The sequence below is a fragment of the Thauera chlorobenzoica genome, from assembly GCF_001922305.1.
Taxonomy (GTDB): Bacteria; Pseudomonadota; Gammaproteobacteria; order Burkholderiales; family Rhodocyclaceae; genus Thauera; species Thauera chlorobenzoica.
On record NZ_CP018839.1, the window covers coordinates 1,404,739 to 1,520,081 of the forward strand.

A 115,343-nucleotide genomic window follows, 5' to 3' on the forward strand; every position below is an offset into this window, starting at 1 on the left:
GGCATGGTCAGGGTCAGCGGGATGCCCTTCGCCGCGCAGACGAAGGCGAGCGCGATGCCGGTGTTGCCGCTGGTGGGTTCGACGACTTCCTTGCCGGGGCCGAGCAGGCCGCGGGCTTCGGCGTCCTGCACCATGGCGGCACCGATGCGGCATTTGACCGAATAGGCCGGGTTGCGGCCTTCGATCTTGGCCAGCACGGTCGCCTGGGCGCCGTCGAGGATGCGGTTCAGGCGCACCAGCGGGGTGCGGCCGATGGATTGCGCGTTATCGGGGTACCAGGTGGACATGCGGGCTTCCTTGTGATGTTGTTGGCGGAGGTTCTCGAAGTATAGGCAAACACGGAGCCGGCGGCGGCAGGAGTTTGCCGCTGGCGGTCCGGCGCCGGGAAGAGGGGTGGGAAGAAAGGGGGGCGGGAAGAGGGCGCTTGACGCCGCGCGGAGCGGATGCGAGCTTAAGCGTGTTCCCCGGTGGACGTGGAGGCGGACCGACGATGAAGGAAAAGGAACTCCGTCTGGCGCTGGTGCTGTTCGGCGGGGTGTCGCTCGCGATCTACCAGCACGGCATCAACCGCGAGGTGCTCAACCTCGCGCGTGCGTCGAAGGCCTACCACGACACCGACAGCCTCGCCGCCAAACAGGCAGCGACGCATGTGTTCGCCCGCGCCCGCGACCGTACCGGGCGTGGCGCCGGAGACGAGACCGACGCCCTGAGTGCGGAAGTGTACTTCGACCTCCTCAAGCGTCTCGGGCGGGTGGTCGATCTGCGCGTGCTGGTCGACGTCGTCTCGGGCTCGTCGGCGGGTGCGGTCAACGGCATCGCGCTGGCGCGAGCCCTGGCCCATGATCTCAGCCTGGAAACATTGACCACGCTGTGGCTGGAAGAAGCCGACATGCAGCGCCTGATTGCCCCCGAAGCGCGCGCCAAGGCCTGGAACAAGTGGTATTTCCGCCCCCTGCTGCGGCCGATGCTGTCGTGGCTGCGCCGCGAAGGCATGCTGCCCGCCACCGCCGACCACGAGATGGCCGAGCGCGTGCTGAGCTTCGTGCGTTCGCGCTGGTTCAACCCGCCGCTCGACGGCACCCGGCTGAGCGCGGTGCTGCTCGATGGCCTGCTGGCGATGGAAGAAATGCCCGGCGGGGCGCCGCGCTCGCTGCTGCCGTCGGGCACTCAGTTGTCGCTGGCGGTGACGGTCACCGACTACCACGGCATCGACAGGACGATCTTCACCCACGACCCGCCGATGCTGCGCGAGCGTGAGCACCGCCACGTCCTGCAGTTCTCCTGCGAACACCGCAAGAGCGGCGTGATCGAGAGCGACTTCGGCCTTGACAACGCGCCTTCGCTCGCTTTTGCCGCACGCGCCTCGGCGTCCTATCCCGGCGCCTTTCCGCCCGCGCGGATGGCGGAGATGGATGCCCTGCTGGCCGCGCGCGGAATGGCGTGGCCGACGCGCGAACGCTTTCTCGAGCGCAACTTCGGCCATTACCGCGAGCAGGGCATGAACCCGGAAGAGCTGGTGCTGCTCGACGGCAGCGTGCTCGACAACAAGCCGATCATGGCGGCGGCACGCCACATCCGGCTGCACCGGGCGTTCCGCGAAGTGGACCGGCGGCTGATCTTCATCGATCCGCACGCCGACCCGCAGTACGGGCGCGAGACCGAGCGTGAAGCCGGGGCCGGGGCCGTGCCGGGGTGGTTCGAGACCTTGCGCGGTGCGCTGTCGGACCTGCCCCGGCAGCAGCCGGTGCACAGCGAACTGGCCGAGATCAGCCGCTACAACCGCCAGATCCGCCGTCTCAAGGCGACGATCGCGGAAACCCGCCCGCAGGTCGAGGCGCTGGTCGAGCAGGCTACCGCCGGTGCGCTCGGCGGGCACTACACGCTCGACGAGCTGCGCCACTGGCGGCTCACTTCGACCAACCTGCTGGCCACTTCCACGCTCGTCTACAACGCGTGGTGGCGGGCGCTGGTGCTGGAGGCGCTCGATTTCGTCGCCGGCTTGCTGCGCAAGCTGTGCGGCTATTCCCAGGAATCGCCGGCGGCGCGCTGGCTGCAGCTGGTGGTGGAGGAATGGGCAGCGTGCAACGGCGTGCTGTGCACCGAGTACCGCATCCCCGACGAAGTGTACGGGAACGCCGACATGCCGCGCTTCGCACGCATGGTCATCCGCTTCGGCATCGAGTACAAGCGGCGGCGGATCAACTTCGTGCTCCACGAGCTCAACGCCCTGTACCAGTACCTGCCGCTCGACACCTTCTGCGCCACCGACCCGGGTACGCTCGACGAAGTGAAGGCGGAAATCCACGAATGCCTAGACGGGCTGGCGATTTACGACGGCAGCGATTTCATCGACGAGGTGACCGCCACCGCGGCGCGCGCGCTGCTCCACCCCGGAGCGCCGGACGCGGGCGAGCTCGTCGACGGCGTAGTGCAGGATTTCGTGCTCCAGCATGGTCAGACGCTCGGCGCCCTGATCGAGCGCCTCGGCGACGAGTGCGGGATCGCCGAATCGAACGCCAACATGGACGCGGCCCTGGCCTCGCCGCGGGTGCAGCGCATCGACGCCAGCTGCCGGCGCCGGCTGCTCACCGCCTACCTCGGCTACTTCTACTGGGACGTGATCCTGCGCCCCGCGCTCGGGGCGCTCGCGCTCGGCACCGGGCCGCTCGAAGAGGTGCTAATCGACCGCATCAGCCCCGAGGATGCGACCACCCTGGCCGCTGTCGGGCGGGGGCAGGCGGTGCTGTTCGGCACCTCGTTCGGCAACTTCGGCGGCTTCCTCAGCCGCAAGGCGCGCGAAAACGACTACCTGTGGGGGCGGTTGCACGCGGCCGACCGCCTCATCGACATCGTCGCCGGCGCCCTCCCGGGCAACGGCGGGCTCGGCGAGGGCGAACTGCGGGCGTTCAAGAAGCGGGCGTTCGAGGCGATCCTGGCCGAGGAAACGCTGCGGCTGCAGGGTGTCCCCGAGCTGATTGCCCGGGTGACGGCCGCGGTGGCGGCGCTGTGAACCGGGCCGTGCCCGGGGCGATGCGGCCTCAGCGCGGCGCCGCGGCGTCGGTTTCGCCGCAGCGGGCGAGGATCGATGTCCGCGTGGCATCGCGCAAGGCGAGCAGGGCGTGCCAGTCCTCGCCCGCCGGCGCCAGCGGTGGGCAGACGGTGACCGCGAGCGCGCCCGGCTGCGGCCGCCAGCTGCCGTCGCGCAAGACCCGGCGGGTGCCGGCGAGGGCGACCGGAACCACCGCCAGGGCTTGTTCGATGGCGCTCTGGAAGGCGCCGAGGCGGAGCGCGCGCAGCCCTTCCTGCGCGGTGAACGTGCCTTCGGCGAAGAACAGCAGCGGTGCGCCGGCGCTTGCGAGGGCGCCGAGACGGCGGCTGTCTTCCACGCTCTGGCGGGAGTCGGCGCGATTGACGAAGCAGGTGTCCATGCGGGCGAACAGCGGACCGAGCACGCGGTTGCCGGCGAGCTCGGCCTTGGCGACGAAGCGCACCGGCTGCGGCAGGGCGGCGACGAGCACCAGCCCGTCGATGTAGCTGGCATGGTTGGCGACGAGGATGCAGGGCGCGGCGGGAAGATGGCGCAGGCCTTCGACCCGCAGCGGGCAGCCGCACAGGCGCTGGCACAGGCGGGCGAGGCGGTGGATCGCCGTCCACCGCTGGTCGAGCCGCGGTAGCAGCAGGATCGCCGCCACCGCCAGCGGCGCCAGCGCCGCGAACATGGCCCACATCCAGGCCGCGCGCATGACCGCGGGAACGGCCTGCAGGTGGCGGCGCAGCCGCGCACGGGCGCTGGCCCGCTGCAGGCGCAGCAGCTGCAGCCACGGCGGGCGGGGCGGGGTGTCGAGACCGCCGCGGAGGTAGGCCTCGCGCAGCGCTGCGCGGCGGATCTTGCCGCTCGAGGTTTTCAGCACCGTGTGCGGCGGGGCGAGGATCACCGCGTCCGGGGCGAGGTCGAACTCGGCCAGCGCCGCGGCGACGATCTGCCGCTGCAGGCGGTGGCGGGCGCCGGCATCGTCGACGGCGGTCTCGGCGATGACGATCAGGCGCTCTTCGCCGCCGTCGGTGCCGGCCCCGAACACCGCGACACAGCCCTTGCGCACTCCGGGCAGCGCACCGATCGCCTGCTCGAGGTCGTAGGGGTAGAGGTTGCGCCCGGCGCGGATGATCACCTCCTTGGCCCGCCCGGTGACATAGAGTTCGCCGTCGGCAAGGTAGGCGTGGTCGCCGGTGACGAGCCAGCCGTCGTCGAACAGCGCCGCACTCGCCGCCGGGTTGCGGTAATAGCCGGCGGTCGCCGACGGGCCGCGGAACTCCAGGTGGCCCACCCTGCGCTCGGGGAGGACATGGCCGGCGCCATCGACGATGCGCACTTCGTGACCGGGCAGCGGCGCTCCGCAGCAGACAAAGCGCAGCGCCTCGCCGTCGTCGGCGGCGGCGCGCACGGCGTCACCGCCAAGGTGCAGCGCGCTGCGCTCGACGCGGTCGATGACGGCGCCTCGGCCGGGCGGCGACACGCACAGACCGACCGCGCATTCGGCGAGGCCGTACACCGGAGTGACGGTGGTCGCCGGCAGGCCGTAGGGGGCGAAGGTGGCGGCGAAACGCTGCAGGGTATCGGGGTTGACCGGCTCGGCACCGTTGGCGGCGAGCCGCCAGCACGACAGGTCGAGGCCGTCGAGGTCAGCGTCGGCGAGGCGCTTGACGCACAGCTCGAAGGCGAAGTTCGGGGCCGCGGTCACCGTGCCGCGGTGGTGGTGGATCGCCCATAGCCAGCGCTCGGGATGGGCGAGGAAATCGAGCGGTGACATCAGCACCAGCGGGCAGGCGTAGTAGAGGCTGCCCATCCAGGTGCCGATCAGGCCCATGTCGTGGTACAGCGGCAGCCAGCTCACGCACACATCGTTCGAGTCCAGGGCCGCCACCGTGCCCCAGGCGCGGATGTTGCTGAGCAGGTTGGCGTGGGTCAGCATGACCCCCTTCGGCTCGCCGGTGGAGCCGGAGGTGTACTGGATCAGGGCGAGCTCGTCCGCGCTTGCCGGCAGCGGACGGAGCGCGGGCGCCGCGGCCAGCCCGGCGGGGGTCGCGACGTGGGCGAGGGCCGGCGCCAGGCCGGCGAGCATGCGCGCCAGCGGGCGCACGCGCTCGAAGGTGATCAATGCGCGCGCCTCGCAGTTGCGCAGGATCCCGGCCTGGCGCTGCAGGTGGTCCTCGAGCTGGCTCGGGCGCGCCGGCGGATAGATCGGCACCGGCACCATGCCCGCGCTCAGGATGCCGAAGAAGGCGCGGAAAAAATCCAGCCCCGAGGGCAGCATCAGGGCGACCCGGTCGCCGGCGTGCAGGCCGAGCGCGAAGAGGGCGCCTGCGGTGTGTTCGGCGGCGTCGGCGAGTTCGCCGTAAGTGAGGGTCTCGATGCGCTCGTCGCGGTCGTAGAAGGTCACGTGCACGCGCTCGGGATGGCGCCCGGCGTGCCATCCGAGGACCTGCAGCAAGGTGGCGGCGGCGTCGGGCTCGCCGCGCGCAGGCGCGGGCGGCGGCAGGGGCGCGCCGGGAGCGGCAGGCGGTGGCAGGGGGGCGCACGCCGCCTGTGCGACGGCGCCCAGCAGCTGGCGCGGCGTCTCGCACGTGCCCAGGGTTTCGGCGGCAAGGCGGACGGCGAAGCGGCGTTCGACGCGGGCGAGCAACTCGACGCGGGCGAGACTGTCGAGGCCGAGGTCGCGGTCGAGCGCGCTATCGAGCCCGGCCGGCAGGCGGTTGCCCGGCTGCAACTCGCGTACCAGGGCATCGATCAGTTCGAGCAGTGCGTCGGCGGAAGGGGCGGGTGCTTTGCGCTGTTCAGGGGCGGGAAGAGAACTCGACATCGGCCGTATCCGGTTGGCAGCCCCGGGGCGATGCAGCGGAGAGGGCCGGTCGCGGGTCCGCGGTGGCGGCGCGGGATTGCACCCCGGGTCCGCTGCGCTTATCGTGCTGCATTTTCCGCATCAGACCGGATTAGCGACGAAATGATCCTGCCCCGCCCCTGCTTTCCCTTCCCCGTCGTGCCGTCGGCCGCGGGGGGCGCCGTAAGCGCGCCCGCACGGCCGCCCGAAGGGAAACGCTCACCTGCCCCGGAGAGAAGATCGCGTAGTGACGGGAGGGTCGTCCGGTGAGCGCCCAGCTCGCCCTCGGGCTGCGCGACGTCGCCGCCTTCGGCCAGGTGTTCACCCCCGACAGCGTGGTGCGGGCGATGCTGGCGCTGCGCCGCAACGCCGGCCGGGTGCTGGAGCCGTCCTGCGGCGACGGCGCGTTCCTGCGCCACCTGCCGGGCGCGGTCGGGCTCGAGCTGGACGCCGACCACTGCCCGCCCGGGGCGCAGGCGATGGACTTCTTTGCCTATCCCGAGGGCGAGCGCTTCGACACCATCATCGGCAACCCGCCCTACGTGCGCTACCAGGACATCCCGCCCGCCACCCGCGCGCTGATCGAACGCGGCGGCCACGGGCGCGGCCTCGACGGGCGCTCCAACCTCTACCTGTTCTTCATCGAGAAGTGCGTGCGCCAGCTCGCCCCGGGGGGCGAGCTGATCTTCATCACGCCGCGCGACTTCCTCAAGGCGACCTCGGCGGTAAAGCTCAACCGCCTGCTGTACGAGGCCGGCTCGATCACCGAGGCGATCGAACTCGGCGACGCCCGCGTCTTTCCCGACGCGCTGCCGAACTGCCTGATCTGGCGCTTCGAAAAGGGTTGCACCGAGCGCACGATGCGCTACTGCGAGATCGGCACCGGCGACGCGCTTGACGCCGCGCTTGCCGCGCCGGCCTGGCAGACGCGCCATTTCCTCGAGTGCGGCGGCCACCTGATGTTCGCCCGCGGCGACTACCCGCTGCGCCTGGCCGAGCTCGCCTTCGTCAAGGTCGGCGCGGTGTCGGGGGCGGACGAGCTGTACGCCGACGACGTCCACGGCAACCGCGACTTCGTGTGCTCGTCGACGGTCAGCAGCGGACGCACCCGGCGCATGATCTGGAGCGAGCCGGGCGAGCCGCCGCCGGCCGTGCTGGCGCCGCACAAGGCCCGCCTGCTGCAGCGCAAGGTGACCCGCTTCGACGAGTCGAACTGGTGGCTGTGGGGGCGGCTGCACCACCGCAGCGCCGCGCCCCGGGTCTATGTGAACGGCAAGACGCGGGTGGCGCAGCCGTTTTTCGTGCACGACTGCACCGACTACGACGGCGCGGTACTGGCGGTGTTTCTGCGCCACGCCGACATCGACCTGGCGGCGTTCTGCGCCGCGCTCAACGCGGTGGACTGGGCCGATCTGGGCTTCGTCTGCGATGGCCGCTTCCTGTTCACCCAGCGCAGCCTGGAACACGCGCCGCTGCCGGCGGCCTTCGCCGCCTTCCTGCCTTCACCCTGAAGGCAGGCAGGGCGGGGCCTGGGGCGGGCGGGACTTCACGGAGGACAGCATGGCGAAGCAACGTGGCGGCGGCTAAAACCGGATTTCATCGCCGTGCCTCCGGCGTCGACCGGTGCGCCGCGCAAGAGGCGCGCGGGATCGCCGGCGGTGATAGCACCGCCCCGGGGGGCGCGATTCCCCGCTCCACCTGGCGCTGGCTCGACGCGCTGCCGGCCGATCGCGCGGTGTGCGTGCTGCTGCGCCATTCGGTGCGCGACGCGCTCGCGCCCGGCGACATCGGCTACGCCCATCCGCTCAATGCCCTCGGCGAGGAACTCGCCTGCCGTTTCGGCGCCGCCCTGCGCGGGCGCCTGCGCACCGTGCACAGCAGTCCGCTGCAGCGCTGCCTGGCGACCGCCGAATTGCTGCGTGCCGCCGCCGGGGCGGAAGGAACGGTGGTCGAGGACCGCTTCCTCGGCGACCCCGGCGCCTACGTCGTCGATGCCGCGCTCGCCCGCCACAACTGGGAGACCCTGGGCAGCGCCGGGATCATGGCGCGCATGGCCGCGGGCGGCCCCGGCCTGCCCGGCACCCGTCCGCCTGACGAAGGCGCCCGCATCCTGCTCGCGCACATGCTCGACACCGCGGGGGCAGTGCCCGGAGTGCACGTCTTCGTCACCCACGACATCCTGCTCGCAATCACCGCCGCCCGCCTCGTCGGCCCTCCGCGCGGGGCGCCGCGCTGGCCGCGTTACCTGGAAGGCGCCTTCTTCTGGCGCGACGCCGACGGGCTCCACGCCGCCTACCGCGGCCGCCGCTGCATCCTGCAGGTCGGGCAGATGTAGGGGCGACCCGCAGGGCCGCCCCTGCGGCGCCGTCCGGCGGGTGATCGGGAGATTGAGCTCAGGTGCGCTTGATGGAAATCAAATCCATCCCCACATAGTCGACTAATCTACTCAACTATGTGGCGCTCCACGTCTTGCAGGTCCGTCGATCATGGCCAAGAAATTCCCCTTGCATCCCAAGCATCCCGAGCGCATCTGCTGGGGGTGCGACAAGTATTGCCCGGCGGATTCGCTCGGCTGCGGCAACGGTTCCGGGCGGACGATGCACCCGGCGGAGATGCTCGGCGACGACTGGTACCTGTACGGCGACTGGGGACTGGAGATTCCCGAGGCGGAGGCGAAAAAGTCTGCCGGGGACGGTTCGTGATCCGTCCCTGATGCCTGCAGGCGTGCCGCACGTTCTCGCCGTCACCACCTTTCTGCCGCAGATCCGTCCCTGAAGTGTGCGGGCGCGCCTGCCCTGTGGTGGGCGGCCGGATCGCGCCTATGCCGGCCGGGCGGGGGCGGCGGAAGGGGCGCGGACCTGCGCCTGGCGCTCGAAGCGGGTCAGGCGCACGTCTACCGTGACCGTCAGCGCGTCCAGCGCCGCGGCCCGGGCGCGGCCTGCGGCGCTGGCGCGGTAGAGGTGCGGCGTCATCGCCAGCAGGTCGGCGATCTGCGCCACGCCGGTGAGCTCGAGGCGATAGCGGACGGTGTCGGCGGGCAGCGCGGTGAACCCCTCCGGCGTTGGCGGGAGCGCGGGGCGTTCCGGCTTCAGCGCAGGGTAGATGATTTCGCGCAGCTCGCGCAGGTGCTCGGGCCCGGCATCGGCCAGCAGCAATTCGCCGCCGGGTTTGAGCACGCGGGCGAATTCGGCATGGACGGGGAAGCCGAACATGCACAGCACCCGGTCGAGCGTGCCCGTCAGCACCGGCAGGTTGGCGTTGCTGCCGACCACCCAGTTCGGCCGCTTGTCCTGCTTGGCCGCCGCCATCACCGCCCACTTCGAGATGTCGAGCCCGAGCAGGGCGAGCGGGTGGCGTTGCGCGGCCGCGGCGGCGAGCTGGCGCAGGTAGTAGCCTTCGCCGCAGCCGGCGTCGAGGCAGCGGGCGAGAGCGCCGGGCGCGAGGCCGGCGAGCAGCGCGCGGCTGACCGCGGCGGCGATCGGCTGGTAAGGGCCGGGCTGGTCAGGGCCGGGGCCGGGGCCGAGGAAGCGGCGGCGGGCGGCGACCATCTCCTTGCTGTCGCCCGGGTCGCGGGAGCGTTTGTGCTGCACCGGCAGCAGGTTGGCGTAGCCCTGGCGGGCGATGTCAAAACTGTGGCCGGCGGTGCAGCGCCAGCTGGCGCCGTCGCGCTGCAAGGGCTTGCCGTCGAGGGGGCAGGCGAGCGCCTGGAAGGACGTGATCATGGGGGCGTGTGTCGGGCTGCGTACGGTGGGGCGGCAGGTGGGGCCGGGTTCGCCGCGGCGCCACATTGTGGCAGAGACCGTGCCCGGGCGCGTCATGCACCGATCGCCATCAGGCTGGCGTTGCCGCCGGCTGCGGTGGTGTTGATGCTGAGCGCGCGTTCGTGGACGAGGCGGGTGAGGTCGTAGTGTGGTGCGGGGCGCAGCAGCGCGATGATGGGGCCGTCGCGCCCGGCGAGGCGGCGCTGCCAGGCGTCGGCGTCGGCGTCGCTGCCATCGAACAGCAGGGCGCCGAAGTCGGCGTCGAACCAGCCGGCGTCGCAGCATAGCTGCGCCTGCAGCGCGGCCGGCAGGGCTGAGTGCACGGCGTGCGCGGTGGCGTCGGCGTCGACCCGCAGCAGGTTGCCGCTGGCGAGGGCGGCGATGAGCTGGTGCAGGTAGCCGGCGGCGCTGCGGGCGACGCCGGCGATCGTGCCGCGGGCGACGAAGCGCAGGCTGTCGTCTTCGCCGGTGGGGCCGGGCAGGGCCAGGCGCAGGCCGGTGATGCGGCGCTGCCGGTAGGGGGCGATCCGGTCGTGCAGCGCGGCCGACTGGGCCTCATCGATCAGCCCGCCGCCACCGCCGTCGAGCCAGGCGGCGAAAGCCTGGAGCCGGGCGGCGCAGGCTTCGCCCGCCGCCGTGCACTCGACCGCCCGTGCGCCTTTCGCCAGCTCCGGCCCCGGGCTGCGCGCGAGCAGGCGGTGGAGATAGAGCGGGCCACCGGCCTTCGGCCCGGTGCCGGACAGGCCCTCGCCGCCGAAGGGCTGGACGCCGACCACCGCGCCGATGAGGTTGCGGTTGACGTACAGGTTGCCGGCCCTGGCGCGCGCGGCGACGCGTTCCACGGTTTCGTCGATGCGGCTATGCACGCCCAGGGTGAGGCCGTAGCCGGTGGCGTTGATGGCGTCGATCAGGCGCTCGAGGTCGGCGGCGGGGTAACGCAGCACGTGCAGCACCGGGCCGAACTGCTCGCGGCCGAGGTGGGCGAGGGCGTCGATGCCGCCGGCGAGCTCGACCACGGTCGGCGGCACGAAGCTGCCGTGGGCGCATGCCTCGGGCAGGGGCAGGCGGGTGACGCGGGCGCCCCGGGCCTGCATCGCGGCGACGTGGGCTTCGAGGCCGTCGCGTGCCGCGGTGTCGATCACCGGGCCGATGTCGACGCGCACGTCGGCGGGGTTGCCGAGGCGCAGTTCCGCGATCGCGCCGCGCAGCATGTCGAGCGTGTCCGCGGCGATGTCCTGCTGCAGGCATAGCACGCGCAGCGCCGAGCAGCGCTGGCCGGCAGAATCGAAGGCGGAGGCGAGGACGTCGGCCACCACCTGCTCGGGCAGCGCGGTGGAGTCGACGATCAGCGCGTTCTGGCCGCCGGTCTCGGCGATCAGCGGAACCTGGCCGCCGCGTGCGGCGAGGCGGCGGTTGATCTGCGCGGCGACTTCGGTGGAGCCGGTGAACATCACGCCGCGCACGCGCGGATCGGCGATCAGCGCGCTGCCGACGACTTCGCCGCGCCCGGGCAGCAGCTGGAGCACGTCGGCGGGCACGCCGGCGGCGTGCATCAGGCCGACCGCGGCGGCGGCGATCAGCGGGGTCTGGCGGGCGGGCTTGGCGAGGACGGTGTTGCCGGCGGCGAGCGCGGCGGCGAGCTGGCCGGTGAAGATCGCCAGCGGGAAGTTCCACGGGCTGATGCACAGCACCGGACCGAGCGCGACATGGCTGTCCGGGGCGAAGTCCTGCGCCTGGTGGGCGTAGTAGCGCAGGAAGTCGACCGCCTCGCGCAGCTCGGCGACGGCGTTCGCCCAGGTCTTGCCGCCTTCGCGCACGGCGAGCGCGAGCAGGGTGTCGGCATCGGCCTGGTAGCGCTCGGCGGCGCGCAGCAGGATCTGCGCGCGCGCGGCGGCGGAACGCGCGGCCCAGCCGGGGGCGGCGGTCTGGGCGGCGGCAAGCGCCGCTTCGACGGTGGCGGAGCCGGCCTCGAGCACGTAGCCGACAACTTCGTCGTGTGCGGCCGGATTGCGTATCGGCCGTGCCCCCGGCGGCGGTGGGGCGGAGGCGGGCCCGGCGCCGCCGCCTGCCGCGGCTGCGGCAAGGTCCGCGGCAGGCGGGCGCGGCGCGGCGCCGAAGCGCATCGAGCGCGACCGCGCGAGGGCGGCCGCCAGGCGGGCGCGCACCGTCTCGCTGGCGAGGTCGAAGCCGGTGGAATTGGTCCGTGCGGCGCCGAACAGGGCGGCCGGGAGGACGATGCCCGGGTGCGGCGCGCCGGCGAGCGGAGCGGCGTGTTCGACGGGGTCGGCGATCAGCGCCCCGATCGGGATGTCCGGGTCCACGACGCGATTGACGAAGCTGCTGTTGGCGCCGTTTTCGAGCAGGCGGCGGACCAGGTAGGCGAGCAGGGTGCGGTGGGTGCCGACCGGAGCGTAGATGCGCACCAGGCGGTGGCGCTCGGGGTGGCCGACGATCTGGTCGTAGAGTGCTTCGCCCATGCCGTGCAGGCACTGGAACTCGTAGTCGCCCGGCTGCCAGGTGCGGCCGTCGGCGGCGGCGAGGTGGAACACCGCGGCCACGGTGTGGGCGTTGTGGGTGGCGAATTGCGGGTACACCGCGTCGCGCGCGGCGAGCAGCTTCTTCGCACAGGCGAGGTAGCACGCGTCGGTGTACAGCTTGCGCGTGAACACCGGGTAGCCGGCCACGCCGTCGACCTGCGCGCGCTTGATCTCGGTGTCCCAGTAGGCCCCCTTGACCAGTCTCACCATCAGGCGCCGGCCGCTACGCCGCGCCAGGTCGATGACGAAGTCGAGGACGAAGGGGGCGCGCTTCTGGTAGGACTGGACGACGAAGCCCAGGCCCTGCCAGCCGGCGAGCGCATCGTCCGTCGCCAGCGCTTCGAGCAGGTCGAGCGAAAGGTCGAGGCGGTCGGCCTCCTCGGCGTCGATGTTGAGGCCGATGGCGTAGCCCCTGGCGAGCAGGCACAGCTTGCGCAGGCGCGGCAGCAGCTCGGCGACTACGCGCTCGCGCTGTGACCAGGTGTAGCGCGGGTGCAGCGCGGAGAGCTTGACCGAGATGCCGTTGCCGTCGATGACGCCACGCCCGGCCGCGTCCTGGCCGATGGCGTGGAGCGCGGTTTCGTAGGCACGAAAGTAGCGTTCGGCGTCGGCCGCGCTCATGGCCGCTTCGCCGAGCATGTCGAAAGAATAACGATAGCCCCGCTTCTCGAGCGCCCGGCCGTGCCGCAGGGCCTCGCCGATGTCGCGGCCGGTGACGAACTGCTCGCCCAGCAGGCGCATCGCCAGGTCCATGCCCTTGCGGATCAGGGCCTCGCTGCCGTGGCCGAGCAGGCGGCCGAGGGCTGCGGACAGGCTGGCGCGGTCGTGCGGGGCCACCAGGCGGCGGCCGATCAGCAGCCCCCAGGCCGCGGCGTTGACGAACAGCGAGGGGCTGTGGCCGAGGTGCGCGTGCCAGTCGCCATCGACCAGCTTGTCGCGGATCAGGCGGTCCACGGTGGCCTTGTCGGGCACCCGCAGCAGGGCCTCGGCCAGGCACATCAGGGCAACCCCTTCCTGGCTGGAGAGGGCGAACTCCTTCATCAGCGCATCGACGCCGCTGGCGCGGCTGCGCCTGGCGCGCAGGCCGGTCACGAGCGCGAGGGCGAGGCGGCGCACCGGTTCGCGCAGGCCGGGGTCGAGGCGCGCGGCCTCGACCAGGGGCGGCACGCACAGCGGTTCGGGGGTGCGCCAGGCGGTTTCGATGCGGGTGCGCAGGGCGCTGCGCGGAGTTTCCGGCAGGGCCGCGGCAGCGCGCAGAGGGAACGAATTCACGGTCGGGCACTCCTGGGGAAACCCTTGGTCGAGCCGCTCAGCGAGGACACCGAAGTGCCCCGCGTTGCCCGCCTTCCGGCGGCTCGCTCCCATGCTGCCATTTCTTGCCGGTCCTGTCTGTCGCCCCGCGTGTGCAGGCATGGCGCAAGACGATGCCGCGCCCAGATCCCCACCCCGGCTGCGCAATCTGCGCGACCGGCTGCGCCAGAGTGTGCCCGCAGGCGTCGGCCTGGATAAACTGTCCAGGGGCATGTCCGACGAGCGACGCCTGGCCCGCTGGCACCGACACCGAGGAAGCGCAACCATGAAAACCGCCATCGCCATCCGCCATCTGCATTTTGAGGACCTGGGCACGTTGCAGCCGCTGCTCGAAGCTCGTGGCTATGCGATTCACTACATCGATGCCGTGCAGGACGAACTGACCGGACTGGATGTTCAGCGCGCCGATCTGCTGGTCGTGCTGGGCGGCCCCATCGGCGCCTTCGATGAGGCGACCTATCCGTTTCTCACGGATGAACTGGCGCTGGTGCACGAGCGGCTGGAGCGCCAGCGTCCCCTGCTCGGTATCTGCCTGGGGGCGCAACTGATCGCGCGCGCCCTGGGGGCCGGGGTCGAGGCCATGGGGGTGAAGGAAATCGGCTTCTCGCCATTGACCCTGACGCGGGAAGGCGCGGCATCCCCGCTGGCCTTGCTGGGTGACGTGCCGGTGCTGCACTGGCATGGCGACCGGTTCGACATCCCGCCCGGCTCCGTGCGGCTGGCAGGGACGCAGGCGTGCGCCAACCAGGCCTTTGCCCTCGGGCGCCAGGTGCTGGGGCTGCAATGCCATCTGGAGGCAGCGCCGCGCCAGATCGAGCGCTGGCTGGTCGGGCATGCCTGCGAACTGGCCCAGGCGGGCATCGATCCGCGCACGCTGCGAGGCCAGGCACGGACCCTGCAAAACCGCTTGCCGCAGGCCGCGCAGGCGGTGTTCAGCCGTTGGCTCGATGGGCTCGAGGCGAAGGCGGCCTCCCCCGCCGGCGCTGCAAAATCGTGTCCTGCGGCCTCGCCCCGGAGGCGGGGCTGAGCGACTTGTCCGGCAAGCCCGGCACCGGCAAGGGCGCGGGCCTTGGTGTAACATTCCGGCCAACCCATCCGCCGCGGACCGCCCCGCCGTAGCGCCCTCCCGAGAGAGACCCATGGTTCCCCACCTCACCACCGCCCTCACCGGCCCGCTGCTCGAACTGGAGCGCCAGTTCCTCGACAATGCCACCGAAATCGAAAAGTGGTTCCGCACCCAGTGGCAGGACCACCTGCCGCCGTTCTACGGCTCCACCGACCTGCGCAACTCGGGCTTCAAGCTCGCCCCGGTCGATCTCAACCTGTTTCCCGGCGGCTTCAACAACCTCAACGACGCCTTCATGCCGCTGTGCGTGCAGGCGGCGCAGGCGGCAATCGAGCGCATCTGCCCGGAGGCGAGCAAGCTGCTGCTGATTCCGGAGAACCACACCCGCAACCAGTTCTACCTGCAGAACGTCGCCAAGCTGGTGGCGATCCTGCGCCTCACCGGGGTGGAGGTGCGCATCGGCAGCCTGCTGCCCGAGGTCACCGCAGCGACCGTGCTCGAGCTTGCCAACGGTGCCACCCTCACCCTCGAGCCGCTGCGCCGCAGTGGCGGGCGCATCGGGCTGGACGGCTTCGACCCCTGCGCGGTGCTGCTCAACAACGACCTCTCGGCAGGGGTGCCGGCGGTGCTGAAGGGGCTCGACGAGCAGTGGCTGATTCCGCCCCTGCACGCCGGCTGGCATTCACGGCGCAAGTCGCAGCACGCGGCCGCCTACGACCGCGTTGCGCGCGCCTTCGCCACCGCGATCGGGATCGACCCGTGGCGGATCAACCCCGAGTTCGGCGTCTGCGGCCAGATCAACTTCCAGGAGCGCACCGGCGAGGAATGCCTCGCCGCCGAGGTCGATTCGCTGCTCGGCCGGATCCGCGCCAAGTACAAGGAATACGGCGTCACCGACCAGCCTTTCGTGGTGGTGAAGGCCGACGCCGGCACCTACGGCATGGGGGTGATGACGGTCAAGGACGCCTCCGAGGTGGTTGGCCTCAACCGCCGCCAGCGCAACAAGATGGCGGTGGTGAAGGAAGGCCTGCAGGTGCAGGAGGTGATCATCCAGGAAGGCGTGCATACCTTCGAGACGGTGGCGGACGGCGTCGCCGAGCCGGTCGTCTACATGATGGACCACTACGTCGTGGGCGGCTTCTACCGCGTCCACACCGAGCGCGGCCGCGACGAGAACCTCAACGCCCCGGGGATGCTCTTCAAGCCGCTCGCCTTCGACACCTGCTGCACCCTGCCCGACCGCGCACAGGGGCCGGACGCGCCGCCCAACCGCTTCTACGCCTACGGCGTGGTCGCGCGCCTGGCGCTGCTCGCGGCGTCGGTGGAAATCGAGGAGACCGCTCCGGCCGAGGACGACGACGCGCGCCTGGCGGCGTGAGCCGCGGCCTCGTGCGGCCCGCCGTCCCGTAGCCGTCCTTTCCTTCCCGCATCGACTTCCGGAAACACCCATGTCCCGCCCGCTCAAGCTCGTTTTCATCCTCGACCCGCTCGACGGCCTGCAGGCCTACAAGGACTCCAGCATCGCCATGATGCGTGCCGCCGCCCGCCGCGGCCACCAAGTGTGGGCGCTGCAGCGTGCCGGGCTCACCTGGCGCGAGGGTGGGGTGGTGGGCACCGCCTGCGTGCCGCTGAGCCTGCATGACGACGACCGCGACTGGTACCGCACCGGCGCCGCCGAGGCGCGGCCGCTGGCCGCGTTCGACGCCGTGCTGATGCGCCAGGACCCGCCCTTCGATTTCGAATACGTCACCGCCACCTGGCTGCTCGAGCGCGCGGTGCAGGCCGGGGTGCGCGTGTTCAACGACCCGCGCGCGGTGCGCGACCACTCCGAGAAGATCGCGATCACCGAATTCCCCCAGTTCACCGCGACCACCCTGGTGGCGCGCGACCCGGCCGACATCCACGCCTTCATCGACGAGCTCGGCGACGTCATCCTGAAGCCGCTCGACGGCATGGGCGGCAGCCAGATCTTCCGCGTGCGCGCCGACGACCCCAACCGCAACGTCATCGTCGAGACCCTCGCCCAGGACGGCACGCGCACGATCATGGCGCAGCGCTACCTGCCCCAGATCGTCGACGGCGACAAGCGCGTGCTGATCATCGGCGGTGAAGTCGTGCCCTATGCGCTCGCGCGCATCCCGAAGGCGGGCGAGACGCGCGGCAACCTCGCCGCCGGCGGGCGCGGGGTGGCGATGGCGCTGACCGCGCGCGAGCGCGAGATCGCCGAATTCCTCGCTCCGATCCTGTGGGCGCGCGGCCTGCTGATCGTCGGCCTCGACGTGATCGGCGGCCACCTCACCGAGATCAACGTCACCAGCCCCACCTGCATGGTCGAGATCGCCGCGCAGCAGGGCTTCGACGTCGCTGCGCGGGTCATCGAGGCGCTGGAGCAGGCATGCGGCTGAATGCGGGGGCTGCGCTGGCGAGGGCTCGGCGGGGGCTTGCGGAGGCGGGGCGATGAGGCTTTTCCGTCGGCCCGGCGGCTTCCTGCCCCGGCTGCTGGCGCTGCTTGTGGCAGCATTCGCGCTCGGTGCCTGTTCGCGGCCGCAGGTGTTCCACCACGAAGCCTTCGTCTTCGGCACCCGCGTCGATGTCGCTGTCTACGGCGCCGACCAGGCCCAGGCCGATGCCGCCGCCGGTGCCGTGCTGCGCGAGTTCGACCGCCTCCACCGCGCCTATCACGCCTGGGAGCCGTCCGAGCTGACCGCGCTCAACGAGGCGATCGCGCGCGGCGAGCCGGCCACCGTGTCCGACGAACTCGCGGCGATGCTCGGCGATGCGCAGCGCATCGCCGCCACCGGCGACGAGCTGTTCAACCCCGCGCTCGGCGCCTTGGTGGCGCTGTGGGGTTTTCACACCGACACCTTCGTCCCCCGCCGGCCCGATCCGGCGGCGCTGCAGGCGCTGCTCGCGGCACGCCCGCAGATGGCCGACCTGGTCATCGACGGCAAGCGGGTGGAAAGCCGCAACCGCGCGGTACAGCTCGACCTCGGCGGCTACGCCAAGGGCTACGCGCTCGACCGCGCAGCGGCGATCCTGCGCGAACAAGGGGTGAATAATGCGCTGATCAACATCGGCGGCAACGTCATGGCGCTCGGCGACAAGGGCGGCCAGCCGTGGCGCATCGGCATCCAGCACCCGCGCGCGCCGGCGCCGCTCGCCACCCTGCCGCTGTACGACGGCGAGGCGGTCGGCACCTCGGGCGACTACCAGCGCTATTTCGAGCTCGACGGCGAACGCTACGCCCACCTCCTCGATCCGCGCACCGGCCAGCCGGCGCGCGGCACCCAGTCGCTGACCGTCCTGATCACGCCCCGTCCCGGCGCGGGCACGCTGTCGGACGCGCCGAGCAAGCCCGCCTACCTCGCCGGCGAGAGCTGGCGCGAACAGCTGCGCCGGTTCGGCATCGACCACGGCCTGCGGGTGGGCGAGGACGGCCGCATCGAAGTGACCCGCGCGCTGCGCGCGCGGCTGCAGTTTCCTGCACCGCTCGAGGTGACGGTGATCGATTGAACGCAAGGAGAACAACACCATGACCCCACAGACTGCCTGGCTGCTCGCCATTTCGGCCGTCATCATCGCGGCCCTGATCGGCTTTTTCATCGGCCGCCAGTTCGGCGCGGGGAGGTCGCGCATCGACGAGCTGGAAGCCGAGCTGAGCCGGAAGAAGGATGAGGCTGACCGTTACCGCGACGAGGTCGCGGCGCATTTCGACCAGAGCGCGACCCTGTTCGTGTCAATGGCCGGTTCCTACAAGGCGCTGTTCGAGCACCTGTCCGCCGGCTACGAAACGCTCGCTCCGGCGTCGTCGCGCGAGCGCTTCCAGCAGCGTGTCGAGGCCTTGCAGGTGGGCGACGGCTCCGCTCCGGAGGCAGACGGCAGGCCCGCCGCCGATGATTACCGGGATCGCCCGGCCGCATCGCGGGCGGCGGGTGCCGCCGCTGCCGCAGGGGTCGCCACGGTCGCTGCCGGGGCGGCGATGGCCGGCGCTGAGGGCGAAGACGGCGAAGACGGCGAAGACGGCGAAGACGGTGAAGAGGGTGAAGAGGGTGAAGAGGGTGAAGAGGGTGAAGAGGGGGCCGCGCCCGCCCGGACCGTGGCCGGCGATGCCGGGATCGATGAGGTGCGCCGGGAGGAGGGCGCCGGCGTCGCCCTCGATCCGGTCGCGGAGGAAGTCTCCGGCGAACGCGCCGGGCGCGGCGAAGAGGCGAAGTAAGCGCCATGCCCAAGCACGAACTCGACCGCCTGGCGATCGGCCTGATGGTGCTGCTGTGCACGGTCTGGGGGCTGCAGCAGGTGGCGATCAAGCTCGCCAGCGCCGGCATCTCGCCGGTGTGGCAGGCCGGGGTGCGTTCGGTCGGCGCCGCTGCGATCGTGTTCGGCTGGGCGGCGCTGCGTGGCGTAAGGCTGTTCGAGCGCGACCGCACGCTGCGGCCGGGGCTGTTCGCCGGGCTGCTGTTCGCGGGCGAGTTCGCGCTGATCTTTCTCGGATTGCAATTCACTTCGGCCTCGCGCGGCGTGATCTTCCTGTACACCGCGCCCTTCTTCGTCGCCCTCGGCGCGGTCTGGCTGCTGCCGCACGAACACATGCGCCGCGCCCAGTGGGCGGGGATGGCGATGGCGTTTTCCGGCGTCATCGTGCTGTTCGGTGAGCACCTGTTCGTGCCGGCGGGCAAGGCCTGGGTGGGCGACCTGATGATCGTGGTCGCCGCGCTGCTGTGGGCGGCGACCACGCTGACGGTGAAGGCCAGCGCGCTGGCGCGGGCTTCGGCGGAGAAGACCCTGCTCTACCAGCTCGGGGTTTCGGCCCTGATCCTGCCGCCGCTGTCGCTGGTGCTGGGCGAGCCGGGGGTGTTCGCGCCGACGCCGCTGGTGTGGGCGAGCCTGCTGTTCCAGACCGTGATCGTCGCCGGTGCGTCCTACCTCGCCTGGTTCTGGCTGGTGCGGGAATATCCGGCGACGCGGCTGTCGTCGTTTTCCTTCCTGACGCCGGTGATGGGGGTGCTGGCCGGTGGCGTGCTCCTCGGCGAACCGCTGACGCCGGCGGTGTTCGTCGCGCTCGCTCTGGTCGGCGCCGGGATCTGGGTGGCGAACCGGCCGGCCTGAGCCGCGCAGCTGTTCCCGGGCGGCGCGCGCCCGGGGCCGATGCTCTATAGTGGCGGCGTTCCTGTTGTGGAGCCGTGCCCATGTCCCGTCCGGTCGTCGAGTTCTGGTTCGAGTTCGCCAGCACCTACTCCTACCTGTCCGTGATGCGCATCGAAGCGGCGGCGCAGGCCGCCGGGGTGGACATCGAATGGCGTCCCTTCCTGCTCGGCCCGGTGTTCATGGCGCTGGGCTGGAACGACTCGCCGTTCAACATCTATCCGCCCAAGGGGCGCTACATGTGGCGTGATCTCGAGCGCCTCGCCGCCAGGCACGGCCTGCCTTTCCGCCACCCCAGCCGCTTCCCGCGCAACGGCCTGCTCGCCGCGCGGCTGGCCCTGCTCGGTGCCCATGAAGGCTGGGTCGCGCCGTTCGCGCGTGCGGTGATGACGGCCAACTTCGCCGAAGACCGCGAGATCGGCGAGCCGGCGGTGATCGGGTCGATTCTCGACGGTCTCGGCCTGCCGGCCGCCGAGCTGCTCGCGCGCGCACAGAGCGACGCCAACAAGCTCGCCCTGCGCTGCCAGACCGAGCGCGCCGCCGAACTCGGCCTGTTCGGCGCCCCCAGCTTCCGCGTCGGCGACGAGCTGTTCTGGGGCAACGACCGGCTCGAGGATGCGCTGGCGTGGGCCCGGCAGGGGGGCGTGGCGCGGACCTGACGTCTGCGGCCTGGGTCCGGCGGCCGGTGTGTGCCCGCCGCTGTTACGGTGCCGGCCTTACTTCTTGCCCGCCTGTTCTTCCTCGTACCGGCGCAGACGTTCGTCGTAGCGCTCGCGGTCGCGCTCGGCCTGGGCGGCGCGCTCTGCAGCGTCTTCCTCTGCCTGGCGACGTGCGGTGGTGCGTTCGGCGTCACGCGCGGCGCGTTCGCGTTCCGTTTGGTCCTGGGCGGCGCGGCTGGCGGCTTCGCGCTCGGCGCGGATGCGCGCAGCGTCAGGGGCGGTCTCCGGGGGAGCGGTGCCGGAAGCGGAGGGCGCAGGGGCTTCCGGTGCCGGGGTTTCCGCTGTCGCCGGCGGTTGTGGCAGGTCAGGGGCTGCAGGCAGGGCCTGTGCCGGCGGGAGCTCGGCTGGCGGCGCGTCGATCGCGCGGGCGCGGGCGGCGTCGGCGGCGCGCTGGCGTTCGGCCAGATCGAGGCGGCGCGCCTCGGCTTCCAGCCCGCGCGCCCGGGTAATGGTGTCGAGGCGCTGCTTCTTCGCCAGGTCGATGCAGCGATTGACCAGGAAGCGCTCGTGGCAGGCCGCTTCTGCGGCGCGATAGGTGGCTTCGGCCTCGGCGCGCAAGGCCTTGCCTTCGGCTTCGAGTTCGGCGATGCGGGCGCGGTCGTCGCCCGGCTGGCGTGCCGTCGTCGGCTGGGCGTGGGCGGCGCCCGGCAGTGCGGTGGCGCCCGCCAGCGCGATCAACAGGGTGAGCATCGCCCCCCGGACTTTGCCCGGCAGGGGCGGTAAACCGCGGGCCGTGCCGGTTTTTTCCGTCGGGGCGGCGGGCGGCGGGCGGCGGCCTGTCGCTGAGGGCAGGGAGGCGGAAGGGGCGGGGCGGGTTGGAGTCGGCGTGTGGGAGCTGGACATGCGCGCGGTTTCCGGGTGCGATTCGGCTGGAGCGTGGAGGCTGGGGCGTAGAATAGCGCCTTTAGATGACTCCGCGGCCGCCCGGCCGCGTTTACGTTCGTGATCAGCCTTCGCAACCTGCGCCTCGCCCGTGGCGCCAAAACCCTGATCGAAGGCGCCAGCCTGCAGATCTTTCCCGGCTGGAAGGTGGGCCTGACCGGCGCCAACGGCAGCGGCAAGTCCAGCCTGTTCGCGCTGCTGCGCGACCAGCTCCATCCCGACCAGGGCGACCTCGACCTGCCGCCGGGCTGGGTGATCGCCCATGTCGCCCAGGAAACGCCCGGCCTGGCGCAGGCGGCGATCGACTACGTGCTTGACGGCGATGCCGAGCTGCGCCGCATCGAGGCCGAACTGGCCGCGGCCGAGGCGGCGCACGATGGCAGCCATATCGGTGAACTCCACGCCCGCCTGCACGAGATCGGTGGCTATGCGGCGCGCGCGCGCGCGGCGGCACTGCTCGACGGCCTCGGTTTTCTGCAGTCGGACATCGAGCGCCCGGTGGCGGACTTCTCCGGTGGCTGGCGCATGCGCCTGAACCTGGCGCAGGCGCTGATGTGCCGCTCCGACCTGCTGCTGCTCGACGAGCCCACCAACCACCTCGACCTCGACGCGGTGATCTGGCTCGAGGCCTGGCTGCGCGACTACCGCGGCACCCTGCTGCTGATCTCGCACGACCGCGAGTTCCTCGACGCCTGCGTCAGCCACATCGCCCATATCGAGCAGCAAAAGCTCACCCTCTACAGCGGCGGCTACTCCGACTTCGAGCGCCAGCGCGGCGAACGCCTGCTGCAGCAGCAGTCCCTCTACGACAAGCAGCAGCGCGAGATCGCGCACATGGAAGACTACATCCGCCGCTTCCGCGCCAAGGCCACCAAGGCGCGCCAGGCGCAGAGCCGGATCAAGGCGCTCGAGCGGATGGAGCGCATCGCCGCGGCGCACGTGGACACGCCCTTCAGCTTCGCCTTCCGCGACGCGCCGCCGGCGCCCGATCCGCTGCTGCAGATCGAGGACGGCGTGGTCGGCTACGGCGGCAAGATGGTGCTCGAGCGCATCACCCTGACCCTGCGCCCGGGCGAGCGCGTCGGCCTGCTCGGGCGCAACGGCGCGGGCAAGTCGACCCTGATCAAGCTCCTCGCCGACGAACTGCAACTTGCCGCCGGCCGCCGCCTGGAAGGCAAGGGCCTGGCCACCGGCTACTTCGCCCAGCACCAGCTCGAAACCCTGCGCCCGGACGAGTCCGCGCTGCAGCACATGGTCCGCCTCGACCCGCAGACGCGCGAGCAGGAGCTGCGCGACTACCTCGGTGGCTTCGACTTCCGCGGCGACGGCGTGGGCGGGACTTCGACGCCGGCGACCACGCCCTGCGGGCCGTTCTCGGGCGGGGAGAAATCACGCCTGGCGCTGGCGCTGCTGATCTGGCGGCGCCCCAACCTGCTGCTGCTCGACGAGCCGACCAACCACCTCGACCTCGAGATGCGCCACGCGCTGACGATGGCGCTGCAGGACTACGAAGGCGCGATGGTGCTGGTCTCCCACGACCGCGCGCTGCTGCGTGCGACCTGCGACCGCTTCCTGCTCGTCGACGGCGGCTGCATCCAGCCCTTCGATGGCGATCTCGACGACTACCGCGACTGGCTCGCCACCCGCCGCGCCGAAATCACCGCGGCCGCCGGCTGTCCCGACCAGGCCGCGGACAAGGCCGCGCGCAAGGCCGACCGCGCCCAGGTTGCCGCCGAGCGCCAGGCGCGCCTGGTGGCGCGCCGCCCGCTGGTCAAGGAGGTCGAGCAGATCGACAAGCGCCTCGCGGCGTGGAACAAGGAGAAGGCCGAACTCGACGCGAGGCTCGCCGATCCCGCGCTGTACACCGGCGCGCAGGCCAGCGAAGTCCCCGCGCTCCACAAGCGCCAGGCCGAGCTCACCGCGCGCATCGAGGACGCCGAGCTGCGCTGGCTCGAACTGCACGAGGCGCTGGAGGCGATTCCGGCGGAGTGAGGGCGGCAGCGGGTGACGGGAAACATGCCTTTTGCTGGAGGCGGCTTTACCTGGGATGGTATTGAGAGTGATAATGAGAAGTTGTCGTAAATAAGCGGACGATCTCTCCCTCGCGGCCCGCTTTTCGACCCGCTTCCCCATTCCCAGCCAGCCAGCGCGCCCATCGAGGGCCTCGCGCAAGCCAGCCAGCAACTGCCCTGAGTACTGGTTTCATGCGAGTTCTTTCGTGGTCTCTCGTCGCGCTGTCGCTCGGCAGCGCATCCTCGGCGGTCGTCGCCGAAGCGGGCGATGCGTCGCCCAAGCGCCTCGGCGACGTCGTCGTCGTCGATCAGCACGATGCCCAGGCCGAGCGCCGCACGGCTGCGGTGCAGAAGATCGTCATTTCCGAAACCGAAGTCGAGCGCTACGGCGACGCCACCGTCGGCGACGTGCTGCGGCGCCTGCCAGGGATGAGCTTCACCGGCCCGGCGGGCGTGACCAAGGACATCCGCATCCGCGGTCTGGACAAGGGCTACACCCAGTTCCTGATCAACGGCGAGCCGGTGCCGGCGGCGAAGAAGGAGCGCCAGATCCAGGTCGACCGTCTGCCGGCGGACATGATCGAGCGCATCGAGATCATCCGTAGCCCGGGCGCCCTGTATGACGCTGGCGGCATCGGTGGCACCGTCAACATCGTGCTCAAGAGCCGTGCCGACGGGCTCACCCGGCTGCGCGCGGCGGCCGGTCGCAACGGCGATCTGGACGTCGGCGACGTCGTCGCGCAATGGTCGCGCCGCCTCGGCAATCTCGACATCCTGCTCGCCGCCTCGCACACCGTGGGCGCGGAAGACATCGAGGAAGACAAGCGCAGCTTCGGGGCCGACGGCGCGCTGAAGTCGGCCGAGAGCAAGGCGCGGCCGGTGAAGAAGGACGAGACCCTGCTCGCGCCGCGCCTGGTCTGGCATCTGGGCGAGGACAAGCTCACGCTCGAGCCCTTCGCCTCCAACGGCAGCGAGCGCAAGGACGAGCCGACCACCAGCTTCGGCGCCAACGGTGCGGTGAGCAAGCGCACGCAGAAGGACGAGGACAAGTCGGACGACGTGCATCGGCTCGCCGGCCGCTACGACGGCCGCGCCGCCTGGGGTGAGTGGTTCGTCAAGGCCGGCCGGCAGCAGGCGCGCGAGCAGAAGGATGCCGAGACGCGCGAATTCGACGCCGCCGGCGCGCTGAAGAAGACCATCCTCGAGGACGAGGAGCTGCGCGAGCGCGGGGTCTATGCCGGCGCCGGCCTCAGCTTTGCCGCGAGCGCGGCGCACCGCGTGTCGGCCGGGATCGAGTGGCGCGACGGCGACTACCGCAACCGCAAGGCCAAGACCGAGAACGGCGCCGACAAGAGCGAGGCGAAGGACCGCTTCGACATCGACGAGCAGCGCCAGATCGCCTACCTGCAGGACGAATGGCAGCTCGCCGCGGCGCATGGCCTGACCGCCGGCGTGCGCGTCGAGCGCATCGAGCGCGACGCCGCCGGTGCCGAGGGTTTTGCGCGCGCGAGCGATTTCGTCGGCACCATGCCTTCGCTGCACTATCGCTGGGCGCTGCGCGACGACCTCAACCTGCGTGCGAGCGTGGCGAAGACGGTGAAGCTGCCCAAGTTCGACGAGCTCAACCCCTTCCTCAAGCTCGACAAGGGTGTGCTCAAGGGCGGCAACCCCGAGCTCGATCCGGAGCAGGCGCTCGGTTACGAGCTCGGCCTCGAGCGCTTCTTCGCTGCCGGTCGCGGTGTCGTCGGCCTCAATTTCTACCTGCGCGAGGTCGACGACTTCATCCAGAAGGAGACCCGGCTCGAGGGCGCCGCGCTGGTCGAGCGCCCCTTCAACGTCGGCGAGGCCCGCTTCTGGGGCGCTGAGCTCGACTGGCGCGTGCCCCTGCTGCGGCGCGGTGCGCACGAGCTGAGCCTGAGCGGCAACCATACCGAGATGCGCGGCGAGGTCCGCATCGACGGCGTCGCTGGCCGCAGTGAAGTCAAGGACATGCCGCCGCGCATGACCAACCTCGGCCTCGACTGGTTGCACCGGCCGAGCAGGTGGTCGGCCGGCTTCAGCGTGAACTACCAGCCGCGCTTCACCTCCGACGGCGTCAATTCGGACGGTGTGCGCGAGGTGAAGCGACGCGAGGCGGCCACGCTGCTCGATCTCTACGTCGGCAAGGTGATCAGTCCGCTCGCCGAACTGCGCCTGATCGCGAAGAACGTGCTCGCCATCGACAAGGAGGAGCGCACGCTCAAGTACAACGCCGGCGGCGCTTTCAGCGGCGATGAGTGGAAGCGCGAGCGCTCCGCGCCGATGGTCATGGTGACGCTGGAGAGCCGGTTCTGAGCGCGGGTGTGAAAGAAGCCTCCGTCGGAGAAAAGAACATGAGATCGATCCTGGACAGTCGCCAATGGCATCTCTGGGTGAGCCTGGTGCTCGCCCTGCCGATCCTCGTCGTCGCCGTCACTGCGGTGTTCATCGCCCACGACAAGGTGCTCGGCCTGAAGGACATCCCGGTCGCGGCGCAATGGCTCCCCGGCTACCGCGTCGAGGCGCGCAAGAATGAGCTCGAGCCACGCGCGAGCCTGGTTTCCACCGCCGGCGAGCAGTTCGTCGGCACCAACGGCGGCCTCTACCGGCTGGAGGGGGGGCGATTGGCGATGGTGGACGGCTTTGCCGGCGTGCCGGTGCGGGCGCTCGCCGAGGCCCCCTGGGGCATCGTCGTCGCCGCGCGCAACGGCGTCTGGGTCGGGCGCGCCGGCGCGTGGCGGCGCAGCCACGGCGGCGACGCCTGGAACGCCAGCCTGCGTGCCGACGGCGGGGTGACGGTGGCGCTCAAGGAGCACGGCCTGCTGCTCAGCGCCGACGGCGAGCGCTGGCGACCCGACCCGCAGCTGATGCCGGTGCTGGCCGCCGCCGCGGCGGAAGGCGGCGCGGAGCCGATCACCCTCGGCAAGCTGGTGCTGGACCTGCACACCGGCAAGGCCTTCTTCGGCAAGGCGTGGGAGTGGATCTGGATCGACCTCGTCGGTGCGGCGATGGCGCTGCTGGCGCTGACCGGCGTGTACATGTGGTGGCGCGGCGAGCGGCGCAAGGCCGCGCTGCAGCGCGCCGCGACCGCCGGAGCGTGCGGCGGCGACGGTGTGCGCATCGACTCGCCGTCGGCGTGAGCCTCGCCCTCGCCACGCTGCTCGTCGCCGCTGCGGCAAGCCTGCTGTTCATCGGTGTACTGCTGGGCGATGGCGTGCGCGTGCTGCGCACCCGCCTGCGGCAACGGTCCGCCGACCGGCCGATCGAGCTGCGCGTCGCCGCCCGCGAGGAGGTCGCCGGCACGTTGCTGCGCCTGAGCCTGCGGCGTGCGTGGGGGCGGCGCCTGCCGTCCTTCGCTGCCGGCCAGTACCTGACCCTGATCGCGCCGGCCGGGCCAGACTGCCGCGAGCTGCGCCGGGCCTATTCGCTCGCCGCCTGGCAGCCCGGCCGCCCGCGCCACTACGAGCTCGGCATCAAGCGCGAGGCGCATGGGGCGCTGAGCCGCTGGGCATGGGCGCAGTTGCAGCCCGGAGCGCGCATCCGTGTGCTGCCGCCGCGCGGCGGCTTCGTCCTCGATGCCGGTGCGGGCGAGCTCGTCCTCGTCGGCGGTGGGATCGGCATCACCCCGCTGCGGGCGATGCTCCATGCCGCCCTGGCGCGGCGGTCCGGCCCGGCCCGGATCGTCCTCTTTCATGCCGCGCGCCGGGCTGAGGAACTGCTCTATCGCGACGAATTCATGCGCCTGGCGGCGGCCGACGACCGCCTCCACTACGTCGCCGTGGTGTCGCGGCCGGATGCGGCCTGGAAGGGGGTGCGCGGCCGTCTCGACGCCACCCGCCTGCTGGCGGGGGTGCGTGCGCCGGGCCGCGCTGACTTCTATCTGTGCGCCGGTGTGGCACTGATGGAGACTTTGCGCGAGGGGTTGACGGCAGCCGGAGTGGAACCCGGGCGCATTCATTGGGAAGCCTTCGGCGTCGCGGCAAGCGCGGGGGGCGCCGGCCAGCGGGTGAGCGTCGGCGAGGCAGCGGCGTTCGAGACTGCCGGTGAGCCCACGCTGCTTGCCGCCCTCGAGGCCCATGGTCGGGCACCGCCCACCGAGTGTCGTGCCGGCAGTTGCGGGCTGTGCCGGATGCGGCTGACCGCCGGGCAAGTGGAGTGGTTGCTGCCGGCGGGTTGCGTGCTGCCGGCCGATGAAATCCTGCCGTGCATCTGCCGCCCGGTCGGCGATGTCTCGCTGGTGTAGCCGCAGCGCCGGACTGCGCGCAACCCGTTGGACCTGAGAGTTTGTGCGGAGCCGGTCGCGAGCGCTCCGCACGTCCGGGCCCTCACGGGCTCATTTGTTGCGCGGATCTTCGGCCGGATTCCGGTAGCTGATTCCCCACGGCCCCATCCCGTGAATCTGCAGCTCGGCTTCCTCGTCGCCGGTGTAGGCATACATCGGCATCCCCGGGGGGATCACGGTGATGCCGCCGGCGGGGTAGGCGCGGGCCTTGGCCGCGTCGAAGACCTCGCCGCCGACTCGATCGTCAAGGCCTGGTCCTGCTTCGGCCAACTCGCCGACCGCGCCTGTTTCGAGAAATGGATTCTGCGCATCCTCGCCAACACCTTCATCAGCGGCTGGCGTCATGCCCGCGAGGAGGCGGCCGGCGATCTGGCGGAAGACGACGGGGCGGCCTTCTCGTCGTGCGAGTGCCTGCACCAGCCTGTCCTGCTGTGGTGGAGTACTCCCGAGCAGGAGTTGATCAACAAGCTCCTGCGCGAGGATCTGGAACGCGCGCTGGGGCGCTTGCCCGACTGCTACCGGACCATCGAGATGCTGGTCGATGTGGAAGGGTATTCCTACGCCGAAGCCGCGGCATTGCTCTGCGTGCCGGTGGGAACGGTGCGTTCGCGCCTGAGCCGGGCACGCTCTGCGCTGCAGCGCGCACTGTGGCGGCAGGCCCGAAGCGCTGGCCTGGTGGCAGCAGGTCACGCCGGGACGAAGGGCGGTGAGCGAGCCTGAGCGATCTCAAAGTCGGGCGAGAGTCTCCCCTGTACCATCGAAAGGCCATGGGCTAACGTCGAGCGTTTCTCGAAGGACAGCCTTTCCCATTTCAGATCACGACCTCGGTCTGTCTGTTGGTAAGTTGGTAAGCACTGCCCGGAACGCCTTGAACGACACCTTGCACAAGGACAGGCATGACGACCGTCTCACCCCTTGAACACCCGAAACGCATCAAAACCAAGTTCATCGCACCCTACGCGCTGGTGCTCCTGATAGTCCTCTATGTCTTCGTGGCTGCCTTCTACGCGGTCGAGATGCGCGTGCGCGACCGCGACCTGAGCGAGCGCTCCGCGGCGGTGTCGCAACTTTTCGAACAGAAGCTCGCCAAGGACACCAACCTGATGATGGCGACTACGCGCGCCCTGATGACCAACGCTGCGATGGAGTCGGCCTTCGAGCGCGGTGACCGCGAGGAGGTCGCCCGCCTGGGCGATGGCCTGTTCTCGACCCTGCAGGCCGAGCACCGCATCACCCATCTCTATCTCGTGCGACCCGACCTGGCGACCCTCTACCGCTTCCACAGCCCCGGGCAGTCGGGCGACAGGATCGAGCGGGCCACGATGCTGAAGGCGCACGACAGCCAGGGCCCGGTGCGCGGCCTCGACCTCGGCGTGATGGGAACACTGACCCTGCGCCTGGTGCTGCCCTGGAAGCGCGACGGCGTGCTGGTCGGCTACGTCGAGATCGGCAAGGAGATCGAGCACCTGATCGACGAAATCAGCCAGAGCCTGGGCGTCGACCTGCTCGTGCTCGTCGACAAGGCACAACTCTCGCGCAGCCAGTGGGAACAGGGGCAGGCGCTGATGAAGCGCACCGGCGACTGGGAGCGCTTCGACACCCGCGTGATCATTGCGAAGACGAGCACGCACATCCCCCCAACGCTCGACCACACCAAGCTCGCCGCCTTGCTGGCGGGTGATACGACGGAGATCCAGGATCAAGGCCGCACGCTGCACCTTGCACCGGTTCCGTTCAGGGACACCGAGGGGCGCGAGCTGGGTGAGCTGGTGGTGCTGCGCGACATCACCGCGCTGGAGGAGATGTTCCAGCTCTCGATTGGCGTCGCCATCGGCGTCAGCCTGCTCGTGGGGCTGGGCCTCCTCGCCGTGCTGTACGCCGCGCTCGACCGCGTCGAACGCGACTACCGCCGACAGCACGAGCTCGAACATCAGCTGCTGCGCCTGGATACCGAGCACCAGCGCATCCTGCAGCTTGAGAAACTGTCGGCACTGGGCACGATGGTTGGCAGCATTTCCCATCAGCTGAACAATCCGCTCGTCGGCGTCGTCAATCTGGCCCAGTTCGCCGAGCGCGACGTGGACGCGCCGGCACATCTGCGCGAACTGCTTCACGACATCCGCGTCGCGGGCGAAGACTGCCGCGACTTCGTCAAGCGGATGCTGGCCTTCTCGCGGGTATCCGGCTTCGAGCGCAAGCCGACCGACATGGCGAGCCTGATCGAGGACACGGTGCTCCTGTTTCGCCAGGCCGTTAAAGAGCATCCGGCGGTGGAGATGGACCTGCCCACGACCCCGGTCAACCTTTCGGTCGATCCGGTACTGATCCGGCACGCGCTCTTCAACCTGCTCATGAACGCCAGCCAGCACTCGAGCGCGGACGACACCCCGATCACAATCTCGCTGACACCGCATACCGACGCCACACGCGGCGTGCCGGGTTGGTCGCTCACCGTCACCGACCACGGCCGGGGCATGACGCCCGAGGTCCTGGCACAGATATTCGCGCCCTTCTTCACCACGCGCACCGATGGAACCGGCCTTGGCCTGCCGGTCGTGCAGCACGTCGCCCTGCTGCACGGTGGCCAGGTGACCGCCAGCAGCGAGCCCGGCAATGGCACGCGAATTGCTTTGTGGTTGCCAGACTCGCCTTCGAACGCTGCCTCAGCAGGCTGACATGCCCCCCAAGATACTTATCGTCGATGACGACCGGCACACCCGTGTCTTTCTCGAACGGCTCCTCGCCAAAACCGCCGAATTGAGTCTCGCCGTCGACGCGCGCGAGGCCCGACAGCGATTCGCGGCGACGGATTTCAACCTGGTGCTGATGGATCAGTGCCTGCCCGACGCCAACGGCATCGACCTGCTGCGCGAGCTGCGCCGGCAGCGCCCGCGCCTGGTCGCGATCCTGATGACCGGCTTTGCCGACGTACGCGACGCGGTCGCCGCGGTCCGCGACGGCGTCTTCGACTATCAGACCAAGCCCTTCGAGGACATAGACGCCCTCGAGGCGGTCATCGGCAAGGCGTTGGAGCTCGATCAGGCCTACAGGGACATCGACACCTTGCGTGCGCAGCTCAACACCGGAACTCACCTGCCGGTCATCGTCGGCCAGTCACCCGCGATGGCGTACGCTCAAGCTCAGCTGCAGCGCGTCGCCGGCATCGACATCACGGTGCTGCTCGAAGGCGAGAGCGGCACCGGCAAGGACCTCGCGGCGAAATTGATCCATGGTCTCAGCGCGCGTTCGGGACAGCCCTACCTTGAGGTCAACTGCGGCGGCCTCCCCGAGACGCTCCTCGAGAGCCTGCTGTTCGGCTTCGAGAAAGGCGCCTTCACCGGCGCCGGGCAGGCCACCGCCGGCTACTTTGAAAAGGCGCACGGCGGCACACTCTTCCTCGACGAAATCGCCGACATGAGCCCCAAGCTGCAGAGCAGTCTGCTGCGCGTGCTGCAGGACAACTCCTACACGCGGATCGGCAGTGCTCAGACGCGAAAGGCGGACTTTCGCCTGGTCTGCGCCACGAACCGCCCGCTGCAGGCAGAGGTCAAAGCGGGCCGCTTCCGCGAGGACCTGTACTACCGCATCGCAGTGGTGACCATCGTGATGCCGCCCCTGCGCGAACGTTCCGGGGACATCCTGCCGCTGGCGATGCACTTTCTCGAGGCCTTCAACGCCAAGTTCGGACGCCACTGCGGGCCCTTTACCCCGGCGGCAGTCGAGGCGCTCGAACACCACCCGTGGGAAGGCAACGTCCGCCAGTTGCAGCACTGCATCGAGCGTACCGTCGCACTGCATGGCGACGGCCCGATCGACGACATACATCTCTTTTCAGAAGGTTTCGACGCCCCGAGGGCCGGCCTCGAGCTCGGCCCCGGGCCGGCGGAGTCCTCCCAGGCTGCGCTGGGCTATCAGGACGCGCGGGCGTCGTTCGAGCGCGACTACATGGTCCGCCTGCTCGAAGCGGCACACGGCAACGTTTCGGAAGCGGCCCGCCTGTCCGGCATCCCCCGACAGAATCTCTACGTACGCATGAAGCGCTGGGGGATTGTCACCGAACGGTGACGACTGTCACTGCAAAATGACAGCCCCAGGCCGATCGATAGCCCCGAACCGCCGTAGGCACGGCCCGAAACCGTGGCATGAACCTTGCGTGATGCCAGCCACCTGACAACAACCACGTAGGGGCCATTGTTATGAAAAAGAACGCCGTGTTTCTTGGTATCGCCGCACTCGCGGTGGCATACCCCTCGCTGTCCGCAGCGCAAGCGCTCGTGGACTGGACGCAGGTCCCCGCGACCAAGGTCGCGCTGTTCTATCCCGGCCAGTCCTCCTACCAGTGGTTGCGCAGCGAGGCCCATGCGGGTGCCGCCAATGAGACCGCGCGCGGCGATGCCTGCACCTCCTGCCACGACGATCCCAAGGAAGAGCAGCGCCAGGGCGCCAAGATCCTGCGCGGCAATCATCCGCTCGAACCGCATGCCGAAGTCCTGAAGGGCAAGAACGGCCACATCGACATGACGGTGCAGGCGGCCTACGACGACAAGAACGCCTACCTGCGCTTCCAGTACAAGACGAATAACCCGAACCACCCGGGCAACGACTATCCGGGCTACCGCTTCGACGGCAAGGAATGGAAAGCCTACGGCGGCATGCGCCTCAACAAGAACGTGCTGGCCGGCAAGACCGGGATCGTCTATGAGAACCGCCTGAACATCATGCTCGACGATGGCAAGGTGCCCGGTTTCGCCCAGCAGGGCTGCTGGCTGACCTGCCACGACGGCGAGCGCGACATGCAGAAGGAGCCGACAAAGGCGGAGGTCGAGGCGAATGCCCTGATGCAGGCGATCAAGAAATCCGACGTGCGCAAGTTTATTCCAGGCACCCGCACCGATCCGATGGACTGGTCGACGGGCAAGTCGCTCGAAGAGATAGCGAAAATGAAGGCCAATGGCGAGTTCCTCGAACTGATGCAGTGGCGTTCCCATCGCAGCGACAAGGTCGGCGGCGCGGATGATGGCTTCGTGCTTGAGTATCGCAACTTCGATGCCGGCAAGAACCACTTCAGCTCGAACCTGGACGGCAAGACCAAGCTGCCGAAGTTCATGTTCGATCCGGCCAAGTTCGGTGACAAGGCGTTCGCCGCGAGCGACTACGGCGGCAAGAAGGAGCTGATCCTGATCCAGGGCGTCAATGCCGTGCCCTTCGATCCGAACGCAGGCTGGAAGGAAGGTGACATCCTGCCGCAGTACGTCCTGAGCGCCGCGGATGCGACGGGCTCGGCCGCCGACAACAAAGCCATTTCCGAATGGAAGGATGGCGTGCAGACGGTGGTGTTCATCCGTCCGCTCGGCCTGACCAGCGCGGACGACAAGACTCTCAAGCCGGGCGGCGTCTACAACGTCGGTTTTGCCATCCACGACGACAACATGACCGGGCGCGGCCATCACGTGTCTTACGCCAAGACGCTGGGCATCGGCACCAAGGCCGACATCACGGCCGTCAAGCTGAACTGACTCCCACCCCGCCGGCCGTCCGCGGGCGGCCGGTTTCTTACCGCATCAGGGGCAAAAAATGAACATCCGAACCCTTATCGTGTCCGCCGCCATCGGTAGCCTGTGTCTCTCCGCGTCCGCCTTCGCCCAGGTGGATGCAGAAGAGGTCTTCAAGGAAAACGATTGCCATAAATGCCATCACGCCACAAAAGCGAAAAAGGGCCCTTCGCTCGAGAAGATCGCAGCGCGCTTCAAGACCGAGAACCTCGGCACCGACGAAGCCATCAAGCACATGACGAGTGGCGGCAAGGTCAAGCTGACGGACGGCACCGAGGAAGACCACAAGATCATCGACTCCAAGGACCCTCAGGTCCTGAACGCCGTCGCCAAGTGGATGCTGGATCGCTGATTACCTGAAAAGAGTCAAAACACATCATGCTTAGCCCGGGACTCCGATGGCAGTTGGTGGCAGGCTTGGCCTGCCTTTTTTTCGGTGCGCTTGGCGGGGAGGTGCTTGCTGCAGACACCGGCTCGCTCGACAACGCGAGTTGTCTCGGGTGTCACGAAAAGTCCAAGCCGCCGATCGAACTCGCCGACGCGGATGGCGAGGCGCGGACGCTGCGCCCCGTCGACCCGCATCGCTTTGACGCGGGCATACATGCCGGGTTGCAGTGCGTTGCCTGTCACACGGAGATCACCGACAGCCAGGCCAGGCACCAGAAGAAAACGGGCGCCGAGCGCCCGACCTGCATCGGCTGCCACGAAACGCTGTGGAAGGACGCGCAAGCCGGCGGGGCGGCGGCACAGAAGCCCCGTCTCGGCGTCGTCGTTCAGAACATCGAAGCCTACAAGAACTCGTTCCATGCCCGCCCCAGCGAGGACGAGCCGGGGCGGCCGATGGCGGCCTGCGAGGACTGCCACACCAGCCACGACTTCAACGTGCCGGCCGACGTGTCGCAGCGGCGCAGTGACTGGCATGCGACGGTTCCGGAGACCTGCGGCGGCGCCTGCCACGAGGACCAGCTCGAGTCCTACGCCGAATCCGCACATGGCCAAAAGGTCCTCGACGAGGGCGACACGAAGGGCGCCGTGTGCGCCGACTGTCACAGCGCGCATTCCGTCCTGAACACGTCGTCGGAAAAGTTCAAGCTCGCGGCCGTCAATACCTGCGGCGGCTGCCACGACGGCAAGCTCGCGAGCTACGCGGACACCTATCACGGCCAGGTCAATCGCCTCGGCTACGCCCACACGGCAAAGTGCGCGGACTGTCACGGCAGTCACCGCATCCTCGGCGTGGCCCACCCGAAATCGATGGTTCATCCGAACAACCGGATGAAGACCTGCATGCAGTGTCACAGCGACAAGAAGCCCGGCATGCGCGACGCGACACCCGGGTTTGCATCGTTTGCCCCGCACGCCACCACGAACGACTTCGCCAAGTACCCGCAGATGTACGTCGCGTCCAAGTTCATGATCGGCCTGCTGATATTCGTGTTCGCCTTCTTCTGGGCCCATTCCGGCCTGTGGTACTACCGCGAGTGGAAGGACCGGAAACAGGGCAAGACCATTCCGCATATCGATCTTGCCGCGCTGGGAATCGACCCGAGGAAGCACTTCCGCCGCTTCACGTGGGGCTGGCGCGTTGCGCACCTGCTGTTCGCGCTCGCCACGATGACGCTCGTGCTTACCGGCTCGACTGCGCTGTTCGCCGAGAGCCCGTGGGCGCCCAAGGTGGCGGACATGGTGGGCGGGCCGAAGATACTCGCACTGGTTCACCGCGTTGCCGCATCGCTCTTCATCACCATCTTCCTGATCCACTTCATCTATGTGATGCAGAAACTGCTGCGCGACCGCAGCTTCCGCTGGTTCGGGCCGGACTCGCTGCTGCCCAACTGGAAGGACTTCGCCGACTGCTGGGGCATGTTCAAGTGGTTCTTCGGGAAGGGACCGCGCCCCGAGTTCGAGCGCTGGGCCTATTATGAGAAGTTCGACTACTGGGCGGTGTTCTGGGGTGTGAACGTGATCGGCTGGAGTGGCCTGATGCTGGCCTTCCCGCACATCACCGCCAATTACCTGCCGGGCTGGGTGTTCAACGTGGCAACGCTGGTGCACGGTGAAGAGGCCTTCCTGGCCGCGGTGTTCCTGTTCACCGTGCATTTCTTCAACAATCACTTCAGACCCGACAAGCTGCCGCCGCCGGACGTGGTGATGTTTACCGGCACGCAGTCGCTCGATGAGTTCCGCCACGACCACCCCGCGCACTTCAAGCGCATGGTCGCCGCCGGCGAGATTCAGAAATACCTGATCGACCGGCCCTCGCGCCCCTTCCACATCGGCTCGGTGGTGCTCGGGCTGGTCCTGATCGGCATCGGGCTCGGACTGCTTCTGTTGGTTGGAGTCGGGTTCTTCACCGGCTGATACTTGAGCCCTCCATGCCGCGCACGCGATGCGCGGCATCGAGGACTTGGGAAAGCGCCCATGCAAAGGCCTGCTCCAGTCTGCCGACAGGAAGCGCCGAACCCCGCTGATAGCGGCGCGTTCTCCAGGCTGAGCTGGGAGAGCGCCCGGCCGACAAGATTGGCTGACCAGGAGTCGGTGGGCCGTGAAACCCGAACGTCCGTTGACAGCTTGTTCCCGATGCTCAGTCAGAAAAATCGACTGGCCGCTCCTGGCCGAATGTGTGAGTTCGCACTGAACGCCCCCAGCCCCTACCGCTTCTTCCTCGCCCGAATGTAAAGCACCTTACTCGTCCCACCCGGCGCGATCCGCTCCTCGGTCAAAAACAGGTCATCCCGCCCCCGCACCAGATCGGACAGCTTCTTGAAACCGTGAAGCCGCGAATCCAAATCCGGCTGGATCTTCTGCAGGTAGCTGCCGAACGTGCCGAGGTGAGCCCATCCGGAATCGTCAGCCGATCTGTCGGCCGCCTCCATCAGAAAGTCGGTCGGAAAAGCCGGGCGCGCCATCGTGGCTGCAGGCGCGACCGCCGCCTCGGACGCCTCGACCGCAGGCGACAATCCGTTCGCCTGCACAATGGCTTCAGCCGCAGCAGCCGGCTTGCGCAGCACTTCGGTGAAGGTGCGGCGACGGCTCGGGCCGCGCGCCTCGAAACGGCGGATCAGCACCTCGTGCATGCGCAGCCACTGGCTGAACACCACTACCTTCTCGTCGGAGGCGGCGAACAGTTCGTTGAGCAGGGCGGCAAGCTCGTCCGCCTTCACGATCTCGGCTGCGGGGGAATCGATCGCCCACCAGCCGGCCTGTCCGGACGGCAGGGTCGATGCCCGGCGTGGAGCCCGGATCGTTTGCCGCCCGGAGGGAGCGGCGGCGAGCGCGTTCGCCGGCGGTGGTAGAATCGCCGGTTGTTTCCGCCACTCACCGCAAAGGCCCTACCGTGCAGATCGTCTGTCTCGACCTCGAAGGCGTGCTCGTCCCCGAAATCTGGATCGAATTCGCCGAGCGTACCGGCATTCCGGAACTGCGCCGCACCACCCGCGACGAGCCCAACTACGACACCCTGATGAAGTACCGCCTCGACATCCTGGCGCAGAAAAAGCTCGGCCTGCCCGACATCCAGGACGTGATCGCCAGCATGGGGCCGATGGAGGGCGCGCGCGCCTTTCTCGACCGCCTGCGCGAGACCTATCAGGTGGTGATCCTGTCCGACACCTTCTACGAGTTCGCCCATCCGCTGATGCGCCAGCTCGGCTGGCCGACGCTGTTCTGCCACAGCCTCGAGGCCGGCGCCGACGGCATCCTGGTGAATTACCACCTGCGCATGGCCGACCAGAAGCGCGAGGCGGTGAAGCGCTTCAAGGAGCTCAACTTCAAGGTGGTGGCCGCCGGCGACTCCTACAACGACACCGCGATGCTCGGCGAGGCCCACGGCGGGATCCTGTTCCATCCGCCGGAAAACGTCGTGCGCGAGTTCCCGCAGTTTCCGGTGGTGCGCGACTACGACGCGCTGCGCGCCGAAATCGACAAGGCCTTCGCCAAGGTCGCCTGACGCGCGTGCGCCGTGGGGCGGGTCTCCTCCCCCGCCTTCGCTGCGCTCGCCGCCCCGCGCTGGGGACCGGCCTCTCCAACCACTGCTGCCAGCACCGCACCATGCACCGCACCCGCTTCTACACCCTGTCCGCCTCCTGCCCCGACCGCGTCGGCATCGTCGCCCGCGTTTCCGGCTTCATCGCCGGGCACGGCGGCTGGATCCTCGAGACCGCGCTTCATGCCGAACCGGCGCGCGCGGACGGTGCGGCGGGCGGCGGCGAAGCCGTCGGGCGCTACTTCATGCGCATCGAGATCCGCGCCGACTCGCTGCCCTTCCACCTCGCCGAGTTCCGCGAGCGCTTCCGCCCGCTCGCCGACGAGTTGGAAATGGAATGGAAGATCACCGATTCGGCGGTCAAGAAGCGTGTTGTCCTCCTCGTCAGCAAGCAGGAGCACTGCCTCTACGACCTGCTCGCGCGCTGGCAGTCGAAGGAGCTCGACATCGAGATCCCGTGCGTGATCTCCAACCACGACAGCTTGCGCGGCTTCGTCGAGTGGCACGGCATTCCCTTCCACCACGTGCCGGTCGGCGCCGACAACAAGGCCGCCGCCTACGCCGAAGTGCAGCGCATCTTCGAGGAAGTGCGCGGCGACACCATGGTGCTGGCGCGCTACATGCAGGTCCTGTCGCCCGCGCTGTGCGCCGCCTATCCGGGGCGCATCCTCAACATCCACCACAGCTTCCTGCCCAGCTTCGTCGGCGCCAAACCCTACCACCAGGCCTGGGCGAAGGGCGTCAAGCTGATCGGCGCCACCTGCCACTACGTCACCGCCGAGCTCGACCAGGGGCCGATCATCGAGCAGGACGTGATCCGCATCGACCACTCGGACGCGGTCGAAGACATGGTCCGCTACGGCAAGGACATCGAAAAGACCGTCCTCGCCCGCGGCCTGCGCTACCACCTCGAAGACCGCGTGCTGGTGCATGGCAACAAGACGATCGTGTTCCGCTGAGCACGGCCGGGGCAGCGCATCGGGCGGGAGGAGGGCCCGATGACCGCCCCGGCTCCGCCCGCCCGCGGCAACCTCTTCGCCGGGCCCCCTGGCGCGGGCGATGAAGAGTGTTTCGAAACCCTGTTCGCCACCCCCGCGGTCCGCATCGAGCGCATCGCCTCGCACGGCCACCCCAGCCCGGCGGGCTTCTGGTACGACCAGGATGATGATGAATGGGTGGTCCTGGCGGCCGGCCGCGCCGAACTCGCGTTCGCCGACGGGCGCACGCTGGCCCTGCAGGCGGGCGACTGGGTAAGCCTGCCGGCGCACTGCCGCCACCGCGTCGAATCCGTCTCCGCCGATGCCGTCTGGCTGGCGGTGCATTGCGGTTCTCCGGACGGAGTGTGACGGGTTCAGGGCATCAGTCCGGACGGCACCTTGAAGATTTTCGGCTCGAAGTCTTAATCCCTTTGAACCTAAAAACAGCAGTTGCGCCGCTAATAATCCGCTCATCCTTCGACGGGCCTGCCCAGAGGGGTATGCGGACGGCACGACGCTCGAGCAGGACGAGCGCCAGAACGTCACCTTCGTCGGCCTCTCGCTGCGCTACCGCTGGCGCTGAGGCCCCGAGCCGACCGGCTTCAACGGCAGGGACCGGGACGGTAGTGCACGCTTTGCCACGGGCGGCGTGCGCTACCGGCACAGGCTCAGGGACGGTAGGCCGATTCGCCGTGGGCGGTGATGTCCAGCCCTTCGCGTTCTTCGTCTTCCGGCACGCGCAGGCCGACGAGGAGGTCCGCGATCTTGTAGGCGACGAAGGCGACCACCGCCGACCACACGACGGTGACGATCACGCTCCAGGTCTGGATCCACACCTGGCTGGCGATCGAGAAGTCCTCGCCGCCGGTGCCGCCCAGGCCAGGGGCGGTGAATACCCCGGTGAGGATGGCGCCGAGGATGCCGCCCACGCCATGCACGCCGAACACGTCGAGGGCGTCGTCGGCGCCGAGCATGCGCTTCAGGCCGTTGACCCCCCACAGGCAGACGAAGCCCGACAGCAGGCCGATGACGACGGCGCCGATCGGGCCCACCGAGCCGCAGGCCGGAGTGATCGCCACCAGGCCGGCGACCGCGCCCGAGGCCGCGCCCAGCATCGACGGCTTGCCCTTGAACAGGGCCTCGCCGATCGACCACGCCAGCACCGCGGCGGCGGTGGCGGCGAGGGTGTTGATGAAGGCCAGTGCGGCACCCGCGGTGGCTTCGAGGTTGGAGCCGGCGTTGAAGCCGAACCAGCCCACCCACAGCAGCGAGGCGCCGACCATGGTCAGGGTCAGGCTGTGCGGCGCCATCGATTCGCGGCCGAAGCCGATCCGCCTGCCCACCAGGTAGGCGCCCACCAGGCCGGCGATGCCGGCGTTGATGTGCACCACGGTGCCGCCGGCGAAGTCGAGCGCGCCGTCCTCGAGCAGGTAGCCGCCCGGCCCCCACACCATGTGGCAGATCGGCAGGTAGCACAGGGTGAACCAGATCACCGAGAAGATCAGCACCGCGGAGAACTTCATCCGCTCGGCGAAGGCGCCGACGATCAGCGCCCCGGTGATGCCGGCGAAGGTGGCCTGGAAGGCGATGAAGGCGAACTCGGGCAGCTTCACCTCATCGGTGAACGTGTCGGCCAGCGAATCGATGCCGACCCCGGACAGGAACAGCTTGTCGATCGAGCCGATCAGCGCGTTGCCCTCGGTGAATGCCAGGCTGTAGCCGTAGAACAGCCACAGCACCGCGTTCAGCGAAAACACCACGGTGACCTGCATCAGCACCGACAGCATGTTCTTCGAGCGCACCATGCCGCCGTAGAACAGCGCCAGGCCGGGCAGGGCCATCATCAGCACGAGCAGGGTGGCGGTCATGATCCAGGCGACGTCGCCCTTGTGCACCGCAGCGGTGGCTTCGGCGGCGACGGCCGCCGCCTCCTGGGCGAAGGCGCTGCCGGCGAGCCCGGCGGCGAGCGCGGCCGGCAGCAGCGTGAACAGTTTCTTCTTCATGGTGGGGCCTCCCTTACAGCGCGTCCGGGCCGGTCTCGCCGGTGCGGATGCGGATCGCCTGCTCGAGCTCGAAGACGAAGATCTTGCCGTCGCCGATCTTGCCGGTGGCGGCGGATTTCTCGATCGCCTCGATCGCCTGTTCGAGGATGTCGTCGGTGACGGCGGCCTCGATCTTGACCTTGGGCAGGAAGTCGACGACGTACTCGGCGCCGCGATAGAGCTCGGTGTGCCCCTTCTGGCGGCCGAAGCCCTTGACTTCGGTGACGGTGATGCCCTGCACGCCGATGGCCGACAGGGCTTCGCGCACTTCGTCGAGCTTGAACGGCTTGATGATGGCGGCGATGAATTTCATGGCTGTTCTCCAGTGCGTTCGGGCGGATCAGAAGGACTTGGCGATCGAGAAGACGACGCGCTCCTCGGCCCCGTCCACGCCGTTGAGGTCGGTGTCGACGTAGTGCAGGCCGAAGTCGAAGCCGCCGTACTCCTTGTTTACCCCGACCTTCCAGTCGGTATAGTTGTCCTGGCCGCGGATGTCGCTGTAGCCGGCGTGGGCGGTGAGGATGAAGCCGCTGCCCAGGTCGTGTTCGGCGCCGAGCTCGTAGTACTGCGAGCCGTCGGAGTCGGTGTAGCCGAACAGGTCGGTGAGGCTGTGGGAATACTTGAAGCTCAGGAACTCCCACGACAGCCCGAGGTAGGCCTCCAGGGTGTGCGGCTTTTCCGCGCCGGCGCGGTAGAGCGGACCGTAGCTGCCCGGGTAGTAGTACTGCAGCAGGCCGACGTCGTAGCCGATGGCGCCGGCCTCGCCGGCGTAGCCGGCGTAGAGGTCCACTTCCAGGCTGTTGCTGACGTCGTCGGCGGCGTCCGCCAGCCAGGACACGTTCGACCCCCACACTCCGGCATAAAGGCCGCTGGCATGGGCGTAGTCGAAGCCGCCCTGCAGCGCTGGGCGCTCGTCGGTCTGGCTGATGCCGCGGAAAGCGTAGTCGGAGACGATCGCGATGTTGGCGCTGAACGGGCCGTCTTCGGCGGAAGCGGAGCCGGCGACGGGAAGGGCGGCGACGAGGGCGGCAGCGACAAGAGGTAAGCGCATGGGGGTCTCCTGAGAAGGGCGCGGGGTTTTCACGCCAGCTCCTAAGCAGATCGCGTGCCAGGATTTCAAAAGCCTTGCATCGTCAAGGGAATAGGGCGGCCAGAAGGGGGCTGAAGGGGGCGCGGCCAGGGGAGGGGTGAGCGGAATGCACGGATTTGGCTCGGGTTGCACCAATGTGGTGCGTGCGATTCTGCCCACCGCCCCGCTTCCGGCGGGCGGCGGCGGCCGTGCTAGACTTCGCCGCATCGCCAACCATTCATCGCACGCCACCATGAGCACTCCCCGCATCCTCGACGAAATCGGCGCCAAGCTTTCCGAGCTCGCCGCCAACAGCCCGGTGCGCGACATCGAGAAGAACGCCCGTGCCCTGCTCGGCAGCGCCTTCGGCAAGCTCGATCTGGTGACGCGCGAAGAGTTCGAAGTGCAGCGCGAAGTCCTCGCCCAGGCGCGGGTCAAGCTCGCCGAGCTGGAGGCGCGCGTCGCCGAACTCGAGGCCCGGCTGGCCGCTGGCGGCGCGGACAAGGGCTGAAGCCGCCCCGGCCGACTTTCCCGGGAATTGGGGTATCCGATTTCCGTGATTGAAACGGGTTCAAAGCTCTCCGTTTTCGATCATGCGGATCAGTGTTGGTATATCCGCACCGTAGTTCTTCTCCGCGGCTAGCCCGTACATCACGACGGGCTCCTGTTCTGCGGGCCGTCTTTTCTTGCGCTCGAACTTTGGCCGCGACAGCGTGTGCTTGTGCGCGCCCTCCGCGAACAGAATCTTGGCTCGCAGTGCTTCAAAGCTGTAGCCCCGACCCAACCGATTCATGACGCGAATCAGGCTGTTGAAGCTCTCGGTGTAGGCGTTGGTGACGGGGTGGTTGAAGTAGTTGAGGATCGGCATTGTCCAGTTGCCCCACGCCCGCTCGATGTCGGCGAAGGCGTCGGCAATCTCGGACGGAATGCTTTTCTGCCACTGGATGAACTTGGCCTGCGCCTCGTCGGGAGATTCGGCATCGTAGATACCGAAGAACTGTTCCTTGAGCCGGTAGGCTTCACCAAGTTCGGGGTGGTTCTTCACCCAGCCGTCAAGGTTCAGCCGTTCCTTGTCGTTCAGATCGCGTTCGCGCTTGAGCAGGACAAAACGGTCGTGCATCAGCCCGCGCCGCTGCTTCGGTGTCAGGGACTCGCGCAGACTCTTTCTGACGCGCTCCATCGCATCATTCGCCATGCGAACAACGTGAAATTTGTCCACCACGATCTCGGCTTGCGGGATCACTGCCCGCACGGCATCCCGATAGGGCGTCCACATATCCATTGCGACGTACTGGATACGCTCCTTGCCTTCTAAGGGGTGCAGGAATCGCACCACGGTATCCTTGTTCCGGTTCGGCAGTAACTCGACGATGGTGTTGTTCTGAATGTCGGCAATCACGCCACGGGGCTTGATGAGGGGGATTTCGGCGATGCCCATCCACTTCGGTGTCTCGAAGCGAATCATCTTTTCCAGCTCGTCCACGTGGTCGCTGAACACCGCCCGGACGGTGAACTCCGTGCAGCCCACTTCTTCGGCGATGCTTGCGAAAGTGCGCTGGATGGCCTGCTTGCCCATCCACTGCGCAAGCCGCTTGGTCATCAAGCGTTTCTCGTCGATCTCAGGTAACGCCTCGTAGAACGTCTTGCCACAGCCCCGGCACTGATAGCGTCGGGTGTCGATGTAGAGGCCGACCCGTCGTCCTTGCATGGGCAGGTCTTTGACCATCTGCTCTCGGCGACCGAAGCCAACGAGGTTGCTGGATTGGCAGTGCGGGCACGATGTTGGCGGCTCTACCGCTTCAACATCGATGTGGTAATCGTGCTCGTTCTCCTGGATACCCAGAACCTTGTAGCAGGGCAGATTCAGGATGTTTGAGGGCATGAATCATGGCTCCGCCGAACGGGAGCCAGACACGGCCCGATCTTCTGCCGTGCCGGAGTCGATCTCATGGCAGTCCATTGCATGATTACGGCTCCATTCGGTCATCGTGGGCACGATCTTTTTCTGGCGGCGGCAGGATCGCCTCAGCATCCGGATGGCACCCGGCGAGGAATGCGATCATCTCGGTGGCGTCCTTCGAGAGATAGAAGCGCACCATCTTTTCATTGAATTCCTGCACCTTGGCGGCGGGCACGCTGATCGCGTCAATGCCATGCGACATGAGCACGCCATTCATCATGAAACGCGAAGTACGCTTGTTGCCGTCGAAGAAAAACTGCTGCAAGGCGCCGAACAGGAAGAAAGCCGTTGCCCGCTCAAAAGGCGCGCACTCTTGCAGTGCGGCTACGCCTTTATCAAACACCCGATTTAGTTCCGGTGCGCCGGGTAGCGTCGGCAACGGGGTGTAGCGGCCACTTTCACCAAGGCCAACATCCGGCGTGTAGTTCGCCTCCTGACCTTCGCCACGGAACACCCCCCACTCCAATGCTTCCTTGCGGGCGACGATGCCGTTCAGTTCTGTGAATACCGGCTTGGAGAGGGAGAACTGACTACTCTTGACCATCGCCAGCAGCCGCTTGGAACTCTCCGCCAGGTTCAGGATTTGCTCCTGATCCGAAATCTTGCGACCGCCAATGGTCACGCCATCCAGCAAGGTCTTGACCTCGGGGAAAGTGAAGGGGTTGCCTTCAAGCACCGAGGCATCCCAAACGAACTCGGGCAGCATCTTGTGAAAGCGGAAACAGACGCGATCCGTCGAGTGAGACGGAGCGGAGGTCGGCACCGCCGATCTGTCCCATCGAAAACCAAGCGCATCAAAGAGGGTCATGTCGCCGCACTCCATCAATCATTAAACACGATTTTACGATAGCAATGCATCACGCTCGCGTCAATTACGCAACTCGTTTTGATCGCGCGTATGGCGGGCTTGCGACACGGCATTTCGATCACGGAAAGCGGATGCCAGGAAATTTCTCCGGAATAATTTTTTGTCATTGACGGCGTGTTCGCTAGACTGGGCGTCCGTCCTGTCCGGAGAAGCCGATGTCGCTTGCGCTCGTGCGCGCCCGCGCCCTCGATGGCCTCGATGCCCCCGAGGTCGCGGTCGAAGTCCATCTCGCCAACGGCCTGCCTGCGTTCAGCCTGGTCGGCCTGCCCGACACCGAGGTGCGCGAAGCGCGTGACCGGGTGCGGGCGGCGATCCTGTCCTCCCAGTTCGAGTTTCCCCAGCGCCGCATCACCGTCAACCTGGCCCCGGCCGACCTGCCCAAGGAAGGCGGGCGCTTCGATCTGGCGATCGCGGTGGGGATTCTCGTCGCCTCCGGCCAGGTCGCGGCGGAGCGCCTCGAGGCGCTCGAATTCTGCGGCGAGCTGTCGCTCAACGGCGCGCTGCGCCCGGTGCGCGGGGTGCTGGCGGCGGCGCTCGCGGCCGGGCGGGGGCAGCGCGCGCTGCTGCTGCCGGCCGGCAATGCGGCCGAGGCCGCGCTCGCGCGGCGCACCACGGTGCTGCCGGCGGCGAGCCTGCTCGCCGTATGCGCCCACCTCAATGGCCACACTGCGCTCGAACCGCAGCCGCGCGCCGCACCCGCCGCCGTGGGCGGTAGCGCGGTGCCCGATCTTGCCGAGGTGCGCGGCCAGCTGCAGGCGCGGCGCGCGCTCGAAGTGGCGGCGGCCGGGGCGCATTCGCTGCTGCTGTTCGGTCCGCCCGGCACCGGCAAGTCGATGCTCGCCCAGCGCCTGCCCGGGGTGCTGCCGCCGATGGGCGAGGACGAGGCCCTGGAGGCGGCGGCACTCGCTTCCATCGAGGGCGATTTCGACCCCCGCGACTGGGGGCGGCGGCCGTTTCGCGCCCCCCATCACTCGGCTTCGGCGGCGGCGCTGGTCGGTGGCGGGGCGATTCCCCGCCCCGGAGAAATCTCGCTCGCCCATCACGGCGTGTTGTTCCTCGACGAGCTGCCCGAGTTCGACCGCCGCGTCCTCGAGGCGCTGCGCGAGCCGCTCGAAAGCGGCACGGTCACCGTCTCGCGCGCGCGCCGGCGGGCCGAGTTTCCGGCCCGCTTCCAGCTCGTCGCGGCGATGAATCCCTGCCCCTGCGGCCATGCCGGCGATCCGCGCCGGGCCTGCCGGTGCACCCCCGATCAGGTCGCACGCTACCGGGGGCGGCTGTCCGGGCCCTTGCTCGACCGCATCGATCTCACCGTCGAGGTGCCGTCGATCGAGACCGAGGCCCTGCTCGGCAGCCCGGCGGGAGAAAGCTCGGCGGTGGTGCGGGCGCGGGTGGAGGCGGCGCGGGCGCGCCAGCTCGCCCGCCAGGGCGGGCCGAACGCGCACCTGGGGCCGGCCGAGGTGGTGCGCCACTGCACCCCCGACGAGCGCGGCGAGGCCTTGCTGCGCCAGGCGATGAAACAGCTCGCGCTGTCGGCGAGGGCGTATCATCGCGTCCTTCGGGTGGCGCGCACGCTGGCCGATCTGTCCGGGTGCGAGCGCCCCGGCGCGGCCCAGGTCGCCGAGGCGGTCCAGTGCCGGCGCAGTCTCGATGCCCGCTGAGATCCATCGGCGCCGGCCGTTGCCGGTGGGCCGCGCTTATCCGCGCCAACCCGCGCCACGCCGACCCGCGCTCACCCATCCCACGCCGACCGCGTTGATTCAGACTCCCTGACTCCGACCCCCCTGATCCCCTTGCCGTGACTCCAAGCCCGATTTCCGCGCGGCTGGCCACCTTGCTCGCAGCGCTGGCCGCGATCGGCCCGTTCGCGGTCGACACCTACCTGCCGGCCTTCCCCCATATCCGCGCCGAACTGGGCGCCAGCCAGATCGAAGTGCAGCAGACCCTGACCGTGTTCATGGCGATGCTGGCGCTGATGGTGCTGTGGCACGGGGCGCTGGCTGACCGTTTCGGCCGGCGCCGGGTGCTGCTCGCCGCGACCGCGGTATTCGCCCTGGCCTCGCTGGCGTGCGCGCTGGCGCCGACGATCGAGTGGCTGTGGGCGGGGCGCGCCCTGCAGGGCATGAGCGGCGGTGCCGGGATGGTGGTCGGGCGCGCGGTGATCCGCGACCTCCACGACGGCGCCCAGGCGCAGCGCCTGATGGCGCGGGTGATGATGATCTTCGGCCTCGCCCCGGCGGTGGCGCCGCTGCTCGGCGCGGCCCTGCTGGCGCTGGCCGGATGGCGTGCGATCTTCCTGTTCCTGGCCGCGTTCGGCGCCGGCCTCGCCTGGCTGACCTGGCGCTACCTGCCCGAAACGCTCGACCCCGGCGCGCGCCAGGCGCTGCATCCGGCGTCGCTGCTGCGCGGCTACGCGAGTGTCCTCGGCCACCCCGCGTTCCTGCTGCTGGCGGTGGTGGCGGCGGTCAACTTCAACGGTTTCTTCATCTACCTGATGTCGGCGCCGGTCTTCGTCCTGGAGCATCTGCAGCTGTCGGAAACCGGCTTCGCCTGGCTGTTCGTGCCCAGCGTCGGGGGCATGATGATCGGTTCGATGCTGTCCGAGCGCATGGCTGGGAGCTGGTCGCCGCGGCGCACGATCGGTGTCGGCTTCGCGGTGATGGTCGGCGCCGCCGTGCTCAACCTGGGCGTGGCGGTGCTGCTGCCGCCCGGGGTGCCGCAGTCGGTGCTGCCGGTGGGGCTGTTCACCCTCGGGCTGGCGCTGGTGAGCCCGAGCCTGAGCCTGCTCGCGCTCGACCTGTTCCCGGCCCGGCGCGGCCTGGCTTCGAGCTGCCAGGCCTTCCTCCAGCTCGGGCTGAACGCGTTCACCGCTGGGGTGCTGGCGCCGCTGCTGTGGGGCAGCACGGTGTCGCTGGCGGTGGGCATGGGGGTGTTCGTCGCCTTCGGGCTGCTCGCGTTCGCGCTGTGGCTGAGAGGCGGTTTTCCGGCCAGGCGCTGAGGGCTCCCGGCTTTACGCCCGGTTCGGGCCTGCGCTACTCTGCCCGGTAATTCCGCCAGCAAGACTTCGGCGGCGCGCCCGCAGGGCGTGCACAAGCGCGATGGCCGTGGAGACCGGCCGGTGCATACAAGGAAAACACCACACATGCTCGAAGTGGACGGCCTGGTGAAGGCCTTCGGCGGCTTTCGTGCGGTCGACGGGTGCACGCTGCGGGTTAATGAGGGCGAGATCCTCGGCCTGATCGGGCCCAATGGCGCGGGCAAGACGACGCTGTTCAATCTCGTTGCCGGGGCGCTCCAACCGAGCGCGGGGGCGATCCGCTTTCTCGGCGAGGACGTCACCGGCCTGGCCACCGACGCCCTGTTCCACAAGGGCCTGGTGCGCACCTTCCAGATCCCGCACGAATTCCACCGCCTGAGCGCGCGCGAGAACCTGATGATGGTGCCGCCGCACCAGCCCGGCGAGCGCCTGTTCGCCAACTGGCTGGCCTGGGGCCGGGTGCAGCGCGCCGAAGCGGCGGTGCGCAAGCGGGCCGACGAGACGCTCGCCTTTCTCGAATTGACCCACGTCGCCGACGAGCGCGCCGGCAACCTCTCCGGTGGCCAGAAGAAGCTGCTCGAGCTGGGGCGCACGATGATGACCGACGCCCGGCTGGTGCTGCTCGACGAGCCCGCGGCGGGGGTCAATCGCACCCTGCTGCGCAGGCTCGAGGACAAGATCCGGGTCCTCAACCGCGAGCGCGGCTACACCTTCATCCTCATCGAGCACGACATGGAGATGATCGAGAAGCTGTGCCGGCCGGTGGTGTGCATGGCCGAAGGCAAGGTGCTGGTCGAGGGCGACTTCCGCACCGTGCGCGCCGATCCGCGCGTGCTCGAAGCCTACCTCGGCGAGACCCCGGTCGCGGTCGCGCGCAATGCTGCCGGGCACGATCCGGCCGTCGAGACCCTGCGCGCGCAGGCGCTGCCGCGGGAGGATCTGTGATGGCGCTGCTCGAGATGAAGGACGTGCGCGGCGGTTACGGCGACACCGACATCCTGCAAGGGGTGTCGCTCACGGTCGGCGCGCGCGAGATCGTGGTCATCGTCGGCCCCAATGGCGCCGGCAAATCCACCGCGATGAAAGCGGTGTTCGGCCTGCTCGAGGTGCGCGGCGGCAGCGTCGTCTTCGACGGCGAGGACATCACCGGCTGGGCGCCCCACCGCATCGTCCGGCGCGGCATCTGCTACGTGCCGCAGGTGGACAACGTATTCCGCGAGATGACGGTGCATGAGAACTTCGAGATGGGCGCTTTCCTGCGCCGCGGCGAGCTCTCCGCCGCCTTCGACCGCGTGTATGGCCTGTTCCCCGACCTCAAGGCCAAGCGCAGGAATCTCGCCGGCGACCTCTCCGGCGGCCAGCGCCAGATGGTGGCGATGGGGCGCGCGCTGATGCTCTCGCCGAAGCTGCTGCTGCTCGACGAGCCCACCGCCGGGCTGTCGCCCAAATACATGGAGCAGATCTTCCGCATCGCCCGCGATGTGCGCGACGCGGGGGTGTCGATCCTGCTCGTCGAACAGCACGCCAAGCAGGCGTTGGCGTTCTGCGATCGCGGCTACGTCCTCGCCACCGGCGCCAACCGCCACCAGGGCACGGGTGGCGCCCTGCTCGCCGATCGTGACGTGGCCGAGATGTTCCTCGGCGGCTGATGGAGCGTGTTGATGCCCCTGCTCGACTTCCTCAACTTCTACCTCGTGCCGGGCATCGTCCTCGGCACCATCTACGCCGTCGGTGCGATCGGCATCACCCTGGTGTTCGGCATCCTGCGCTTCGCCCACTTCGCCCACGGCGACATGGCGACGCTGGGGGCGTTCGCCGCGTTTGCCCTGGTGGCCGGGGGCATCGGTCCGTGGACTGCGCTGCCGCTGGCGATGGCGGCGACCGCGGTGGTGGCGATCGGGGTGGACAAGGCCTTCTACGACTACCTGAAGGCGCGGCCGAAGATCGTCACCGTGATGGCCTCGCTCGGCGTCGCCCTGATGTTGCGCGCGGTGGTGCAGATGCTGTGGGGCGCGGACCCCCGGACCTACGCCACCGGCATCGTCCGCGCGGACGACTACTTCGGCCTCCTGCTGCGTCCGCGTGAGCTGTACACGCTGGCGGTGGTGGCGCTGATCGTGTCCGCCCTGACGCTCTTCCTGGGGCGGACGAAGTGGGGCAAGGCGATGCGGGCGATGTCCGACAACCCCGACCTCGCCCGCCTGTCCGGCGTCGACACCCGCAAGGTGACGATGCTCACCTGGGCGATCGTCGGTGCGCTGTGCGCCGCCGCCGGCTTCCTCCTCGGCATCCACACCGAGCTCCATTCGATGATGGGCTGGCAGCTGCTGCTGCCGATGTTCGCCGCTGCGATCGTCGGTGGCGTCGGCCGGGTCGGGGGCGCGGTGCTCGGCGGCCTGGTGGTCGGCATCGCCGAGGAGCTGTCGGTCTTCATCCTGCCGGCGCAGTACAAGGCGGCGACCGCCTTCGCGCTGCTGCTGCTGATCCTGCTCGTCCGCCCGCGCGGACTGCTCAACGGCAAGGTGCTCTGAAATGAAACAACCCCCACGCTCACTGCGTTCGCTGCCCCCCGAGGGGGCGTCAGTACGCTTGAGGCGGCTCGGCGCATACTGACATGGATCTCCTCGGCCTCGCCAACTACGCGGTCTTCATCGCCATCCTGATCGGCATCTACGCCCTGCTCGCGCTCGGGCTGAACATCCAGTGGGGCTTGAGCGGCCTGTTCAACGCCGGCATCGCCGGCTTCTTCGCGATCGGCGCGTACACTTCGGCGATCCTCACCAGCCTGCCCGCGGCGGGGCGGGTGGGCGGCTTCGCGTGGCCGCTGCTTGCCGGCTGGGCGGCGGCGATGGCGGTCGCGGCGCTGATCGCGTGGCCGATCGGCAAGGTCTGCCTGCGCTTCCGCTCCGACTACCTCGCCATCGCCACCATCGGCGTCGCCGAGATCATCCGCCTCGTGATCCGCACCGAAGGCTGGCTCACCGGCGGCGTGCGCGGCGTCACCGGGGTGCCGCGCCCGTTCGGCGATCTCGACTACATGCCGTCGCAGCTCGCCTACCTGGCGATCGTGCTGGTGCTGGTGCTGGTCGCCTACCTGCTCGTCGAGCGCCAGCTGAAGGCGCCCTGGGGGCGGATGATGCGCGCCATCCGCGACAACGAGCACGCTGCCGCGGCGATGGGCAAGGACGTCGCCGCGCGCCGCCTGCAGGCCTTCGTCTTCGGCTCCGCGCTGATGGGGCTGGCGGGGGCGCTGTTCGTCCATTTCAACCGCTCGATCACGCCCGAGGCGATCGATCCGATGATCGCCACCTTCCTGGTCTGGATCATGCTGATCCTTGGCGGGGCGGGCAACAACCGCGGCGCCATTCTCGGCGCGGCCCTGATCTGGATCATCTGGTCGGTGTCGGAGCTGCTCACCGACCGCCTGCCGACTGCGCTGGCGATCCAGGCCAAATATGCACGTGTGTTCATCATCGGCCTCACCCTGCAGCTGGTGCTGCGCTTCCGTCCCGAGGGCCTGCTGCCCGAGCGCCGGGGCGGCGGCGCGCCCCCGCCCGGGTAAGGCCGCACGCGGTTTTTCCATCGATCCCGTGCCCCGGCACATCCAGGAGGTGACAACGTGAATAAAAAGACCATCGCAAGCTTCGTCGGCGTGGCGCTCGGTGCCGCCGTGGCGGTCGCTCCCGCCCATGCGCAGAATGTCAGGATCGGGCTGCTCGGCGGCATCTCGGGGCCGATCGCGGCGATGGCCCCGCCGATGATCCAGGCCTCGCAGCTGGCGGTCGCGCAGATCAACGCCCAAGGCGGCATCCTCAAGGGCGGCAAGCTCGAGGTGGTGGTCGGCGACAGCGCCTGCAACCCGCAGAATGCCACCGACGCCGCGACCAAGGCGGTCAACATCGACCGCATCCTCGCCACCGTCGGCCCGCACTGCTCGGGGGCGGTGCTGGCCGCGGCCAACTCGGTGACCGTGCCGGCCGGGGTGCTGATGGTGACGCCCTCGGCCACTTCGCCGGAAGTCACCAAAATCAAGGACAAGGACCTGGTGTTCCGCACCGTGCCGTCCGACGACTACCAGGGCCGCGCCCTGGCGCGTACGCTCAAGGCGCGCGGCATCGCCAAGGTGGCGGTGGCCTACCTCAACAACGACTACGGCAAGGGCCTGGCCGAAGCGTTCAAGGCTGAGTTCGAGGCCGGCGGCGGCACCCTCGCGGGCTATTCCGGCCACGAGGACGGCAAGGCCTCCTACCGCTCCGACCTTGCCCAGCTCGCCCGCGGCGGCGCCGACACCCTGGTGATCTTCGACTACGGCGACGGCACCGGCCTCACCATTTTGCGCCAGGCGCTGGAGAACAATTTCTTCAAGACCTTCATCGGCGCCGACGGGATGAAGTCCGAAGCGGTGATCCGCGCGCTCGGCGAGCAGAACCTGGGCACCTTCTTCAGCTCCGCGCCGGTGGGCGAGGCCTCGTCCTCGCTCGACGCCTTCCGCACCGCGTTCCGCGCCGGTGGCGGCGATCCGGAAGCGATCTTCGTCACCACCTCCTACGATGCCGCCTTCCTCGTCGCGCTCGCGATCGAGCAGGCCGGCGGCGACCGGAGCAAGCTGTCGGCCGCCCTGCGCGCGGTGGCTTCGGCGCCGGGCGAACCGATCCTCGCCGGCGAGTGGGCGAAGGCCAGGGAGCTGATCGCCGCAGGCCAGGAGATCGACTACAAGGGTGCGGCCGGCGACCACGAGTTCGACCCGGCCGGGGACGTCCCCGGGCGCTACGCCTTCTTCAAGGTCAGTGGCGGCACGTACGAGGCCATCGCCGAGATGAAGTAGGCGCGGCGCCAGGCGCGGGCCCGGCACGCATCTGGAGCGCGGCCGGCCCGGCGCCCGCCGTTTGCATCGCGTCACCGTTCTGGCATTGAAAATCCGGCGGCCATCGTCGATGCTTGACCCAGGGGCGTGCCGCGGCGAGCGCGATCGCGGCCAGCGCCCCCCGTCCTGGAGAACGCACCATGAAACGCCTGCTCGGCTGCTTGTGTGCCCTGCTGTCGGCGATCGGCATCACCGCCTGCGACTACCTCAATGTCCGCCAGCTGCAGCCCGGGGTGTCCACCGCGGCCGAAGTGCGCGAGCGCTTCGGCCCGCCGCATATGGAGTGGCGCAACGAGGACGGCTCCACCACCTGGGAATACAGCCGCCAGCCCGAAGGGGTGGAGTGCTTCATGATCACCGTTGGCGGCGACGGCGTCCTGCGCGGAATCGAGCAGGTATTGAACGAGGAGACCTTCGCCCGGGTCGAAAACGGTATGAACGGCGACCAGGTGCGCCGCCTGCTGGGCAAGCCGGCCTCCAGCCAGTTCTTTCAGCTCAAGCGGGAAACGGTGTGGGAATGGAAGATCGACGACGGCCAGGCCGGCGGCGAGCCGGCTTATTTCACCGTGTCCTTCAACAACGATGGCCGGGTGACGGGCACCGGGCGCTACACCCGGTATCGCGGACACTGAAACGGAGACGATGATGCGCGACATGAGCTGGGGCGGGGCCGAGCACCGCCCTGATCGCAGTGCTGCTCGTGAGGTTTTCTGGCGTCGGCTGGGCACCCTGTGGATGATGGCGTTGCTGCTCCAGCTGGGCGCGTGCACCGCGTTCGCGCCCCCCCGGCCCTACACCACCGAGGCCGAGGCCGTCACCGCTCGTGGCGAGCCTGCCCGGCGCTGGGCCAACGACGACGGCACCACCACGCTCGAGTATTCGACCCAGCCTTACGGCGACACCTGCCTGATGGTGCAGGTCGACCAGGGCGGCATCGTGCTGCGCCAGTGGGATGCCCTCGCCGCCGATAACCTCGCCCGCGTCGCGCGCGGCATGGACAAGGAGCAGGTCTTGCGCCTGCTCGGCAGCCATCGTTCGGAACAGACCTTCCGCCTGTCGGGTGAGGAAGTATGGGACTGGAACATCCGCAACCACGGCCCCGGCATCGCCACCCTGTTCAACGTCCATTTCATCGATGGCCGCGTCGCGCGTACCAGCCAGACCTACATCTTCCCGAGTGAAGGGCCGTCCTTCGGCGCCTGGGGCGGCCATTACGGCTATCCCTGGAGCTGGGGGATGGGGTGGGGCTATCCGCGCGCCTTTTACCCCCATCCGTGGTTTTCGCCCTGGTACTGGTAAGGCCGCCGTCATTGCGGCAGGGGATTTCCCCGTCCTTCGCGCCACCGGGCTTCAGACTGCCGCGGGCTTGTCAAGGGGCCCGCCCAGCCGATAGAATCCCTCCCCCTGCCGAGGAGCGCTGCGACCCTGTGTGATTCCCGGGGCCAGGCTCGGCAACCGTTCAACGGCGCTCACAAACCCTCAGCTGGTTTGTGGCGCCGTTCGCGTTTGTGCATGGCGTTGCCCGGCGACCGTTGACTGACCGAGGTAGATCCCATGCAAGCCGACCGCACGACCGAACTTTGCCAGCTGCTCGCCGAGCGCATCCTGATCCTCGACGGGGCGATGGGGACGATGATCCAGCAGGAGAAACTGGGTGAGGCGGACTACCGCGGCGAGCGCTTTCATGATCACCCGAAGGACCTCAAGGGCAACAACGACCTGCTGGTGCTGACCCGCCCGGAGGTGGTCGCTGCCATCCACCGCGCTTATCTGGAAGCCGGCGCGGACCTGATCGAGACCAACACCTTCAACGCCACCCGGGTGTCGCAGGCGGAATACGGCCTGGAAGCGCTGGCGTTTGAACTCAACGTCGAGGGCGCGCGCCTGGTGCGCCGGCTGTGCGACGAATACACCGCGCGAAATCCCGCGAAGCCGCGCTTTTGCGCCGGCGTGCTGGGGCCGACCTCGCGCACGCTGTCGATCTCGCCCGACGTGAACGACCCCGGCTACCGCAACATCAGCTTCGATGCGCTCGCCGACGACTACTACGATTCGGCGCGGGGGCTGCTCGAAGGCGGCGCCGACATCCTGCTGATCGAGACCGTGTTCGACACCCTCAACGCCAAGGCGGCAGTGTTCGCGGTCGAGAAGCTGTTCGACGAGATGGAAAAAAGCGGCGGTCAGCGGGTGCCGGTGATGATCTCCGGCACGATCACCGACGCCTCCGGGCGCACGCTGTCGGGCCAGACCGCGGAGGCCTTCTGGAACTCGCTGTCGCACGCGCGGCCGATTTCCTTCGGCCTCAACTGCGCGCTCGGCGCCGACCAGCTGCGCCAGTACGTCGAAGAATTGGCCAATGTGTGCGACACCCATGTGTCCGCCCACCCCAATGCCGGCCTGCCCAACCCGCTGTCGCCCACCGGCTACGACGAGACCCCCGCGCATCTCGCCGGCGAGATCCGCGAGTGGGCGCAGAGCGGGCTGGTGAACATCGTCGGCGGCTGCTGCGGCACCACGCCGGCGCACATCGCCGCGATCGCTGAGGCCGTCGCCGGCCTCGCCCCGCGCGCCGTGCCCACCATCGACAAGAAGCTGCGCCTGTCCGGCCTCGAGCCCTTCAACGTCGGCGGCGACAGCCTCTTCGTCAATGTGGGCGAGCGCACCAACGTCACCGGTTCCAAGGCCTTTGCGCGCATGATCCTCGAAGGCCGCTTCGACGACGCGCTCGCGGTGGCACGTCAGCAGGTCGACAACGGTGCCCAGGTCATCGACATCAACATGGACGAGGCGATGCTCGATTCGGCCGCCGCCATGGAGCGCTTCTGCAAGCTGATCGCCACCGAGCCCGACATCTCGCGCGTGCCGATCATGCTCGACTCGTCGAAGTGGTCGGTGATCGAGACCGGCCTCAAGTGCATCCAGGGCAAGGGCGTGGTCAACTCGATCTCGATGAAGGAGGGCGAGGCCGAGTTCCTGCGCCAGGCCCGGCTCGCGCGCCGCTACGGCGCCGCGGTGATCGTGATGGCCTTCGACGAGCAGGGCCAGGCCGACACCTTCCGGCGCAAGACCGACATCTGCGAGCGCGCCTACAGGCTGCTGGTCAAGCCGGTCGCCGAAGGCGGCGCCGGCTTCCCGCCCGAGGACATCATCTTCGACCCCAACATCTTCGCCATCGCCACCGGCATCGAAGAGCACGACAACTACGCCGTCGACTTCATCAACGCCGTGGCCTGGATCAAGGAGAACCTGCCGTACGCCAAGACTTCGGGCGGGGTCTCCAACGTGTCGTTCTCGTTCCGCGGCAACGACCCGGTGCGCGAGGCGATCCATACCGTGTTCCTGTACCACGCGATCCAGGCCGGGCTGTCGATGGGCATCGTCAACGCCGGCCAGCTCGGCGTCTATGACGAACTCGATCCGGCGCTGCGCGACAAGGTCGAGGACGTGGTGATGAACCGCGAGGTTGGCAAACCAGGCGGCGCCGGCGAGGCGCTGGTCGAATTCGCGCAGACGGTGAAGGGCCAGGCCAAGGAGTCGGCGCAGGACCTGGCCTGGCGCGAGTGGCCGGTCGAGGAGCGCCTCTCCCACGCACTGGTCAAGGGCATCACCGAGTTCGTCGTCGCCGACACCGAGGAAGTGCGCGCCAGGCTCGAAGCCGAAGGCAAGCCGCCGCTGGCGGTGATCGAAGGCCCGCTGATGGCGGGCATGAGCGTGGTCGGCGACCTCTTCGGCGCGGGCAAGATGTTCCTGCCCCAGGTGGTGAAGTCGGCGCGCGTGATGAAGCAGGCGGTGGCCCACCTGATTCCCTACATCGAGGCCGAGAAGCTGCGCACCGGCGCCACCAGCAAGGGCCGCATCGTCATTGCCACGGTCAAGGGCGACGTGCACGACATCGGCAAGAACATCGTCGGCGTGGTGCTCGGCTGCAATGGCTACGAGGTCATCGACCTCGGTGTGATGGTGCCGGCGGCGAAGATCCTGGAGGCGGCGAAGGAACACGGCGCGCAGGCGGTCGGCCTGTCCGGGCTGATCACCCCCTCGCTGGAAGAAATGGCCCACGTCGCCGCCGAGATGAAGCGCCAGGGCTTCGCGGTGCCGCTCTTGATCGGCGGCGCCACCACCAGCCGCAACCACACCGCGATCAAGATCGCACCGCACTACGACCAGGCGGTGGTCTACGTGCCCGACGCCTCGCGCGCGGTGGGCGTGGTCACCGCGCTGCTGTCCGAAGGCCGGAGCGAAGCCTTCAAGGCCGAAGTCGCCGCCGACTACGAGAAGATCCGCGCGCTGCACGCCGGCAAGAAGGGCATGCAGCTGGTGGGCCTCGAGGCGGCGCGGGCGAATGCGCTGCGCACCGACTGGAGCGCCGAGCCCGTGGCCGCCTGCAGCACCGCGCGCCAGGCCGGCTACGCGCCTTACTCGCCGCCGCGCCCCAACATGCTCGGTGTGCAGGCGATCGACGTCGACCTGGCCGACCTGGTCGATTACATCGACTGGGGGCCCTTCTTCCAGACCTGGGACCTCGCCGGCCGCTTCCCCGCCATCCTCGACGACGCCGTGGTGGGCGAGACCGCGCGCAGCGTGTTCGCCGACGGCAAGGCGATGCTGGACAAGATCCTCGCCGAGGGCTGGCTGCAGGCGAAGGCCGTGTTCGGCCTGTTTGCCGCCAACGCGGTCGGCGACGATATCGAGATCTACACCGGCGAGGACCGCAAGCACCTCGCCATGGTCTGGCACGGCCTGCGCCAGCAGCATGAACGCCCGGCGGGCAAACCGCACTGGTGCCTGGCGGACTTTGTCGCGCCGAAGGACTCCGGCGTGCCCGACTGGATCGGCGCCTTCGCCGTCACCGCCGGGCTGGGCATCGAGGCCAAGCTCGCCGAGTTCGAGGCCGCGCACGACGACTACCGCGCGATCCTGCTGAAGAGCCTCGCCGACCGCCTCGCCGAGGCCTGCGCCGAATGGCTGCACGAGCGCGTGCGCCGCGAATGCTGGGGTTACGCCGCCGACGAGACGCTCGACAACGAGGCCCTGATCGCCGAGCAGTACCGCGGCATCCGCCCGGCGCCGGGCTATCCGGCGTGCCCCGACCACACGGTGAAAGGGCCGCTGTTCGAACTGCTCGGCGCGCGCGAGCGTACCGGCATGGACCTCACCGAGAGCTACGCGATGACCCCGGCGGCGGCGGTGAGCGGCTTCTACTTCGCCCACCCCGAAGCCCACTACTTCGCCATCCCGAAAATCGGCCGCGACCAGCTCGAAGACTGGGCGCGCCGCACCGGCATGGCGGTGGACGAGGCCGCGCGCTGGCTGGCGCCGCTGCTCTGACGGGGGGAGTTGCGTGATCGTTCGTCCCCGCCCGCACTGGGTGCGCCTGCTGTTCGTGCGCCGCGGCTCGCTGCTGCGGCGCATCCTGTCGCAGCAGCTGTTCGTGTTCTTTCTCGCCTGCGCGGTCGTGCTCGCGCACGGCGAGCTGTTCCACTGGAAGGTCACGCTGACTTCGGCGCCGTTCTCGCTGATGGGGGTGGCGCTGGCGATCTTCCTCGGTTTTCGCATCAACACCAGCTACGACCGTTACTGGGAAGCGCGCAAGCTGTGGGGCCACGTGCTGGTCGGGGCACGCAACCTGGCCCGCCAGGCGCTGACCCTGAGCGGAGACGGCAGCAGCGTGCACGCGCGTCCTTTCGTCCTCGGCCTGATCGCCTTCGCCGCCTCGATGCGCAACGAATTGCGCGGCCGCCCCGCGGCCGACGGGCTGGGAAACCTGCTGCCGGCCGAAGTGCTCGCGCGCATGCCCGCCGCGCGCTCGGCGCCCAACCTCATCCTGCTGTGGCTCGGCGCCTGGCTGCGCGCGCGCCGCGAGGCCGGCGAGCTGACGCCGATGCTGGCGCAGCACATGGAAGCTTCGCTCGACCGCCTGGCGGAGACGCTCGGCGGCTGCGAGCGCATCGCCAACACGCCGCTGCCGTTCACCTACTCGGTGATCCTGCACCGCAGCTGCTACCTGTACTGCATGCTGCTGCCGTTCGGCCTGGTCGATTCGATCGGCTGGATGACGCCGCTGGTGGTGGCCTTCGTGTCCTACACCTTCTTCGCTCTCGAAGCCTTGAGCGACGAAATCGAGGAGCCGTTCGGCACCATGGCCAACGACCTCGCCCTCGACGCGATCGTCGCCGGAGTCGACGCCAGCCTGCGCGAGATGCTCGGCGAAATCCCGCCGCCGCCGCCGCGACCGGATGCCGAGTTCATCCTGACCTGAGGGGCCGTGAGGACTCCGGCCATGCCCTCCGCCTTCCTTTCCTCCGCCTTCCTTTCCTCCGCCTTCCTTTCCCCGCCTGGGATGAGGGCTGAGTAGCTCCCTGCCGCCATCGGGCCGGCACTGCGACCACGTCGACCGCCCATGCGCCCTGCGCAGAGGCATTGGCGGGGCTTGCCGTGCCCGCCCGCCGCGCGCTGGTCCGTCCCGCGATCGATGGCGCGCGCTGGATCTTTTCCCCGCGCCGGGCTGTGGGGTTGCCCCTTAGCGCCTAGGTGTTCGGACCGATTGTTGCGTTCCGGCCTGCGGGATTTAATGGCCCCAGGTCGAACACGAAACAATTCCTGCGGAGGTGCCATGTCAGAGCAAAAGACGAACAAGAAGCCGGAAAAGAAGCCGGATATCACGTTCTTCCACCCGGATCTTCTCGAGGCGCCCGCCGACGGCCGTGCGCCCTATCTCAAGGGCTACCGCTGCAAGAAATGCGGACAGCTGGATTTCCCGAAACTGAGCCCGTGCCCGAGCTGCTGGGGCGAGGAGTTCGAGGTCGTGCCGCTCAGCCGCCGCGGCAAGCTCTACAGCTTCAGCGACAACTTCATCGGCCAGGCGGGAATGAAGACCCCCTATTCGTTCGGCTATATCGACCTGCCCGAGAATCTGCGGATCTTCGCCCAGCTCGAAGGCGCGCCGGGCAGCTTCCGCTGCGACGACGAGGTCGAGTTGACGGTCGGGCCGGTGCGCGACAACCGCGACGGTGTGCCGCTGATCAGCTACAAGTTCCGCAAGATCTAATCCTCGGTGAGTGACGACAAATGAAACTGGAGCGCAAGGTCTATATCGCCGGGGTCGGCGAGACGAAATTCGGTCGGCATGAAGTCGATTTCGACGTGCTGGGTCGGGCGGCGGCACTGGAGGCGTTGAAGGCGTCGAACATCGACCGTCCGACGATGGTGCAGAGCGCCTATGTCGGCAACGGCACCAACGGCATGGTCACCGGGCAGACCGTGCTCAAGGATCTGGGCATGTGCGGCCACCTGCCGATCATCAACGTCGAGAGCGCCTGCTCGGCGGGCGGCATGGCGATCCATCTGGCGGTGCGCGATGTGGCGCTGGGGCTCGCCGACGTGGCGATCGGCATCGGCTGCGAGAACCATACGCTGCACATGGCGCAGGGCACCGCGTTCGCGACCGCGATGTCGGATATCGAGACGGTGCATGGCGCGGTGATGACCGGCAAGTACGCGATGCGCGCCCAGCGTTACATGTACGAGACCGGCGCTACCGCCGAGGATCTGGCGATGATCACGGTGAAGAACCGCCGCCACGCCACCAACAACCCCTATGCCTGGTTCAAGGGCGAGATCTCGATCGAGGAGGTGGTGAATTCGCGCGTCGTCGCCTCGCCGCTGACGCTGCAGCAGTGCTGCGGCATCGCCGACGGTGCCGGCGCGGTCGTGGTGTGCTCGGAAGAGATGGTGAAGAAGCTCGGCATCAAGAAGCCGATCCGGGTCGCCGGCTCGGTCGTGCGCTCGGGGCCGTACCACAACCGTCCGCGTGACATCACCGGCGACGACATCACCGAGGAGACCGCGCATCAGCTCTACGAGGAGTCGGGCATCGGCCCCGAGGACGTGAATATCGTCGAACTGCACGATGCCTTCACGATCGCCGAACTGCTGTACTACGAATGCCTCGGCCTGTGTCCGAAAGGCGAGGGGCTCAAGTTCCTGCGCGACGGCAACGCGACCCACGGCGGCAAATGCGTCGTCAGCCCGCGCGGCGGCATGCTGTCGTACGGCCATCCGATCGGCGCTTCGGGCGCGGCGCAGATTGCCGCCAGCGTCAAGCAGATGCGCAACCAGTGCCCCGGCTACCAGGTCGAGCCGGTGCCGCGGGTGGCGATGACGCACGTGACCGGCGGCGGCTTGTCGGGCACGGAACACGCGGCATGCACGATGCACATGCTGGTAAGCGACTGGTAAGCGGGGAGACAGGGCGATGAAATCCAACAGCAATGGAAAAGTGGCGCTGATCGTCAATGCCGACGATGCGGTCGGCGAGGCGGTCGCGCTGCGGCTCGCCGGGTCCGGCGTGCAGCTCGCGCTCGCCGGCGCGGACGCAGGCCGGCTCGACAAGCTCGCGTCGCAGCTGGCCGGAAAAGGGGCGACGGTGATGGCCGTGGCCACGGCTGCGGTCGAGGCGGGCGCGATCCGCGACAGCGTGGCGCAGGTGAAGGCGCGCTACGGGCGGATCGACGTCCTGGTGCATAACGAAAGTGCGCTCGCGGCGAAGCCGCTGCCGGAGATTTCCGACGCCGATGTCGGTGCCGCGCTCGACACCGGTCTGGCGGCGCCGTTCCACTACCTGCGTGCGGTCGTTCCGGGCATGCGCGAGGCTGGCTTCGGGCGCGTGGTCAATATCAGCGACCTCCGCTACCTCGGGCTCGCCAATACCTCCAGCGTCGCCGCCGCGCGTTCCGGCCTGTTCGGGCTGACGCGGGCGCTCGCGCTCGAATCGGCGCGTGACGGGGTCACGGTCAACACCGTCGTCATGGGCGATGTCGACAGCGAGACGACGCCGGCGGCCGAGCGCGAAAAGCTTGCCGGCGGCATTCCGGTGAAACGGCTGGGCACGCCCGCCGATATCGCCAACGCCGTCGGCTTTCTTGCGGCCGACAGCTCGAAGTACGTCACCGGGCAGACGCTGTTCGTCTGCGGTGGCAAGAGCGCGTACTTTTCGATGTCGATTTGATCACGGAGGCGGCAATGGGAATTCAGAACAGGGTCGCACTGATCACCGGTTCGGCCAGCGGCATGGGCAAGCAGACGGCGCTGCGCTTCGCCGAGCAGGGCGCGGCGGTGGTGATCAACGACATCGACGCCGAGAAGGTGCGGGCGACGGTCGATGAGTTCAGCGCGCGGGGGCATCGCGTGCTGGGCGCGGTTGCCGACATCGGCAACAAGGCGGCGGTCGACGGCATGGTGAAGCAGACGATCGACGCATTCGGCCGCATCGATATTCTGGTCAATAACGCTGGCATGGAGCGTGCGGGCGCGTTGCGCAAGCTCAGCGAGGCGGACTGGGACGTCACGATCAACGTCAACCTGAAGGGCACCTTTCTGTGCACGCAGGCGGTGCATGGGCACATGGTCGAGAACAAGCACGGGCGCATCGTCAACATCGCCTCCCGTGCCTGGCTCGGCGGCGCCGGCCAGACGCCGTACTCGTCCGCCAAGGCGGGCGTCGTCGGCATGACGCGCGCACTGGCGATCGAGCTCGGCCGCGCCGGGATCACGGTGAATTGTGTCGCGCCGGGCTTGATCCACACCCCGATGTGGGACGAGCTGCCGGAGAAGGATCAGCAGTTCCTGCTCTCGCGCCAGCCCACCGGCAAGCTCGGCGAGCCCGACGACATCGCTAACACGCTCCTCTTCCTCGCCGACGACGACAGCGGTTTCGTCACCGGCCAGGTGCTCTATGTGTGCGGCGGACGGAGCCTGTTCGCGGGCTGAAAACAGCGCGTAACAGTCCTCGGCGAGCAGGAGAAAGGTGACATGGGACAGGATTTTTCCCGATTCAGGGTGGTGGATATGACCGGCGAACTCGGCCCCTACACGGCCAAGATGTTCGCCGGGCTGGGCGCCGACGTGATCCATGTGGAGTCGCCCGCGGGCGACCCGCTGCGCCGCGTCGGCCCCTGGTTCCGCAACCAGCCCGGCGTGCAGGCGAGCCTGCCGTACCTCTATTACAACGCGGGCAAGCGTGGCTTTGCGGTCGATCTCGAACACGAGGCGGGACGTGAAGTGTTCCGCACGTTGTGCAGCGGCGCCGACCTGCTCGTCGAAAGCTGCCGCCCCGGCTATCTCGACGGGCTCGGCCTGTCGTATGAAGAACTGAGCCGCGACAATGCCCGCCTGGTGCAGACCTCGGTCACGCCGTTCGGGCGCACCGGGCCGCTCGCGGCCTACCCCGGTTCGGATCTGACCTGCTCGGCGCTGAGCGGCTTTCTCTGGCTCGCTGGCATCGACGGCGACAAGCCGGTGCGCGCCCCCGACAACCAGGCCTACCGGATGGCCGAGGCGTACGCGGCGGTCGGCAGCGCGATCGCGCTGTTCAGCGCGCAGCGCACCGGCAAAGGCCAACTGGTCGACGTCGCCTGCATCGAGGCCGAGGCGATGGCGCTGGAGAACGCCGCGCAGTTCTGGGACCTCGAGGGCAAGATCCGGCGCGGGCGCGGGCGCGAGGCCGGCAGCGCGACCTTGCATCCGTGCGCCGACGGCTATATCGCGCTGGTCGCGATCATGGGGCGCAACAAGGACATGTGGACGCCCTTCGTGCGCTGGATGGAGGCCGAGGGCGTCGAGGAGTGGCCGCTTTTCGACGATGACAAGTGGATCGATTACGCGTACCGGACTTCGGAGGAGGGCTATACGACCTTCTGCCGCGTCTTCGAGCGCTATACGCGAAGCCGCAGCAAGGCCGAGCTGTACGAGATCGGGCAACGCTTCAACGTCGCGGTGACGCCGGTCAGCGATGGCCGCGATCTGCTCGCCAACCCGCAGCTCGCGCACCGCGAATTCTGGCAGACGCAGTTCAACGACACGCTCGGGGCGGACATCACCTATCCCGGTGCGCCGTACGAATTCGGCGAGCTGCAGTGGCAGCTCGGTCGCAATGCGCCGCGGATCGGCGAGCACACGCGGGAAATCCTCGTCGAGTGCGGCTACCCGGCGTTCGAAATCGACAACCTGTTGCGGATGGGGGCGGTGTATGCCGAACAGCATTGAACGTGCCCTGGAGGGCATCGTGGTGTGCGATTTCTCGTGGGTCGGCGCCGGTCCGATCGCCACCAGCGTGCTGGCGCAGTGCGGCGCGGACGTGATCAAGATCGAAAGCGTCAAGCGCCCGGACACCCTGCGCCGGGGCGAGCCGTTCAAGGACGGCATCGGCACGGGGCTGGACCGCAGCGGCTACTTTGCCGCGCGCAACGCCAACAAACGTGACATCGCGCTCGACATGAGCCATCCGCGGGCGCGCGAGGTCGCGGTGCGGCTGATCGAGAAAAGCGACATCGTGATCAACAACTTCCGTGTCGGCCAGATGGAGAAGTGGAAGCTCGGCTGGGAGGACGTGCAGAAGATCAACCCGCGCGCGATCTACGTGACGATGAGCATGCAGGGTATCGACGGGCCGCACAGCCGTTACATGGGCTACGGCGTGAACCTCAACGCGCTGTGCGGGCTGACCGCGCGCGCCGGTTTCCCCGGCCAGGCGCCGTTCGGCACCGGCACCAACTATACCGACCATGTGATGGTGCCGACGCACACGCTGTTCGGGATCATGGCGGCGCTGCTCGAACGCGAGGCGACCGGGCGCGGCCAGACGGTCAGCCTGTCGCAGCTCGAATCGGCGATCTGCATGACCCCGAGCGCGCCGATGGCCTTCGCCGCCAACGGCGAGGCGCTCGGGCCGCAGGGTTACGGCGACCCCGAGGCCGCGCCGCACGGCGTCTATACCACGCTCGGCTACCGCAAATGGATCGCGATCGCGGTGTTCGACGACGCGCAGTGGGCGACGCTGCGCCGCGTCATGGGCAACCCGCCGTGGGCCGAGGACGAGCGCTTCGCGACGATCGAAATGCGCCGCCGGCACGCGGCCGAACTCGACGAGCGCATCGAGGGCTGGACCGCCACCCAGTACGGCGACTGGCTGATGGAGGCGCTGCTGAAGGCGGGGGTGGCGGCGGGCGAGGTGCGCGACGCGCGCGAGGCGATCGAGGACGAGCATCTGCGCCGGCGCGGCTTCTGGGCCTACCTCGATCACCCCGAGGTCGGCGTCACGCTCTACAACCGCGCGCCGATCGTGTTCTCGCGCACGCCGGTCGAGATGAAGAGCGCGGCGCCGTCGATCGGGCAACACACTCGCGAGGTGCTCGGCGGGATGCTGGGTTATTCGCACGGGGAAATCGAGGATCTGGCCGCTCAGCAGGTGCTGGTGTGAGCGCCGCAACGGCAGCGTATCGATCGCGGACAAGATCGAGTCGCTGATGCGCCCGGATGCCGATCGAAGGCGTGGATCGGCGGATCGGGCCCGACAAACATAAGACAAGAGACGAAAAATGGATTTTTCCTTATCCGAAGAACAGACGATGCTCAAGGAGGTGGCCCGCCGGTTCACCGCCAACGAGCTGATGCCGCTGGAAAAGGTCCTGCTCGAGCGGGAAATGCGGATGTGGACCGACGGCTACACGCTGCTGCCGGAGGCCGATCATGCGCGGCTGATGAAGATCACCCAGGAGATGGGCTTCTGGGGCATCGAGGTCGACGAGAAGCTCGGCGGCCAGGGGCTCGGCATGTTCGCTAAGACCTTGGTCGTCGAGGAAATGTCGAAGTCCTTGATCGGCTTCTCGCATCACGGCTTCACGCTGCCGCCCGACGCTCCCAATCTCTATTACCTCGAAGAATGCGGCTCCCCGGCGCAGCGCGACAAGTACGTGCGCCGCTACTGCCGCGGCGAGATCGACTCCGCGATGATGGCCACCGAACCGGGCGCGGGCTCCGACATCAGCGGCCTGACGACGACCGCGGTGCGCGAGAACGGCCAGTGGGTGATCAACGGCTCGAAGATCTTCATCAGCAAGTGCGACAAGGACGAACTGTTCTTCATCTGCATCGCGGTCACCGACAAGGAGGCCCCGACCAAGCGCCGCTTCACCGCGTTCATCCTCGACAAGGACACGCCGGGGCTGCGTATCGGCGCCGAGATTCCGGTGATCGGCGCGATGCCGACCTGGTCGGTGTATCTCGACAATGTCCGGGTCGGCGATGAAGCCGTGCTCGGCGAGGTCGGCGACGCCTTCATTCCGCTGCAGAACCGCTTCGGCGTGCGCCGGATCGAACTCGCAGCGCATTGCACCGGCATGGCCGAGCGGCTGATCCAGATGATGATCGACCAGGCCAACCTGCGGAAAACCTTCGGTGTGGCCCTCGCCGACCGCCAGACAGTGCAGAACTGGATCGCCGATTCGACCATCGAGCTCGAGCAGGTGCGGCTGCAGCTTTATTTCACTGCGTGGAAGTCGGATCAGGGGCACAAGGACCTGCGGCTCGAAGCGGCGTCGCTGAAGATCGCCGCGACCGAAATGCTCACCCGCGTCGCCGACCGCGCGATCCAGCTCCACGGCGGGCTGGGTCTGTCGCGCGAGATGGGCATCGAATACGTCGCGCGCATGGTTCGCATCTGGCGCGTCGTCGAAGGCGCCTCGGAAATCCACCGCATGTCGATCGCGAAGAAGCTGCTGACCGACGGCAGGACCTACAGCCCGTTCGTTGCCGCCTGAAGCGGATCGGAACACCACAAATAGACAGGAGAAGCGCAATGCCGGTAACGCTGGAAGTATCGAACCACGTCGCCTACGTGACCTTGAACCGTCCGGAAGCGATGAATTCGCTCGACCCGGAATCGACCGCCGACCTCACTGAAATCTGGGCGCGTGTGCGCACCGATCCGGACATCCGTGTCGCGGTGCTGACCGGCGCCGGCGAGAAATCGTTTTGCACCGGCACCGACATGAAAAAATCGCCACCGCCCACCGAGTGCATGGCCGCGACCTATCTGCGCGACGGCCAGCCGATCCTGCCGCACATGAAGATGTGGAAGCCGATCATTGCCGCGATCAACGGCTACGCGGTCGGCGGCGGGCTCGAGATCGCGCTTGCCTGCGACCTGCGCATCGCTTCCACGAACGCCAAATTCGGCCTCACCGAAGTCAAGGTCGCGAGCCTCGCCGGCCTCAACGGCACGCAGGCGCTGCCGCGCGCCATTCCGCAGGCGGTGGCGATGAAGATGTTGCTCACCGGCGAGATGATCAGCGCCGAAGAGGCGCTGCGCTATGGGCTGGTCAGCGACGTCGTCGAGCCGTCGGCACTCGCCGATCTCGCCCGCAGCTATGCGGAGAAGATCGCCAGCGCGGCGCCCTTGAGCGTGCAGGCGACCAAGCAGGCCGCGGTGCTCGGCAAGGACATGCCGCTCGAGCACGGCATCCTGTACTCGCACCTGCTGTGGGGCGTGCTGCGTGACACCGAAGACCGCAAGGAAGGCTTCAAGGCCTTCGGCGAACGGCGCGCGCCGGCATTCCGCGGCGCCTGAGGGCGGCGGGAAGACCGATGACGGGGCGGCAATCGACCGCCCGCCCCGCGCACAGGAGACAGGAACGATGCGTCTGACGAGCAGTTTCGACGACAACCGGCCACTGCCGGAAATCCACGCCTTGGCGGTGGCCGATCCGGAGACGCACTTCCGCCTCGGCGCCAACCGCAGCCCCGGCTTTACCTGGGACGCGCCGCCTGCGGGCACGCGCTCGTTCGTCCTCGTGTGCCACGACCCGGACGTGCCGAGCCGTTTCGACCATATCAACCGCGACGACGTCGTGATTCCGGAGTCGATGCCGCGGGTCGATTTCTTTCACTGGGTGCTCGTCGATCTTCCCGCCACCTGTCGTGGCGTCAATGAAGGCGAATTCTCCGACGGTGTCGTGGCGCGCGGAAAACCGGGTCCCGCAACCCGCCATGGCGCGCGCCACGGCGTCAACGATTTCACCCGCGGCTTCGCCCAGGACCCGCAGATGGCCGGCGACTACTTCGGCTACGACGGCCCGTGCCCGCCGTGGAACGACGAGCGCGTGCACCGCTACGTGTTCACGCTCTACGCCGTCGATCTCGAGCGCTGCCCGGTGGAGGGGAAATTCACCGGCCCCGACGTGCTGCGCGCGATCGAGGGGCATGTGCTCGGCAAAACGTCGCTGACGGGGCGGTATACGCTCAATCCGCGGTGCAATGCCGGCTGAGGCAGCGCCCACCACGATCGTGGCCCGAGGGCCGCAACTCGGCGCGCCGTAATCGATTTCGGGGGCGGCGTTGGGTTACCCGGTCGCGAGGTAGCTATGCCTACGTGACCCTTCGTTCAGCGAGGAATCCTGATTCCCGGAAATCGCTCAGTAGTGGTAGCGCAACTGAGCGATCAGCAACGCGTCGCCGGCGATTCTGTACACCATCCGATGCTCGTCGGTAATCCGCCTGGACCAAAATCCCGCCAGGGCGTGTTTGAGCGGTTCAGGTTTGCCGATACCGGAAAAAGGTTCACGCTGAGTTTCGCGAATGAGCTTGTTGATCCGCTCCACCATGCGCCGGTCTTGTTGCTGCCAATGAAGGTAATCTTCCCAAGCGGCCTCGGCGAAGATCAACTTCATTCGTCGAGTTCCCGCTCGTTGCCTCCGCCGGCATTGAGTTCGGCTATGGCGCCGAGCAGGCGGCGCGCATTCTCGGGGCTGCGCAACAGGTAGGCGGTTTCCTCGAGGGCCTGGAAGTCGTCGAGGGAAAGCATGACGACCGAGGCTTGCCCGCTACGGGTAATGATCAGCGGCTCGTGGTCGTTGCAGACGCGGTCCATCGTACTGGCCAGATTGGCCCGGGCTGCGGTGTAGGAAATGGCGTCCATGGTGTTTATCCGTACATGTACGGATAAACGTACATCATGATGCGAGCACTTGTCCAGTGCGGTTTGTAACATCACCCGGCGTTACGCCCGTGTCCGCTTCTGCGACGTCTGTTGCGCTATCGCGCCCAGACGATCCGTCCGCCGATCAACGTCATCACGACTCGCGCGCGCCCGAGATCGTCGGCCGTCGCCCAGTCGCCGCCGCCTTCGATGACGACGAGATCGGCGCGGCGGCCGGCTTCGATCGTCCCCGTCGCGTCCTCGTCGCCGGCCGCGCACGCACTTCCGTAGGTGTACAGGCGCAGCGCGTCGGCGAGCGCGATCGCTTCCTCGGCCGCGACCTGCCGGCCGTCGTCGTCGCTGCGTGTCACGGCCGCCTTCAGGCCTTCGAGCGGTGCGCAGGACACCAGCGGCGCATCCGAGCCGAATGCGAGCGGGATACGATGGCGCAGGAACGAGCGGAACGGAAACAGCGCGGGCTGCGTCGGGTCGGGCGGGCGCGCGTGCACGGCCGGCGCGGCGAGCGGCAGCAGCGCGGGTTGGGCGACGACGAGTGCGCCGCTCGCGGCGAGGCGGTCCAGCCACTCGGGCGGGCAGGCCGGGCAGTGCTCGAAGCGCGGGCGCAGGCGGGGCCGGAGACCGGCGCCGTCGAGCAAGGCGAGCGTGTTCAGCGAGCGGTGCAGCAGCGCGAGGTCGGGGACGTGGAAGGCGAACTGGAAGCCGGCGCGGTGGGCCGCGAGCGCGGTGGCGTCGAGGAGTTCCTGTGGCGGGTCCGGATCGCCGGTACTCTCGTCGAGCGCGATCTTCGCCGCACCGAGGCGCAGCATATCGGGGTCGCCGCCGGGATGGATGCTTCCGGTGCGCAGCCCCTGCTCGGCGAACGCGCCCACGCTGTCGGCGCCGGCGCACAGGGACACGCGCGGACGGAGGAGGCCGCGTTCCTTGTAGGCGGCCATCGCCTGCCAGTGCGCCGGCGTGTTCGACCAGCTCGTGTCCTGCAGGGTCGTGATCCCGGATTCGAGGAAGGCACGGTCGGCGGCGCGCAGGCCGGCCTCGATCTCATCCGCTGAAAGCGGCGGCATCGCCGCGGCCACCTGTGCGTGGTTGCCGGAGATGATGCCATTGACGCGCCCGCTCGTGGGATCGCGGTGGATCGTGCCGGCGTCGGACGGCCCCGCCGACTCGTCGATGCCGCACCGCGCGAGCGCGCGGCTGTTGAGCACGCAATGTTGTCCGCTGCGCTCGACGACGATCACCGGATGCACGGGCGAGGCGCGGTCGAGCTCCCAGCGCGTGGGCAGCCGGCGCTCGGCCAGGATCGCCGGATCGCAGTTCGCCGCCCGCAGCCAGTTGCCCGGGCGCGTCTCCGCCGCCCGGGAGCGCAGCGCGTCGATGAGATCGCCGAGGTTGCGCACGTGCGGCGGCGAGCAGTCGACGTAGCGGGTCGTCATCGCGAAGGCGACCGGATGGCAGTGCGCGTCGTTGAACCCCGGAATCACCGTCGCGCCCTGGCAGTCCACGAGCTTCGTGTGCGGGCCGGCGAGGGCGGCGCGCGCGGCGCGGTCGCCGACGTAGAGGATCCGGCCGTCCTTGATTGCGATGATCGACCCGTGGTCGGCACCGCGCCCGCCGGAAAAGCGTTCGGGCGTGAACGCGACGAGGTTGTACAGGATCAGGTCGGCATTCATCGCGCGTTGGCGGCGGCCGCTTCGCGCCGCTTGACCATCAGGTAGTACTTCAGCGCTTCGCGCAGGCCGACGTGGAAGGGCGTGTGCTCGAAGCCGAACAGGCGGTCGATCTTGGTGCCGTCATAGACGAGGTCCTCGTCGAGCGGGAACGGCAGCGGCAGCTTGCGGCGCGCGATCTCCCCGGCGGGCAGGCGCAGCGTGTCGATCGCCTTGCCGGTGATTTCGCCGAGGGCCTCGACGATGCGTGCATGGGACACCACTTCGCCCGAGGCGAGGTTGAAGGTTTCGCCGAAGGCGCGCGGATCGCCGATGCACGCCCACAGCAGGCGGGCCATGTCGACGACCCAGATGAAGTTGAAGCGCGACGCGCCCGGCTCGGGGATCACGATCGGCTCGCGCGCGCGCAGGCGGTCGAAGAAATACGTCTCGCGCGGCGCGTAGTTGTAATAGCCGTAGATGATCGCCGGCCGCAGCACGGTCAGCGCGACGCCCCGCCGCGCGCATTCGCGGCGCGCGGCCTCTTCGGCGAGGCATTTGTGGTAACCGTAATCGGCGTATTCGCCCAGCTCCGGCTGCGGCCCGTCGAGCAGCGGTGCGCGCTCGTCGACGGGCTGCTGCGTCGTCTTGCGGTACACGGTCGTGGTGCTGATCAGCAGATACTGGCCGACGGTGCCGCGCAGGTTGGTGAGCAGGGTTTCGACGTGGGCCGGGGTGTAGGCGCAGAAATCGACGACGGAGTCCCATTGCCCGCCCGGTATCGCGTCGCCCACCTGCTCGGGGCGTTCGCGGTCGCCGACGTGCTCGGTGATGCCGTCCATGCGCAAGGGCAGTCTGCCGCGGTTGAACACATGCAGCTCGACGTCCGGCATCTTCAGCGCTTCCTCGACGAAGACGCGGCCGGAAAAGTAACTGCCGCCGATGACCAGTACCCGTTTCGCCATGAAGATCTCCTTCGTTGCGGATTCAGCCGATCAGCACGCTCAGGCGGCGCAATGCCGGATCGTCGATGCGCCTGTGGATCAGCGGGCCGTGATCGACGAGAAAGGGGCTGTCGGAGTCGGTCAGCCCTTCGGCCTGCAGCTCGGCGACCGAGAGCGCGCACAGCACTTCGATGTGCGCGCGCTTCTCGTCGGCGTCGGCTGCCGAGACCAGCGCCGCGATGCGTGCATGTACGGCATGGCCCAGGCGCGGCAGCGCGAGCAGGCCGCGGTGCAGCCATTTGTAATAGGGCGCGTAGCGACGGTTGAGCAGATAGACGAGCGACATCAGGTCGCTGCAGAATTTGGTTTCGGCGTAGCGCGCGGCGAAAAACTCGTCGCGGGCGAGCGCGCGTGCGAAGTTGTACTGCCCCGATTGGCCGATCGACATGCAGCGCGCGGCGATCTTCGCGAGCCTGACGTCGTCGGGATAGAAGGCGAGCAGCCGGCGCCGGCGCTGCGAGAACTCGTCGAGCGGGTCGTGGAAGACGCGGCCGGAGGTGCACGCCGCGAGATGCATTTCCGGGATGCGCAGCCAGTCGAAGAGCGTCTGCGGGCCGTCGGGATGGCCGAGGTATTGCCTGTACCAGGCGCCGATCTCGAGCACGCCGACGCGATCACCACCCCATTCGGTGGTCGAGCGCTCGAAGCCGGCGAAGGACTTCGGCAGCCGCTCATAGGCCTGCTGCAGCGACGTGCCGATCGCGGCGTGATCGGCGTCGGTCAGCCACAGGCAGAACCCGGGGCCCCAGTCGTGGTCGCGCGACTGTTCGTCGTCGAAACCGAGGCAGTCCGAGCCGTCGCCGGCAAGGCCGGCTGCGATGCGCTCGCGCCAAGGCGCGAATTCGCCGCCGAGCAGTTCATCGCCGTAGCGCTCGAAATACTGTTCGGCGAGCGACAGTCCGTTCACGGCGCAGTCGCGTAGTCGATGACGTCGACGCTCTCGCTGCCGGTGAAGGCCTGCTGCGCGATCAGCGTATTGAGCCGCCGCCCGACTTCGGCATCGACGTATTTTTCGCCGCACTGTTGGCACAGGCCGGCGGGAACCTTCTTGATGACGTACAGCCGGCCTTCGAGGCGGTAGTCGAAATTGCCGACAGTCACCTGTTTGATGGCGCCGCCGCAGAAGAAACAGGTCGTGATCGAATCGGACATCGTCGGCTCTCCTGAAGAACGGTGCAACGCGGTGCGCCACACGGGGGGCGCCGGCACGTAAGCGTGGGTGACGACGAGCCAGCCGTCGGCGCGTGGGGCGGCGATCGCATGCACCGGCTTGCCGTCGTGGACGGCGCATAGCAGGTACGCCGGGTCGCGCTCGCGATGGCGGTGCTCCTCGATGATGCGGCCGCCGCGCAGCGCCGCTTCGATCTGCGCCGCCTCGATGCTGCCGGCCATCAGCGAGCGGATCACGTGTTCGGACAGGACGTAGCGCGATGCGTCGGCGCGCGCGGCAATCCAGGCGGCCTCGCCGCCGGGGAGGGGAAGGGTCATGCTTGGGCCTCCTCTGCCGGGCGGTACGCGGCGAGGGCACGCTCGGCGACGAACAGCGCGAGCGCGAGCAGCGCCGAGACGGTGGCGAGCGGCCGCAGCGTGCCGTCGTAGCTGGCACCGACGAGGGTGGTGACCAGGAACGCCGAGAGCATCGTCAGCGATCCGAGCAGGGCCGCGGCGGCGCCGGCTTTTTCGGGGAAGGGGGCGATCGCCCCGCTTTGCGCGCACGGGCTGTTGATGCCGTGCGCGAGGGTGACGAGAAAGTGGGCGAGGACGACCGTCGCCCAGTGCTGCAGACCGAGTGCGAGCCCGATGGCGAAGGTTGTGCCCGCCGCCAGCCCCAGCGTGCTGCCGACGCGAAGGGTGCGCGCCAGCCCGTAGTGCGGCAGCATCCGCCGGCAGAGCTGGGTGCCGACCAGGTAGCCGAGCACGCCGAGCGCGAAAAGGTAACCGAAGTGGCGCGTGGGCACGTCGAGCACGTCGATGAGCGCGAACGACGCGCCGGAGATGTAGACGAACACCATGCCGAAAGAGAGCGCCCCCGGCAGCGCATAGGCCCAGAACGCGCGGCTGCGCAGCAGCGCGCCGTAGTTGTGTAGCAGCGCGGCGGGTCGGATCGCCGCGGGGGGGCGCTGCGTCATCGTCTCGGCGAAGCGCACGGCCGAGATGAGCGCGAGCGCGGCACCGGCGAGTGTCAGCAACGTGAAGTTCGCACGCCAGCCGAAGCTCGCCTGCAATTGGGCGCCGACGATGGGGGCGAGCAGCAACGCGACCGCGAGCATGCTCGTCGAGCGGGCGATCACCTGCGCCCCCTCGCTGGCCGGCCAGGCGTCGCGGACAACGGCGCGGGCGATCACGGCGACCGTGCAGCTGCCCGCGGCCTGGGCGAAGCGGGCGGTGATCAGTGCGTCGATGTGGGTGGCGAGCGCGCACGCGAGGCTTGCCGCGACATAGACCAGCAGCCCGGCGAGCAGCATCGGGCGGCGGCCGAAGCGGTCGGCCAGCGGACCGCTGACGAGCTGCGACACGGCGACGCCGAGGGCGAACATCGACAGGGTCTGCTGCACCGCCGCCGGTGCTACGCGGAAGGATGCGGCGAGTGTCGGCAGCGATGCCAGATAGAGGTCCGTCGACAGCGGCTGCAGCATCCAGAAGCCGGTGATCAGCCACAGCAGGCGGGCGGGGGCGGCGGTGCCCGGCAGCGCGGCGGCGGCGCCGAAGACTACGGGGGGCGGTGCAGGGGGCGGGATGCGGGGGCGTGCGTCGTTCATTCCGCTGCCCGTCCGCTCAGCACCTGTTCGGCCTGTTCGAGACTGGCGTAACCGCTTTGTGCGACGAGCCGGTCGAGGGCTTCGATCGCGAGATTGCGCCCGGCGGTGGCGGCGCGTTCGACGTTCTCGTGGTACAGGTGCACGGTCCGCTCGCCGTAGGTCTCCAGCTCGCAACGCAGATAGACCGAAAAATTGCGCCCGTCGCCGGTCGGCGCCCGGCTGCGGCAGCAGCGCCGGTACAGCGCCGGGTAGCGCGCCTGCAGTTCGGTCTGCCAGCGTTCCTCGACCGCCACGATTGCGTCGATCAACGGGTTCTCGGATAGCGGCGGAATCAGCCCGTCCATGCGTGCGTACTTTTCCGCGAGCGGGTTGCGGCCCTGCGCGACGGCGCGTTCGAGGGCCTCGAGATAGGCGGCGAGCATCTCGCCGGTCCACAGATCGAACAGGCTGCCGCGGATCGTGCGGAAACTGGCCGGCGCGCTCTGGCAGCGCACGGGGCGGGCGCTATGTACCCGTTGAAACAGCTCCCACTCGCGATCGAGCACGTGGGCGACGAGCGTCTCCGTCATGGTGCGTTCTCAGTGACGGGCGTCGTAATTGAGCAGGCTGCCGAGTAATGGCGGCAGCTGTTGCAGATCATCGATGAACTGCACGAGCTTGCCGTACTCGTCGCGTAGCGACTGCTTCGCCGCCGGGCTGCAGCCGATGCCGAGGGTCAGCAGGCCGATGTTGCGTCGCCGGCAGAAGGCGATCGCCTCGGCGACGCCGCAGCCCCAGTTCGAGGCGCCGTCGGTGAGGTGGATGATGATGCGGCGGCGTGCAGCGCTGCGCGTCGACAGCGCGGTGGCGATGATCGCTTCGCCGGAAGCCGTCTTGCCTTGCGGCAGCACGGTGTGCATGCGTCCGTCGCGGAACAGCTCCGAGATCCGGCAGGCGCTGCGGGTCTCGTTGTAGGCGAACAGCCGTGCATTCTTCGCGTAGGCGTGAATGGCCGTGAACAGGGTCTGGAACACCGTCTCGGCGCGGGACCACCGGGCTGGATCGGCCATCGACCCGGTCGCGTCGACGAGCAGCACGACGTCGTTGCGCAAGTCGTATTCGTTCTTCTTTTCCTGGAACACCGTACCGGTCGTGTGTGCGCGGTAGAGGCGCCGGCTGTGGATCTTGCCGGAGGTCAGCCCGCGGTTGAAGGCGCTGGTGCGCTGCGCGGCATGGCGCACCACGCGCTCGAGCTTGCGCCGCAGCGCCGCATCGACGAGGTCCTGGGCCGGCATCAGGATGTCGCTGCCCTCGACACGGACGACGCCTTCGGCATTCATCACGTTGTCGAGCACCTGTTCGGTCAGGTCGCGGTTCTTCGCCGGCAGCGCGCGCTCAATCAGCTTCGCGTAACTGACGATGGTCGCCTTCACCGCCTTGCGCTCGGCATCTTCGGTGGCGATGTTTTCATCGTATTCTGAAGGCATCATGAAGCGGTCGCCGCTGTCGCCGATCCAGAAGCGTATGCGCGGCAGCAGCGTCTTCCACAGGGCCAGGTAGCGCTCGACGCGGAACTCGACGCGTTCGGCGATACCGGTGATCGCCGGGCACTGGGTGCGCAATGCCGGCACGAGGGCCGCAAGCTGCTCGAAGGGCGCCTGATAGAACTTGTCGAATGCGGCGCGATCGAGCAGGTCCTCGAGCCACGGATCGAGCCATCGCGTCCGGTAGCGATCCGGGTCGCGGTCGGTGGCGAAGATCCACCACAAGTGCAGTGCCTCGGATAGTGTCGGCGGCGACAGCAGCCGGCACGCATTGTTCTCGACGCGCCAGCGTCGCGCGATTTCCGCGTAGTGCCCGAGCACGCTGCGGTTGGCGAGGTTGTCGACGTAGACGCTCTCGCAGAGGTCGAGGAACAGCCCGAACTTGTATGCGTACTGCGGCGGAGGCTGGAGGCGGGCGAGGGCGAGCTCGCGCACGCGCGCGCTCCATTCGGTGCGCAGGTAAGCCTGGTGGACGGTCAGGCCGACCACCAGGTCGGTGCGCGCCGCCGGCACCGGGTAGCAGCCCAGGATCGGCGACGGATCGATCGCGATCGTGGCGTCGTCCTGTGCCATGCCGGACCACACGACTTCGCCCGCATTGCGGCCGACGAATGCGGCGACCTTGCGCAGCGCGTGCAGCAGCTTCGCGAGCTCGAGCGGTTCGACCGGCGACTTGTCGCGGCGCCAGAATTCGGAATAACCGTCGGTGTCGGGAATGACGAAGCGTTCGATGACGGGCGTGGCGGGAGCCGGGGACATCGCAGGGATCCTGTGCGCGGGAGGGGCGGACGGTGTCGGGGGACGGTCAGCGTGGCGTGAACAGCACGTACTCGGTCGTGCCGCGCTCGGTCTTGCCGAGTTCCACGTGCAGCGACAGCAGCACGGATTCGAGGGTCTCGCGGTCTGTCTGCAGGCTCGCCGCGATCGCCTCGCGCAGGCTGCCCCCGGCGGCGATCATCTCGCCGATCATCAGCGCCTTGCGCGTGGACACCTCGACCCCAAGCTCCGGGCTCGCGCGCAGGCTGTTGACGACGCCGATGATCTCTTCGGCCTGCGCGGTGGTGACGCCGGTCTTTTTCTGCAGCACCTCCCGTTCCACGTCGTTGGGCAGGAAATCCATCGAGGTGACGTAGAAGCGGTCGCGCAGCGCCGGGTCGAGCAGTTCGGTGCCGACGAATTCGTCGCCCTCGTTGAGGGTGGCGAAAAACACCACGCCGTCGGCGACCTTCAGCAGGCCGAGCTCGTCCATCCACACCTGGCGATCGTCCGAGAGGATCGAAAACAGCATGTTGAGCGCCTTCGGGTGCTCGGGCCGGTTGATCTCCTCGAGATGGATCACGCAACCCGGCGTCTGGAGCGCCTGCGGAAACAGGAACTGCTTGTAGCGGGTTTCGCCGTTCTCGAGCGCGTATTCGCCAAAGAGCTGCCCCGGTTCGGACAGCAGGCCGATCTGGAAGGTCGCCAGCGGCAGGTGATGCACCGCGGCGTACTGCCGCACCAGGGACGACTTGCCGCAGCCTTGCTTGCCGACGACGAGCACATTGACCGGGTGCTTCTGCGAGATCCGGTGAATGCGATTGAGCAGGCTCAGGGTTTCGGTATTCAGGTAGTAATAGGGGTCGGCCGCAGGAACGTGCACGCTGTCGAGGAGTCCGCTGTTCTTCATGAGGGTGTCTTGGCTGCTGGGGGGTGGAAAGGTCCGCCGCACGCGGTCTGCCGGTGTGGTGGAGAGTGGCCGGCGGGAGGCGGGTGCTCCCGCGCGGCCATCCCGTTACCGTGCTGTCGTTTGCATCACACGTGGTCGCGGAAGCTCAGTTCGCCTTCCTCGTGACGGCTGCAGGTCATGTGCTCGACGTCGCGGATCCAGCGTTTCCACACGCCGCCCATCGCATGCCGGTTGACGGTGCATTGGCCGCGCATCGGATCGGTCGGGTCGGGCGTTTGCCATTTGCACTTGCGGCAGGGGCGGGCGGTGTTCTCTTCCCAGTGCACCTGGGTATGCGGTGTTGCGCTCATGATCGATATCCAAAATTAAGTATGTCCATCAACTCGAGAGGCCGCCGATGAGCCGGGAGGGAAATGCCCGCCCTCCCGGCCCCCGCGGTCAGAGCTCGACGTTCAGGAACTCCAGGTCCTGGGCGTTGAAATTCTGCTCGTTGCGGGCAATGATCGTATTCTGGCCGTAGGTCGGGATGTCCACGAAGCGGGCACTGAAGCCGGATACGCGCACGATCAGGTCCTGGTGCTTTTCCGGCTCGCGCTGCGCGGCCTTCATCTCCTCGGTGCTGACCACGTTGAACTGCACGTGGTCGATGTTGAGCTCGTGCCAGGTGTCCATGTAGGCGTGCCAGATGTCGAAGCCGTGCTTGCTGCGCATGATCGGCACCGACAGACGCTGGTTGAGCAGATTGGCCTTCTGGTTCTTCTGCACCTTGGACACCGAGCGCAGCACCGCGGTCGGCCCCTTCTTGTCGGTACCCGAATACGGAGAAATGCCGCCGTCGTCGGCAGCCTCGCCACCGAAACGCCCGTCCGGAGTGGGGCCGGTGCGCGACCCGACTTCCATGTACAGGCCGACCGCCTGCCCCGTGGGCTTCACCGGACCGCCCGAGTAGTTGATGTTCTTCATCATTTCGCCGCCGAGGATTTCCTCGTAGAAACGACTGATCAGAACGTCCGCGTCGTCGTCGTCATTGCCCCACTTCGGCGCATTCTTGAAATCGCGGCGCATCTCCTCGTAGCCTTCCCAGTTCGCCTGGAGGGCGTCCATGAGCTGGGCCATGGTGTACTTCTTCTCGTCGTAGATGAGCTTCTTGATCGCGACGAGCGAGTTGCCGGCGACGATGCTGGTAATCGGGTTATGCCAGCCATTGGGCTGTTCCGACAGGGCGTTCGCGTCCATGCCGAGTTCCATGCAGCCGTCGTCGAGTGCGGAGACGAAAGGCATCTGCAGGAAGCGGCACTCCATGGTGCGCGAGACATCCTTGCAACGGATCGCCAGCGCAATGGCGTACTGATACTGCTTGCGGAAGGCTTCCCACAACTCGTCGAAGGTCTTGAAATCCTTCGCGTAGCCGGTTTCCGGCCCCATCTGCATGTCGGCATACGACCAGTCGTAACCGTTGTTGAGGGTGATTTCGAGAAGCTTCGCCGGGAAGATCGCGCTACCGCCCTCGGAGCGGGTTTTCTGCGCCTTGCGCCGGCCGGCCAGTCCCGGCGCCATGCACAGCACGTTGACCCAGTAGTGCGCTTCTTCCGGTGTTGCACCGTTGCCGTTGCGGCTGTATTTGGCCATCTCGAGCATCTGCTGCACACCAAGTTCGTTGTGCTTGATCGAAGGATAGCCGAGCCCGTCGCGGATGCACTCGAAAACCCAGCGCAAGGTCTTGGCGCGATTCTTCTTCGAGTAGCGGAACACGATCGACGGCTCCGTCGTGCGGATGCGCTTGGTCGCCTCGAGGATGGCGTCGGTCATGTCGTTGCAGGCGTCCGAGCCGTCGCCGTTGGTGCCGCCCAGGGTCAGGATGAAGAGGTCGTTGGAGCCGGGGAAGATCTCGCGGTAGGCGCGCGACTTGCCGGCGCCGTGCTCGGAGATCTTCAGCCGTTCCATTTCGATCAGTTCGACCGCATCCTTGTGCTCCATCGGCTGGAAAGTCTTGTCGATCACGCTCGCCTTGTAGTACGGCCACAGCAGCGAGTCTTCCTTTTGCGCGAAGCCGCTCGCATAGCGTTCGATCGCGTGGCAGATCAGGAAGGTGAACCATTTCGACTGCATCGCGTCCTTCAGGCCGCGTGCCGGCTCGGCGGGCATGCGCTGGCAGATGTCGGCGATTTCGAGCAGCTCGGCCTTGCGTTTCGGGTCGGTTTCGAAGTGTTCGGCGACGATCTTGCACAGGCGTGCGTGACGGCGTGCCCAGGCGATGACCGCTTTGCAGGCGATCACCATTGCTTTCCAGTTGTCGATCTTGTCGATCCATTCGAGACCGCTGGGAGCGTGCCAGGGGAATTTTTCCATTTCCGCACGGGCATGCTCGATTTTCTCTTCGGCCAGCGCGATCCGCGCCTGCAAACCGTCTTCGAGCACCGTCTCGTACGGCGGAATCACGCTGTTGTAGCCGGATGCGAAAACCGGCCCTTCGATCGTACTGACCTGGTAGCCGCGGCGCAGGTCGACCGGGTCGAAATACGGCTCGCAGCGGGCCTGCAGGCTGAACGGCTTCCAGTAATCGACGATCTCCTGGGCTTCCTTGGCCGGTTGCGGCGAATATTTGCTCTTCAGATAGTCCTGCACTGCCATGTAGGACAGTTCCGGATAGAGCGGAAACATGTTCGGGTCTTCGGCGTGGTAGCCGACGATGAATTCGTCGGTCTGCAGAACGAGCGTGCTTTTGTCGAGGATGTTCTTCAATCCGTGCGCGCGACGGATCGGCTCCGGCTCTCCTCTCGTGGCCCAGTGCGACTCCGTGAGCAGGCGCATGCGTTCGATCCCGGCGGTGACGCCCTTCTCGCAGAACTCGCCCGCCGCGGCATGTTTCCAGCGGCAGCGCGCCTTCAGCCGGCGGGTGCGCTCGGTAGACGGATTTTGCAGATGTTCGTGCAGTTCATCGGCCGGGATCTCGGCTTCGCGCGGATTTTCGGGGGCGAACTGAACGACTTTCCCCTTGTATTCCAGCGTCTGTACATCGCTCATTGCTGTCTCCTACCTTGTTCTGTCGTATGGTTCTGTTCAGCGCTTGTGGAACGCGCCGCAACACTGGTCGTTTTCGAAGACGGGCTTGGACAGCCAGTACCTGCCCTTTTCATCGTCCTTCTGGGTCACGCAGTCCCCTTTCGATTTTTCGAAATCGTCCGCGTCCTCCGGAATTGAAAAAAAGAAAGCACAGTCCTTGCAGGTCGTCATTTGATTTCCTCCTGATGCTGGGTCAGTGATGCACTTCCAGGGCGATGCCCCCGGCTAGTTCGTTCTTGCCATTGGCGATGCCCACGATGCCGCCGATGGTGACGGCAAGCCCTCGGGCCTTCAATGCCTGCGCCAGCGGCACGATCTTTTCGGCAGGCGTCTCGTCCACGCCGCTGTACTGATAACTTCCGGCCCGGCCGAGAAAGGTGTATTTGCCTTCGCCGTAGCAGTGGAAATTGAGCAGATCGATTCCGCTGATCGCTGCTGCATGCTTGCCGAGATACTCGGCGTAAGCTTCGACATCGGCGTGCGAGTCGTTGAAGCCGGGAATCACCGGAATGTGGATGCGCACTTTTGCGCCTGCCGCGAACAGGGTTTCGAGATTCGCGAGAATCGGTGCGAGCGGCCAGCCGATGACTTCGAGGTGCTTGCGCGCGTCGAGCGTCTTCAGATCCACGATGAAAAGGTCGACGATGCCGATCATCGATTCGACGACTTTCCCCTGCTTCGGAAAGCACGAGGTTTCGATCGCGACATGAACGCCGCGGGCGTGCAATTCACCGGCGAGTTGCCGTGTGAAATCGGGGAAATAGAGGGGGTCGCCGCCGCTGATCGTGACGCCGCCGCCGCTATTGCGGTAGAACGCCGAATCGGACAGCGCCTCGCGCAGGATTTCCTCGACGCTCATGTGCTGCCCGACGATGGCGCGGGCTTCGGTCAGGCAGGCAGCGACGCAGCGCATGCATCGCTGGCAGTTCGTGCGGTCGATCTGGACGATCGTGCGACCGTCCGAATTGCGCACGAGGCGGGACGTCTCGGCGGGGCAGACGGCCACGCAGCGACCGCAGCCGACACAGCGATCCGGGTAGAAATAGAATTCCTGCCGTGCGTCCTGGGTTTCCGGGTTGTGGCACCAGGGGCAGCGCAGCGGGCAACCTTTCAGGAAAATGGTCGTCCTGATCCCAGGGCCGTCCTGAAGGCTGAACCTCTGTATTTCGGTAACAAGAGGAATTTTCACTGCGGCCTCAATATTGAATGTGAGTCGAAGTCGCGGCCGGATCGATCGCCGGCAGTCGCTGCTTCATAACGGTGCCCATGGGACTAACTTAGGCCGCACAGGATCGTGCAGCAATTGGTGTGAGCACCTAAGCATAGGGGGCGGCCCCTAGGGCATCCCGTCCCCCAGGCGTTACCGGAGGGGACCGTTAAAGGGCTGATTTCTATGGAGCGTTTCACCGGGGTGCGGGGCTGCGGGAAAGCTGCCGACCGGCCCGGAGCCGGCTGCAGGGCGGCCCGATTGCCTTGCCGAGCGGGAGTCCCGCCGGGCCGCGAAGCGCATGCTTGCTGCTGGCGGGACGGCGACGAAGAAGGACCCATGCCGTCGGGCCCTGTCCGGTCCGCCGCGGTCGGTGCATGGCCGTTCATAGCGGTGATGCCGTGCGGTTGAAGCCTGAGCCGGCGAGGTTTCACCGGGCGGGCAATCGAATGCCCGCGAGCGCTGCTGACGGGCTCGGCACGAAGGCAGACGTGGCCATTGCCGCACTCCACGAAGCTCGCGCGCTTGGTGACTTCCCGCGCTACGCGGCAGTCCGGCAGGCGCTGCTTCCCGGCAGGGGTTGCCGGCCACAGTCGCTGGCTCTATGCCGTTTCCAGTGGAAATTGACTTCTCAACAAACATGATCTTCGGTGGTCCAACCGCCCGACACTGACGCCGACCTCGCACCCGATGAACAACCAGATCGAAGCCCTCTTCACCACCGCACTTGGCCTGCAGCCGCCCTGGCAAGTCGCCAAGGTCGAGCTCAACACGGCCAAGCGGCGCATCGACTTCGAGGTCGAGCACACCGGCAAACGTGCGACCTGCCCGGCATGCGGGGTCGAGCAGCAGTTGATCCATGATCGCGTGCGCCGCAGTTGGCGACACCTGGACTTCTTCCAGTTCGAAGCCTGGCTCCATGCCGAGGTGCCGCGCGTGCAGTGCTCGGGCTGCGGCAAGACCACGCAGTTGCCGGTGCCGTGGGCACGCGAGGGCAGTGGCTTCACCTTGCTGTTCGAGGCGCTGGGCCTGTCGCTGTGCCGGGAATTGCCCGTGCGCCAGGCCGCCAATCAGATGCGGGTTGCACCAAAGCGGCTGTGGCGGCGGGTTCGCCACTACGTCGAGGTGGCGCGAGCCAAGGACGACATGTCGGGCGTGCGCCACGTGGGCATCGACGAGACCAGCGTCAAGCGTGGGCACCAGTACATCACCGTGGTGCATGACCTGGCGGCCAAGCGTTTGCTGTTCGCCTGCCCCGGTCGTGACCATCAAACCCTGGGGGCCTTTTCGGAGGACATGCGCGCGCATGGCGGCGATCCGGTCACCATCGAACACGCCTGCATCGACATGAGCGCGGCGTACGCCAAGGGGATCAGTCAGTCGCTGCCCAACGCCCAGATCAGCTACGACCGCTTTCACGTCGTGGCGCTTGCCAACGCGGCGATGGATGAGGTGCGACGCGAAGAGATGCGCAGCTCGGCCGCCGCCGTCCGCGAGGCGGTGGGCGTGCATAGCAAGAAGACCCTTCGCCAACTGCTGTGGGGCATGCGCAAGGACTCGGCGAGCTGGACTCGGGCGCAGTTCGAGGCGATGCACTGGCTGCAGCGCTCGAACCTGAAGAGCGCACGGGCCTGGCGACTCAAGCAGGCCCTGCGGCTGGTCTACCGCGAGGCGCGGGACAGCAACAGCGAAGAGCTCGCCCTGGGCGCATTGACGAAGTGGATGAGCTGGGCTCGACGCTCGCGGCTCGAGCCGTTCAAGCGCTTGGCGGCCACGTTGAAAGAGCATCTCGGCGGTGTCGTGCACGGCATGCTCGACGGGCGCAGCAACGCCTACGTCGAGGCGATGAACGGCCTGCTTCAGAAAGCGAAGACCGCCGCCCGAGGCTTCCGGGATCCCGAGAACTTCATCGCGATCGCCTACCTGCGAATGTCCAAGCTCGAGCATCTACCGAAGAACCCTCTGGTGCCGGCCATCCCCCGCGACTACGGGCGCTACCGTCATGTTTGTTGAGAAGTCAATTTCCACTGGAAACGGCATAGAGCCCAGTCGCTGCAATGACTGCTGCCGCGCATGGCGAAGTGCATTAGATCGCCGGTGGATTTGAGCCCGAGCTTGCTGATGATGCGTCCGCGATGCGCTTCAACGGTCTTGTAACTGATGCCGAGCAGCTTGGCGATTTCCTTGCTGCTGCTTCCGGAAACGACCTTGTCCAGAATTTCCATTTCCCGTTGCGACAGGGTGGAGAGAAGGTCGAGGCGCTTCTGCTTTTCATTCTGCTTGTCCGCCATCTCCCGGTTCAGGGCAAGGGCGGCGTTTACCGCGTCGAGCAGGTCCTGGTTCCGGTACGGCTTCTGGAGAAAGTCGAAGGCACCTTTCTTTACCGCCTGGGCGCCCATCTGGGCGTCGCCGTAAGCCGAAAGGAAAATGATCGGCAGCTTGAAGCCTCTTTCCGACAGCGCCTGCTGCAATTGCAGACCGCTGACGTTCTGCATTCTGACATCCAGGACCACGCAGCCATGGGTGCATGAGATGTCGGCATCGAGGAAATCCTTCGCAGATTCGAATGTCCGGACATCCAGCGAGATCGAATTGAGAAGCCAGGTCAGCGAATCCCTGACGGACGCTTCGTCGTCCACGACAAAAACAGTCGATGTATTTCCGGTTTTAGTGGCTTGCATGAGTGTCTCCTTCCCGTGCCGATGGTTTCGCCATTTCTCGGATATTGCGGATATCTCTCATATTGGCAATGTGAACTGGAATTTCGATCCGCGCTCTCCGGTTTTCGAAAAAGAGAGCTCTCCGCCATGCGATTCGATGATCGACCGGCAAATCGTGAGCCCGATTCCGAGCCCGTCCGGTTTGGTCGTGAAGTAGGGCTCGAACGCACGTTTTGCTGCGCGCTTCTCGACCCCGATTCCATGGTCCTGGACGAATATTTTCATCGATCTTCCGTCCGGGGAGATTTCATTTCCGATGGTCAGTATGCGCGACTCCGGTTCCATTTCAGACATTGCCTCAATGCCATTTTTCACCAGATTGAACAGGACCTGTTGAATCTCGATCTTGCACAGGGGGACGGGTGGGGGAGAGGGTATCAGCTGCAGATTTACGGTAACGTTGTGCCGGTGGACGTCGAAGCTGAGAAAGGAGAGAGTGTCCTGAATGACTTCGTTGATATTCTCCGGCGTCCTTTCCGGCGCGTGCTTGCAGACGAAATCCTTCACCCGCCGCAGGATTTCACCAGCCTGATCGAGATGCGTGATCGCCAGGCCGAGCGATTGGGATATCTCCGCGGCTCCGCTGATGTGCTCGAGCCGGAGGCGGCAGCCTTGCAGGTAGTTGAGTGCGGAAACGAGGGGCTGGCCCATCTGGTGTGCCAGCGCGGCAGCCATTCCGGCCATTGCATTGATGCGCCCGAGGCGGGTGAGCTCCGCGTGGCGCAGCCTTTCCAGTTCCTCGATCCGTTTACGGTAGGTGATGTCGGTGAAGGCGGCCACGACCATTTTTTGCCCCTTCAGCTCAAGCAACGATGAACTGACGCTCAGCCATCGCTGCTTGCGACTTTCTTCTTCACGCATGCCGATTTCGATGTTCTTGATCGAATCTTTTTGAACGCCGTGAATCCGCCAGGGCAATCTTTTTTTTGCGACTCTTGTCCCGTCGCTGAGGAAGAAGCGTTGTGGCAGTTGTTGCCAGGTGATGGGCGGCTTCTCGGGTGTTCCCACCAGTTCGGTGAACTGGCGGTTGGCTTCGAGGATCCTGCCGCCGTCATCAGTGATCGATATCCCGATTGGAAGCATGTGGAACAGCTTCTCGTATTTTTCCCTGTGCTCATTCGCAACGTCTTCGGCCCGCTTGCGTGTCGCGACTTCCTGCTCGAGTTTGCTGACATGCTTGTGCAGCTCGAGCGTCCGCTGGTGGACCAGGATTTCCAGTTTCTCGACGCTGGCCTTCAGGTCGTCTTCGGTGCGCTTGTGTTCGGATATGTCCTGAACGACCCAGATCGAACCGAGACGAGGGTTGGATGAATCGAGCAGGGAACCGGTGACGATGCACCATACGACCGACCCGTCTTTGCGAATGATTGGGCGTTCGTCCTTGAACGTGTCGTGGCGCTCGAAGAAATGACCATAGTTTTCCCCGATGGTCCGAAATGATTCGTCGGTTGGATAAAGCAGCCGTACCGATTTGTTGTCGAGCTCACCTCTTGCGTATCCGAATAATTCCTCGAACCGGGTATTGCAGCGAACGAACGCACGATTGCGCAGATGGCAAATCGCCAGCGGTGTGTTGCGAAAGATGACTTCGTAACCGGTGGCGGAATCGTTCCCGTGGTCCACTTCCATTTCCGCTTCGGTTGATGCAATTGCGTTTCCACTCACGGAGCCTGCCTCCTCTGCCTCTGTGCATCGTTTGATCGTGACCCGCAGGCTCTACTGCGCTGCGGACGCTCGGGCGGCCCTGTTTTCGCGAGAACCTGCTTTCTTCCGGGGCTGTGCCCGGAGTCGGGCATGGACATAGGGTTGCCCCTAGGTGTTCGAGTGCTAGCACCAATTGCCGGTTCTCTGCAAGGTCCTTAGCTTACATCCATGGGCGCATGGCTGAGCGGTCCCGGAAAATCATCGCCTGAAGTCGCTTCGGAGCGTCACGGGATGGCTGGAGCGTGATCCACGGGGCGACAAACATAATCAGAACATCTCAACTGAACGGTCGTTCAGTGTGAGGATAACACCAGGAGGAAGCATGGAGGCAAGAAGTAAGCTGGAGCGACGCCAGTGCGGTAGCAGGGCGGCGAGAAAGGGGCTTGCAGCGTTCGTGATCGGTGTGCTCGGCATGGGCGGAACGGCTATTCCTGAGGCGCATGCGTTCACCATCGACACGGGCAATTCCGACCTGTCGGTGCGCTGGGACAACACGCTCAAGTACAACGCGAGCTGGCGGGTCGAGGAGGCGGACGGGCGCGGTCCCGCCTCGGATGCGGGGGCGCAGATCAACACCAACGACGGCGACCGCAATTTCAGCCGCGGCCTGATTTCGAACCGTCTCGACCTGCTCTCCGAATTCGATCTGCGCTACCGCAACAACATGGGTTTCCGCGTCAGCGGCGCCGCCTGGTACGACCAGGTGTACAACGAATCGAACGACCGCAGCCAACGTTACGCCTGGTCGCTCAACCAGCGCTCGGCCGATTTCGACGAATTCACCACCGCCACCGAAAAACTCCACGGGCGCAAGGCGGAGTTCCTCGACGCCTTCGTCTATGGGCGCACCGAGATCGCCGGCAAGGGCCTGAACCTGAAGGCGGGGCGCTTCACCCAGCTCTACGGCGAGACCCTGTTCTTCGGCGCCAACGGCATCGCCGGCGCCCAGACCCCGCTCGATCTGGCCCGTGCGCTGTCGGTGCCGAACTCGCAGTTCAAGGAAGTCGCGCGCCCGGTCGGCCAGGTCTCGGCGCAGCTGCAGCTCAGCCCCGACCTCTCGATCGGCGCCTACTACCAGTACGAATGGCGCGACTCGCGCCTGCCGGGGGCGGGCAGCTACTTCGCCTTCGCCGACTTCCCCGGCGCCGGCGGCGAGTTCCTGTACGGGCCGTTCGGGCCGAACGGCACGCTGCGCCGGGGCGATGACCTGGATGCGAAGGACTCCGGTCAGGGCGGTATTCAGGTCAAGTTCCGTGCCGGCGACACCGAGTACGGGCTGTACGCCGCCCAGTTCCACGACAAGCTGCCGCAATTCTACATCCGGCCCGGGGTGAACGCCGATCCGGGGCGCGGCATCGATGGCGACTACGTCCTCGTCTATGCGGAGAACATCCGCACCATCGGCGCCAGCTTTGCCACGCTGGTGGGGGAGACCAACGTCTCGGGCGAACTGTCGTTCCGTGAAAACCAGCCGCTGGTCGCCACGGGCAACGTCGCGCTCGGCCTGGGCGGGGCGGACAACGACGATGATGCCACCTTTCCGAAAGGCAAGACGATGCACCTGAGCCTGTCGGCAATCAGTGTGTTGCCGGCCAATGCGCTGTGGGACGGGGCCGCCTTCGTCGGCGAGTTCGCCTACAACCGGGTGCTCAGCGTCACCGACAACCGGGCCGCGCTCGACCCGAATGCCACCCGCGAAGCCAGCGCGATCCAGTTCGTGTTCACGCCGGAATATTTCCAGGTCATGCCCGGGCTCGATCTGCAGGTGCCGATCGGCGTCAACTACGGCCTGGCCGGACGCTCCTCGGTCAATGGCGTGCTGTTTCCGGCGGAGAACGGCGGCAGCCTGAGCATCGGGGTGAAGGCCGATTACCGCAAGACCTGGCAGGGCGGGCTGAACTACACCCACTACGTCGGCTCCTCGGGTTCGATCGTCAATCCGGCCGGCGAGCTGTCCTATGACAATTTCCACGGCGACCGCGACTTCGTGTCGCTCACGATCCAGCGCACGTTCTGATTCTTATAAAACGACCGAGGAGATCAAGATGCTGAAAAAGACCTTGCTGTGTGTCTCCATCCTGGCGCTGAGCGCCGGCATGCAGAGCACGATGGCCGCGGTGAGCGCGGACGAAGCGGCCAAGCTCAAAACCTGGCTGACGCCGCTCGGCGGCGAAAAAGCCGGCAACAAGGACGGGACCATCCCGGCGTGGACGGGCGGGCAGACCGGCCCGGTCGCGGGGCCGAAAGTGGGCGACATCCCGGTGAGCCTCTTCCCGAATGAAAAGCCGTTTCTGCAGATCACCGCGGCGAACATGGCCCAGCATGCGGACAAGCTTTCCGAAGGCACGCAGGCGCTGCTCAAAAAATTCCCGGAAAGCTTCAAGGTGAACGTGTATCCGAGTCACCGCACGATGGCCGCGCCGGCTTACGTCTATGACAACACTTTCAGAAATGCGACGGAGTGCAAGCTCGTGGACGGCGGTCGCTCAGTCACTGGCTGTTTCGGTGGCATTCCGTTCCCGATCCCGCAAACTGGAGTCGAAGTGGTCTGGAACCATCTGCTGCGCATCGAGCCGGAATCGATGTCGTACGGTTTCAAGAATTTCGTGGGCTCGGTTGATGGGGCGCGCACGTTGGCGACGCGCAACGATCAGCACTTCCAATATCCCTATTATTACAATGACGGTGCGGCTGATAAGTGGTCGGGCGAATATTCCCTGATGCGTTTCAATACCACGGCGCCCTCCTTCAAGGTGGGCGAATCGATGGTGATCCGTGACAGTATCGATCCGGACAACGCGCGCAAAACATGGCAGTACCTGGTCGGCCAGCGCAGGGTGCGGCGCGCGCCGACGGTCGCCTACGACACGCCGGACTTCGTCGCCTCGGGTGCGAACTATTTCGATGAGGTGATCGGTTTCTTCGGCCATCCCGACCGCTACGAATGGAAGCTCCTCGGCAAGCAGGAGTTGTACGTGCCGTACAACAACAACGCATTCGTGACCGCCGGTGAGGACGAAGCTTTTATCAAGCATCATGCCAATCCGGACCTGATCCGCTGGGAACTGCACCGGGTATGGGCCGTCGAGGCAACGGTCTCAGCCGGGAAGCGTCACGCGGTGCCCAAACGGCGGTTCTATTTTGACGAAGATAGTTATGCGTTACTGATGCTCGACGGCTTCGACGCCGAGGGCACGCTGTGGCGTACATCGCAACTCCTGCCGTTCGTCGTGCCGTCGGTACCGGCTGTGCTCGTGAAACCGGTCATTGTCTATAACCTGCAGGCGGGCACGATGAGCGCGGTGCAGGCCCTCAACGGCGAAGCCTTTAATGTCGTCACGCGTCGGCCGGAGACCTTCTTCACCGGTGACTCGATCGCCGCCGACGCTGCACGCTGATCTTCACCTTTCAGATCGGGTTTTTCGTTGTTGAACGACGTTCCGTCCACGGCGCGGCCCCCCGGGCCTGCTGCCGGGTGACGGAGCGCGCATGAGAGTAGGCCACATGGTTCTGAACATTGCGCTGCGGCCCCTGGTGGCGGCCACCCTTTTGAGCTTGATCTGCCCGCTGGCGACCGCTGCGACCGCTGCGCCGGCCGCGGCCGCGCCGGCGACGACCGGCCAGCCGGTGCCGGACCTGCTGGAGCTGCCGGCCCGTGCCGATGTGCGCGCCACCAGCACGGTCCAGCTGGCGGTGACCCGGGCGGGCGAGCGGCTGGTGTCGGTGGGCGCGCGCGGCACCGTGCTGCTGTCGGACGACGGCGGAGCGAGCTGGCGCCAGGCGCGCGCGGTGCCCGCGAGCGTGGCGCTCACCGACGTCTGCTTCGTCGATGACCAACGGGGCTGGGCGGTCGGCCACAGCGGCATCGTGCTGCATTCGCGCGATGGGGGCGAAACCTGGGTGCGCCAGCTCGACGGCCGCCAGGGCGCACAGGCGGCGCTCGAAGAAGCCCGCGCGCTCGAAGCGGCGGGCGCGGACGGGGCCGAGCGACGCCTGCGTGAGGCCCAGGCGATGGTCGAGGACGGCCCGGACAAGCCGCTGCTGGGCGTGCATTTTGCCGACGCACGCCGCGGCTGGGCAGTCGGCGCCTACGGCCTGGCGCTCACCACCGACGATGGCGGCCAGTCCTGGCAGGCCTTCATCGCGCGCCTGCCCAACCCGCGCGGCAAGCACCTTTATCAGGTGCGCGCCGACGGCGCCCGCCTGCTCATCGCCGGCGAGCAGGGCGCGCTGTTTCGCTCGGACGATGGCGGGGCATCGTTTGCCGAAGTGCGCACCCCCTACCCGGGCACCTTCTTCGGCGTCCTCGCGCTCGGGCCGGACACGCTCTTGGCCTACGGCCTGCGGGGCAACGTCTGGCGCAGCGGCGATGGGGGCGCGAACTGGGCGCAGATCGCCCTCGACCAGGAAATCACCCTCACCAGCGGCCTGCGCCTGGCCGACGGCGCCGTCGTGCTCGCCGACGAGAGCGGGCGCCTGCTGCGCAGCGACGATCAGGGGCGCAGCTTTCGCGCGCTCGAGGCCAAGGCCCCCAACGCGGTCACCGCCCTGGTGCAGATCGAGGGCGGCGCCCTGGTGCTGTCCGGCGCACGCGGCCTGAACCGCGTCGATGCCGCTCAACTCGTCGTTACGGAACGCAAATAATGGCTGTCGCACATTCCCTTCCGGCCGAAGCGGTGATCGCCAACCTGGCCGACTTCGATGCGCGTTCGGGCTCGCTGGCCGAGCGCGTGCTGTTCAACAACCGCCTGGTGATCGTCCTGCTGTGCCTGCTGGCCACGCTGGTGCTCGGCTATCAGGCGCTCGGACTGAAGTTGAACGCCGCGTTCGACAAGATGATCCCGACCAGCCACCCGTACGTCGTCAATTTCCTCGACAACCGCAGCCAGCTCGCGGGCATGGGCAACAGCCTGCGCATCGCCGTGGCGGTGAGCGAAGGGGACATCTTCGACGCACAGTACCTCGACACCGTGCGCAAGCTCAGCGACGAGCTGTTCCTGCTGCCCGGCGTCGATCGCCCCTACATGAAATCCCTGTGGGCACCCGCGGTGCGCTGGACCGGAGTCACCGAGGAAGGGCTCGACGGCGGCCCGGTGATCCCGGACGACTACGACGGCTCGCCCGAATCGATCGAGCAGGTGCGGGTCAATGTCGAGCGCTCGGGCGAGATCGGCCAGCTCGTGGCGGCCAACTATCAGTCGAGCATCCTGCTCGTGCCGCTGCAGGACAGGATCGCCGAGACCGGCGAGCGCATCGACTACCACGCGCTCTCGCAGCGCATCGAGGCGCTGCGGGCGAAATACGAGTCGGACACGATCCGCATCCACGTCACCGGTTTCGCCAAGGTGGTGGGCGATCTGATCGAGGGCCTGCTGCAGGTGATGGTGTTCTTCGCCATGGCGATCGTGATCTGTACCGCGGTGCTGTACTGGTACACCCGCTGCCTGCGCAGCACGCTCCTGGTGGTGTCGTGCTCGGTGGTGGCCGTGGTGTGGCTGCTGGGCCTGTTGCCCACGCTGGGCTACGAGCTCGACCCCTACTCGGTGCTGGTGCCCTTTCTCGTCTTCGCCATCGGCATGAGCCACGGCGCGCAGAAGATGAACGGCATCATGCAGGACATCGGCCGCGGCACGCACAAGCTGGTGGCGGCGCGCTACACCTTCCGCCGCCTGTTCCTGGCCGGCATGACCGCGCTCTTGGCCAACGCGGTGGGCTTCGCGGTGCTGATGGTGATCGACATCCAGGTCATCCAGGATCTGGCGATCACTGCCAGCATCGGGGTGGCAGTGCTGATCTTCACCAACCTCGTGCTGCTGCCGATCCTGCTCTCCTACACCGGGGTGAGTCCGATGGCGGCCCAGCGCAGCCTGAAGGCCGAGCTCATGGAGGCCAGCGGGACGCATGACAAGCACCCGTTCTGGGCCTTCCTCGATCTCTTCACGCAGCGTAAGTGGGCCTCCATCGCGGTGCTGGCCGGGCTGGCGATGGGCGCGGTGGGGCTCGCGGTGAGCTTTCAGCTCAAGATCGGCGACATCGACCCGGGCGCGCCCGAGCTGCGCCCGGACTCGCGCTACAACCGCGACAACGCCTTCATGACCGCCAACTACGCCGCGAGCAGCGACGTGTACATCGTCATGGTGCGCACGCCCCAGTACGCCTGCGGCCAGTACGACACGCTGATGGCGGTCGATGCGCTCGAGCGCGAGCTGCAGCAGCTGCCCGGGGTGGAGACGACCAGCTCGCTGGCCGGGCTGGCCAAAGTGGCCAACGCGGGCATGAACGAGGGCAGCCTGAAGTGGTTCGAGATCCCGCGCTCGCAGGACATGTTGAACGCGATCATCACCCGCGCCCCGCGCGAGATGTTCAACCAGAACTGCGATCTGCTCACCGTCTATGCCTACCTGAAGGATCACAAGGCCGACACGCTCAAAAGCGTGGTCGAGGTGGTCGAAGCCTTCGCCGCGCGCCACGGCACCGAGGAGGTGCGCTTTCTGAACGCGGCGGGCAACGCCGGCATCGAGGCCGCGACCAACATCGTGGTGAGGAAGGCCAACGTGCAGATGCTGTTCCTGGTCTATGCGGCGGTGATCGTGCTCGCGTTCATCGCCTTCCGCTCGTGGCGGGCGGTGGTGTGTGCGGTGGTGCCGCTGACGATCACCTCGATGCTGTGCGAAGCGCTGATGGTGTGGCTCGACATCGGCGTCAAGGTCGCCACCTTGCCGGTGATCGCGCTCGGGGTCGGGGTCGGCGTCGATTACGCGCTCTACGTGATGACGGTCACCCTGGCCCGGCTCAAGGAAGGCATGAGCCTGTCGGACGCCTATTACAAGGCGCTCACCTTCACCGGCAAGGTGGTGGTGCTCACCGGCATCACACTCGGCATCGCCGTCGCGACGTGGGCGTTCTCGCCGATCAAGTTCCAGGCCGACATGGGCATCCTGCTCGCGTTCATGTTCATCTGGAACATGCTCGGTGCGCTGATCCTGCTGCCCGCGCTCGGGCATTTCCTGCTGCGGCCGAAACAGGCCGCGCAGCAAGACCGTACAGACCTTGCCGACGTGGCCGATGCGCGGACCGCAGGGTATGCGGCTCCCGCCGCGGTGCGCTCGTCCGCAAGCCCCGAGCTCGAGCAACGCGAGCCGGTGGAGAGCGCTGCTGCGGTTCTCCAAGAATCCACGATTTGATCCCACCCTGGAGCTGGATGTGTTTCGTCACTTACTTTGTCCGCTTGACGGCTCGCCTCTTTCCGGCCGCGCCATCGAGAAGGCCGTGGCGCTCGCGCGCGAGATTGGCGCCGAGCTCACGTTCTTCTATGCCAAATCCGATCCCGGAACCTTGCTTTACGGTGAATCGGAGTTGTCGCGGGTGATGGATCCCGAGGGCTACGCCGCACGTGCCGAAGCGCATGCAAGGTCGATTCTGTCTGAGGCGCTGGCGGCGGCGGAGGGCGTCCGCTGCCAGGCGATCGCGGTGAGTGCGGGCGAACCCTACGAAGCAATCATCGCAACGGCCGAACAGAAATGCTGTGACCTGATTGTGATGGCCTCGCACGGGTATCGGGGGGTAAAGGGGCTGTTGCTCGGATCGCAGACCCAAAAGGTTCTGCTCCATTCCAAGCTTCCGGTCCTCGTTTATCGCTGAACCGTAGGCGCTCCGGCCCGGCCGCCAAAAATACGCTGAGCGCGAAGTTCGCCGTGCTGAAGAGCGGCGGATCGGCCGACCCCGGTCGCCGGGCGCAAGAAAAACACTCTGGAGCAAGCATGAAGATCCTGATCCCTGTCAAACGCGTGGTCGACTACAACGTCAAGGTGCGCGTGAAGGCCGACGGCAGCGGCGTGGACATCGCCAACGTCAAGATGAGCATGAACCCGTTCGACGAGATCGCGGTGGAAGAGGCGGTGCGGCTGAAGGAAGCCGGCGTGGCGACCGAAGTGGTGGCGGTCACCTGCGGCATCGGCGCGTGCCAGGAGACCCTGCGCGCGGCGATGGCGATCGGTGCCGACCGCGGCATCCTGGTCGAGTGTGGTGAGCTGAGCGACGTCGAGCTGCAGCCGCTGGCGGTGGCCAAGCTGCTGAAGGCGGTGTGCGACAAGGAAACGCCGAACCTGGTGATCTGCGGCAAGCAGGCGATCGACGACGACGCCAACCAGACCGGGCAGATGCTGGCGGCGCTGGCGGGCTGGCCGCAGGCGACCTTCGCCTCGAAACTGGTGCTCGAAGGCGGCCGTGCGCAGGTCACACGCGAGATCGACGGCGGGCTGGAAACCCTGTCGGTGAGCCTGCCGGCGGTGGTCAGCACCGACCTGCGCCTCAACGAGCCGCGCTACGCCACTCTCCCCAACATCATGAAGGCGAAGAAAAAGCCGCTCGACACGGTCAAGCCGGCCGAGCTGGGCGTCGATGTGGCGCCGCGCCTCACCACGCTGAGCGTGTCCGAGCCGCCCAAGCGCAGCGCGGGCGAGCGCGTCGCCGACGTCGCGCAGCTGGTCGACAAACTGAAGAACGTAGCGAAGGTGATCTGAGATGACGACCCCCATATTTTCATGGAGGGCCGGCTTTGCACAGCCGGCCCGTTCCGCAGGCGTGGAGCTTTGCTCCACGAATTCCCTGCTCCACCCCCCCAAGGGGGCGGACACCCTCCTTGGGGCGGCCCGGCGGAGGATGTCATGACCATTCTCGTCATTGCCGAACACGACAACCATTCGATCAAGGCCGCCACCCTCAACACCGTGAGCGCGGCGGCGAAGCTGGGCACGCTGCTGGCAGCGGACATCCACGTCCTGGTGGCCGGTGCCGGCTGCGGCGCGGCGGCCGAGGCGGCGGCGAAGATCGCCGGCGTGGCCAAGCTGCGGGTGTGCGATGCGCCGCACTACGAGGCGCAGACCGCGGAGAACGTCGCCGAGCTGGTGCAGGGGCTGGCCGGCGACTACAGCCACGTCCTCGTGCCGGCCACCTCGGCGGGCAAGAACATGCTGCCGCGGGTGGCGGCGCTGCTCGACGTTGCCCAGATCAGCGACATCGTCGCGATCGAATCGGCCGACACCTTCGTGCGTCCGATCTACGCCGGCAACGCGCTGGCCACGGTGAAGAGCGCCGATGCGATCAAGCTCATCACCGTGCGCACCACCGCGTTCGATGCCGCGGGCGAGGGGAGTGCCGCCCCGGTCGAGGCGGTCGCCGCTGCAGCCGACCTGGGCGTTGCCGCCCTCGTCGGGCGCGAGATCACCAAGAGCGCCCGCCCCGAGCTGGGAGCGGCGAAGATCATCGTCTCCGGCGGTCGCGGCCTGGGCAGCGGCGAGAACTACCACGCCCTGCTCGAGCCGCTCGCCGACAAGCTCGGTGCCGCGCTCGGCGCCAGCCGCGCCGCGGTCGATGCCGGCTACGTGCCCAACGACTACCAGGTCGGCCAGACCGGCAAGATCGTCGCCCCCCAGCTCTACATCGCGGTCGGCATTTCGGGCGCGATCCAGCACCTGGCCGGGATGAAGGACTCGAAGGTGATCGTGGCGATCAACAAGGACCCCGAAGCGCCGATCTTCCAGGTCGCCGACTACGGCCTGGTGGGCGACCTGTTCGAGACCGTCCCCGAACTGGCGGCAGCGATTGCACGGTAGCCCGGGGGCGGGATGCCCGAAGCCATACGTTCATGAAGTGTCATCCGGCGGCGCTTGCCACTCCTTCTCCTCCCGCGCCGCCATTTTTGGCCGGTTCATCGGATTGACCGGTGAACCGGCCGCTTTCTCTGTTGTGCAACCAGCATATTTGTCCGTCGCACCCGCGCTGCCCGCTCCCCAGGCTGTGCGGCCCTCGGCATGAAAGGAAACAGGCGATGCCATTGACGATAGGAATACCGACTGAAGTTGTAGTGGGCGAGCGCCGCCTGTGCGTGGTACCGGATGTGGTCCGAAAATATCGGGAGCTCGGCGCCCAGCTGCTGATGCAATCCGGCGCCGGCGTATCTGCCCATCTCGGTGACGACATGTTCGCCGACGTCCGTTTCGCCGCGAGTGCGGGCGAGGTGTTTGCGGCCGCCGATGTCGTACTGTGCGTGCAGCCTCCCCGCACGGAGTCCATTGCGGCGATGAAGCCAGGCAGCGTTCTACTGGGCCTGCTGCAGCCGTGGTCGAGCGAGGAGCGCGTCCGGCTGTTCATGGAGCGGGGCATCACCGCCTTCGCGATGGAGCTTCTGCCGCGCATCTCGCGCGCGCAGAGCATGGATATCCTGTCGAGTCAGGGGGCGGTCGCCGGCTACGAGTGCGCGCTGATCGCCGCCGACCATAGCCCGAAGTTCTTCCCGATGCTCACCTACGCGGCCGGTACGATCCGCCCGGCGAAGGTGCTCGTGATCGGCGCCGGAGTCGCGGGGCTGCAGGCGATCGCCACCGCGCGGCGTATCGGCGCGATGGTCGAGGCCTATGACGTGCGCCCCGAGACGCGCGAGCAGGTCGAGTCGCTCGGCGCCAAGTTCATCGACACCGGCGTCGCCGCGGCGGGCAGCGGCGGCTACGCGCGCGAGCTGACCGACGAGGAGAAGGCGAAGCAGGCCGAACGCCTGGCCAGGGCGGTGGCGCAGTGCGACGCGCTGATCACCACCGCGGCGCTGCCCGGGCGGCCGGCGCCGCGCATCATCGGCGCGGACATGATCGCGCGCATGAAGCCCGGTGCGGTGGTCGTCGATATGGCGGCCGACACCGGCGGCAACGTCGAAGGCACGGTGGCCGGCGACAAGGTGTGGATCAACGACGTGCTCGTGATCGGCCCCACCCACATTCCCAGCCGCATGCCGGTGCATGCGTCGGAGATGCTCGCCAAGAACCTGTTCAACTTCATTTCGCCCTTCATCCGCGACGGCGCGCTGGCGCTCGACTGGGAAGACGAAGTGATTTCCGGCAGCTGCCTCACCCACGCCGGCGAAATCCGCCACCCCGGGGTGAAGCAGGCGCTCGGCCTGTAACGGAGGATTCAGACATGGATGGCTTTACCGCACTGTACATTTTCATGCTGGCCGCATTCACCGGGTACGAGGTGATCTCGCGCGTGCCGGTGATCCTGCATACGCCGCTGATGTCGGGCTCGAATTTCGTGCACGGCGTGGTGCTGATCGGGGCGATGGTCGCGCTCGGCCATGCCGATCCGGAAGACCCGGTGCAACTGGCGATCGGTTTCGTCGCCGTATTCCTGGGCGCGGCCAATGCCGCGGGCGGTTACATCGTCACCGAACGGATGCTGGGCATGTTCAAGGCCGGCGGCCGCAAGCAAGGAGGCGCGCAATGACGTCGAACTGGTTCGTGAACATGGCGTATTTCGTCGTCGCGGTGGTGTTCATCCTCGGCCTCAAGGCGATGGCTTCGCCGGTGAGCGCGCGCCGCGGCATCGTGTGGGCGGGCTTCGCCATGGTCGGCGCCACGGTGGTGACCTTCTTCACCCCGGGGCTGCACAACGTCGGCCTGATGGTGCTGGCGATCGTGCTCGGCGGTGGGGTCGCCTGGTACAGCGGCAAGATCGTCAAGATGACCGACATGCCGCAGATGGTGGCGATCTACAACGGCATGGGCGGCGGCGCCGCGGCGGGGATCGCCGCGATCGAGCTGGTGCGCGGCGTGCCTCACGACGGCGTCACCTCCACGCTGCTGGCGCTGGGCGCGATCATCGGTGCGGTGGCCTTCTCCGGTTCGTGCGTGGCGTTCGCCAAGCTGCAGGGCCTGATGACCAAGGCGATCCGCCTGCGAGCGCAGAACAACGTCAATTTCTTCCTCACCCTGGCGACGTTTGGGGTGGGCCTCACCGTGGCCTACGCCGACGCCCCGGGCGGCTTCGAGATCTTCCTCTTCTTCGCCCTTGCGCTGGCGCTGGGGGTGGTGCTGGTGATGCCGATCGGCGGTGCCGACATGCCGGTGGTGATCTCGCTCTTGAACGCCTTCACCGGCCTGGCGGTGGGCTTCAAGGGCTTCGTCATCGGCAACCCGGCGCTGATCGTGGCCGGCATCGTGGTCGGCGCCTCGGGCATGCTGCTCACCCAGTTGATGGCGAAAGCGATGAACCGGCCGATCAAGAACATCATCTTCGCTCCGCTCACCGGCGCCGCGGCTGAAGGCGGCGAGGCGGTCGAAGGCACGATGCGCGAGCTCTCCGCGATGGATGCGGCGGCGCTGATGCGCTACGGGCAGAAAGTCATCATCGTGCCGGGCTACGGTATGGCGGTGGCCGGCGCCCAGCACAAAGTGTGGGAGATGGCGCAACTGCTCGAAGAAGGCGGCGTCGAGGTGGCGTTCGCGATCCACCCGATCGCCGGCCGCATGCCCGGCCACATGAACGTGCTGCTCGCCGAAGCCGGAGTGCCCTACGACAAGATCTTCGATCTGGAGGAGATCAACGCCGACTTCGCCCAGGCCGACGTGGCGCTGGTGATCGGCGCCAACGACGTGGTGAACCCGGTGGCGCGCACCGACAAGTCGAGCCCGATCTACGGCATGCCGATCCTCAACGCCGACCTCGCGCAGAATGTCATCGTGGTCAAGCGCGGCAAGGGCGCGGGCTACTCGGGGATCGAGAACGCGCTGTTCTACAAGGACAACTGCCGCATGCTGTACGGCAGCGCGCAGGAGGCGATCGGGCAGGTGATCCAGCACGTCAAGGCGCTGGAGGTCTGAGCAAGGAGGGGCGAACCGAGAGCATTCGAGGTACTGCCGGGGGCATTGTCTTGGTAGCCGTGGCGTTCTGCACGGCCGGCAGGCGGTGACGGTGCAGGCGTCGCGGGGTAGCATCGGTCCTGCCCGCCACCCCTTCTGCCGTTGTCGGGGGTAGCCCTCGATGCCCCCCTGCGGATGCCCGCTCGTGCAGGGGGACTCTCGCATCTGTGGAGACCGCATCATGACAACCTTGCTCCGGGCCATCCAGGCCGACATCACCACCCTCGCCGTCGATGCCATCGTCAACGCCGCGAACACCTCCCTGCTCGGCGGTGGCGGGGTCGATGGGGCGATCCACCGCGCCGCGGGGCCGGAGCTGCTCGCCGCCTGCCGCCCGCTCGGCGGTTGTCCGACCGGGGAGGCGCGCCTGACCCCGGGTTTTCGCCTGCCGGCGCGCTTCGTGATCCACACCGTCGGTCCGGTGTGGCACGGTGGCGGTGGCGGGGAGGCCGCGCTGCTCGCTTCCTGCTACCGGCATGTGGTCGAGCTCGCGGTCGCCGCCGGGGTGCGCTCGCTCGCCTTTCCGGCGATCAGCACCGGCGTCTACGGCTATCCGGTGGAGGCGGCCGCGCGCATCGCGGTCGATACCGTGCGCGCGGCGACGGCGGCGCAGGATACGGTGCGTGAAGTCGTGTTCTGCTGCTTCTCGGCGGCCGACCGGCGGATCTACGAAGCCCTGCTCGGGGCCGCCGCGGCCTGAGTTGCGGGCGCTATTCGAACAGCGCGCCCACGCTCTGGCCGCTGTGGATGCGTTCGATCGCGGCGGCGAAGAGCGGGGCGACGTCGAGCACGGTGAGCTTGTCGAGGCGCTTTTCCGCCGGCAGGTGGACGGTGTTGGTGACGACGATGGAGTCGAGCGCCGCCTCGCGCAGGCGTTCGATCGCCGGGCCGCACAGCACGCCGTGGGTGGCGGCGGCGTGGATGCTGCGCGCGCCGGCGGCGTGCAGGGTGGCGATCGAGGACAGCAGGGTGCCGCCGGTGGCGATCTCGTCCTCGAAGATCACCGCGTCGCGGCCGGCGACTTCGCCCACCACGTGGCCCTGCTTCACCGCGGTGTCCGATACCCGGCGCTTGTCGATGATCGCCAGCGGAATGCCGAGCGCTTCGGAGAAGCGCCCGGCGCGCTTGGCGCCGCCGGCGTCGGTGGCGACCGCGACCATCTGCGCCAGGTCGTGGCGGTTGCGGAAATGCTCGGCGATGATCGACACCGCGGTCAGGTGGTCCACCGGCACGCTGAAGAAGCCGTGCACCTGGTCGGCGTGCAGGTCCATGGTGAGCACGCGGTCGGCGCCGGCGGTGTGCAGCAGGTCGGCGATCAGCCGCCCGGTGATGGAGATCCGCGGCGCGTCCTTCTTGTCCGAGCGCGCGTAGGAGTAATAGGGGATCACCGCGGTGATGCGCTGCGCCGATGCGCTGCGCAGCGCATCGAGCGTGATCAGCAGCTCCATGATGTGCTCGCTGACCGGCTCGGTGAACGACTGCACGACGAAGACGTCGCGTTCGCGCACGTTTTCCCGCACCTGGACGCGCAGGTTGTCGTTGGAAAAGCGCGAGATGTCGAGTGCGCCCGGGCGCAGGCCGAGGCGCTGGCTGATGTCGCCGGCGAGTTCGCGGCTGGCGTTGCAGGCGAAGATCTGGAGTCCGTGCTTGATCATCGGTCGAGGCCTCCTGTCGTGCCGGGGTGGCTGCGGGCGCTCAAGAATAGAGCAGGAAGGGGCGGCGCGTCTCGTCCCAGGCGGCTTCGTCGGCGCGGGCGGGCGCATCGAGATCGGCGGGGACGGCGGCGGCATCGTCCACCCATTCGCGCAGCAGCGGGGAGCCGTTGATGAGGTCGATCGGGAGGCGGTCGAACTCGTACTCGTAGGCGAACTCGCGCCACAGCGGGTAGCCGGGATGGAGCGCGCGGATCGCCTTGAAGGCGAGCGCCTGCAGGCGCCAGGGGCGGAACGCGGCGTGGTCGTAGTGCGCCGGATCCTCGACGTGGAGCTGCACGCCGCGGCACAGGCGCCCGGCGTGCTTGTGGAAGGTGGGCTCGAACCAGCATTCGCGCAGCACGCAGCCCTGCAGCCAGTGCGGCGCCAGGCGGCGCATTTCGGCGATCAGGGCGCGCGCGTCGAGATCGGGGGCGCCGAACAGCTCGAGCGGGCGGGTGGTGCCGCGGCCTTCGGACAGGGTCGTGCCTTCGAGCATCACGGTGCCGGCATAGCAGCGCGCCATCGACAGGTTCGGGGCGTTCGGGCTGGGGTTGATCCAGCTCCGTGCGCCCAGCGGCCAGCCGTAGCCGGGGGCGGCGGCGGGCTGCCAGCCGTCCATCGGGATCACCGCGCAGTCGACGTCGAGCCGCAGCGTGGCGACGAACCAGCGCGCCAGCTCGCCCATCGTCAGGCCGTGGCGCATCGGCAGCGCCCCGGCGCCGACGAAGCTTTCCCAGCCGGCGCGCAGCAGCGTGCCTTCCACCGGCCGGCCGGCCGGGTTGGGGCGGTCGAGCACCCATACCGTCTTGCCGTGTTTCGCCGCTTCTTCGAGGACGTAGCGCAGCGTGGTGATGAAGGTGTAGATGCGGCAGCCGAGGTCCTGCAGGTCGACCAGCAGCACGTCGAACGTGTCCATCATCGCCGCGCTCGGGCGGCGCACTTCGCCGTAGAGGCTGAACACCGGGATGCCGTGCGCCGGGTCGACGAAGTCGGCCGACTCGACCATGTTGTCCTGCTTGTCGCCGCGCAGGCCGTGCTGCGGGCCGAAGGCGGCGGTGACGCGCAGGTCGGGCAGGGCGGCGAGGGCGTCGATCGAGTGGGTGAGCTCGCGCGTCACCGACGCGGGGTGGGCGAGCAGGGCGATGCGGCGACCGGCGAGGGGGCGGCGCAGCGCCGGGTCTGCGATCAGGCGCTCGAGGCCGAAGCGGATCGACGCAGGCATCGGCTCAGCCCGCGTCCCGGTGCGCCGTGGTCAGGCGCAGGGCGAAGGTTTCGCGGGCGTGGAAGTCGGGCTGGGCGGCGACGTGGCGCACCGCCCAGTATTCGTGCTGCCCGTCCGCGCGCTCGATGACCGCGGCGAGGCCGACCGGCAGTTCGGTGCCGGCGGGCACCGCGGGCAGCAGCGCGGCGGGGACGTGCGCGGTCAGCGTGAGGCCGTCGCCGTGGCGCGCGCAGCGCAGCTGCGGTTCGGCACCGGGGCGGAAATCGGCGATGCGCTCGCGCCAGGCGCGGAAGGCGTAGGCCGCCCATTGTCCGGAGGGCGAGAAGTTGAACTCGCGGTAGCCCTCTTCGCCGGGGACGCCGAGGAAGGCCTCGAAGCAGGTGTGGCGCCACAGCCCGTCGGCGGGGCCGGGCGGCTGCGCGGCGGGGATCTTCAAGGCGTCGAGGCGGCACTCTTCGAGGCCGAACTCGAACACCGCGCCGCCTTCGGCCGGGGCATACATCGTCGCCAGCACGCGGCCGACCGGACCGCCGCCCGGCGTGGCCGCATCCGGGCCGAAAGGGTGGGGGCGCAGGCCGACGGTGATGGTCGGAACGCGGGGAGGGGCGTGGTGGGGAAGGCTCACGGTGATCGGGATGGTAGCGGGGGCGGGAGGGGGCCGGGCGAAGGCCGTGCGAGGCGCAATGGTAGCCGGTTCGACGGTGCCGTGCGCGCGCCGCGCCGGTCGCGCCGGTCGCGGCGGTGCGCCGGTCACGACGCGGGGGCACGCCGGTCACGGCGTGGACAGGCCCAGTTCGCGCCGGCGCTCTTCCCATTGCGGCAGCCAGCCGGCCAGCGCCGTCAGCGGCATCGGGCGGGCGATGAAGTAGCCTTGCGCGGCATCGCAGCCGCTTTCGCGCAGGAAGTTCCAGTCGTCGCGGTCTTCGATGCCTTCGGCCACCGTGCGCATGCCCAGCCGCCGCGCCATGTCCAGGCTGGAGGCGAGGATCGCCGCCAGGTTGGGGTCGCGGCCGGCGCCGTGCACGAAGCCGCGGTCGAGCTTGAGCTCGTTGAACGGCAGGTCGCGCAGCTGGGCGAGCGAGGAGTGGCCGGTGCCGAAATCGTCGATCGACAGCTCGATGCGCTTGAGGCGCAGGCGGGCGAGGACGTCGAGCACGGTGCGGGCGTCCTTCATCAGCCGGCTCTCGGTGACTTCGAGCACCAGGCTGTCCGGTGCCACGCCGGCCTGCGCCAGCGCGTCGACGACGAAGTCGGCGAATTCCGGATAGCCGAGGTTGTCCATCGACAGGTTGATCGCGACCGGGCAGTCGAGCCCGGCGTCGCGCCAGATGCGCGCCTGGCGCAGCGCGGCGAGGAGCACGGCGCGCGTCAGCGCGTCGATCAGGCCGTGCTCTTCGGCGACGCCGATGAAGCGGTCGGGGAACACCAACCCGTCTTCGGGGTGCTGCCAGCGCACCAGGATCTCCACGCCGGTGAGCACGCCGGTGGCGAGGCTCACTTTGGGCTGGCAATGGCACAGCAACTCGCCGGCGGCGATCGCGCGCTGCAGCTCGTCCGGGGGGTAGAGCTTGCGCACCCCCTGCGGTCGCGGCACCGACGCTTCGGCATGCTTTGCCAGCAGCGTGCGCAGGTTTTCCGGGGCGACGGGCTTACTCAGGCTGCCGAGCACGCGCAAGCCGTGGGCCCGGGCGAGCTGGTTCGCGGTCTGCAGGATGCGCTCGTTCTCGCCGCTGACCAGCACCAGCTCTCCGGTGAAGCCGGCCTGCGCCAGGGCGCGGACGAACTCGACGCCGTCCATGCCCGGCATCTGCAGGTCGCTGAAGACGATGTCGAAACGGACGCTGCGGTCGGCCAGCCGCGCCAGGGCCTGGGCCGCGCCCCCGGTGGTGGTGACCCGGTTGAAGCCGAGCGCGGCGAGCTGGCGGGTGAGCAGGTCGAGGGCGAACGCTTCGTCATCGACGAGGAGGATCTGCAGGGCGTGCGCCGGATTTTCGGCGGCGGGGGCGTCGGCCACCCTCAGCATCGCGGCCAGTTCGGTGTCGACCCGCTCGAACAGGATCCTGAACTGTGCCAGGTGGCGCTCGACCGCCTGCGCGTCGGCGGCTTTGCCGGCGAGTTCGAGTTCGGCGCAGTGGTCGCCGAGCGCCAGCGCACCGACCGAGCGCGACGACGACTTGAGCCGGTGGGCGGTCGCGGCGAGGCGGGCGAAATCCCCTGCGCCGGCGGCCTCGTTCAGTTCGGCGGCGATCGCGCTGGCGGTGCCGGCGTATTTTGCGAGCAGGGCGCGCACGGCGCCCATGTCTTCGCCGACCAGGCGCTCGAGCACCGCCACGTCCAACGCCGGCTGCGCCACGGGTAGCCCACCGCCTTGCCCGGGCGGCGCCGCTTCGGTCCCGGTGGTCCCGCCGTCGCGCTGCGGCAGCCAGTGCTCGAGCACCGCGCGCAGCTTGGCCAGCGCCACCGGCTTGGTCAGGTAGTCGTCCATGCCCGCGGCGCGGGCGCGGCTGGCTTCGTCGCGCAGGGCGTTGGCGGTGAGGGCGATGATGGGCAGGCGCTGCCCGCCGTGCTCCTGGCGGCGGATCTCCTCGGTCAGTCGGTAGCCGTCCATGTTCGGCATGTGGAGGTCGGTGAGGATGAGGGCGAACCCGCCCGAATGCCAGTGGGCCAGGGCCTCGGCGCCGTCGTTGGCGACTTCGGCGGCATAGCCGAGGAGGGCGAGCTGCTGCAGGATGACCATCTGGTTCACGCTGTCGTCCTCGGCGACGAGGATCAGGCGCCGGTCGGTGCGGGCCTGGGCGACGGTGGGCGGCGGCAGGGCCGTGGCGGGCCCGAGGTCGGTCGTGCGGGCGCCGGGGCGTTCCGGCGAAGCACGTCCGGAGGCGACGGCGACGGCGTTCAGGAAGGCCTCCCGGCGCAGCGCATCGCCGTCGATGACGACGCCGTCGGCGGCCTCCTGCCGTGCTTGGCGGCGGCGGCCGTGGCCGATCTGCACGCGGCGCAGCCTGCCGGGTGCCGCACCGTCGCGCAGGAGGCCGTGCTGCGCTTCGGCGTGAACGAGCACGATCGGCGCGGCGGCGGCGAAAGCGGAGCGCAGCACCGCGGCCGGATCGGCGCTGCGGTGTACGGTGGCGCCGGCGTGCGCGAGGTAGCTGGCGAAGGCTTCGGTATCGAGCTCCGGGTGCTCGAGCAGGAAGCAGTCCACTCCGGCCAGATCGGGCTGCGGCCGGGCCGGCTGCGCGGCGGCCGGTTCGAACGGGAGGCTTACGGTAAAGGTGCTGCCGAAGCCGGGGCGGCTTTCCACGGCGATGCCGCCGCCCATCAGGCCCACCAGCCGCTTGCAGATCACCAGGCCGAGGCCGGTGCCGCCGAAACGGCGGGTGGTGGTGGTGTCGGCCTGGGTGAAGGGGGTAAACAGGCGGGCCTGCGTCGCCTCGCCCATCCCGATACCGTTGTCTTCGACCCGGAAGGCGAGGCGCAGCGGCTGCGACTCCTCGATGGTGACCCGCAGCGATACCCGTCCCGGGTGGTCGGGGTTGCCGGAAGAAAACTTGATCGCGTTGCCGAGCAGGTTGTAGAGCACCTGGCGCAGGCGGGTGTCGTCGCCGAGCACGCGCTCGGGGATCTCGGGGGCGACGAACACCCGCAGCGCGCAGCCGCGCCGCCGGGCCACCGGCAGCAGCGAGCTGCACAGGCCTTCGGCCAGTTCGGCGATGCAGACCGGGGCGTGCTCGAGTTCGACCCGGCCGGCCTCGATCTTGGAAAAGTCGAGGATGTCGTCGATCAGGGCGAGCAGGGTGGTGCCGGAGTCGCGCATGATCTGCACCTGCTCGCGCTGGTGTTCGTTCAGCTCGCTGTGTTCGAGGATTTCCAGCATCCCGAGTACGCCGTTCATCGGCGTGCGGATCTCGTGGCTCATGGTGGCGAGGAAGGCCGACTTGGCCTGGTTCGCCTGCTCCGCCTCGCGCCGCGCCTGGACCGCTGCGGCCGTGCCGGCGACGACGCGCCGCTCGAGATCCCGGTTGGTCTCTTCCAGCGCCTGCTCGGCGGCCTTGCGTGCGCTGATGTCGGTGATGAAGTCGTCCAGGTACAGCAGCCGGCCGTGCTCGTCCCACGAGCCATGGCCTTTTTCCATCACCCAGCGCCAGCTGCCGTCGGCATGGCACAGGCGGTATTCGAGCTGGTAGGGCGTGCGCGCTTCGACCCCCTGCTGCGTTTCCCGCCAGACCCGGCCGGCGTCTTCGGGGTGGATCAGGCTGGCGATGCCGGGACGCCCGGCGAGCAGCTCCGCCGGGTCCAGGCCGAGCAGCTCGCGGGCGCCGTTGCTGACGAAATCCATCGGCCAGTCGGGCGCGTTGCGGCAGCGGTAGACCATGCCGTTGAGGTTCTGCAGGACGGTCTGCAGATGGCGCTCACTGGCGCTCAGCGCCGAGGTGCGCGCCTGCACCTGGGCTTCGAGGTTCTGGTTCAGCACCTGCAGCGCGGCTTCCGCGGCCTTGCGCTCGCGGATGTCGACGCCCGACGGAATGAGCTTGACGACGTGCCCACCGGCGTCGAGCACCGGCGTCAGCATGAAGTCGATTGGAATGATGGTGCCGTCGGCGGCGCACAGCTCGGCGTCATGGTGGACGGCTTCGCCACGTGCCGCGCGCGCGATGTCGGCGCGGATCAGGGCCTGGGTCGCGGGGGAATGGGCGAAGCAGAAGAGGCTGTCGAGGCGTTGCCCGATCACGGCTTCGCGCTGCAATCCGCCGGCAGCCATGACCGCGCGGTTGACTTCGGTGATCGTGCCGTCCGGCATCGTTTCGCCGACGAAGGCGGCCATGTTGTCCACCAGACCGCGCAGCCGTGATTCGCTCTCGCCCAGCGCCCGGGTGCGCGCCGCGACTTCGGCCTCGGTGAGCGCCTGGCGGCCGGCGGTGATCAGGCTGAAGGCGACGACGTACAGTCCGAGCAGCAGGGCGGCGATCGGAAACAGCGGATAGGGAATGCCTCTGGGATGGAGCGCGGTGAGTTCGATGCGCAGCGTGAACTGCGCACTGTCGATGTCGGCGCGCCATTCCGGGAGATGGCCGGGAGGAAAGCTGTCCACCAGCTGCAGCGCTTCCTCTCCCTCCGTGCGCACCAGTGCGGCGCGCAGCGCCAGACCGCTCTTGCGTGCGGCCTCGAGCTGGGTGGTGAACAGGGCGCCGGTGTCGAGGATGCCGACGACGTAGCCGGCGAGGGCCGCGCGGCGGGCTTCGGGAGTGGCGTTGCGCGGATCGAAGCCGGCGGTGAAGTGGGGCACATCGATCAGCAGCTCGAGCTTGCCGGTGAGGCAGGTCATCGCCACTGCGACGCCGAAGCCGCGCGCGCTGTCGAGCGCTTCGGCCATCGCCCCGCGCCGCGCCGGCTCGAAACCGTGATCGAGTCCGGCGAACTTGCGGAAGCGTTCATCGGGCTGGATATAGAGGAGGGGGAAGTGCTCGGCGCGCGGGCCGACCGGCGCCGGGCTGCACTCGTAGTCGGGCTCGAACACCCGGTAGCCGGGCAGGCCCAGCTGCTGCCGGGCCGCGGCCTCGAAGGCGGCGAGTTGTTGCGGCGCCACGCGCGGCGCCCAGACGATGCCCTTGAGGTCGATCGCGTTGCCGCGAGCGGCAGTGAATGCGGCGAAGCCGGCCGCGTCCACGCCCGGGCTGGCGGCGAGGAAGCGCTCCACGCCGCGCACCCGCTCGTGGGCGGCGTTGAGTGCGTACTGGGCGTCACGGGAGACGTACTCGGCGATGTCGGTGAGGTAGGCCTGGCGCTGGGCGTCGGCCATCTGCTGGACGACGGCGGCAGCGGTGGCCAGGACTGCGGCAGTCGCCAGCAGCGGCAGCGCGACGTGGGCGCGCACGCCGCGCCAGACCGCGCTCATGCGGGGCCAGGCGAGCAGCAGCAAGGGGGTAAACAGCATGACCCCCAGAGCCTCGCCGGACCACAGCAGCAGCCACAGGTCGAACGCAGGCAGTGGCCCGAGCGAGGCGCCGAATCCGGCCGCGGCGAGGGTGAGCAGGGCGGCCGAGAACAGGCAGCTCAGCGGCCCGGCCAGCAGCAGGAAGCGCAGCGCCGCCGCCGGCCGTGCCAGCGGCAGGGCGGGGAGAAAGAGCTTGCGGGTGAGCACGGTGCCGAGCACGGCCTGCAGCGTGGCCGCGGTGGCGGTGAGCGCGGCCGCGGGCAACTGCTCTGCCGCCCCCGCGCCGAAACCTGCGGCCGCCGCCATCGCCCCCAGCCACACCCCCGGCCAGCAGCGCAGGCCGAAGACGAGCAGGCCCGCCAGCGCCACCCCGGCGGCCGGCGCCAGCGGCGGGGGAAAGGTGGGCGCCGTCGCGATCAGCCGTCCGGCGAGGGCGGCGAGGGCGTAGGCGACGGACAAGGCGAGGACAAGGAGGATGGTGCGCCCGCGATCGGCACCGGCGGGTGCGGCAGCGGCGTGCCCGGCGGGCTCATCGAGGCGCTGATTCATGGGTTCTTCCCTTCTCGTTCGCCCTGAGCCGTGCCGGCGAGCTTGCCCTGCTGAGCACGATGAGCGGGCCGCGACGGCTGGAGGCTCGGAGCGCCATGGCTGCGGTGCGGTGCCGGGGTCGTTGTGGTCGCGGGATGTATGCAAAACGGTATAACAATAGGACGCGATGATAGAGCGTTCGGCAGGGCTGCGCACGCGTTGCGCGTATTCCGGTCAGCGGCTGCGAAGTCGCTGTGGACTGGCCGCAACGGGGCAGCCTCTGCGCGGCCATCAAAGGGTGACATACAATCGGCAGCCGTCCCCTCGAAACCGGATCGCCGTTCTCCATGGTCGATGAACCCTATGAATCGGACGGCGCGCGCCTGCGACGCCTGCTGAGCGCAAGCCCGACGATCCTGTACAGCCTTCGCGAACGCGACGGGCGCCTGTCCGCTACCTGGGTCAGCGACAACGTCGCCCGTCTCACCGGCTACAGCAGCGCACAGGCGCTGGCGCCGGGGTGGTGGTGGGACAACCTCGATCCGGACATGAAGGACGAGGTCGCGGCGCGCCAGGCCGAGCTGTTCGCGGCGGGGCGGCTGGTGCACGAGTACCGCTTCCGCTGCCGCGACGGGCGCATGATCTGGATTCACGACGAACTCAACCTGGTGCGCGACGAGCGCACCGGGGTGCTCGAGGCGCTCGGCTCGTGGACCGACGTCACCGTCCGCAGGCAGGCCGAAATGCTCCAGCGCGCCCGCACCGACGTCCTCAACTGCGTGCTTGCGGGAAATGCGCTGGGCGATGTCCTCGGGCTGGCGGCGCGGCATGTCGAGGCGCTGCTGCCGGAGGTCAGGGTGGCGGTGCTGCTGGTCGATCCCGCGTCGCGGCGCTTTTCGGTGGCGGCGGCGCCGAGCCTGCCCGGCGAGTACCGCGCGCTCATCGAGAGCGTGGAGGTCGGCGAAGGCGGCGGGTGTTCCGGGGCGGCGGCCGGACGGGGCGAGATGGTGGCCGTCGACGATGCGCTGGCGCAGCCCGAATGGAGCGCGGCGCTGCGCGAATATGCCGGCAGGGCCGGCATCCGCAGCTGCTGCTCGATTCCGTTCGCCGATAGCGGCGGGCAGGTCCTCGGCACCTTCACGCTGTATTACGGCGTGCAGCGCACGCTGGGGCGCAGCGAGTTCGAGTTCATGGAGGTGTTCACCCGCCTGTCGGCGCTGGCGGTGCAGAAGCTGCGCGCGGAAAAGCAGCTCGAGCGCCTTGCCCATTACGATCCGCTCACCGCCCTGCCCAATCGCCTGCTCGCCCATGCCCGCCTGGCCCGCGCTCTCGAGCGGGCAGGGGGCGGTGGTTCCGGGGCGGTCGCGGTGTTGCTGCTCGATCTCGACCGCTTCAAGAACATCAATGAATCCCTCGGTCATCCCGCCGGCGACGAACTGCTGTGCGCGATCGCCCGCCGTTTCGAGCAGGGGCTGGGAGGCAACGACCGCGTCGCACGCCTCGGCGGCGACGAGTTCCTGGTGCTGGCCGAGCACCTGCAGACCCCCGATGATGCCGTCCGCGTGGCGCAGAAGATCCGCGCCCTGGTCCAGCAGCCGTTCGCCCTGCCCGGCGGGCAGGAGCTGATGGTGAGCGCGAGCATCGGCATCAGCCTGTTTCCCCGCGACGGGGACAACGGCACGCTGCTCATCCAGCGTGCCGATGCCGCGCTCAACCAGGCCAAGAAGCAGGGGCGGAACGCGTATTGCTTCTATGCCGCCGAGTGGGGGGCTTCCGCCAGCGCGCGCCTGCAGCTCGAAATGCGCCTGCGCCGCGCCCTCGAGCGCGCAGAGCTGCGCCTGTTCTACCAGCCGCAAATGACCCTGGGCGAGGGCGGTTTCGTCGGCGCCGAGGCCTTGTTGCGCTGGCTGCCGGAAGGCCAGGCGATGATCCCGCCGGCCGATTTCATCCCGCTGGCGGAGGAGACCGGCCTGATCGTGCCGATCGGGGCCTGGGTGCTGCGCGAAGCCTGCCGCCAGACCCGCGCCTGGCTCGATGCCGGCCTGCCCTTCGGGCGGATCGCGGTGAATCTGTCGGTACGCCAGTTCCAGCACCAGGACCTCGTCGCCCTGGTGGAAACGGTGCTATGCGAAACCGGTCTGCCCGCCGCTTGCCTGGAACTGGAAATCACCGAATCGGCGCTGATCGGCGAAGTCGAGCTGGCGGTGGCCAAGCTGGCGGCGCTGCGTGCGCTCGGCGTCAGCCTCGCGCTCGATGATTTCGGGACCGGCTATTCCTCGCTCGCCTACCTGAAGCGCCTGCCGCTGGACAAGCTGAAGGTGGACCAGAGCTTCGTGCGCGGGCTCGGCGCCCGCGACGATGACCGGGCGATCGTGTCCGCCACCATCGCGATGGCGCGCAGCCTGGGCTTCGCGACCCTGGCCGAGGGGGTGGAGACCGAAGAGCAGCTGGCGATCCTGCGCGCGCTCGGCTGCGATGCCGGCCAGGGCTACCTGTTCAGCCGGCCGCTGCCGGCCGCGGCCTTTGCGCGCCTGCCCTGGTTCACGGCATAGGCCTGGCGCCGCCGCCCGTGTTCAGCGCGGGGCCGGGATCACGTGCTGGTACATGTCCACCTGCGGGTAGGGGATGGTGATGCCGTTCTCGTCGAAGGCGATCTTCACCTTTTCCTTCAGGTCGCACATCGTCGCGAAGTAGTCGGCGGTGGCCACCCAGGGACGGACGTGGAGGTTGACGCTGCTGTCGGCGAGCTCGGCGACGCCGACGAAGGGGGGCGGATCGGCGAGCAGGCGGGGCTCGTCCTGCAGCACCTGTTCGATGACCGCCTTCACCTTGCGGATGTCGTCGTCGTAGCTGATGCTGAACAGCAGGTCGATGCGGCGGGTGGCGCGCGCGGAGTAGTTGGTGATTACGCCGGAGTAGATCGCGCCGTTGGGGACGATGACCTCGCGGTTGTCCACGGTGCGGAAGATGGAGCTGAAGATGCTGATCTTCTCCACCACGCCGGTGATGCCGCCGGCCTCGACGAAGTCGCCGGCCTTGAACGGGCGGAACACGATCAGCATCACCCCGGCGGCGAAGTTCTTCAGCGAATCCTGCAGGGCGAGGCCGATCGCGAGGCCGGCGGCGCCGATCAGCGCGACCAGCGAGGTGGTGTCCACGCCGAGGCGGTCGAGCGCGGCGATGATCACCACCACCAGCAGCACGCCCTGCAGGATCGAGATGATGAAGCTCACCAGGATGTCGTCGAGGCGGGCGCGGGTCAGCAGCTTGCGCACCACGGCGACGATGCCGCGCGCTACCCAGCGCCCGAGCACGAAGATGCCGAGGGCGAACAGCAGGTTGATGCCCCAGGGCAGGGCGTAGGTGTTGATCCAGTCGAGGTCGGTGAGGTTTTCGAGCATGGGTTTTCCTTGCGGTCGATCGGTCGTCTGGCCCGGGGCTCAGGCGGCGGAGACTTCGGTCGCAGCGGGTGGCGACGCCACGACGCTGTCCGCCGGGCGCGCCGGCGGCGCTGCGGGCTGCGCCTTCACCGCATCGAGGAAGTCCTGCCCCCAGCGCTGGATGTCATTGTGACAGACGATTTCGAACAGTTCGCGCAGGCGCGCTTCGGCCTCGGCACGGTTCATCGCGATCGCGAAGTAGAGCTTGGCGGTGAGGTCGTGGAGGTCGTGCGGGTTGGTCAGCACCGCGCCGTGCAGTTCCGCCGCCGCGCCGGCGAATTCGGACAGCACGAGCACGCCCTGGCCGCCGGTCAGGCCCTGGGTGGCGACGTATTCCTTGGCGACGAGGTTGAGGCCGTCGCGCAGCGGGGTGATCCACATCACGTCGGCCATCGCATACCAGGCCACGACCTCCTCGAACGGCAGGGCGCGGAAGAAGAACTGCACCGGGGTCCAGCCGACGCGGGCGAAGCGGCCATTGACCTTGCCCACGGCCTGCTCGATGCGGGTCTGGAGCTCGTCGTAGACGGTCATCTCCTTCGCCGCCGGCACGCAGACCGCGAGCAGCGACACCTTGCCGCACAGCTCGGGGTGGGCTTCGAGCAGGCGCTCGAAGGCGACGAGCTTTTCCAGCGTGCCCTTGGTGTAGTCCAGGCGCTCGACCGACAGGATCACGCGGGTGCCGGCGAGCTCGCGGCGCAGCGCGGCCATCCGCGCGGCGGTCTGCGGCGCCGCCAGTACCGTGCGCACGCGCTCGACGTCGAGCCCCACCGGGTGGGCGCCGAGGCCGATGCGGCGGCCGTTGACCTCGATCGCGGTGCTCACTTCATCGAGCCCGACGGCGCAGCCATAGGTCAGGTAGCGCGGCGCGCAGGCCCGGGTTTCGAGCACTTTCAGCGGCGCCGCGCCGCGCGCGACATCGACGAAGTTCTCGGCCTGGCGCGGGATGTGAAAGCCGATGTAGTCGCACTGCAGCAGGCTGCCGACGATGTCGCGGCGCCAGGGGAGGACGTTGAACACGTCGGCGGAAGGGAAATAGGTGTGGTGGAAGAAGGCGATCTTCAGGTCCGGGCGCAGCTCGCGCAGGGTCGCCGGCACCATCCACAGGTTGTAGTCGTGGATCCACACCACCGCGCCTTCGGCGGCTTCGGCCGCGGCGCGTTCGGCGAACAGGCGGTTGACCTTCAGGAACACCGTCCAGTCCTCCTCGCGGAAGATCGCGCGTTCCCAGAACGTGTGCAGCGTCGGCCAGAAGGCTTCCTTGGAGAAGCGCTTGTAGAAGGTATCGACATCGTCCTGGCTCAGCGCGACGCGGGCGGCGACGAGATCGGGGTAGCGCTCACGGTCGACTTCGGTGTGGGTTTCGAAGGGCAGGGCCTTTTTCGGGTCGTGCACCGCCCACGCCACCCACGAACCCTTGCGGTTGTTGCCGAAGAAGGACAGCAGGGTGGGGATGATGCCGTTGGGCGAGCTCGGGCGGCGGCGGGCGAGGCGCCCGTTGTCGAACACTTCCTCGTACGGCAGGCGGTGATAGACCATCACCAGCTCGGCCTTGCCGGGTGCGTCCATGGCCTGGACTTCGGCCTCGATGCCGCTGCCGCCGAGAAAGCCGAAGTGGGCCATCGCCTCGAGGATGCCGCCGCAGCCGGTGTGGCGGGCGTGCAGCACCCGCGCGCGGCCGTGCGTGGCCTCGAGCAGGGCGGGCTCGGACTCGCCGACGCAGACGCCGATGAAGCCGGCTTCGTACATCGACAGGTCGTTCAGGGTGTCGCCGGCGACCAGCACCGAGTCGTGCTCGAGGCCGAGGTGGCGGACCAGCGCGGACAGCGTGCTGCCCTTGTTGACGCCGCGCGGCAGGATGTCGAGGTAGCGCTGCGCCGAATGGAGCACATCGCAGCCGAGGCCGGCTGCGATGTGCTCGATCCCGGGGGCGACCGCTTCGGCGGTGCAGAAGTAGGAGCAGCGTCGCTGCTGCGGGACTTCCTGGCGCTCGAGGGCGTCGAACGCGGCCATCGCCTCGGCCACCGCGCGTTCGCCCGGCCAGCGCGTGTCGATGTCGGATTGCAGCGGCTGCACGGCCTGGCGGCTGCGGCCGTCGACGACGGTCGCACCGACGTCGCAGATGATGTAGTCGGGCACCGGGATGGTCGGGTCGGAGAGGATCGGCAGCACCACCTCGAGGCCGCGGCCGGTGACGAAAGCGAGCTTGATTTCCGGGTGGGCGCCGATCAGCTGGTAGAGGCGCTGGCGGTTTTCCGGGTGGCCGGCGAGGAAGGTGCCGTCGAGATCGGTGGCGAGCAGCATGTGCGGTTCTCCTTGTGGGTGAACGCCGACATCGGTGCCGACTGGTTCGATTCGGAATGCCCGGCAGGGGGAGGCGGTGGCGGAAACGCTGGCGGCCGCGCCGGGAGGGCTTGCGTGCGGCGGCGCTTGGGGCCGGAGGGGCCGATGCTGCAGGCGTGGCCGCCACGGTGCCGGGAAGAATATTTGAACAAATATTGTAAGCCGGTTTTGCTGCGACGCACAACCCGCAGCCGCAGGCGCGCCGGGTAAAGGCAGCTTGTTGCCGGCAGCCGCTCCCGCGACAATCGGCTCCTTACCCACCGGCTACGGGAAGGACCGGCAATGATCAGGATCGCAACAAGGATGGCGCTGTTTCTCGGGCTGGCCCTCGGCGGCCCGTTCGTCCTCGCCCAGCAGCAGGGCGGCGGCGGGGGCGAGGCCTTGCGCCTCGAATGCGGGGGGATCGGCCTCGAAGAATCGCAGCGCATGCGCGCCGATGCGCCGATGCATGCGCTGACGCTGCTGTTTTCCACCACCGACGGTGCCTATCTGGCCGATGTGGCGACGCGCATCGACGATCCGCTCGCCGGGCGTCGGGTCGAGGCCTTGTGCGGACCGATCGGCCAGGTCGATGTCGCGGAGGCGGGGCGCTATCGCATCAGCGCGCGTTTCGGCGGCGTCACCCAGGAGCACTGGGTCGACCTGGTGCCGGGCGGCGGCGCGCGCCTGGCGCTGCGGTGGACGGAGGCGAGACCCTGAAGGAGATGGCGCCGGGCGCTGCCCCGAAGCGGAGCGTCGGCACGCGTCGTCCGGGGCCGGGAGGACGCACGCCGGGGGAGGAAGGCTTGCTGCATTGCCGGCCCAGCGTTTTTCCGCAGCTTCGCCCGAGCGGGCGCTGCTCCCGCTGCGGGGGCGCGTCGTCTTCATTCGCGAACCGGGCTCGCGCGGGTTTTACGCGCCCCCCGAGTGGACGCGCACTCATTCCGATGGACTCATAAGCACAGATGAAATCCCTCCGACAGGACTGGCTCTCCAACGTCCGCAACGATCTGCTTGCCGGCCTCGTCGTCGCGCTGGCGCTGATTCCCGAGGCGATCGCCTTCTCGATCATCGCCGGCGTCGACCCCAAGGTCGGCCTCTACGCCTCTTTCTGCATCGCGGTGGTGATCGCCTTCACCGGTGGCCGCCCCGGCATGATCTCCGCCGCCACCGGCGCGATGGCGCTCTTGATGGTCACCCTGGTCAAGGATCATGGCCTGCAATACCTCCTCGCAGCGACAGTGCTCACCGGCGTGCTGCAGATCCTCGCCGGCGTCCTGCGCCTCGGCGTGCTGATGCGCTTCGTGTCGCGCTCGGTGGTCACCGGCTTCGTCAATGCGCTCGCGATCCTGATCTTCATCGCGCAACTGCCGGAGCTGACCAACGTCGGCTGGCACGTCTATGCGATGACCGCCGCCGGCCTCGGGATCATCTATCTGTTCCCGTATGTCACCCGCGCGATCCCCTCGCCGCTGGTCACCATCGTGGTGCTGACCGCGGTGGCGATCGTGCTCGATCTCGACATCCGCCGCGTTGGTGACATGGGCCAGCTGCCCGACAGCCTGCCGGTGTTCCTGCTCCCCGACGTGCCGCTGAATTTCGAGACGCTGGCGATCATCTTCCCGTACTCGCTGACGCTGATGGTGGTGGGCCTGCTCGAATCGCTGATGACCGCGACCATCGTCGACGACCTCACCGACACGCCCAGCAACAAGAACCGCGAATGCGTCGGCCAGGGCGTGGCCAACATCGCCAGCGGCTTCGTCGGCGGCATGGCGGGCTGCGCGATGATCGGCCAGTCGGTGATCAACGTGAAATCGGGGGGGCGTGGGCGGTTGTCGACGCTGTCGGCGGGCCTGTTCCTGCTCGCGCTGCTGATGCTGGTCGGCGACTGGGTGGCGCAGATCCCGATGGCGGCGCTGGTCGCGGTGATGATCATGGTGTCGATCGGCACCTTCGACTGGAACTCGATCCGCAAGCTGCGCGAGCACCCGCCGAGCTCCAGCATCGTCATGCTCGCCACCGTGGCGGTGACCGTCCTCACTCATGACCTGGCGCAGGGGGTGCTGGTCGGCGTGCTCGCCTCGGGCTTCTTCTTCGCCCACAAGGTCGGCCGCATCCTGCACATCCGCTCGGCGTCCGAAGAAGAAGGCCGCACCCGGCGCTACACCGTCGCTGGCCAGGTGTTCTTCGCCTCGGCCGACCGCTTCGTCGCGTCCTTCGATTTCAAGGAAGTGATCGAGAAGGTCGTCATCGACGTCTCGCGCGCCCACTTCTGGGATATCACCGCGGTCAGCGCACTGGACAAGGTGGTGGTGAAATTCCGCCGCGAGGGCACCGAGGTGGAAGTCGTGGGCCTCAACGAAGCCAGCGCGACGATGGTCGACAAGTTCGGCGTGCACGACAAGGACGGCGCCGAAGACCTGCTGACGGGCCACTGAGGAGAACGAACAGCATGAACAAGCAAGACCAGAAAGTGCTGGCCTGCGTCGACCAGT

Annotated in this window: 94 protein-coding genes and 1 riboswitch (2 of these 95 only partly in view); of the genes, 61 read left to right on the plus strand and 33 right to left on the minus strand. The window is 68.1% G+C overall.

Translation table 11 applies throughout. From position 1 onward, the window contains the following. A protein-coding gene (gene cysK, locus Tchl_RS06670; protein WP_075147707.1) for a cysteine synthase A crosses the window boundary here: on the minus strand, positions 1 to 287 show its beginning. It extends 691 nt beyond the left edge of the window; only the first 287 of its 978 coding nucleotides appear in the window; the start codon lies at positions 285 to 287; the stop codon falls past the left edge of the window. Between the two features lie 203 nt (positions 288 to 490). Here cysK and Tchl_RS06675 point away from each other — a divergent pair, with 203 nt between their 5' ends. Beyond that, positions 491 to 3,010, plus strand: coding sequence for a patatin-like protein (locus Tchl_RS06675; protein ID WP_075147708.1), 2,520 nt, complete (start codon positions 491 to 493; stop codon positions 3,008 to 3,010). Between the two features lie 28 nt (positions 3,011 to 3,038). On the opposite strand, the gene Tchl_RS06680 is transcribed toward Tchl_RS06675, so the two are convergent. After that, positions 3,039 to 5,858 (minus strand): AMP-binding protein, encoded by a 2,820-nt coding sequence (locus tag Tchl_RS06680; RefSeq protein WP_075147709.1) that lies wholly within the window; start codon positions 5,856 to 5,858, stop codon positions 3,039 to 3,041. A gap of 284 nt (positions 5,859 to 6,142) precedes the next feature. Here Tchl_RS06680 and Tchl_RS06685 point away from each other — a divergent pair, with 284 nt between their 5' ends. The 3 genes from Tchl_RS06685 to Tchl_RS06695 all read left to right on the plus strand — a co-directional run bounded on the left by Tchl_RS06685 (position 6,143) and on the right by Tchl_RS06695 (position 8,578). Then, positions 6,143 to 7,387, plus strand: coding sequence for an Eco57I restriction-modification methylase domain-containing protein (locus Tchl_RS06685; protein ID WP_075147710.1), 1,245 nt, complete (start codon positions 6,143 to 6,145; stop codon positions 7,385 to 7,387). A 62-nt stretch (positions 7,388 to 7,449) separates the two neighbouring features. Continuing rightward, a complete protein-coding gene (locus Tchl_RS06690) occupies positions 7,450 to 8,211 on the plus strand; it encodes a histidine phosphatase family protein (protein WP_232311679.1) in 762 nt (253 codons plus the stop codon). Positions 8,212 to 8,362: 151 nt separating this feature from the next. Then, positions 8,363 to 8,578 carry a DUF3079 domain-containing protein gene (locus Tchl_RS06695; protein WP_075147711.1) on the plus strand — a complete coding sequence of 72 codons (216 nt, stop codon included), beginning with the start codon at positions 8,363 to 8,365 and terminating at the stop codon, positions 8,576 to 8,578. Positions 8,579 to 8,695: 117 nt separating this feature from the next. Here Tchl_RS06695 and Tchl_RS06700 read toward each other — a convergent pair whose 3' ends face one another. Together Tchl_RS06700 and putA are read right to left on the minus strand one after the other, a co-directional pair. Continuing rightward, positions 8,696 to 9,598, minus strand: a complete 903-nt coding sequence (locus tag Tchl_RS06700) for a putative RNA methyltransferase (protein WP_075147712.1) — start codon at positions 9,596 to 9,598, stop codon at positions 8,696 to 8,698. Between the two features lie 92 nt (positions 9,599 to 9,690). Beyond that, positions 9,691 to 13,446, minus strand: a complete 3,756-nt coding sequence (putA, locus tag Tchl_RS06705; protein ID WP_075147713.1) for a bifunctional proline dehydrogenase/L-glutamate gamma-semialdehyde dehydrogenase PutA — start codon at positions 13,444 to 13,446, stop codon at positions 9,691 to 9,693. A gap of 304 nt (positions 13,447 to 13,750) precedes the next feature. Between putA and Tchl_RS06710 the strand changes: the two genes are divergently transcribed. From Tchl_RS06710 to Tchl_RS06740, 7 genes are all read left to right on the plus strand, one after another. Then, on the plus strand, positions 13,751 to 14,512 hold the full coding sequence (locus Tchl_RS06710) for a glutamine amidotransferase (RefSeq protein ID WP_075147714.1): 762 nt from the start codon (positions 13,751 to 13,753) through the stop codon (positions 14,510 to 14,512). A gap of 112 nt (positions 14,513 to 14,624) precedes the next feature. Continuing rightward, positions 14,625 to 15,929 carry a glutamate--cysteine ligase gene (gene gshA / locus Tchl_RS06715; RefSeq protein ID WP_075147715.1) on the plus strand — a complete coding sequence of 435 codons (1,305 nt, stop codon included), beginning with the start codon at positions 14,625 to 14,627 and terminating at the stop codon, positions 15,927 to 15,929. A gap of 70 nt (positions 15,930 to 15,999) precedes the next feature. After that, positions 16,000 to 16,956 (plus strand): glutathione synthase, encoded by a 957-nt coding sequence (gshB, locus tag Tchl_RS06720; protein ID WP_075147716.1) that lies wholly within the window; start codon positions 16,000 to 16,002, stop codon positions 16,954 to 16,956. 52 nt (positions 16,957 to 17,008) lie between these two features. Then, positions 17,009 to 18,064 (plus strand): FAD:protein FMN transferase, encoded by a 1,056-nt coding sequence (locus Tchl_RS06725; protein ID WP_083945172.1) that lies wholly within the window; start codon positions 17,009 to 17,011, stop codon positions 18,062 to 18,064. Positions 18,065 to 18,083: 19 nt separating this feature from the next. Continuing rightward, on the plus strand, positions 18,084 to 18,767 hold the full coding sequence (locus tag Tchl_RS17945; protein ID WP_075147717.1) for a YhcB family protein: 684 nt from the start codon (positions 18,084 to 18,086) through the stop codon (positions 18,765 to 18,767). Between the two features lie 5 nt (positions 18,768 to 18,772). After that, the gene (locus Tchl_RS06735) at positions 18,773 to 19,657 is read left to right on the plus strand and encodes a DMT family transporter (RefSeq protein ID WP_075147718.1); all 885 of its coding nucleotides are present in this window, start codon (positions 18,773 to 18,775) and stop codon (positions 19,655 to 19,657) included. Positions 19,658 to 19,737: 80 nt separating this feature from the next. Then, positions 19,738 to 20,352 carry a 2-hydroxychromene-2-carboxylate isomerase gene (locus Tchl_RS06740; protein WP_075147719.1) on the plus strand — a complete coding sequence of 205 codons (615 nt, stop codon included), beginning with the start codon at positions 19,738 to 19,740 and terminating at the stop codon, positions 20,350 to 20,352. A 57-nt stretch (positions 20,353 to 20,409) separates the two neighbouring features. Here the strand turns inward: Tchl_RS06740 and Tchl_RS06745 are convergent, their stop codons facing one another. Beyond that, entirely contained in the window at positions 20,410 to 21,102 is a 693-nt protein-coding gene (locus Tchl_RS06745; protein ID WP_075147720.1) for a hypothetical protein, read from the minus strand. Between the two features lie 252 nt (positions 21,103 to 21,354). On the opposite strand from Tchl_RS06745, the gene Tchl_RS06750 reads away from it, so the two are divergent. The 10 genes from Tchl_RS06750 to Tchl_RS06795 all read left to right on the plus strand — a co-directional run bounded on the left by Tchl_RS06750 (position 21,355) and on the right by Tchl_RS06795 (position 35,519). Then, positions 21,355 to 23,286: an ATP-binding cassette domain-containing protein gene (locus Tchl_RS06750; protein ID WP_075147721.1), complete on the plus strand. Its 1,932-nt coding sequence runs from the start codon at positions 21,355 to 21,357 to the stop codon at positions 23,284 to 23,286. Positions 23,287 to 23,498: 212 nt separating this feature from the next. Then, positions 23,499 to 25,640 carry a TonB-dependent receptor plug domain-containing protein gene (locus Tchl_RS06755; RefSeq protein WP_075147722.1) on the plus strand — a complete coding sequence of 714 codons (2,142 nt, stop codon included), beginning with the start codon at positions 23,499 to 23,501 and terminating at the stop codon, positions 25,638 to 25,640. Between the two features lie 38 nt (positions 25,641 to 25,678). Then, positions 25,679 to 26,464, plus strand: a complete 786-nt coding sequence (locus Tchl_RS06760; RefSeq protein WP_146060734.1) for a PepSY domain-containing protein — start codon at positions 25,679 to 25,681, stop codon at positions 26,462 to 26,464. Next, positions 26,461 to 27,567 carry a 2Fe-2S iron-sulfur cluster-binding protein gene (locus tag Tchl_RS06765; RefSeq protein WP_075147724.1) on the plus strand — a complete coding sequence of 369 codons (1,107 nt, stop codon included), beginning with the start codon at positions 26,461 to 26,463 and terminating at the stop codon, positions 27,565 to 27,567. The genes Tchl_RS06760 and Tchl_RS06765 overlap by 4 nt, the downstream gene beginning before the upstream one ends. A 150-nt stretch (positions 27,568 to 27,717) precedes the next feature. Beyond that, positions 27,718 to 28,326, plus strand: a complete 609-nt coding sequence (locus Tchl_RS06770) for a sigma-70 family RNA polymerase sigma factor (protein ID WP_232311680.1) — start codon at positions 27,718 to 27,720, stop codon at positions 28,324 to 28,326. Between the two features lie 176 nt (positions 28,327 to 28,502). Continuing rightward, on the plus strand, positions 28,503 to 30,281 hold the full coding sequence (locus Tchl_RS06775; protein WP_075147725.1) for an ATP-binding protein: 1,779 nt from the start codon (positions 28,503 to 28,505) through the stop codon (positions 30,279 to 30,281). Position 30,282: 1 nt separating this feature from the next. Next, entirely contained in the window at positions 30,283 to 31,671 is a 1,389-nt protein-coding gene (locus Tchl_RS06780; protein ID WP_075147726.1) for a sigma-54-dependent transcriptional regulator, read from the plus strand. 131 nt (positions 31,672 to 31,802) lie between these two features. Further along, entirely contained in the window at positions 31,803 to 33,122 is a 1,320-nt protein-coding gene (locus Tchl_RS06785; protein WP_075147727.1) for an ethylbenzene dehydrogenase-related protein, read from the plus strand. Positions 33,123 to 33,180: 58 nt separating this feature from the next. Next, positions 33,181 to 33,510: a c-type cytochrome gene (locus tag Tchl_RS06790; RefSeq protein ID WP_075147728.1), complete on the plus strand. Its 330-nt coding sequence runs from the start codon at positions 33,181 to 33,183 to the stop codon at positions 33,508 to 33,510. Positions 33,511 to 33,611: 101 nt separating this feature from the next. Further along, positions 33,612 to 35,519: a cytochrome b/b6 domain-containing protein gene (locus tag Tchl_RS06795; protein WP_232311681.1), complete on the plus strand. Its 1,908-nt coding sequence runs from the start codon at positions 33,612 to 33,614 to the stop codon at positions 35,517 to 35,519. A gap of 290 nt (positions 35,520 to 35,809) precedes the next feature. On the opposite strand, the gene Tchl_RS06800 is transcribed toward Tchl_RS06795, so the two are convergent. Next, positions 35,810 to 36,322 (minus strand): OST-HTH/LOTUS domain-containing protein, encoded by a 513-nt coding sequence (locus tag Tchl_RS06800; RefSeq protein WP_232311682.1) that lies wholly within the window; start codon positions 36,320 to 36,322, stop codon positions 35,810 to 35,812. A gap of 173 nt (positions 36,323 to 36,495) precedes the next feature. On the opposite strand from Tchl_RS06800, the gene thrH reads away from it, so the two are divergent. From thrH to Tchl_RS06815, 3 genes are all read left to right on the plus strand, one after another. Continuing rightward, positions 36,496 to 37,107 carry a bifunctional phosphoserine phosphatase/homoserine phosphotransferase ThrH gene (gene thrH / locus Tchl_RS06805; protein ID WP_075147730.1) on the plus strand — a complete coding sequence of 204 codons (612 nt, stop codon included), beginning with the start codon at positions 36,496 to 36,498 and terminating at the stop codon, positions 37,105 to 37,107. Positions 37,108 to 37,208: 101 nt separating this feature from the next. Beyond that, the gene (gene purU, locus Tchl_RS06810; RefSeq protein ID WP_075147731.1) at positions 37,209 to 38,102 is read left to right on the plus strand and encodes a formyltetrahydrofolate deformylase; all 894 of its coding nucleotides are present in this window, start codon (positions 37,209 to 37,211) and stop codon (positions 38,100 to 38,102) included. 39 nt (positions 38,103 to 38,141) lie between these two features. After that, positions 38,142 to 38,489 (plus strand): cupin domain-containing protein, encoded by a 348-nt coding sequence (locus Tchl_RS06815; protein WP_075147732.1) that lies wholly within the window; start codon positions 38,142 to 38,144, stop codon positions 38,487 to 38,489. A gap of 299 nt (positions 38,490 to 38,788) precedes the next feature. Here the strand turns inward: Tchl_RS06815 and Tchl_RS06820 are convergent, their stop codons facing one another. From Tchl_RS06820 to Tchl_RS06830, 3 genes are all read right to left on the minus strand, one after another. Next, a complete protein-coding gene (locus Tchl_RS06820) occupies positions 38,789 to 40,015 on the minus strand; it encodes an ammonium transporter (RefSeq protein ID WP_075149623.1) in 1,227 nt (408 codons plus the stop codon). 121 nt (positions 40,016 to 40,136) lie between these two features. Further along, positions 40,137 to 40,475, minus strand: a complete 339-nt coding sequence (gene glnK, locus Tchl_RS06825) for a P-II family nitrogen regulator (protein ID WP_075147733.1) — start codon at positions 40,473 to 40,475, stop codon at positions 40,137 to 40,139. Between the two features lie 27 nt (positions 40,476 to 40,502). Then, entirely contained in the window at positions 40,503 to 41,213 is a 711-nt protein-coding gene (locus Tchl_RS06830; protein ID WP_075147734.1) for a TorF family putative porin, read from the minus strand. 271 nt (positions 41,214 to 41,484) lie between these two features. Between Tchl_RS06830 and Tchl_RS06835 the strand changes: the two genes are divergently transcribed. Beyond that, positions 41,485 to 41,742 carry an accessory factor UbiK family protein gene (locus Tchl_RS06835; protein ID WP_075147735.1) on the plus strand — a complete coding sequence of 86 codons (258 nt, stop codon included), beginning with the start codon at positions 41,485 to 41,487 and terminating at the stop codon, positions 41,740 to 41,742. A gap of 60 nt (positions 41,743 to 41,802) precedes the next feature. Here Tchl_RS06835 and Tchl_RS06840 read toward each other — a convergent pair whose 3' ends face one another. Together Tchl_RS06840 and Tchl_RS06845 are read right to left on the minus strand one after the other, a co-directional pair. After that, the gene (locus tag Tchl_RS06840) at positions 41,803 to 43,113 is read right to left on the minus strand and encodes an ISL3 family transposase (RefSeq protein WP_075147736.1); all 1,311 of its coding nucleotides are present in this window, start codon (positions 43,111 to 43,113) and stop codon (positions 41,803 to 41,805) included. Between the two features lie 85 nt (positions 43,114 to 43,198). After that, complete coding sequence (locus tag Tchl_RS06845; protein WP_075149624.1) at positions 43,199 to 43,999, minus strand: Fic family protein; 801 nt, start codon at positions 43,997 to 43,999, stop codon at positions 43,199 to 43,201. A gap of 215 nt (positions 44,000 to 44,214) precedes the next feature. Between Tchl_RS06845 and Tchl_RS06850 the strand changes: the two genes are divergently transcribed. From Tchl_RS06850 to Tchl_RS06945, 20 genes are all read left to right on the plus strand, one after another. Next, positions 44,215 to 45,717, plus strand: coding sequence for a YifB family Mg chelatase-like AAA ATPase (locus Tchl_RS06850; RefSeq protein WP_075147737.1), 1,503 nt, complete (start codon positions 44,215 to 44,217; stop codon positions 45,715 to 45,717). 137 nt (positions 45,718 to 45,854) lie between these two features. Then, a complete protein-coding gene (locus tag Tchl_RS06855) occupies positions 45,855 to 47,054 on the plus strand; it encodes a multidrug effflux MFS transporter (protein WP_075147738.1) in 1,200 nt (399 codons plus the stop codon). 144 nt (positions 47,055 to 47,198) lie between these two features. Further along, a complete protein-coding gene (locus tag Tchl_RS06860) occupies positions 47,199 to 48,038 on the plus strand; it encodes an ABC transporter ATP-binding protein (protein ID WP_075147739.1) in 840 nt (279 codons plus the stop codon). Further along, positions 48,038 to 48,742, plus strand: a complete 705-nt coding sequence (locus Tchl_RS06865) for an ABC transporter ATP-binding protein (RefSeq protein WP_075147740.1) — start codon at positions 48,038 to 48,040, stop codon at positions 48,740 to 48,742. The genes Tchl_RS06860 and Tchl_RS06865 overlap by 1 nt, the downstream gene beginning before the upstream one ends. Before the next feature lie 12 nt (positions 48,743 to 48,754). After that, the gene (locus Tchl_RS06870; protein ID WP_075147741.1) at positions 48,755 to 49,624 is read left to right on the plus strand and encodes a branched-chain amino acid ABC transporter permease; all 870 of its coding nucleotides are present in this window, start codon (positions 48,755 to 48,757) and stop codon (positions 49,622 to 49,624) included. 83 nt (positions 49,625 to 49,707) lie between these two features. Next, positions 49,708 to 50,655: a branched-chain amino acid ABC transporter permease gene (locus Tchl_RS06875; RefSeq protein ID WP_075147742.1), complete on the plus strand. Its 948-nt coding sequence runs from the start codon at positions 49,708 to 49,710 to the stop codon at positions 50,653 to 50,655. Positions 50,656 to 50,712: 57 nt separating this feature from the next. Then, positions 50,713 to 51,918 (plus strand): ABC transporter substrate-binding protein, encoded by a 1,206-nt coding sequence (locus tag Tchl_RS06880; RefSeq protein ID WP_075147743.1) that lies wholly within the window; start codon positions 50,713 to 50,715, stop codon positions 51,916 to 51,918. A 179-nt stretch (positions 51,919 to 52,097) separates the two neighbouring features. Beyond that, positions 52,098 to 52,589, plus strand: a complete 492-nt coding sequence (bamE, locus tag Tchl_RS06885; RefSeq protein ID WP_075147744.1) for an outer membrane protein assembly factor BamE domain-containing protein — start codon at positions 52,098 to 52,100, stop codon at positions 52,587 to 52,589. A 103-nt stretch (positions 52,590 to 52,692) separates the two neighbouring features. Next, on the plus strand, positions 52,693 to 53,256 hold the full coding sequence (locus Tchl_RS06890) for a hypothetical protein (protein ID WP_075149625.1): 564 nt from the start codon (positions 52,693 to 52,695) through the stop codon (positions 53,254 to 53,256). A gap of 104 nt (positions 53,257 to 53,360) precedes the next feature. After that, positions 53,361 to 53,435: riboswitch (S-adenosyl-L-homocysteine riboswitch) on the plus strand. 76 nt (positions 53,436 to 53,511) lie between these two features. Continuing rightward, on the plus strand, positions 53,512 to 57,285 hold the full coding sequence (metH, locus tag Tchl_RS06895; RefSeq protein ID WP_075147745.1) for a methionine synthase: 3,774 nt from the start codon (positions 53,512 to 53,514) through the stop codon (positions 57,283 to 57,285). A gap of 13 nt (positions 57,286 to 57,298) precedes the next feature. Continuing rightward, a complete protein-coding gene (locus Tchl_RS06900) occupies positions 57,299 to 58,216 on the plus strand; it encodes a bestrophin family protein (protein WP_075147746.1) in 918 nt (305 codons plus the stop codon). A gap of 354 nt (positions 58,217 to 58,570) precedes the next feature. Then, positions 58,571 to 59,005 (plus strand): Zn-ribbon domain-containing OB-fold protein, encoded by a 435-nt coding sequence (locus Tchl_RS06905; protein ID WP_075147747.1) that lies wholly within the window; start codon positions 58,571 to 58,573, stop codon positions 59,003 to 59,005. A gap of 20 nt (positions 59,006 to 59,025) precedes the next feature. Further along, on the plus strand, positions 59,026 to 60,195 hold the full coding sequence (locus Tchl_RS06910; RefSeq protein ID WP_075147748.1) for a thiolase family protein: 1,170 nt from the start codon (positions 59,026 to 59,028) through the stop codon (positions 60,193 to 60,195). A 40-nt stretch (positions 60,196 to 60,235) separates the two neighbouring features. Beyond that, positions 60,236 to 60,964 (plus strand): SDR family NAD(P)-dependent oxidoreductase, encoded by a 729-nt coding sequence (locus Tchl_RS06915; protein ID WP_232311683.1) that lies wholly within the window; start codon positions 60,236 to 60,238, stop codon positions 60,962 to 60,964. Between the two features lie 14 nt (positions 60,965 to 60,978). Next, complete coding sequence (locus Tchl_RS06920) at positions 60,979 to 61,725, plus strand: SDR family NAD(P)-dependent oxidoreductase (protein ID WP_075147750.1); 747 nt, start codon at positions 60,979 to 60,981, stop codon at positions 61,723 to 61,725. A 42-nt stretch (positions 61,726 to 61,767) separates the two neighbouring features. After that, on the plus strand, positions 61,768 to 63,000 hold the full coding sequence (locus Tchl_RS06925; protein ID WP_075147751.1) for a CaiB/BaiF CoA transferase family protein: 1,233 nt from the start codon (positions 61,768 to 61,770) through the stop codon (positions 62,998 to 63,000). Continuing rightward, positions 62,984 to 64,213, plus strand: coding sequence for a CaiB/BaiF CoA transferase family protein (locus Tchl_RS06930; protein WP_075147752.1), 1,230 nt, complete (start codon positions 62,984 to 62,986; stop codon positions 64,211 to 64,213). The genes Tchl_RS06925 and Tchl_RS06930 overlap by 17 nt, the downstream gene beginning before the upstream one ends. Positions 64,214 to 64,331: 118 nt before the next feature. Then, positions 64,332 to 65,552, plus strand: coding sequence for an acyl-CoA dehydrogenase family protein (locus Tchl_RS06935; RefSeq protein WP_075147753.1), 1,221 nt, complete (start codon positions 64,332 to 64,334; stop codon positions 65,550 to 65,552). A gap of 38 nt (positions 65,553 to 65,590) precedes the next feature. Next, positions 65,591 to 66,361, plus strand: coding sequence for an enoyl-CoA hydratase/isomerase family protein (locus tag Tchl_RS06940; RefSeq protein ID WP_075147754.1), 771 nt, complete (start codon positions 65,591 to 65,593; stop codon positions 66,359 to 66,361). Between the two features lie 67 nt (positions 66,362 to 66,428). Beyond that, a complete protein-coding gene (locus tag Tchl_RS06945; protein ID WP_075147755.1) occupies positions 66,429 to 67,058 on the plus strand; it encodes a YbhB/YbcL family Raf kinase inhibitor-like protein in 630 nt (209 codons plus the stop codon). Positions 67,059 to 67,205: 147 nt separating this feature from the next. Here the strand turns inward: Tchl_RS06945 and Tchl_RS06950 are convergent, their stop codons facing one another. The 14 genes from Tchl_RS06950 to bssD all read right to left on the minus strand — a co-directional run bounded on the left by Tchl_RS06950 (position 67,206) and on the right by bssD (position 80,576). Continuing rightward, positions 67,206 to 67,460, minus strand: coding sequence for a Txe/YoeB family addiction module toxin (locus Tchl_RS06950; RefSeq protein ID WP_075147756.1), 255 nt, complete (start codon positions 67,458 to 67,460; stop codon positions 67,206 to 67,208). Next, positions 67,457 to 67,708 carry a type II toxin-antitoxin system Phd/YefM family antitoxin gene (locus tag Tchl_RS06955; protein WP_075147757.1) on the minus strand — a complete coding sequence of 84 codons (252 nt, stop codon included), beginning with the start codon at positions 67,706 to 67,708 and terminating at the stop codon, positions 67,457 to 67,459. The genes Tchl_RS06950 and Tchl_RS06955 overlap by 4 nt, the downstream gene beginning before the upstream one ends. 116 nt (positions 67,709 to 67,824) lie before the next feature. Beyond that, the gene (locus Tchl_RS06960; RefSeq protein WP_075147758.1) at positions 67,825 to 69,396 is read right to left on the minus strand and encodes an amidohydrolase; all 1,572 of its coding nucleotides are present in this window, start codon (positions 69,394 to 69,396) and stop codon (positions 67,825 to 67,827) included. Further along, complete coding sequence (locus Tchl_RS06965) at positions 69,393 to 70,337, minus strand: SDR family oxidoreductase (RefSeq protein WP_075147759.1); 945 nt, start codon at positions 70,335 to 70,337, stop codon at positions 69,393 to 69,395. The genes Tchl_RS06960 and Tchl_RS06965 overlap by 4 nt, the downstream gene beginning before the upstream one ends. Positions 70,338 to 70,359: 22 nt before the next feature. Further along, complete coding sequence (locus Tchl_RS06970; protein WP_075147760.1) at positions 70,360 to 71,283, minus strand: DUF4037 domain-containing protein; 924 nt, start codon at positions 71,281 to 71,283, stop codon at positions 70,360 to 70,362. Then, on the minus strand, positions 71,280 to 71,864 hold the full coding sequence (locus Tchl_RS06975) for a DUF4258 domain-containing protein (protein WP_075147761.1): 585 nt from the start codon (positions 71,862 to 71,864) through the stop codon (positions 71,280 to 71,282). The genes Tchl_RS06970 and Tchl_RS06975 overlap by 4 nt, the downstream gene beginning before the upstream one ends. Next, positions 71,861 to 73,135 carry a multidrug effflux MFS transporter gene (locus tag Tchl_RS06980; protein ID WP_083945173.1) on the minus strand — a complete coding sequence of 425 codons (1,275 nt, stop codon included), beginning with the start codon at positions 73,133 to 73,135 and terminating at the stop codon, positions 71,861 to 71,863. The genes Tchl_RS06975 and Tchl_RS06980 overlap by 4 nt, the downstream gene beginning before the upstream one ends. Continuing rightward, positions 73,132 to 73,704: a DUF4125 family protein gene (locus Tchl_RS06985; protein ID WP_075147762.1), complete on the minus strand. Its 573-nt coding sequence runs from the start codon at positions 73,702 to 73,704 to the stop codon at positions 73,132 to 73,134. Before Tchl_RS06985 ends, Tchl_RS06980 begins: the two co-directional genes overlap by 4 nt. A 9-nt stretch (positions 73,705 to 73,713) precedes the next feature. Next, entirely contained in the window at positions 73,714 to 75,417 is a 1,704-nt protein-coding gene (locus Tchl_RS06990) for a vWA domain-containing protein (RefSeq protein WP_075147763.1), read from the minus strand. A gap of 46 nt (positions 75,418 to 75,463) precedes the next feature. Then, positions 75,464 to 76,324: an AAA family ATPase gene (locus Tchl_RS06995; protein WP_075147764.1), complete on the minus strand. Its 861-nt coding sequence runs from the start codon at positions 76,322 to 76,324 to the stop codon at positions 75,464 to 75,466. Positions 76,325 to 76,449: 125 nt separating this feature from the next. After that, on the minus strand, positions 76,450 to 76,674 hold the full coding sequence (bssB, locus tag Tchl_RS07000) for a benzylsuccinate synthase subunit beta (RefSeq protein ID WP_075147765.1): 225 nt from the start codon (positions 76,672 to 76,674) through the stop codon (positions 76,450 to 76,452). An 88-nt stretch (positions 76,675 to 76,762) separates the two neighbouring features. After that, on the minus strand, positions 76,763 to 79,348 hold the full coding sequence (bssA, locus tag Tchl_RS07005) for a benzylsuccinate synthase subunit alpha (RefSeq protein ID WP_075147766.1): 2,586 nt from the start codon (positions 79,346 to 79,348) through the stop codon (positions 76,763 to 76,765). A gap of 36 nt (positions 79,349 to 79,384) precedes the next feature. Further along, positions 79,385 to 79,558: a benzylsuccinate synthase subunit gamma gene (gene bssC / locus Tchl_RS07010; RefSeq protein ID WP_075147767.1), complete on the minus strand. Its 174-nt coding sequence runs from the start codon at positions 79,556 to 79,558 to the stop codon at positions 79,385 to 79,387. Between the two features lie 22 nt (positions 79,559 to 79,580). Then, positions 79,581 to 80,576 (minus strand): [benzylsuccinate synthase]-activating enzyme, encoded by a 996-nt coding sequence (bssD, locus tag Tchl_RS07015; protein ID WP_075147768.1) that lies wholly within the window; start codon positions 80,574 to 80,576, stop codon positions 79,581 to 79,583. A gap of 708 nt (positions 80,577 to 81,284) precedes the next feature. On the opposite strand from bssD, the gene Tchl_RS07020 reads away from it, so the two are divergent. Continuing rightward, positions 81,285 to 82,607, plus strand: coding sequence for an ISL3 family transposase (locus tag Tchl_RS07020; protein ID WP_075147430.1), 1,323 nt, complete (start codon positions 81,285 to 81,287; stop codon positions 82,605 to 82,607). Here Tchl_RS07020 and tdiR read toward each other — a convergent pair. Both tdiR and tdiS read right to left on the minus strand, forming a co-directional pair. Further along, positions 82,595 to 83,275, minus strand: coding sequence for a two-component system response regulator TdiR (gene tdiR / locus Tchl_RS07025; protein WP_075147769.1), 681 nt, complete (start codon positions 83,273 to 83,275; stop codon positions 82,595 to 82,597). The two genes, Tchl_RS07020 and tdiR, sit on opposite strands and share 13 nt — an antisense overlap. Positions 83,276 to 83,332: 57 nt before the next feature. Continuing rightward, positions 83,333 to 84,979 (minus strand): two-component system sensor histidine kinase TdiS, encoded by a 1,647-nt coding sequence (tdiS, locus tag Tchl_RS07030; RefSeq protein WP_146060820.1) that lies wholly within the window; start codon positions 84,977 to 84,979, stop codon positions 83,333 to 83,335. A 451-nt stretch (positions 84,980 to 85,430) separates the two neighbouring features. Between tdiS and Tchl_RS07035 the strand changes: the two genes are divergently transcribed. The 11 genes from Tchl_RS07035 (at position 85,431) to Tchl_RS07085 (ending at position 98,407) form a co-directional block, all read left to right on the plus strand. Continuing rightward, a complete protein-coding gene (locus Tchl_RS07035; RefSeq protein ID WP_075149627.1) occupies positions 85,431 to 87,035 on the plus strand; it encodes a DUF1302 domain-containing protein in 1,605 nt (534 codons plus the stop codon). Positions 87,036 to 87,063: 28 nt separating this feature from the next. Then, on the plus strand, positions 87,064 to 88,416 hold the full coding sequence (locus Tchl_RS07040; protein ID WP_075147771.1) for a DUF1329 domain-containing protein: 1,353 nt from the start codon (positions 87,064 to 87,066) through the stop codon (positions 88,414 to 88,416). Between the two features lie 106 nt (positions 88,417 to 88,522). After that, a complete protein-coding gene (locus tag Tchl_RS07045) occupies positions 88,523 to 89,662 on the plus strand; it encodes a WD40/YVTN/BNR-like repeat-containing protein (protein WP_232311684.1) in 1,140 nt (379 codons plus the stop codon). Then, entirely contained in the window at positions 89,662 to 92,202 is a 2,541-nt protein-coding gene (locus tag Tchl_RS07050) for an efflux RND transporter permease subunit (protein WP_083945174.1), read from the plus strand. Before Tchl_RS07045 ends, Tchl_RS07050 begins: the two co-directional genes overlap by 1 nt. A 19-nt stretch (positions 92,203 to 92,221) precedes the next feature. Then, positions 92,222 to 92,659 (plus strand): universal stress protein, encoded by a 438-nt coding sequence (locus tag Tchl_RS07055; protein WP_075147773.1) that lies wholly within the window; start codon positions 92,222 to 92,224, stop codon positions 92,657 to 92,659. A 119-nt stretch (positions 92,660 to 92,778) separates the two neighbouring features. Then, the gene (locus Tchl_RS07060; protein ID WP_075147774.1) at positions 92,779 to 93,540 is read left to right on the plus strand and encodes an electron transfer flavoprotein subunit beta/FixA family protein; all 762 of its coding nucleotides are present in this window, start codon (positions 92,779 to 92,781) and stop codon (positions 93,538 to 93,540) included. A 144-nt stretch (positions 93,541 to 93,684) separates the two neighbouring features. Further along, positions 93,685 to 94,632, plus strand: coding sequence for an electron transfer flavoprotein subunit alpha/FixB family protein (locus Tchl_RS07065; RefSeq protein ID WP_075147775.1), 948 nt, complete (start codon positions 93,685 to 93,687; stop codon positions 94,630 to 94,632). Positions 94,633 to 94,847: 215 nt separating this feature from the next. After that, the gene (locus tag Tchl_RS07070; protein WP_075147776.1) at positions 94,848 to 95,972 is read left to right on the plus strand and encodes an NAD(P) transhydrogenase subunit alpha; all 1,125 of its coding nucleotides are present in this window, start codon (positions 94,848 to 94,850) and stop codon (positions 95,970 to 95,972) included. Between the two features lie 14 nt (positions 95,973 to 95,986). After that, positions 95,987 to 96,292 (plus strand): NAD(P) transhydrogenase subunit alpha, encoded by a 306-nt coding sequence (locus Tchl_RS07075; RefSeq protein ID WP_075147777.1) that lies wholly within the window; start codon positions 95,987 to 95,989, stop codon positions 96,290 to 96,292. Continuing rightward, a complete protein-coding gene (locus Tchl_RS07080; RefSeq protein ID WP_075147778.1) occupies positions 96,289 to 97,668 on the plus strand; it encodes an NAD(P)(+) transhydrogenase (Re/Si-specific) subunit beta in 1,380 nt (459 codons plus the stop codon). The genes Tchl_RS07075 and Tchl_RS07080 overlap by 4 nt, the downstream gene beginning before the upstream one ends. A 220-nt stretch (positions 97,669 to 97,888) precedes the next feature. Then, positions 97,889 to 98,407: an O-acetyl-ADP-ribose deacetylase gene (locus Tchl_RS07085; RefSeq protein ID WP_075147779.1), complete on the plus strand. Its 519-nt coding sequence runs from the start codon at positions 97,889 to 97,891 to the stop codon at positions 98,405 to 98,407. Between the two features lie 10 nt (positions 98,408 to 98,417). On the opposite strand, the gene Tchl_RS07090 is transcribed toward Tchl_RS07085, so the two are convergent. The 4 genes from Tchl_RS07090 to Tchl_RS07105 all read right to left on the minus strand — a co-directional run bounded on the left by Tchl_RS07090 (position 98,418) and on the right by Tchl_RS07105 (position 107,104). Further along, positions 98,418 to 99,362, minus strand: coding sequence for a ribose-phosphate diphosphokinase (locus Tchl_RS07090; RefSeq protein WP_075147780.1), 945 nt, complete (start codon positions 99,360 to 99,362; stop codon positions 98,418 to 98,420). Between the two features lie 40 nt (positions 99,363 to 99,402). Next, positions 99,403 to 100,623 carry an exo-beta-N-acetylmuramidase NamZ family protein gene (locus Tchl_RS07095; RefSeq protein WP_075147781.1) on the minus strand — a complete coding sequence of 407 codons (1,221 nt, stop codon included), beginning with the start codon at positions 100,621 to 100,623 and terminating at the stop codon, positions 99,403 to 99,405. A 4-nt stretch (positions 100,624 to 100,627) separates the two neighbouring features. After that, positions 100,628 to 101,248, minus strand: coding sequence for a DOMON-like domain-containing protein (locus Tchl_RS07100; protein WP_075147782.1), 621 nt, complete (start codon positions 101,246 to 101,248; stop codon positions 100,628 to 100,630). 147 nt (positions 101,249 to 101,395) lie between these two features. Beyond that, positions 101,396 to 107,104, minus strand: coding sequence for an EAL domain-containing protein (locus Tchl_RS07105; RefSeq protein WP_075147783.1), 5,709 nt, complete (start codon positions 107,102 to 107,104; stop codon positions 101,396 to 101,398). A 326-nt stretch (positions 107,105 to 107,430) separates the two neighbouring features. On the opposite strand from Tchl_RS07105, the gene Tchl_RS07110 reads away from it, so the two are divergent. Next, a complete protein-coding gene (locus Tchl_RS07110; RefSeq protein WP_075147784.1) occupies positions 107,431 to 109,635 on the plus strand; it encodes a putative bifunctional diguanylate cyclase/phosphodiesterase in 2,205 nt (734 codons plus the stop codon). Positions 109,636 to 109,656: 21 nt separating this feature from the next. Here Tchl_RS07110 and Tchl_RS07115 read toward each other — a convergent pair whose 3' ends face one another. Both Tchl_RS07115 and ggpS read right to left on the minus strand, forming a co-directional pair. Beyond that, on the minus strand, positions 109,657 to 110,484 hold the full coding sequence (locus Tchl_RS07115) for a mechanosensitive ion channel family protein (RefSeq protein WP_075147785.1): 828 nt from the start codon (positions 110,482 to 110,484) through the stop codon (positions 109,657 to 109,659). Positions 110,485 to 110,523: 39 nt separating this feature from the next. Beyond that, positions 110,524 to 112,827, minus strand: coding sequence for a glucosylglycerol-phosphate synthase (gene ggpS / locus Tchl_RS07120; protein ID WP_083945175.1), 2,304 nt, complete (start codon positions 112,825 to 112,827; stop codon positions 110,524 to 110,526). Positions 112,828 to 113,148: 321 nt separating this feature from the next. Here ggpS and Tchl_RS07125 point away from each other — a divergent pair, with 321 nt between their 5' ends. The 3 genes from Tchl_RS07125 to Tchl_RS07135 all read left to right on the plus strand — a co-directional run. Continuing rightward, positions 113,149 to 113,565 carry a hypothetical protein gene (locus Tchl_RS07125; protein WP_232311685.1) on the plus strand — a complete coding sequence of 139 codons (417 nt, stop codon included), beginning with the start codon at positions 113,149 to 113,151 and terminating at the stop codon, positions 113,563 to 113,565. A gap of 245 nt (positions 113,566 to 113,810) precedes the next feature. After that, entirely contained in the window at positions 113,811 to 115,286 is a 1,476-nt protein-coding gene (locus Tchl_RS07130; RefSeq protein WP_075147786.1) for a SulP family inorganic anion transporter, read from the plus strand. Between the two features lie 14 nt (positions 115,287 to 115,300). Further along, positions 115,301 to 115,343, plus strand: the 5' portion of a protein-coding gene (locus tag Tchl_RS07135) for a universal stress protein (RefSeq protein ID WP_075147787.1). Its footprint extends 824 nt past the window's final position; the window shows 43 of its 867 coding nt (coding positions 1-43); the start codon lies at positions 115,301 to 115,303; its stop codon lies off the right edge, out of view.

What these genes read in the sequence shown, in the direction of transcription:
- Tchl_RS06940 (WP_075147754.1), top strand. Translation starts at nt 65,591, where the DNA reads ATGCCGGTAACGCTGGAAGTATCGAACCACGTCGCCTACGTGACCTTG.
- Tchl_RS06710 (WP_075147714.1), top strand. Translation starts at nt 13,751, where the DNA reads ATGAAAACCGCCATCGCCATCCGCCATCTGCATTTTGAGGACCTGGGC.
- Tchl_RS07130 (WP_075147786.1), top strand. Translation starts at nt 113,811, where the DNA reads ATGAAATCCCTCCGACAGGACTGGCTCTCCAACGTCCGCAACGATCTG.
- Tchl_RS06995 (WP_075147764.1), bottom strand. Translation starts at nt 76,324, where the DNA reads ATGAAGAACAGCGGACTCCTCGACAGCGTGCACGTTCCTGCGGCCGAC.
- Tchl_RS06955 (WP_075147757.1), bottom strand. Translation starts at nt 67,708, where the DNA reads ATGGACGCCATTTCCTACACCGCAGCCCGGGCCAATCTGGCCAGTACG.
- Tchl_RS06700 (WP_075147712.1), bottom strand. Translation starts at nt 9,598, where the DNA reads ATGATCACGTCCTTCCAGGCGCTCGCCTGCCCCCTCGACGGCAAGCCC.
- Tchl_RS06910 (WP_075147748.1), top strand. Translation starts at nt 59,026, where the DNA reads ATGAAACTGGAGCGCAAGGTCTATATCGCCGGGGTCGGCGAGACGAAA.
- Tchl_RS06760 (WP_146060734.1), top strand. Translation starts at nt 25,679, where the DNA reads ATGAGATCGATCCTGGACAGTCGCCAATGGCATCTCTGGGTGAGCCTG.
- Tchl_RS07110 (WP_075147784.1), top strand. Translation starts at nt 107,431, where the DNA reads ATGGTCGATGAACCCTATGAATCGGACGGCGCGCGCCTGCGACGCCTG.
- Tchl_RS06860 (WP_075147739.1), top strand. Translation starts at nt 47,199, where the DNA reads ATGCTCGAAGTGGACGGCCTGGTGAAGGCCTTCGGCGGCTTTCGTGCG.
- Tchl_RS06985 (WP_075147762.1), bottom strand. Translation starts at nt 73,704, where the DNA reads ATGACGGAGACGCTCGTCGCCCACGTGCTCGATCGCGAGTGGGAGCTG.
- Tchl_RS07070 (WP_075147776.1), top strand. Translation starts at nt 94,848, where the DNA reads ATGCCATTGACGATAGGAATACCGACTGAAGTTGTAGTGGGCGAGCGC.
- Tchl_RS06735 (WP_075147718.1), top strand. Translation starts at nt 18,773, where the DNA reads ATGCCCAAGCACGAACTCGACCGCCTGGCGATCGGCCTGATGGTGCTG.
- Tchl_RS06920 (WP_075147750.1), top strand. Translation starts at nt 60,979, where the DNA reads ATGGGAATTCAGAACAGGGTCGCACTGATCACCGGTTCGGCCAGCGGC.
- glnK (WP_075147733.1), bottom strand. Translation starts at nt 40,475, where the DNA reads ATGAAATTCATCGCCGCCATCATCAAGCCGTTCAAGCTCGACGAAGTG.
- Tchl_RS07035 (WP_075149627.1), top strand. Translation starts at nt 85,431, where the DNA reads ATGGGCGGAACGGCTATTCCTGAGGCGCATGCGTTCACCATCGACACG.
- Tchl_RS06925 (WP_075147751.1), top strand. Translation starts at nt 61,768, where the DNA reads ATGGGACAGGATTTTTCCCGATTCAGGGTGGTGGATATGACCGGCGAA.
- bssA (WP_075147766.1), bottom strand. Translation starts at nt 79,348, where the DNA reads ATGAGCGATGTACAGACGCTGGAATACAAGGGGAAAGTCGTTCAGTTC.
- Tchl_RS06930 (WP_075147752.1), top strand. Translation starts at nt 62,984, where the DNA reads ATGCCGAACAGCATTGAACGTGCCCTGGAGGGCATCGTGGTGTGCGAT.
- Tchl_RS06965 (WP_075147759.1), bottom strand. Translation starts at nt 70,337, where the DNA reads ATGGCGAAACGGGTACTGGTCATCGGCGGCAGTTACTTTTCCGGCCGC.
- bssB (WP_075147765.1), bottom strand. Translation starts at nt 76,674, where the DNA reads ATGAGCGCAACACCGCATACCCAGGTGCACTGGGAAGAGAACACCGCC.
- Tchl_RS07085 (WP_075147779.1), top strand. Translation starts at nt 97,889, where the DNA reads ATGACAACCTTGCTCCGGGCCATCCAGGCCGACATCACCACCCTCGCC.
- purU (WP_075147731.1), top strand. Translation starts at nt 37,209, where the DNA reads ATGCACCGCACCCGCTTCTACACCCTGTCCGCCTCCTGCCCCGACCGC.
- Tchl_RS06695 (WP_075147711.1), top strand. Translation starts at nt 8,363, where the DNA reads ATGGCCAAGAAATTCCCCTTGCATCCCAAGCATCCCGAGCGCATCTGC.
- Tchl_RS07125 (WP_232311685.1), top strand. Translation starts at nt 113,149, where the DNA reads ATGATCAGGATCGCAACAAGGATGGCGCTGTTTCTCGGGCTGGCCCTC.
- Tchl_RS06905 (WP_075147747.1), top strand. Translation starts at nt 58,571, where the DNA reads ATGTCAGAGCAAAAGACGAACAAGAAGCCGGAAAAGAAGCCGGATATC.
- Tchl_RS06870 (WP_075147741.1), top strand. Translation starts at nt 48,755, where the DNA reads ATGCCCCTGCTCGACTTCCTCAACTTCTACCTCGTGCCGGGCATCGTC.
- ggpS (WP_083945175.1), bottom strand. Translation starts at nt 112,827, where the DNA reads ATGCTGCTCGCCACCGATCTCGACGGCACCTTCCTCGCCGGCCACCCG.
- Tchl_RS06785 (WP_075147727.1), top strand. Translation starts at nt 31,803, where the DNA reads ATGAAAAAGAACGCCGTGTTTCTTGGTATCGCCGCACTCGCGGTGGCA.
- Tchl_RS06835 (WP_075147735.1), top strand. Translation starts at nt 41,485, where the DNA reads ATGAGCACTCCCCGCATCCTCGACGAAATCGGCGCCAAGCTTTCCGAG.
- Tchl_RS07090 (WP_075147780.1), bottom strand. Translation starts at nt 99,362, where the DNA reads ATGATCAAGCACGGACTCCAGATCTTCGCCTGCAACGCCAGCCGCGAA.
- Tchl_RS06935 (WP_075147753.1), top strand. Translation starts at nt 64,332, where the DNA reads ATGGATTTTTCCTTATCCGAAGAACAGACGATGCTCAAGGAGGTGGCC.
- Tchl_RS07095 (WP_075147781.1), bottom strand. Translation starts at nt 100,623, where the DNA reads ATGCCTGCGTCGATCCGCTTCGGCCTCGAGCGCCTGATCGCAGACCCG.
- gshB (WP_075147716.1), top strand. Translation starts at nt 16,000, where the DNA reads ATGTCCCGCCCGCTCAAGCTCGTTTTCATCCTCGACCCGCTCGACGGC.
- Tchl_RS06950 (WP_075147756.1), bottom strand. Translation starts at nt 67,460, where the DNA reads ATGAAGTTGATCTTCGCCGAGGCCGCTTGGGAAGATTACCTTCATTGG.
- Tchl_RS06840 (WP_075147736.1), bottom strand. Translation starts at nt 43,113, where the DNA reads ATGCCCTCAAACATCCTGAATCTGCCCTGCTACAAGGTTCTGGGTATC.
- Tchl_RS07050 (WP_083945174.1), top strand. Translation starts at nt 89,662, where the DNA reads ATGGCTGTCGCACATTCCCTTCCGGCCGAAGCGGTGATCGCCAACCTG.
- Tchl_RS06830 (WP_075147734.1), bottom strand. Translation starts at nt 41,213, where the DNA reads ATGCGCTTACCTCTTGTCGCTGCCGCCCTCGTCGCCGCCCTTCCCGTC.
- Tchl_RS06960 (WP_075147758.1), bottom strand. Translation starts at nt 69,396, where the DNA reads ATGAATGCCGACCTGATCCTGTACAACCTCGTCGCGTTCACGCCCGAA.
- Tchl_RS07115 (WP_075147785.1), bottom strand. Translation starts at nt 110,484, where the DNA reads ATGCTCGAAAACCTCACCGACCTCGACTGGATCAACACCTACGCCCTG.
- Tchl_RS07045 (WP_232311684.1), top strand. Translation starts at nt 88,523, where the DNA reads ATGGTTCTGAACATTGCGCTGCGGCCCCTGGTGGCGGCCACCCTTTTG.
- Tchl_RS06945 (WP_075147755.1), top strand. Translation starts at nt 66,429, where the DNA reads ATGCGTCTGACGAGCAGTTTCGACGACAACCGGCCACTGCCGGAAATC.
- Tchl_RS07080 (WP_075147778.1), top strand. Translation starts at nt 96,289, where the DNA reads ATGACGTCGAACTGGTTCGTGAACATGGCGTATTTCGTCGTCGCGGTG.
- Tchl_RS06890 (WP_075149625.1), top strand. Translation starts at nt 52,693, where the DNA reads ATGATGGCGTTGCTGCTCCAGCTGGGCGCGTGCACCGCGTTCGCGCCC.
- Tchl_RS06675 (WP_075147708.1), top strand. Translation starts at nt 491, where the DNA reads ATGAAGGAAAAGGAACTCCGTCTGGCGCTGGTGCTGTTCGGCGGGGTG.
- Tchl_RS07105 (WP_075147783.1), bottom strand. Translation starts at nt 107,104, where the DNA reads ATGAATCAGCGCCTCGATGAGCCCGCCGGGCACGCCGCTGCCGCACCC.
- Tchl_RS06850 (WP_075147737.1), top strand. Translation starts at nt 44,215, where the DNA reads ATGTCGCTTGCGCTCGTGCGCGCCCGCGCCCTCGATGGCCTCGATGCC.
- Tchl_RS06865 (WP_075147740.1), top strand. Translation starts at nt 48,038, where the DNA reads ATGGCGCTGCTCGAGATGAAGGACGTGCGCGGCGGTTACGGCGACACC.
- Tchl_RS06740 (WP_075147719.1), top strand. Translation starts at nt 19,738, where the DNA reads ATGTCCCGTCCGGTCGTCGAGTTCTGGTTCGAGTTCGCCAGCACCTAC.
- Tchl_RS06990 (WP_075147763.1), bottom strand. Translation starts at nt 75,417, where the DNA reads ATGTCCCCGGCTCCCGCCACGCCCGTCATCGAACGCTTCGTCATTCCC.
- Tchl_RS06845 (WP_075149624.1), bottom strand. Translation starts at nt 43,999, where the DNA reads ATGACCCTCTTTGATGCGCTTGGTTTTCGATGGGACAGATCGGCGGTG.
- gshA (WP_075147715.1), top strand. Translation starts at nt 14,625, where the DNA reads ATGGTTCCCCACCTCACCACCGCCCTCACCGGCCCGCTGCTCGAACTG.
- Tchl_RS06815 (WP_075147732.1), top strand. Translation starts at nt 38,142, where the DNA reads ATGACCGCCCCGGCTCCGCCCGCCCGCGGCAACCTCTTCGCCGGGCCC.
- Tchl_RS06745 (WP_075147720.1), bottom strand. Translation starts at nt 21,102, where the DNA reads ATGCTCACCCTGTTGATCGCGCTGGCGGGCGCCACCGCACTGCCGGGC.
- Tchl_RS06980 (WP_083945173.1), bottom strand. Translation starts at nt 73,135, where the DNA reads ATGAACGACGCACGCCCCCGCATCCCGCCCCCTGCACCGCCCCCCGTA.
- tdiR (WP_075147769.1), bottom strand. Translation starts at nt 83,275, where the DNA reads ATGCAAGCCACTAAAACCGGAAATACATCGACTGTTTTTGTCGTGGAC.
- Tchl_RS06790 (WP_075147728.1), top strand. Translation starts at nt 33,181, where the DNA reads ATGAACATCCGAACCCTTATCGTGTCCGCCGCCATCGGTAGCCTGTGT.
- Tchl_RS06755 (WP_075147722.1), top strand. Translation starts at nt 23,499, where the DNA reads ATGCGAGTTCTTTCGTGGTCTCTCGTCGCGCTGTCGCTCGGCAGCGCA.
- bssC (WP_075147767.1), bottom strand. Translation starts at nt 79,558, where the DNA reads ATGACGACCTGCAAGGACTGTGCTTTCTTTTTTTCAATTCCGGAGGAC.
- Tchl_RS06780 (WP_075147726.1), top strand. Translation starts at nt 30,283, where the DNA reads ATGCCCCCCAAGATACTTATCGTCGATGACGACCGGCACACCCGTGTC.
- Tchl_RS07020 (WP_075147430.1), top strand. Translation starts at nt 81,285, where the DNA reads ATGAACAACCAGATCGAAGCCCTCTTCACCACCGCACTTGGCCTGCAG.
- Tchl_RS06775 (WP_075147725.1), top strand. Translation starts at nt 28,503, where the DNA reads ATGACGACCGTCTCACCCCTTGAACACCCGAAACGCATCAAAACCAAG.
- Tchl_RS06875 (WP_075147742.1), top strand. Translation starts at nt 49,708, where the DNA reads ATGGATCTCCTCGGCCTCGCCAACTACGCGGTCTTCATCGCCATCCTG.
- Tchl_RS07060 (WP_075147774.1), top strand. Translation starts at nt 92,779, where the DNA reads ATGAAGATCCTGATCCCTGTCAAACGCGTGGTCGACTACAACGTCAAG.
- Tchl_RS07065 (WP_075147775.1), top strand. Translation starts at nt 93,685, where the DNA reads ATGACCATTCTCGTCATTGCCGAACACGACAACCATTCGATCAAGGCC.
- Tchl_RS17945 (WP_075147717.1), top strand. Translation starts at nt 18,084, where the DNA reads ATGACCCCACAGACTGCCTGGCTGCTCGCCATTTCGGCCGTCATCATC.
- metH (WP_075147745.1), top strand. Translation starts at nt 53,512, where the DNA reads ATGCAAGCCGACCGCACGACCGAACTTTGCCAGCTGCTCGCCGAGCGC.
- Tchl_RS06725 (WP_083945172.1), top strand. Translation starts at nt 17,009, where the DNA reads ATGAGGCTTTTCCGTCGGCCCGGCGGCTTCCTGCCCCGGCTGCTGGCG.
- bamE (WP_075147744.1), top strand. Translation starts at nt 52,098, where the DNA reads ATGAAACGCCTGCTCGGCTGCTTGTGTGCCCTGCTGTCGGCGATCGGC.
- Tchl_RS06680 (WP_075147709.1), bottom strand. Translation starts at nt 5,858, where the DNA reads ATGTCGAGTTCTCTTCCCGCCCCTGAACAGCGCAAAGCACCCGCCCCT.
- Tchl_RS07040 (WP_075147771.1), top strand. Translation starts at nt 87,064, where the DNA reads ATGCTGAAAAAGACCTTGCTGTGTGTCTCCATCCTGGCGCTGAGCGCC.
- Tchl_RS07075 (WP_075147777.1), top strand. Translation starts at nt 95,987, where the DNA reads ATGGATGGCTTTACCGCACTGTACATTTTCATGCTGGCCGCATTCACC.
- Tchl_RS06975 (WP_075147761.1), bottom strand. Translation starts at nt 71,864, where the DNA reads ATGACCCTTCCCCTCCCCGGCGGCGAGGCCGCCTGGATTGCCGCGCGC.